This is a genomic window from Cohnella hashimotonis (assembly GCF_030014955.1).
GTDB lineage: Bacteria > Bacillota > Bacilli > Paenibacillales > Paenibacillaceae > Cohnella > Cohnella hashimotonis.
Map to the genome: position 1 here is coordinate 6,165,262 of NZ_JAGRPV010000001.1, position 115,343 is coordinate 6,280,604.

A 115,343-nucleotide genomic window follows, 5' to 3' on the forward strand; every position below is an offset into this window, starting at 1 on the left:
ACAGCCTGCTCCGCCTGAGCGGCCGGCACGACCAGCACCATGCCGATGCCCATGTTAAACGTCGTGTACATATCGCGGTCGCTGATTGCTCCGTCGCGTTGCATGAGGCCGAACACCGGCTGCACCGGCCATGCGCCGAGGTTGATATCGACGTTGACGCCCTCCGGCAGCACGCGTGGGATGTTCTCGATGAACCCGCCGCCCGTAATATGCGCCATGCCTTTTACCTGCACGTTCTCGATCAGCTTCAGCACCGACTTCACATAGATGCGCGTCGGCTCGATGAGCACTTCGCCAAGCGTCCTGCCTTCGAGTTCAGGCAGCTTGTCCGAAAACTTGTAACCCTTCGTTTCCAGCAGGAGACGGCGAACCAGCGAGAAACCATTGGAATGCACCCCGCTCGAGCCTAGACCGATTACCGCGTCTCCTGCTGCGATGCCGCTGCCGTCGATCGCTTTCGGCTTGTCCACGATGCCGACGGTGAAGCCAGCGATATCGTACTCGCCGTCCTGGTACATGCCTGGCATCTCAGCCGTCTCGCCGCCGATCAGCGCGCAGCCGGCTTGCTCGCAGCCGTCCGCCACGCCTTTGACGATCGCTTCGATTTTCTCGGGCACGAGTTTGCCGCAAGCCAGGTAATCAAGGAAAAACAGAGGCTCCGCCCCGGTCACAACGACGTCGTTCACACACATTGCCACCGCGTCGATACCGATCGTGTCGTGCTTGTCCATCTCGAACGCCAGCTTCAGCTTCGTGCCGACGCCGTCCGTGCCGGAGACAAGCACCGGCTCCTCGTACTTGTCCTTATTCAGGCCGAACAGCCCGCCGAACCCGCCGAGTCCCGTCAACACCTCCGGACGCATCGTGCGCTTCACGTGCTTTTTCATTCGTTCGACCGCTTCGTTGCCGGCAGCGATATCGACGCCAGCCTGTTTGTAAGCTTCGGACACTTGGGTTAAGCCCCCTTGGGTATAATTGTAAAACTGACTTTTTCCGCTATTCGTCCCACAGCCATCTCAGCGTAGGTTTTCTTAGCGGCATCCAATGCCGCTATTCGCTCCTCAGCCGCCTCGGCACAGGCACTTAGCGGCATGCAATGCCGCTATTCACCCCGCAGCAGCCTAGCGCCAGGCACTTAGCGGCATCCAATGCCGCTATTCGCTCCTCAGCCGCCTTGGCACAGGCACTAGCGGCATGCAATGCCGCTATTCGCCCCGCAGCCGCCTCGGCACAGGCACTTAGCGGCATCCAATGCCGCTATTCGCTCCTCAGCCGCCTTGGCACAGGCACTTAGCGGCATCCAATGCCGCTATTCGCCCCGCAGCCGCCTCGGCACAGGCACTTAGCGGCATGCAATGCCGCTATTCACCCCGCAGCAGCCTAGCGCCAGGCACTTAGCGGCATCCAATGCCGCTATTCGCTCCTCAGCCGCCTTGGCACAGGCACTAGCGGCATGCAATGCCGCTATTCGCCCCGCAGCCACCTAGCGCAGGCACTTAGCGGCATCCAATGCCGCTATTCGCCCCGCAGCCACCTAGCGCAGGCACTTAGCGGCATCCAATGCCGCTATTCGCTCCGCAGCCACCTCGGCACAGGCACTTAGCGGCATCAAACGCCACTATCCCGCGTCCGCGGTGGCCGAGGCACCACGCGCCGCGCCAGTCACTTGCGCCATGCCTCAGTCGCAGCTGCAGCTCGTTGCCTTGGCGTCCTCGAACTCCACCGGAGTCGGGTAGTCGTTGGTAAAGCAGCCGAGGCAGAGACCGCGGTCGTACTCGCTCTCCGCCCCGCCGACCGCTTCGAGCAGGCCCGGCTTGCTGAGGAAATACAGTGAGTCCGCGTTGATCGCCTGGCGGATCTCCTCGACCGTCTTGCTCGACGCGATGAGATCGCGGCGATCCGGCGTATCGATGCCGTAGTAGCAAGGATTCGCGAAAGGCGGCGACGTGATGCGCACGTGCACCTCGAGCGCGCCCGCCTCGCGAAGCAGGTTGACGATGCGCAGCGAGGTGGTGCCCCGCACGATCGAATCGTCGATCATGACGACGCGCTTGCCCTGCACGACCTTGCGGACGGCGGACAGCTTCATCTTGACGCCCTTCTCGCGCAGCTCCTGGGAGGGCTGGATGAAGGTGCGTCCGGTATATTTGTTTTTGATAAGGCCAAGCTCATAAGGAATGCCCGTCTGCTCCGCATACCCGATCGCAGCCGAGATGCTCGAGTCCGGCACGCCCGTCACGATGTCGGCGTCGACGAACGACTCCAGAGCGAGCTGCTGGCCCATGCGCTTGCGGGCGCTGTGCAGGTTGATCGTGCCGATGTCGCTGTCGGGGCGCGCAAAGTAAATGTACTCCATTGCGCATACGGAGCGCCGCTGCAGCACCGCGTAGCGTTCCTCGCGGATGCCGTTCCGGTCCAGCACGATAATCTCGCCCGGCTGGACGTCGCGGACATACTCCGCGCCGATCACCTCGAACGAGCAGGACTCGGACGCGAAGATGTACGCGTCGCCGAGCCGACCCATGACCATCGGGCGCAGGCCGTTCGGGTCGCAGGCCGCGATCAGCACGTCCTTGGTCATAATCAGGAACGCAAAGCCCCCGATCAGCCGCGAGAACGCGTCCTTGACCGCCTCGACCAAATCTTTGGAAGAGCGCGCAATCATATGCGCGATGACTTCGGTGTCGCTCGTCGTCTGGAAGATCGAGCCCGACTCCTCGAGCTCGCGCCGGATAATCGGCTCGTTGACAAGGTTGCCGTTGGTGCAAACAGCGAGATCGCCGCCTCGATACTTGAAAACGAGCGGCTGCGCGTTGGCCAGCCGGCTCGCGCCGGCCGTCGAATAGCGGACGTGGCCGATTGCGTTGGCGCCGACAAGCGAATCCAGCCGGTCGCGGTCGAATACTTCTTTCACCAGGCCCATGCCGCGGTGATAGTGGAAGTCGCCGCCAAGATTAGAAGTGCAGATGCCGCAGCTCTCCTCGCCGCGGTGCTGCAGCGCGTGCAGTCCGTAGTACGACAGCTCTGCAGCGTCCTTGTGCCCGAACACGCCGAACACGCCGCATTCTTCCTTCAGCTTGTCCATCATGCCCGACGCCTGGTCGTTGCCCTGATTATAATAATCCCCGGTCCAGAAACGCGCCTCGGCGGCCGGCAGCCCTTCCGTCTGCTTAGATGGCAGGTCGCCGGTCCGTCCGCTCATGTCGTAAGGCAGGATGCTTGCGGTCGGACCGTGCGGCAACATGCCGGCCGAGGCGCTTGCTCCCTCGACGACTGGCAGCGCACGGCCCGCTCCGGCGTTTATTTCATCCGGCATGGGATCGCTTCCTTCCATTCTGTGCGGAATTCGTTCACGGGTGCCTGAATTGCCGTATGTCCGTTGACCGCGATGACCAGTTCGTCTCCCCCGACGGCGCCGAGCTTCTGCGCCGGCACGCCTTGCTCGGCGAGCCACGCTTCGAGCGCCGCGGCGGACTCCGGCTTGGCCGACAGCAGAATGCGCGATTGCGATTCGCTGAACAGCGCCAGGTCCGGACGCAAGTTGGTCGTGAAGTCGACCTTCGCGCCGAGGCCGCGACCGAACGTCGACTCCGCTACCGCAGCAGCCAGGCCGCCTTCGGACAGGTCATGCGCCGAAGCGACGAGGCCTTGGCGAATCGCGCCGAGGACGGCGCCGTGCAGCGCCTTTTCCACGCCCAGGTCGATGACCGGCGGGCGGCCTTCGGTGAGGCCGTGCACCGCGTATTGGAACTCGCTGCCGCCGATCTCCGCCTTCGTCTCGCCGAGCAGGTAGATGACGTCGCCTTCGGCCTTGAATTCTTGCGTCGTGATGTGGTCGATGTCCGTGATCAGGCCGACCATGCCGACGACCGGCGTCGGGTAGATCGCGCCCTTGGCGTTCTCGTTGTACAGCGACACGTTGCCGCCGATGACCGGCGTCTCGAGGAAGCGGCAGGCTTCGGCCATGCCGTCCACCGACTTTTCCATCTGCCAGAACACTTCCGGCTTCTCCGGCGAGCCGAAGTTGAGGTTGTCCGTGATCGCGAGCGGCTCGCCGCCCGAGCAGACGATGTTGCGCGCCGCCTCGGCGACCGCGATGCGTCCGCCGACCTCGGGATCGAGGTACACGTAGCGGCCGTTGCAGTCCGTCGTCATCGCGAGCGCCTTGCGCGTGCCGCGGATCGCGACGACTGCGGCATCCGAGCCAGGAACGACTGCGGTCGACGTGCGGACCTGGTAGTCGTACTGGCTGTAAACCCATTCCTTGCTCGCGAGCGAAGGAGAGCCGAGCACCTTTTTGAGCGAATCCGTCAGGTCGAGCATTTGCTCGTAGCGGTTCGTATCGATGGAGCCGTTTTTCAGATAGTAGTCCGGCACCTTGGAAGGCTTGTTGTACACCGGGCAGTCGTCGACGAGCGCCTTGACCGGCATGTCCGCGACTTCTTCGCCCTTGTGGAACAAGCGGAGACGGCCGTCGTCCGTCACTTTGCCGACCTTGGCGCAGTGCAGTCCCCAACGCTCGAAGATCGCCTTGGCTTGGGCTTCGTGATGCGGCTCGGTGACGAAGAGCATGCGCTCCTGCGACTCGGACAGCATCATCTCGTACGCGGTCATGCCTTCTTCGCGCTGCGGCACCTCGTCAAGGTACAGCTCCATGCCGTTGCCCGCCTTGCTCGCCATCTCGGCGCTCGAACAGGTGAGGCCCGCGGCGCCCATGTCCTGGATGCCAAGTACGATGCCGGAGTCGATCAGCTCGAGCGTCGCTTCCATGACGAGCTTCTCCATGAACGGATCGCCGACCTGAACGGCCGAGCGCTTCGCTTCGGATTCGGCGGTCAAGTCCTCGGACGCGAACGTCGCGCCGTGGATGCCGTCGCGGCCCGTAGCCGGACCGACGTAGAATACCGGGTTGCCGACGCCCTTGGCGACGCCGCGCTGGATCTTGTCGTGATCGATGAGGCCGACGCACATCGCGTTGACGAGCGGATTGCCCTCATACGCTTCGTCGAACATGACCTCGCCGGCGACCGTCGGGATGCCGATGCAGTTGCCGTAGCCGGCGATGCCGCTGACCACGTGCTCGAACAGGTACTTGACGCGGTCGCTCTCGAGCTTGCCGAAGCGCAGCGAGTTGAGCAGCGCGATCGGGCGGGAGCCCATCGAGAAGATGTCGCGGATGATGCCGCCGACGCCCGTCGCGGCGCCTTGATACGGCTCGACCGCGGACGGGTGGTTGTGCGACTCGATCTTGAAGACGACGGCTTGCTTGTCGCCGATGTCGACGATGCCGGCGCCTTCGCCCGGTCCCATCAAGACGCGCGGGCCGGTCGTCGGGAAGCGGCGGAGCAGCGGCTTGGAGTTCTTGTACGCGCAGTGCTCGGACCACATGACGCTGAATACGCCGATCTCGGTGTAGTTCGGCTGGCGTCCGAGGAAACCGCAGATGAGTTCGAATTCGGAATCGGAGACGCCGAATTGCTTGTAGATTTTCTGCTCGGCGATCTGCTGGACCGTCGGTTCTTTAGCGGGTGCTTGCTGCGCCATTGCGTTCCCTCCAAGCGTTCAGTACTGACGTAAACATCTTCGCGCCGTCCGCCGAGCCGAGCAGCTCGCTGACCGCGCGCTCCGGGTGCGGCATCATGCCGACGACGTTGCCCGCTTCGTTCGAGATGCCGGCGATGCCCGCGACAGAGCCGTTCGGGTTGACGCCGTCGTAAGTGAAGACGATCTGGCCATTCGCCTTGAGGCTCGCCAGCGTCTCTTCGTCGCAATAGTAGTTGCCTTCGCCGTGCGCGATCGGAATCGTCACGACCTCGCCCTGCGCATAGTCGCGGGTGAACGCCGTGTTCGCGTTTTCGACGCGCAAGCCCACCGGGTGGCAGCGGAACTTGAGGCTGTTGTTGCGGATAAGCGCGCCGGGCAGAAGACCCGCCTCGGTGAGCACCTGGAAGCCGTTGCACACGCCAAGCACGAACTTGCCTTCGGCCGCGGCCTTGCGCACTTCGGTCATGACGGGAGCGAGCTGGGCGATGGCGCCGCAGCGCAGGTAGTCGCCGTAGGAGAAGCCGCCCGGCACGAGAATGCCGTCATAAGCGGACAGATCGGTGGCCGTGTGCCAGACATAATCGACGTCCTCGCCCAGAACGTCGACGACCGCGTTGTACATGTCCAGGTCGCAGTTGGAGCCCGGGAATACGATGACCGCGAATTTCATGAGGTCTCAGCCCTCCAGTTCGAATCGGTAGTCTTCGATGACAGTGTTGGCGAGCAGCTTTTCGCACATGGCCTTCACGCGCTCTTCGGCAACGGCGCGGTCGGTCGTGTCTAGCGTGAGTTCCAGATACTTGCCGATGCGGACCTTTGCGACTTCGTCGAAGCCGAGCGTTTGCAGTGAGCCTTGAACGGCGTTGCCTTGCGGGTCGAGCACGTTTTCCTTGATCGTGACGTATACCGTTGCTTTCATGGGACGGGTCTCCTCCTGGATAGGGACATGGGATAGGGGCTGTATGGTCGAAAGTAGAGCGTCGGCGGCAAAGGAACGGCGAGCTGCGGACGGGACTGCGGATGAAAGGCCGACGATGGCGCCAACCTTCCCATCAACCGGCTGCGCGGCGCATTTAGCTGCAAATGTGCAGTTATTCCCCCGCCCCGCTCGCTCCAGAGCGATATAACTGCAAATGTACAGTTATTTCAGCTTCGGCCTCGCCCAACGCCGCAAATGTTCGAAAATAAATGTTTTTTTGCAGCTATTCCGGCGGCGCCATCTCAGTTAACGGAAAATAGATGTATTTTTGCAGTTAATGGCGACGATAGCGGCGATTGCTCAAGCCGCGAATCGCGAGCCGCTAGTACTTGATCGGCTGGAACGCCGTAAAGCCATAGCTCGTCGGCTCCGTCAGCCTGCGGTAGATCTCCTGGTAGCGTGCCGTCGTCGCGTCCACGACATCGTCCGGCAGGCGCGGCGGCGTGCTGTCGCGGTCCCAGTCGGTGCCGAGCAGGTACGTGCGGACCGGCTCCTTGTCCATGCTGTCGATCTCGATATCGAGTTCGTACTTCTCTTCGGCCCAGAAGCGCGAGGAGTCCGGCGTGAACAGTTCGTCGATCAGGATGATCTCGTCGCCCAGCAGGCCGAACTCGAACTTGCAGTCCGCCAGGATGATGCTCTTATGCTCGCATACCGCGAGCGCGTAATCGTACAGCAGGAGGCTGCGCTTGCGAAGGCCGGCGGCCAGCTCCGCGCCGATGCGGCGCTCCATCTCCTCGTAGGAGATGTCTTCGTCATGGCCGACGTCGTTTTTGCCCGCGGGGGTGAAGATCGGCTCCTCCAGCTTGTCGTTCTTGTGCAGGCCGGCAGGAAGCGGGATGCCGTTGACCTCGCCGTTCTTCTGGTACTGCCGCCAGCCGCCGCCCGTGATGTAGCCGCGCACGACGCATTCGATGTCGATCCGCTGCGCTTTTTTCGTGACCATGATCCGCCCCGCCAGCTTGTCCGGCTCGGAGACGAGATCGCCGAGCTTGCGGACATCCGTATGAACGACGTGGTTCGGGACGAGATCCTTCGTCTTCTCGAACCAGAAGGCGCTTAGGCCATTCAGCACCTTGCCCTTCTCGGGAACGGCGGGATCGAGCACGTAGTCGAACGCCGAGATCCGGTCGGTGACGACGATGAGCAGATGCTCGCCGAGGTCGTACAGCTCCCTGACCTTGCCCTTGTGGATGAGCGGCGCCTTGACGAGCCCCTCCGCGGTAGATAACGCTTCTGTAGACATGTCAGCCTCCTGCATTCTTTATATGAAAGAAATTATTCCAGACCGAGCCGTTTGAAAATCGTATCGACATGCTTCAGGTGCCACGAAGGGTTGAACGCGTCTTCGATTTCTTCCGCGCTCAGCGCGTCGGTAATCTCCTTCGTCTCGGAGACGATGGATTTGAAGTCGCGCTGCTCTTCCCAGGCCTGCATTGCGCGTGGCTGCACGGTATCGTACGCCTGCTCGCGGGAGAAGCCTTTGTCGATCAGCTTCGTCATGATGCGGCCGGAGAACGGCACGTTGTAGGTGCTGCGCATGTTGCGCTTCATGTTCTCGGGGAAAACCTGCAGGTTTTTCACGATGTTGCCGAAGCGGTTCAGCATGTAATTCAGCAGCATCGTCGCGTCCGGCAGGATGATGCGTTCGACGGAGGAGTGGGAAATATCGCGTTCGTGCCACAGCGCCACGTTCTCGTAAGCGGTGATCATGTGGCCGCGGATGACGCGGGAGAGACCGCTGATGTTCTCGCAGCCGATCGGATTGCGCTTGTGCGGCATCGCCGACGAGCCCTTCTGGCCTTTGGCGAACGGTTCCTCGACTTCGCGGAACTCGCTCTTCTGCAGCGCGCGGATCTCGGTCGCGAACTTGTCGAGCGAGGAACCGATCAGCGCCAGCGTCGCCATGTACTCGGCGTGCCGGTCGCGCTGCAGCGTCTGGGTGGAGATGGGCGCCGCGCTGATCCCTAGCTTGTCGCACACGTACTGCTCGACGAACGGGTCAAGGTTGGCGTACGTGCCGACCGCGCCGGACATTTTGCCGTACTGGACTTCGTCCGCCGCTCTGCGGAAACGCTCCAGGTTGCGCTTCATCTCTTCGTGCCACAGCGCGAGCTTCAGGCCGAACGTCGTCGGCTCGGCGTGCACGCCGTGCGTGCGGCCCATCATCGGGGTCGACTTGTATTGAATCGCCTGATCGCGAAGGATGGCAATGAAGTTAACGAGGTCGCGCTCAAGAATCTCGTTGGCTTGCTTCAGCACGTAGCCGAGGGCGGTGTCGACGACGTCCGTCGACGTCATGCCGTAATGCACCCACTTGCGCTCCTCGCCAAGACTCTCGGATACCGCCCGCGTGAACGCGATGACGTCATGGCGGGTCTCCAGCTCGATCTCGTTGATCCGGTCGATGTCGAACTTGGCGTTCTGACGCAGCAGCACGGTGTCCGCCTTCGGGATATGGCCGAGCTCCGCCCAAGCCTCGCAAGCGCACAGCTCGACTTCGAGCCATGCCTTGAATTTGTTTTCTTCAGTCCAGATAGCCCGCATCTCGGGGCGGCTGTAGCGTTCGATCATGATGGATTAGACCCTCCAAATGGTTGATTCGTTGATCCAGGCGAGCGCAGCTGCGGTATCCGCGGCCAGCACGTTGACGTGGCCCATCTTGCGTCCGGTCTTGGCCTCCGCCTTGCCGTACAGGTGAATCTTCGGCGTGACCCCAAGCCTATCGGCTTCCGGATCGCGCGCCTGCATCCAGTCAAGCAGCGGCTGGACATGCTCGCCGAGGATATTGCCCATCACGACGGGCGACAATAGCGAGGTGTCCCCGAGCGGGAGGTCGCAGATTGCGCGGATATGCTGCTCGAACTGGGACGTTCGGCACGCCTCCATCGTATAGTGCCCGGAATTGTGCGGCCGCGGTGCAAGCTCGTTGACGAACAGCGTACCGTCCTTGGCGACGAACATCTCGACCGCGATCAGGCCGACGGCGCCGAGCGTCTCCGCGATCGATACCGCGAGGCGCTCCGCCTCGGCGATCACGGCGTCCGGCACCCGCGCGGGCACGATGGACAAGTGCAATATATTGCGAACGTGTATATTCTCGGCAGGGGGAAACGTTCGGATCTCTCCGGACGGCCTGCGTGCCGCAATGACCGAGATCTCCCGCTCGAAGTCGATGAACTTCTCGAGCACGAGCTCGGTGCCGGCGCGGCTCGCCTCGTCCCAGGCGGGAGCGAGCTCCTCCGTCACGCGCAACACCCATTGACCCTTGCCGTCGTAGCCGCCGGTCGCCGTCTTCAGCACGGCGGGCAGCCCCAGACGCTCGGCCGCCTCCTGCAGGTCGGCGAAGCTCGCGATCTCGGCGTAAGGCGCGACCCGCGCCCCCGCCGCCTCAATGGCGCGCTTCTCGCGCAGCCGATGCTGCGTCGTATGCAGCAGGGCGCTGCCCTGCGGCACATAAGATTCCGCCTCCAGCATCGCCGCGACGTCCGCGTCCACGTTCTCGAACTCGTACGTGATGACGTCGCTGCGCCGCGCCAACTCGCGCGCCGCGTCGCGGTCGGCGTAGCCGGCCACGATCTGTTCGGCCGTCTGGCCGCACGGCGCGTCGGGCGTCGGGTCGAGCGCCACGAAGCGGTAGCCCATCCGGCTGCCCGCGTGCGCGAGCATCCGCCCCAACTGCCCGCCGCCCAGGACGCCGATCGTGGCGCCGGGCAGGATCGGCCGGGCCGGCTTCGCGCCAGCGGCCGCAGCCTGACCGGTATTCGCCGCCCCGCCTTGGACGGCACCGCCCCATGCCGCTCCGTCCTGCACGCCGCCGACCGGCCCGCAACCGTCGGCGCCGCAAGCCTCGCCTTCGCCGCTCAGCAGCCCCTCAAGCTCGCGATTCAACCCGCTCATGGCAGCACCGCGTTGTCCAGCACGTCCTGCGTGGTCCGCTCGCGCCGCGCGGCGACGCGCGCCTGCACGTCCGTATCGAACGCGCCGACGATCTGCGCCGCCAGCAGGCCGGCGTTCGTGGCGCCGGCCGCGCCGATCGCGACCGTCGCGACCGGGATGCCGCCCGGCATCTGCACGATCGACAGCAACGAATCCAGCCCGTTCAAGGCGGCGGACTTCACGGGCACGCCGATGACGGGCAGGACGGTCTTCGCGGCGACCATGCCGGGCAGATGAGCCGCGCCGCCGGCTCCGGCCACGATGACCTTGAGCCCGCGATCCGCCGCGGATGCCGCATATTCGAACATCAGATCCGGCGTACGATGCGCCGATACGACTTTTTTCTCATAGGGGACGTTCAGTTCGTCCAGCACCTCGCACGCCTTCTTCATCGTCTCCCAATCGGACGTGCTGCCCATGATGACCCCGACGATTGCCGACATGGTTCCACCCTTTCCCCCGTTAGCTTTTCCTCATTGTCATTATTGCACAAATTCCGTCGCAACTTGTCCGGCCCGCGAATCCGACCGCGCGGTGCGGCGATTCCCAGGCACGGATCCGGTTAAAAGCGCAAAAAAGGGCGACTTCAGGCCGCTGTCGGCCCTCCGTCTAACCCCGTCTCTATCCCTATATTCCCGGCTTCGCTCCCAGGCGCCGCAAAGGCGCAACGCGTTCCTTCCCGCGAGGGATCGTCCCGCATTCCGCCTATCGTCCGTCCGAGAGCTCGTAGTCCGGAAATTTAAGGTCTCCGGGTAGAGACGATCGGGCCTTATTCCCGATAATATACGAGCGATTCCGATTCTGTTTGCCGGTTTTTAGTTTAACCCAAACCTCACATCTCTGTCAAACGAAAAGGCGAACGCTAGCGATTGCTGAAAAAACGAATGTTCGGATTTTGGTCATACAATTCCGAGGCCGGAGGTTAGATTAAGAAATTTTCAGTAAATTTAATATTATGGAGGTTAAACAAAAGCCGCCCTTCGTTCGCGTCGCCGCTCATGCAAAAGGATGCCTCCGGCCCAAAGGCCTTCGACACCCTCTTGAAACTTGCGATTAACGAACCTTCCGCCTACTCGCCCGCCGCGACGCCAGCCCGCGAACCCATCGTTCCAGCTGGTCGAGCGGCAGCTTGTACAGCGCCAACGACCCGTTAACGGTCCTCGACGCTTCCGGCAAAGAGGCGATTCGTCGCAGCAGCCGCCCTTCGCGTGTCTCCGGCGACGACGGGACCCAGAACTGGATGTACCGGACCCCTGCATAGCCTTCGCGGATATCTTCTACAAGCTCGCTTGCCGCTGCGAGCAGCAAATCCGGCGTGCGCCGCTTCTCTTCGATATAAAATACTTCAAGCTGACAATTCTCCCGATCCTCGTATTCGCCCGGCCCGGTGCCGTAAGCAAAGCCAAAGGCGCCCAGATTCTCGTATGTATCCTCGCAATGAATCAGCATCGCCCTGCCGAGCACGAGCGGACTCGCGAGAAAGCTCAGCTTGGTTGCAAACGAATAAGGGAGATGAAGACTGGCGTGACGCGATATTAAATAACGGAGGTAGGAAGCGTGGTCCATCTCCAGCTCGCAGCGCCTGAATATGCAGTTCGCATGGATGATCGCCCTGCCGGCCACCGTCTCTACCTCCCGGATCTTCTTTCCTATCGTGCGGCGGAACCGCTCCGCCGTCGCTTCGCGGAGCGGCCGAAGTTCTTACTGTTGCGGCTTTACGCGAAGATTGTCGTTCGCGATGACGATTTTGCCGAAGCCGCTGCCCTTCGTCGGCTTTTCCATCGTTGTGGGAACCGGGAACATACTCTCGACCTCCTTCGACAAAAATTGGATACATATCCATTTCAACTATACACGATTCCATTTGCACAGCATAGACAAAATGTGCTCGATATCGCCTGCGTAAAGCGTCTCTTTGCCCAATGCGCCGTCACGCACGCCGTAAGGCCGGACGAACTTCGCGTACAGCCGGTTCAAGTATTTGTTGTCGGATTGCGCGGTTAACCGGACTTCCCGCACCTCGGGATGCCGCTCCGCGATCGATCGAATCGTAAAGCCGAAGCCGTCAAGAAATACGCGGGTCCCCCGATGCGAGCGGACGGCGAGCGCCAGGTCGATCAGAGCGACGTCTTTGTCGTTGAACGCTTGCTCCCTCGTCCCGTGGTAGTAAGCGCCCAGCCCCACCGCTTCTCCGCCTTCTCTCACCAACACGATCGATCCCTCCGTGATGTATTGATAGGCCAGCGTAACCGTATCCAGCACTGAAAACGAAGGATGCACGTCTCGCATATGTTCGAGCAGAAACAGGCTGGCTTGCGCAAAATCGTCGTCCGTCGCGCATACCGCGCATTGAAGCGCCGTCATTCAAACCTCTCCTTTCGTGGCCGTCCGCTCAAGCTCTCCGCTCGAGTGCGCGGCTCAATTCGTCGCGGATCTGCGTCGAGCCGCTCAGCAGCCGCTGAAACGTCTCCCGGCGCATCGACAGCAGCACGGAAGGACCCATCGCGCGCACGGTGGCGGTCCGCGGCACTTCCTTCATAAGCGCGATCTCGCCGAAATAATCGCCGTCCTGAAGCGTCGCGACACGTCGTTCGCCCGCATCTTCCGTCTGCTTGGTCACTTCGAATTTGCCGCGTACGATAATATAGAAGGTATGTCCTTCCTCGCCTTCCCGGACGATCGCCTCGCCCTCTCGGCACGTCTGCGTCGAGAAGGCGGCAGACAGACTGTCCAGCAGTCCCGCGTCGATCCCCGCCAGAAACGGCAGCCGCGCCAGCCAATCCGTGTTCACGTCCGCATGCAGTCCGTCCTCGGACAGCCGGAAGCCCTGCTGCTTTTCCCACAGCCGCGCATAAGCGCCGCCCAGGACGAGGAGCTGCTCATGCGTGCCGCTTTCGACGACTTTGCCCTTGTCGAACACATAGATACGATCGGCTTCCACGACCGCGGACAGCCGGTGCGTCACCGATACGACCGTCTTGCGGCCGCGCAGCGACAGCACCAGCTCGTTCACCGCCGCCTCCGCCCCCGGATCGAGCGCCGAGGTCACTTCGTCGAGCAGCAGCACGTCGGGATCGCGGAGCAGCGCCCGGGTCAGCGCGATGCGCTGGCGTTCCCCGCCTGAGAAGCTGCCGCCCTCCTGCCGGACGAGCGTATCGAGTCCGTTCGGCCAACGCGCGACCGCCTCTTGCAGCCCGCTTTTGCGCACCGCTTCATTCAAATCGGCCTCGCTCAGTCCTTGCTTGTCCAGCAGCAGATTGTCCCGGACGGACGCATTGAACAAAAACGTATCCTGCCCGACGAGCAGCGCCAGCTCGCGCAGGTTGCGCTCCCCGATCTCGCGTAAGTCCAGGCCGTCTATCGCGATGCGTCCCTTCCTCGGATCGTACAAGCGGGCGAGCAGCTGCAGCGCCGTGCTCTTGCCCGAACCGCTGGCGCCGACGAACGCCGTGTAGCTGCCGCCCGCGATGCCGAGCGACACGCCGCGCAGCTGGTCCGCTCCCTTTTCATAGCCGAAATCGACGCCCTCCATCGCAATCTCCCGAATCGGACCCGCGGGCGAACGGGGTTCCGCAGGCTCCGGCACTTCCGGCTCGCGCGCCATCAGCTCTCCGATTCTGGCGAAGCTCACCCGCGCCTCGATCATGCCGGGAATCAGATAAGTCAGGTTAGTTGCGGACTGGCCGACCGTCATGAACAGCGTAAAGAACGCCATGAAGCCGCCGATCGTCAACTGGTCGCGAAAGATCAGGTAACCGCCGAAGCCGATCATCGCGCCGTTCAGGACCATCAGCGACACCAGCGGCAGACGCTCCATCCAAGAAGTGATGAGGCGGAGCCGCAACCCGTTTTTCAGCATGTCCCCGATAAGACGAGCGGACAGCTGGCGCACCCGCTCCTGCTGATGAAGGCTGCGGATCGTCTTGTGTCCCTTCACCGTCTCGTCGATCGCATTCATAAAGCGCTCCTGCGACGACTTGAGCTGCTGCTGGCCGGCTTCGGCTCTGCGCTGCAGCAGCTTGGGCCCCGCAATCATGAGCGATGCGCCCGCGAGCATGATCAGGGTCAGCCTCCAATCGAGCGCGAACAGCATGCTGATCCCCAGGCAGGCGCTGAGCGTCTGCGCGAACAGCATCGGCACCGTCGCCCCAACGGTGCGCTCGACCGAAGCGGTATCAGTCGTAAAGCGTGCGACCAAGTCGCCCGTGCCGTACTCCCTGTAGAAGGAGATCGATTGACGCTGAAGGCGCTCGAACAGATCGAGACGAAGCTTCGCGATGCCTTGGCCGACTAACTTTCCCAGCGCGTAGTCGCCGGATAAAGAGGCGGTGATCGACAGCACCCCCACCCCGATCAGCAGTCCCAGAATCAGCGCGAACATGCCGCCGTCCTTCGGGACGAACGCTTCGTCGACCAGATACTTCAGACTGAGCGGCGCGGCGACCGCGTACGCGGCTTCGATCAGGATGCAGAGCAGGAGCAGGGCGAGCAGCCCTCTGTAGGCGGTGAAATATTTCAGCATATGGTCTCCCTTGCAGGTGCGAGCGGATGATCGCTTGATAGTTGCAACTTTGAGAGGGTTACTCTGTAGCCTACGTTTTTGCTCATCAGATTTAGATTAAATTGCTTCTCGGTTTCATGTCTAAATAGTCCAGCGCCAATTCGGCAAAGCGATAGGTGCTTTCTAATCTAGACATGAATTGTACCTTGTTGCGAAAATCGAGGTAGTACGCTTCCAATTCCAAATCTCTATAATCATGAAATGCAAATGGCAAAAGTTCTTCTTCCATCATTTCTTGCAAAACGCAAATCATAAATTTCTCTTCCTTTTGATCGCTGAGGTAAACATTTAAAAAAGTTCGGTTCGCTTCCAGTCTGTATAGGATTTTATATTGATTTTTCTCATATATAAATTCGGCCCCCAAGGACATCCATTCCTTAAGATTCCCTCTTCGAATCGAAAAACCTTTGCGCCTATAATGAAGATCCGCGGATTGCTCCAATGCTTCATTCATATCGAAACTTTCATGGATTTGAGACTCCAAAAAGGGAATACCTTTTACCAGTATGTTTTCCAACACCAGCTTCAGCTGTCCCTTTAAGGCCTTTTCCGATTTGAATAAGAATTTCTCATTCAGCCCCGCATCCCGTTTCTTAAAATATTGTTCAGGAGGTTGGTCGCTTGGGTAGCTATATCCGACCGCTAGGCTCTCATTATCAAAATGGAATGATATGTAATACCGAAATCCGCCAATGGATTTTCTAAAATATAAATTATGATATTTCCCATGTAGTTCCGATTTCACCGTATCCTGAACATATCCTCGTCGTTGCAGTTCTTCGCCGCATTCGCAAATAATAATCTTGCTGACCTGTATCGGCTTTTTCCCGGATAACTGCTGTGCCTCGCACCTCTCCAGTGTCTCCTGATCGGCTTGTGCGAAAAAATCGTATTCAAATTGTTCTATGTCTCTCCACGCGAATGCCTTTTTTAAAATCAGTAGCAACTCGTGATGCGCCATCCCGGCTTGAATTAAATCGATTTGACCCGGATTAATTGCATACGGCTTTAGCTGCTCATAAGAATCGGCCTTTTGACTTGCCTCGCCCATTTCACGATAATAGTAAACCATTTTATGTCCAAGATCATAGACATTGAGTTCCAAGTAATAATCCAGAAAAAATTTAAAATCAATAACAATCGTTTTTAGTGCCAAAGACAGCGATTGTGCGCGTTTCTGAGCGTTTACAAGTCCGTCCTTAAGCGCAAGCGCAGTCCATTTGTCGCCCGCCGGAAAGGCATAGACTTGCAGCTTTGACTTCGAGGCCCACGCTTGAATGGCTGCCGTATCGAATGACTGAATCAATAGCAAAATGGAATTTTGACTCACTTCGCTCGCTTCGCTCCCTTAGAAGGAAAATGAACCAAAATGATGAATAGAGGCGTATGGCATCATTTTATCTAACAAACGTTTATTTTGCACACACAAAAACCTCCAAGCCTTTGAAAGAAAGGTTTGGAGGTTTTTCTGATAAAGTATGTTTAGCCTTCAGCGCCGATGAACACGTAACGCGCGATGACGAGCACGAACAGCACCCACATCAGCCAGTGCACCTGGTACTTCTTCTTGCCGGCCAGATTGGCGATGACGGCCAGCACCACGTACGAGATGATGCCGAAGGAAATGCCGTTGGCGATGTTGTAGGTGAACGGCATCATGGCGATCGTCAGAAATGCCGGAATGCCGACGACGAGATCCTCGAAGTCGATCTCCTTGACGGACTGCATCATGAGCACGCCGACGATGATGAGCGCCGCGCTCGTCGCCGGGGACGGCACGAGCAGCGCGATCGGCGCGAGGAACAGCGACAGCAGGAACAGTACGCCCGTCGTCGACGAGGTCAGACCCGTACGGCCGCCTTCGGCGATACCGGCGGAGCTCTCGACGAAAGCGGTCATCGTGCTCGTGCCGAGCATGGCGCCGCCGCTGACGGCTACGGCGTCGACCAGCATCGCTTTGCCGACGAGCTTGCGTCCCTTCTCCTTATCCTTGAAGAAGCCGGCACGATTGGCCGTACCGACCATGGTGCCGAACGTATCGAACAGCTCAACGAACGTGAACGTCGCGATCGCCGAGAGCAGACCGGTCGTCAGCAGGTCGCCGAAGTTGAAGTCCCAGAAGTTCAGCTTGCTGAAGTTCGGCACCCAGTCCGCGGACTTCATCGAGTCGAAGCTGACGACGTCCACGCCAGGAATGGCGCCGATGAGCGTCGTAAGCAGGATCCCGTACAGAATGGCGCCGCGAACGCGGAGCACCATCAGCGCGCTGATGATCAACAGTCCGAGCACGGTCAGCCATACGGACGGCTCGGTGATGTCGCCGAGGTGGAAAATCGTCTCGTTGCTGTTCAGGTTGCTGTAGGAGCCGGCCGCGTAGTCTGCGAACGGGCTCAGCGAGATCGTCAGCAGGCCGCTGCCTTTGAGGCCGATGATCGTGATGAACAAACCGATGCCGACCGTGATCGCAAACTTGATGCTGTCCGGGATCGCGACGATCAGCATCTGACGAATCTTGGTGACGGTCAGAATAATGAAGATAATCCCCGAGATGAATACCGCGGCCAGCGCCATCGAAGGCGATATTGCGTGGTCGGTCGCTTTGGACGCTACGACTGTCGTCGCGAAGTAGGCGTTGAGCCCCATGCCAGGCGCCAGCGCGACCGGGAAGTTGACAAACAAGCCCATCGCAAGCGTAAAAATGCCGGCGCCCAGCGCCGTTGCGAGGAAGATGCCGTACGTGTCGAGCCCCGATCCTCCGAGCACCAGCGGATTGACCGCCAGGATGTACGCCATCGTCATGAACGTCGTAATGCCCGCCATGATCTCCGTGCGTACGTTTGAACCGAACTCCTTCAGCTTAAAGAAACGTTCCATCGTCTCCAAAGCTCCCCTTTCGCCCCTTAAAAGTTGGCGCCACAACCAAAAAACCCAGAAGATACTTCTCCTAGGTTCCGCATAAAAACGCGTTCTCATGCGCGGAGCCGATCGGTAGATCGCAGCTCCGCCTCGCGCGTTTTTCGTAGCCAGGTCCTTTGCGGTGACCTTGTAGAGACATCCGGGCCAATCCCCGGAAATATACGAATCGATATGCAATTGTTTTAAGTTATGGTCACTCGCCTATTCTAGAGCCGAAATTTGTCGGATGTCAACAAAAACATGAATATTAAAATGCGAAGCGTTTGTCTATGTTAATGATTTAGCATTATTATCAAGGATTCGCCTGTAAATGTATATTGAAAGCGGAATCAAAGTGAACATTGAAGCGGTTGAGCGAAGTCATCGCCTTATCGGAGCTTAAGCGCCAGTAAGCCGAGATACTCCTTAAGGGCCGTTCCCGTCGTGCCTGCAGACGAGCTATTGGGCGCGAGCAGGCCCGGGTAAAAGGAGAAGCGCCCGCCGCTCGAAAGATAGTCCGTCGGGAAAGGCTCGGTCTCGACGCCTGCCAGACGAAATTCCCGCACTGCCCGCGGCATGTGGAAAGCGGAGGTGACAAGGACCGGATGCGTCAAACCGGACGACTTCAGCATTGCAGCCGTATAAACCGCATTCTGTTCGGTATTCAGCGAGCGGTTTTCAACGAGGATGTCGCTCTCCGGCACGCCCAGCTGAATCAGCTGCCTCTTCGCGATATCCGCTTCGTTGCCGCTGTCGGAGAATACCTGTCCGCCCGAAAATAAAATCGGCATGCCTATCGTCCGGTGCAGCCGGACCGCCGTCAACAGCCGATTGGCCGCGCCCCCGAACAGATTGCCTTCTCCGCCAAGATCGGGCGTCCCGCGGCTAGCCCCGCCTCCCAGCACGACGATGACGTCGCCCTGAACGGCGCTCGGCTGATCGTATTGCCGCTCGAGCGCTCCAATCAAGAGCCGGCTCGTCAGCGGTATGACCGAGAGGTATAACAGCAGCGTGATACCGGCGATCAACATCGCCTGCTTGCGCGACTTCCTCCATAGCCAGAGCGAGGCCCCCGCCAGCAGCACAACAAAAATGCCCGGCGGCAGCACGAAGCTGTATACGAACTTAATGATGTAAATCAGCCTGAAGCCCTCCCTTTGACCGGTCATGAAAAATCCCTTTTATCTGCCGATGGCAAATAAAAGGGATTCGTTCTTTATTCCCACTCGATCGTCGCCGGCGGTTTCGACGTGATGTCGTAGACGACGCGATTGACGTCCCGCACTTCGTTGACGATACGTACGGATATCTTCTCCAGCACTTCCCACGGGATGCGCGCCCAGTCGGCGGTCATGCCGTCGATGGAGGTAACCGCGCGGATGCCGACGGTGTAGGAGTACGTGCGGCCGTCGCCCATGACGCCGACGCTCTTCATGCCCGGCAGCGCCGTGAAGTACTGCCAGATCTCGCGATCGAGGCCCGCCTTCGCGATCTCGTCGCGGAGGATCGCGTCGGACTCGCGGACGATCTCAAGTTTGTCTTCGGTCACTTCGCCCAGCACGCGGATCGCAAGGCCCGGGCCCGGGAACGGCTGGCGCATGACGATCGCGTCAGGCAGGCCCAGCTCGGCGCCGACCTTGCGCACCTCGTCCTTGAACAGTGCCTTCAGCGGCTCGACGAGCTTGAACTTCATGTCCTCCGGCAGGCCGCCGACGTTGTGGTGCGACTTGATCGTCTGCGCCGTCGCGGTGCCGCTCTCGACGATGTCCGTATACAGCGTGCCTTGCGCCAGGAAGGCGAAGTCGTCGAACTTCGCGGACTCTTCCTCGAACACGCGAATGAAGTCGCCGCCGATGATCTTGCGCTTTTTCTCCGGATCGCTGACGCCCTTCAGGTTGCCCAGGAACCGCTCGCTCGCGTCGATCTTGACGACGTTCATCTCGAACTTGCCGACGAACGTATCCATGACGCTCTCGGCTTCGCCCTTGCGCAGCAGGCCGTGGTCGATGAACATGCAAGTCAGCTGGTCGCCGATCGCGCGGTGGATCAACGCCGCTACGACGGACGAGTCTACGCCGCCGGACAGTGCGCACAGCACTTTTTGATCGCCGACTTCGCGCTTGATCTCCTCGATCATGTCCTCGATGAACGACTCCATGCTCCAGTCGCCTCTGCAATCGCAGATGTTATAAAGGAAGTTGCGTATCATCTCGTTGCCGTACACGGAGTGACGAACCTCCGGGTGGAACTGCACGGCGTACAGCCGGCGCTCCGGATGGCTCATGGCCGCGACCGGCGCATGCGGCGTGCTGGCGTCGACGCGGAAACCCTCAGGCAGCTCGGTGACATGGTCGCCGTGGCTCATCCAGACGGTCTGGCGCGTCTCGAGATCGCGGATCAGATGCGAGTCCGCGACGAAGTCGACGTCCGACTTGCCGTATTCGCGCTTGGATGCCGGCTCGACCTTGCCGCCTTGCTGGTGGGTGATCAGCTGCATGCCGTAGCAAATGCCGAGAATCGGAACGCCGAGCTCGTAAACGCCCGGATCGACGGAAGGCGCGCCTTCCGCATAAACGCTGGCAGGACCGCCAGAGAAAACGATGCCTTTGGGATTAAGCGCGCGGAGCTTGTCCGCCGGCGTATTGTGGGGGAGCAGTTCGCTGTACACGCCGAGATCGCGGATCCGCCTGGCGATAAGCTGGTTGTACTGGCCGCCAAAGTCGAGTACGACGATCATTTCATGCATTTGATTAGTCACGAGAAGTAGACGAGCCTCCTGTCCGGGCCTGACGCCGTCGTACGGCGCCGGAGATGAACCATATTGCACGATAAACGGAATCGATTGAAGCTATTATAGACTTGCTGCGTGACAGCGTCAACCGGAGATCCCGCCGCCTATATGCTCGATCTTCGCAACGATCAATGGCAGCGGAGGGACGCTCCTCTACCCCGTACGCGATATCAAATTAGCAAGGCTGGCTGGAGTAGAAAGCGGGCAGCGGGAGCCTTGAGATCTCCCGGTCTGCCCGACTGCATGAGCGAGAACTAATGATCGATGAATTGCAAGGCCACCAGCAGCCGTTTCAATGTCGCTGCCGCTTCCGCCCGGGTCGCGAAGGCTTCCGGATGCATGCGGCCGTCGGCCGTCCCGCGCATAATGCCGGCTGCGGCGATCCGTTCCGCCGCCGAGCGGGCCCAAGGCGAGATTTGCTCCTCGTCGGAGAAGCTTGCCGGTGCACCGTTGGATCCGGCTGCATTTGCCTGTCCCCCCGCAAGCGTCAGCGCATGGGCCAACATCACAGCCATTTGCTCCCGTGTCACCTGGGCGTTCGGGTCGAACCGCTCCTCCGTCACGCCGCTCGCCAAGCCAGCCTTCACGCCGGCCGCCACCTCCGGAGCGAACCAAGCGTTCGCGGGTACATCAACAAAGGCCTGAGCCGTCGGATCCGCCGCCGTCCTCAGTCCCATCGCCCGCACGAGCAGGGCGAGGAATTCCGCGCGTGTAATCTTGCCGTTCGGGGCGAACCTCATATCCGATACGCCCTGCACGATCTGCTTCGCGGTCAGCAGCTCCACGTCATCCTTCGCCCAGTGACCGATCAGATCATCGAACGAACGCTTCGTCGTTTCCATAATGGCATAGATGCTGTTGTGCGGCGAACGCATGGACATTTGCTTCTTGTCGTCGCCTCTCGTCCCGATGACGGCCGGAATGAAGGACAGCGACGAGGCACCCGGATCGTAGACGACGGCGGCATAGCTCCCGCCCTCCTTGATGTTCTCCAGAACGATGGCCCGAGCCATGTACGTGCCGCCGAAGTCCTTCACTTCCAACGATCTGCTGCCTGTCGATACGGTAATTCGGAAGTCGACCGCTTGCCCGATCAGCTTCATCCCTTTGGCTCCGGCCAAGCGCTCCAACTCGGTTCTCGTCGACCCAGTGACCTCCGAAGCCAAGATATTTACCTTCATATTCTTCAGGTCGACCTCGAGCCGGGAGGCGAGATCCGCCAAATCAAGCACGCTCACCTGCAGCTGGAAGCTGGAGGCGTTCAGCCGGGACTCGAATAGAACGCCTGGGAACGAGGCTTGCAGCAGCCTCAGCTTTTCGGCCGAAAACTCTATCTTCGCTGTCTGCTCCGTATCGTCGATGGCCAGGACGATCTTCGGGAGTTCGACTTTGGCAAGCTTGTCACGAATCTGATCCATCAGGTAGTCGGACAGTACGATCTTATCGATAACCGTTCCGTCCGCTTGAATCTCCTTCGCGATGTCCGGCGGCGCGATGCGCACCAGAAGCCCTCCGCCCGGCGACGTTTCGATCGTTGTTCGCGGACCGGAAGGAACGTCCGGCTGCGCCCAGATGGACGAGATCGTCGTCGTCTTTACCGCTTCGTTGCCGGCGGCATCCCGGGCATATACGGTATAGGGCCCGTTCTCCCTCACTGCGAACGATCCCGAGGCGAGAATCGAAGTTCCGACAGCGCCGTTCGCGAAGTCCGAGACGCTGCGTGTTCCCGTCATCCAGTTCAGCTTAGCCAGTGCGTTGCCCGCAGTGCTTTCCCCATATACGGTCGCCGTCGCCAGAACGTTAGCCTCATAACTTGAAACCTGAGTCGCCACAAGCTCCAGCTGCGGGGCTACGCCGAGCAATCGTATGCCGCTCGTATCCGGCACGCCGAAGCTTAAAGGGGCCTGAGTACCGTCCGAGATAAAAGTGACGTCGGCGCCATCCGACAATTCAAGCTGCGAAGCCGGCTGTATGCCGTCCTCGTCCGCAATCCCTTGGGGAAGCGAATAACTGAAGGTTAACGTCTTCGTCGGCTGGCCAGTCGTACCCGTATAAACCGCATATACCGATTGCGTCACCGAGCCGGTGCCTGCTACAATGGGCAGTCGCGGCGTGCCGGCGACGCTCACCGGCTCACGGTAGGTCAAGGTAAAGACAAGCTCTGCGTTCGTTCCGTACAAGCCCGACTCCGGAACATCCAGCACGACGCCGACTACCGTCAGTTCAAAAGCCGCGATCGCGTCGTTCAGCGTCGCCGTTGCTGCGTCCAGTTGCGTCTGCGTTTGATTCGCCGCGTCGTTCGACACCACCTGCGCAGCGTCGATTGCCGTCTGCAGCGCGTTCCGGGCGTTCGCGGGCGCCTGTCCGATGCCCGTTCCCTCCGGACGGTCCGTCAGCGCCTGCTCAGCCGTCGCAATCGCCGCATCCAGCGCCGCCGCGTCGCCGGCTCCATTCACGGCTTCGTTGAATGCCGCGATCGCGTCGTTCAGCGTCGCCGTTGCTGCGTCCAATTGCGTTTGCGTTTGATTCGCCGCGTCGTTCAACACCGCCTGCGCAGCGTCGATTGCCGTCTGCAGCGCGTTCCTGGCGTTCGCGGATGCCTGTCCGACGTCCGTTCCCTCGGGACGGTCCGCTAGCGTCTGTACTGCCGTCGCGATCGCAGCGTTCAGCACCGCCGCGTCGCCCGCGCTGACCACAGCTCCGTTGAACGCCGCGATCGCGTCGTTCAGCGTCGCCGTTGCTGCGTCCAATTGCGCCTGCAATTGATGCGCCGCATCGTCAAATATCGCCTGCGCAGCGTCGATCGCCGTCTGCAGCGCGTTCCGGGCGTTCGCAGATGCCTGTCCGACGTCCGTCCCCTCGGGATGGTCCGCCAGCGTCTGTACTGCCGTCAAGATCGCCGCGTCCAGCGCTGCCGCGTCGCCTGCCGGCAGTATGTTCGACACGTCAATCGGCTTGACCGTCTCATTGCCTGCCAGATCCTTGGCATATACCGTATAAATCCCGTTGCTAGTCGCATCGAACGCTTTGGCCGCGGTGACATCCGTACCTGAGCCTGCAAAGTCGGACGCTACCCGGTTCCCGGGCAGCCACTTCAAGAGACTGAGCGAATTGCCGCTGCCGTTAACCAGCGCCGATATATTCACGGTCACCGGATCGAACGTATCGCTCGTCGTCGAAAGCGTAAGTGTCAGAGCGGGCGCGACGGGCATGTTGACCTGGTAAGAGACGGTCGCGGAGACTTGAGACGTGTAGCTGCCGTCCCCTGAGAAATGGGCGCTAAACGAATGCGCACCCACGCTCAGCGATGCCGTCGTCCAGGTAGCGATGCCGTCGATGAGCGGGACGCCGCTGGCTAACGAAGCGGAGCCGTCTTTGAACTCGACCGTGCCTGTCGGCGTCTCCACATCGCCGGTCACCGTAGCCGTCAGCGTAACCGACTGCAGCTTGGTTGAAGAAGATGCCGGCGACACGCTTAGCGTTGCAGAAGGCGTAAACTTTAATGGGACCGGCGCCAGCGTCCCGCTGCCCCAAGTCCAGATTCGTCCGTCGGCATCGATCGCGTACGACTGGCCATAGCCGGCGGCAACCGATTTGAAATGAACCTGAATTCCGTTGTTCGTCACGGTCAGCTTGCTCGGCGGCCCGTTATCAGTCTCGCCGTTGCCCAGCTGTCCCTGGTTATTAAGTCCCCAGCTCCAAATGTCGCCGTTCGTGTCCAGGCCCAGGACGAATCGCTCGCCGGCGGATACGGAATCGAAGGTTACCGGGTCTCCAGATTCTTTTATCGTTCGTTGCGTGGGCGTCCCGTCGTCGGTCGTTCCGTTGTCCCCCAATTGGCCCGATTCGTTCTCGCCCCATGTCCAGACGTGGCCGCCGGCATCAACTGCGGCGTGCAGCACGTAAGAGGAGGAACTTCCCGAGCCGTTGCCTGTCGAGATCGATCGGAAGTGGGCCGGTGCCCCGCCTCCGTCATTGAGATCATATTTGCTGTTGACTAAACCGACTGTGTAAAGATTCCAGATCCGGTTGGACGTATCAAGGGCAATCGCATCTTCGTTGCTGTCCGATATCTGCTTGAATGCGACAGGGCTCCCCCCATCCGTAACAGGCAGCTTTTTCGGCGCATCGCCGATCGTGCGACCCCAGCCCCAGATGCTCCCGTCGCGGCTGTCGATGGCGAACGTGGTGAATCTGCCTCTCGCCATCCCCGTAAACGTAACATCCGTACCGCCGTCCGATACGAGCAGCTTGGTCCAAGACGACGAGCCCGGCAGCGGCGTGGCCTTTATCTCCTGCACGTATTTTCCTGCCCACCACAAGTGCCCCGCAGTGTCGAGTGCCGTGGACCCTCCCCAGCCCGTCTTGACGTCCTGGAACGTCACGGGCGTTCCCCCGACCGTCACGTCGATTCTTCGGGGCGTCGGCGAATCCGTCGTCGTCCCATTGCCGAATTGGCCGGAGTCGTTGTATCCCCACGCCCAAATATGGCCGTCGTTGTCCAGAGCGACCGTCGTGCCGTAATCCGAGTTCACGGACTTAAACTTCAAGCCTGTCGCTGCGCTAGCCTGCGGCGGCACGAGCATCGGCCCTGCTAATAGGAGAATCGCTAGAATAACACTCAACAGTTTTTTCAATTCCGACTTCCTTTCCGACAACCGGTTTATAGATTAGTTAATACTATTTTATACCAATCCTCGGATATCGGAAGACTTTTTTCGACAAAAACGCTAGAGACGCCTTCAAACGGAAAGGCGGACGGCAAGCCGCTCGCCGCCTCCATTCTTCACCCTTTCACCGCATCCAGCACTTTCTCCGCATGCCCTTTCACCCTCACGTTACGCCATTCTGCGCGAAGAATCCCTTCCTCGTCGATGAGAAACGTCGAACGGACGATGCCCATGTATTCCTTTCCGTACAGCTTCTTGAGCTGCCAAACGCCGTACAGCTCCGCAACCCGATGGTCGGGGTCCGACAGCAGCAGAAACGGGAGGCCGAACTTGTCCGCAAACTTGCGGTGCGCCTTCAGATCGTCCGGACTAACGCCGAGCACGACGGCGCCGGAGTCGTCGAACGACGGATGCGCGTCTCGGAAATCGCACGTTTCCTGCGTGCAGGCCGGCGTGTTATCCTTCGGATAAAAATAAAGCACGACCTTGCGGCCGCGGTATTGGCTGAGACGGACCGGCCCTTCCGCGCTCTCCAGCTCAAAGTCCGGAGCGGGAGATCCGACTTGAAACGATGCTTCCACTTGTTGCTTCTCTCCTTTAATCTACAGTTCTCCCCATAGCCTAGCAGAAGTCGTTAACGGAGTAAAAGCTTGTCGTCGCGGGCGCGGCAATTGACGTTATTTCCCGGGAAAAGAACAACCGGATTCGCCACCCCTCGCGGGTCTGGCGAATCCGGTCATGAAGCGGCAGCCCGCTTGGCTCATGGGTTTCCGGCTGCGGCGAGCTCGATCTCAAGATAGCATTCTCCCTTGCCCTCCGGCAATTCGACGGTGTAAAAGCGCGCGCCGGCGCTTTTGACTTCGACATCCTCGCCGTTTGCCCGCGCGGATAGTGGCAGCCTGTCGGTGACGAAGCCGAACGGTCCGCCGCCTTCGCGGACGCGAATACGCATCCCGCCGCGGCTGTCCGCCGCGCAAGAGAGCACCGCATGCGATCCGGCAAACTTGTCGAGCCTGCCGAGCGGCGCGAAGCCGTCCGCAAGCGGCGCGACGGTCCAGATCGCGCTGTCGCCTGGCGCTAGATCCAGCGGGAGCGCCTCCCCGCGCCCCACGATGTCCGCTTTGCCCGACCCGTGCTCGTGCAGCGCGAAGCTTTCGCCGCCGAGGCCAGGCACATCGCCCGGCCCGATCGAAGCCTCCATCCGGCCCGGCTCCGCGTCGATCCGAAAGACCGCGACCACGCCCGCGCCGCCCGACGTATTCCACAGCTTCAGCGGCAGCGCCTCCCGCGTCGGATCCAGCAGCAGGCAGTCCGGCGCCGGAACCGCGACCCTGTCGCAGCGAAGCAGCGTGCCGTCGCGGTAGGCGAGCGGCTGCAGCAGCGCGGGATCGGTCTGGTCGGGCGGATCGCTCACGTAGACCGGGCCGCCGCTGATTGCGCGGAGCAGCGCCCCTGCCCGCGCATCCTGGTGCCGCGTCCAGAACATGTCCCAGTCGCCCCAATAGAAGGCGCCGTGCCAGTATGAATTGTAGGCGTTCTGCAGCGCATGCTCTGCAAATCCGCGGAGGTCCTGCGGCACGAAGTCGTCGCTGCTGCGGGATACCGCGGACTTCGGTCGGTGCCATACGCTTTCGGCGGCCATGCCCATGCAGTTGATCAGCGCCGCGTCGAAGTGGAGCGCTACCGACGCTTCCAGCGAGGCATGCGACGCCGAGACAGCTTCGCCGACCGCGTGCGTGCCTGCCCAGAAATTCGACACGGCGCTCTGGCTGTCGACCTTGACGAAGTCGACGCCCTGCCGCGACAGCCAATCGTGCCAGCCGTGCCAAAATCCGAACGCTTCGCCAGGCTCTGGCGATGGCAGCAGCTGTCCGCGGCCATTTGTGCGCAAGGAGCGGCCGTAAATACGCGCTTCCTCGCTTTGCAGATCGATGCCGCCCCAATAGCCCGCTATCGTATGCCATACGCCGACGTGACGGATGTCGAATCGCTTTTTAAGCTGACCGATCGTGTGCCCGAGCCCGCCGGGAAACTTCTCCCGATCCGCCTCGAATCGCGCCAGCTTGCCGTCACGGACATCCGACCAGCCGTCGTCGATCATGAACCAGCCGGCCGGCACGCCAAGGCGCTGCAGCTCCTCTGCTTTTTGCAGCAGGCCTTCCTCGTTAACCTTGTGATAAAAGGCGTCCCAGCTGCACCAGCCCAGACGGTCGAGCATCGGCGGATACGTTTTGTTCGAGCGAAGCAGCCCGGTTCTGCCAAGCGACTCCGCGGCGACGGCTGCATGCCTCTCGATCAGCGCATAAGGATCCTCGCCGGCCCCCATTACGAAGGCAAGCGTGTCGAGCCGCGTCATCCCCGCTCCCCCCGGCGTCAACCGCACAACGATCCCAGCTTCGCAGCCTGACACATCTGCGCGTATGGCGCCGCCGCTGACGGGCAGCACCTGCAGATAGCGCTCGCCGTCGCCGCATAGCAGCGATTGGGTTCGCATCGGGATGTCCCTCCAGTCGGCGCCGAACGCAGGACGCGTCCACCAGTCCTTGTGCTGGTAGACAGCCATCCAACGTCCTGGAACGGCGCCGGCATCGAGCCGGAGCTCGATCGCATTCGCCTGTGCGAACGTTCGCTGGCTCCCGAATACATTTTCGTTCGCAAGCTCCGCCTCGACATGTCCCGTCACGCAATCTCCCTTTTGCCGGATGATAAACGTGACGCGAGTGCCGCCCTTCTCGTCCGCGAAGGCGTATCTGGTTTCATTTAATGTATTTTTGTCGCCATTCGTCGACACGTCGGAGACCGAAGGCAAGCGCAGCTCCGCCGGCACGCCGCCGGGTTCGTTCAGTCTGACCGTACAGCTCGCCCAAATCGCCTGACCGTCATTTCCTTCTTTAGCTCCCGAAGTGAGCAGCCAATCGAACACCATTCGTCCCTCCTTCGCCTTTTCACTCGATGCCTTCTACTTCAAGCCCGCTCGCTCACGCTTCAAGCGCGTGAAGCGCGACCGACAGGCTCGCCGCGTCCCCGACATTCTCCCGCAGCTGCGACGGCAAGATCCGGCAAGCCGCAAGCGAACGCGGCAGCGCCTCCCGCCGAAGCGTTTCCAGAACGACCGGCGCAAGCAGCGGCTCCTGCCGCGCGTAAATGCTGCCGATAACGATCGCTTCCGGATTGAGCAGATCGACCAATACGGCGAGACCGCGCCCCAGCTCGATGCCGGTGACGCGCACGATCAGCGCGGCGAGCTCGTCGCCGGACCGGGCCGCTTCGAAGATCTCGCGGGCCGTCAATGCTTGCTCGGCGTCGGGGCCGCTCGGAAGCGCGGTCTTTTTGCCGGCCTGCACCCATTCCTCGATCATGCCGATGCCCAGTCTCGCCATGCCCCCGCCGCTGCAGAAGCCCTCGAAGGAGCCGGCCTTGCCATAGCCGACAGGACCTTTGTCCCGCATGCGCATATGGCCGACCTCGCCCGCCATGTCGTTCGCTCCTGTATACAGCCTGCCGTTTAATATGAGCCCCGCCCCCATGCCGGTGCCGAAGGTGAGAAATGCCATATGCCGCGTGCCTCGCCCAGCTCCCCAGCGCCATTCCGCCAGCGCGCAGGCATTGGCGTCGTTCTGCAGCGCGGCGGGCACGCCAAAACGCTCGCGCAGCGGCGCGAGCACGTCGACGCCGTCCCAGCCTGGCAGATTGGGCGGAGACAGCACGAGGCCGGCCGCGCTGTCCAGCGGGCCGCCGCAGCTGACGCCGATTGCGGCAGGGCCGCCGCGGGCCTGATCCGACGTGCCCGCCGAACCCTCCGCCGCTATCGCAGCTGCGCCCCCGGCCGTTTTCCTCGCGCCTTCGCCATGCTCCGCAAGCAGCGCTTCAAGCGTGGTCATTAACGCCTCCATCGTCTCCCCGGGCGTTGCCGGCGTCGGAAAACTCGTTTTCCCGACAATATCGATTGTATCCTCCGAAGCCTCGCCAATGACCGCCGCGCATTTCGTGCCGCCGATATCCAGCCCCGCGAGCAGCCGTTTCATGGGAAAAACGCCTCCTCCAGCATCATGCAAAGCGCATGATAGATCGGCAGATGCCGCTCCTGGATGTCCGGTGTCCGGTCGTACGGCACGCGGATCGTCACTTCGCACAACGAAGCGAGCTTGCCGCCTCCGCTGCCAGTAAAGGCGATCGTAGCGAGGCCCAACGACTTGGCGACCTGAACCGCGCGAACGACGTTAACCGAGCTGCCGGACGTGCTGAACACGACGAGCGTGTCCTCCGGCTTCCCGTATCCGTACACCTGCTGCGCGAAAACCATATCGGCTGCCACGTCGTTAATATAGGCCGTCGCCAGCGCCGATTGGCTGACGAGCGAGATTGCCGGCAGCGCCCCCTGCAGTCTGTCCGCCATATACGCGCCTTCCTCGCCCCAAACGGCAAGCCTCTCCCGCTCCGACTCGCCCAGCCGGCGCGGCGACATGAAGCCCTTCATCAGCTCGCCCACCACATGCTCGCAATCGGCGGCGCTGCCGCCGTTGCCGGCCAGCAGCATCTTGCCGCCCCGCGCGAACGAGCTGCGCGCAGCCTCGAACGCCGCCTCGATATCTGCGCTGCAGACCTCCAGCTCCGGATACTTCGCGATCAGCTCATCCAATGTCCTGTTCAAGCGCGGCACCTCCTTTTTATTGCTTCATATCGTTAAACGCCGCTCGGCCACCGCAGCTCTTAGCGGCATTCCGTGCCGCTATCGCACCCGTCGGCCACGCCAGCGCACCCTTAGCGGCATTCCGGGACGCTATCGCACCCGTCGGCCACGCCAGCGTCCCCTTAGCGGCATTCCGTGCCGCTATCGCACCCGTCGGCCACACCAGCGCACCCTTAGCGGCATTCCATGCCGCTATCGCACCCATCGGCCCGCACCAGCATGCCTTTAGCGGCATTCCATGCCGCTATCGCACCCGTCGGCCACACCAGCGTGCCCTTAGCGGCATTCCGTGCCGCTATCTCACCCCGTCGGCCACGCCAGCGCACCCTTAGCGGCATTCCGGGACGCTATCGTACCCGTCGGCCACGCCAGCGTCCCCTTAGCGGCATTCCGTGCCGCTATCGCACCCGTCGGCCACACCAGCGCACCCTTAGCGGCATTCCATGCCGCTATCGCACCCATCGGCCCGCACCAGCATGCCCTTAGCGGCATTCCATGCCGCTATCACGCCCTCCGGCCATTCCAGCGTACCCATAGCGGCATTCCGTGCCGCTATCTCACCCCGTCGGCCACGCCAGCGTGCCCCTTAACACAATCGCCGCCTAAACGTCCCGCTCCAGCAGATCCGTCTCCACGACCGGCCGCGCCGCGTCCCGCGGCACGCGGTACGTCTTGATCTCGCTCGGCCCGAACTCTGCGCGGATGATGCGTCCGAACCGCGGCAGCGCGATCTCCGCCTGCGTGCGGCGTCCCTCCGTCTCATAAGCGCGGACGATCAGGTCGTCGCCGCCGCCTTCCGCGATCTTCACCGCACTCACGACGACATTGTCCGCGGAAGATGCCACATACGAATCCGCCAGCGGCAGGTCGCCTTCATGGTACGTTTCGATGACTGCCGTCGGCCTGCAGTTCAGCTCCGCCGCGCGATGCGCGGTGCCGGCCTGCTCCCAGCCGCCTTCGTGCGGCAGCAGCGAATAATTGAACCGCTGGATGCCCTGATCGATAAACGAATACTCCCCGTCCGGCTCCGGTACGAGCGGATCGTGATGCGCATAGATCGGGCTGCGCAAAACAGTCAGCGCCAGTTCCTTGCCCGAGATGCTGTAGCTGTACTTGGCGTCGTTCAGCAGGCTGACGCCGTAGATTTTGTTCGTCTGGCGCGTCAAGCCCGTATAGTCGACCCAGCTCTGGCCCGGCTCCTCTTCGCCGTTGTGCTCGCGCTGGATCGTGCCGTAAGGCGTTTCGTACGTATGCTTGCTGAAGATGACGTTGATCGGAAAAACGAGCTTAAGCATCTTAAACTTCTCGCGCCAGTCCACCGTCACGCTGACATCGATCAGCTCGCGGTCCGGATACATGGCGAAGTCCTGCACGAGCTTCGAATCGCCGTACCGGCTTACTACGCGAATGACCGACTTGACCGGTCCGTGCTCGATACGCGACACTTTAACCGCCTTAAATTCGCCTGCTGCCTTATTAAAATGAAGCACGTCGTGGCTCCAGGTATCCGATTTGTCGTCGATGACGACCGCACGGGCCGCAGGACCGGCAAACACGTCGTGCTCCGCCTTCTTGTCGCGCAGGCTCTTGATCGCGCCCGAATCCCGGTCGAATTCCAGACGGAAGCGTCCGTTTTCCAGCACCAGATCGCTGGCGGCGATCGGCGTGCCCAAGCCTTTAAGCGACTCCGACTCCGCGACCAGCTTGTAAGTCCGGTAGCCGAGCGGCGGCAGCTCCGCCATGAAGCTCAGGCGATAGCGCCCCCCCGAGGTCGCCTGCGACTGCACCGTCTGAAACGGCACCGGCGTATCGTTTTCGTCCGTCAGCACAGTCTTCGGTCCGATGCCCCCGACTTCGAGCTCCACGTTAACCTTGCTTGCCCACGCATGCGGATTGAACACGACGATCGGCTTCATGCCCTCGTCCTGCCGGATGCCGACGCGCCACGAGATCGACTGCACCGCATCGTTGAGCGCGCGGTCCGCAATCGCCATCGCTTCGCCGAACAGGTAACGCGCGTCCTCGTAGGCCGACTCCAGGCTCGTACCCGCCAGAATGTCGTGGAATTGGTTGAACAGCACGTTTTTCCAAGCCCGTCCGAACGCCTCGAGCGGATACGGCTGCCCCGTAATCCAGGAAGCGAGCGCCGAGTACTTCTCTGCAGCGGCAAGACGGTTCTCCGCCTGACGGTTCCACTGCTTGATGCCCGAGTGCGCGCTGTAGCAGCCGCTCGCGTGGTGCTGAAGATCGTCGTGGACGACCGGAAACGACATTCCGGATGCCTCCATGTCCGCAAAGTATTGGTCGGGCGTCGCAAATACGAGCTTCGGCAGCTCCGGATCGTCGTTCAGCGCGCGGATGCTCTCGATGTTTTCCTTGGTCGGGCCGCCGCCGTGGTTGCCGACGCCGTAGAAGAACAGCAGGTCGTTCAGCGGATCCTTGAACTCGCCCAGCGCGCGGCGCACATGGCCGCCGAGCTCCTTGCCCCAGGACAGGTACTCGAACATGATGCGGAACGTCAGCACCTTCGAGCCGTCGTCCGCCTGCCACCAGAACAGCCGGCTCGGCAAGCCTTTCTCGTTCGGCATCGGCCGCATCATGACATAGTAGTCCATGCCGCTCTTCTTCAGAATCTGCGGAAGCATGGCATTGTGGCCGAAGCTATCGACGTTGTAGCCGACCTTCGCCGTCACCCCGAACTTTTCCATAAAGTAACGCTGCCCGTACAGCCCCTGCCGCACGAACGACTCGCCGCTTGGAATGTTGCAGTCCGGCTGGATCCACCAGCCGCCGACGATATTCCAACGGCCTTCGGCCACCCGCCGGCGGATCTCCTCGAACATATCCGGCGCGTTGATCTCCACCCATTCGTACATCGCTGCCGAGCTGGACGTGAACACGAAGTCGTCGTACTCCTTCATGCGATCGAGCGCCGAGCGGAACGTCGCCTTGACTTCCTGGAAGCCCTCCTGCCATTGCCACAGCCATACCGGGTCGAGGTGCGCGTTGCCGATCATGTAGAGCTTTCTATGCTTCATTTAAACGATTTCCCCTTCCGTCAGGCGGGCGCCGCCCATGCGGGTCAGCGCCTCGTCGTAATCCGTGAAAATGCCCGCACATACCGCCGCATGCACGGCCGCGCCAAAGGCCGCTTCTTCCCGCGCATCGGCGAGCTCAAGCGGCGCGCCGATCCGTTGCTCCAACAGCCGGCGCAGCGCCGGGTTGCGGCGAAGGCCGTTGCCCGCGCCGACGTGGCGCCGCACGCCGGCGAGCAGCTCTGCCGGCAGTTGCGCGGCGAACGCGGCCAGCTCGTCCGCGACGCCAGCCAGCAGGCCCGCGGTCAGCGCCTGCGGCGTCAGCGTCGCCGATGTCAGCGACGCGATCTCGCCCGCACGCGCCGGGTCGACGCGCGTCCCGAAAAACGCGGCGTCGACGCGCGGCAGCGGATGCCCCTCGTCGAGCGCCGTCAGCGCCCAGCGATTCATCGCGTCGTACAAGCGCTCGCTCGGCACGCTGCCTTCGCCGCCGCCAAGCGTTTCCGCGATCTCGCGGTAAAATCCGGCGAGCAGCGCATAGGACTTGCCGCCTCCCAGCGAGGCGCCGGCCAGCAGCCAGCCGCCGTCCGGAAACGGGCGCAGCTCCAGCCCGCCCGCCGGCTCGACCGGCTCCGGCGTGTAAAGAGACAGCTGCGCGCCCGTTCCTACATTAAAAAGCAGGCTCCCCGTCAGCGCCGGCACCGTGCCGAGATAGCTCGCCTGGTTGTCGCCGATGGCGACAGCGACCGGGATGCCCTCCGGCGTCGTGCCGACGAGAGCGCCAGCCGGCGTCGCGCCGGACCGAGTGCCGGCAGGTCTCGCCAGCGCCGGCAGCAGCGTCGCGTCGATGCCGGCACGCGCAACCGCGGCCGCGTCGAACGACCGGCTCCGCAGGTCGAACAGACCGAGGCCTGCCGCCTGCGTGGCGTCCATAAGCGGCGCCGGCCTATCCGTCAGCCGCATCGCGACGTAATCGCCGACGGTGCAAAGCTTGGCGGCCGCCTCTGGCACGCAGCCGTTCCGGCGCAGCACATCGTGCGTCAGCAAGCCGTACCCTGACGGAACGGGATAGCCGCTCAAGGTCTCGAGCTGCTCCCGATAGGTCGGCTCGCCGGAGGACGCCCGCCTGACACCCGCCGCTGCGCCTGCTTCGATTGTCCCTGCCGCCGCGCCCGCTTCGATTGTCGCTGTCCCCCCGCTTGGCGCCTGTCGCTCTCCGCGTCCGTCCTGCCACGTATAAAGCGGACTGACGGCCCTGCCGTGTCCGTCGACATAGAGGATGCCGTGCATTTGCGCGGAGATGCCGATCGCCGCCGTTTCCGGCCGGAGGTCCCGCCATTCCTCAAGCAGCGCAAGCAACTCGTCCGCGATGCGGTCCGGGTCCTGGAGCCGCTCGTCCGGCGCCTCGCCCGCGATCGCCGCATGGTTCGGCCGAACGATCGTGCGCGCCGCGCTGCCATTCCGCGTATCGACCGCCGTCGCGCATAGCGAGGTCGTGCCGATATCGAGGCCAATCACGTATCGTTTATCCGCCCCGCTCGCGCCCCGCATGGCATTCTCTGTGAATTCAGACATCAGCATCCTCCTTTCAACCGCATGCCGGAATCCAAGTCGCGCTACAAACGCCGTACAACGCCTCTTCGCCGTCCTTCACCATTCAGAAGCGTCCCCGCGACTCCAACGCGACCTGGCCTCGCCATTCCTCAATCCAGTCCTTCAAGCCCATACAGCTCGATGACGTTGTCGCGGAAGATGCGGTTCGCAAAATCGATCGCTTCGGCCTCATCCAACGCCCCGGCTTCCACCTTCTCGCTCAGCGTCTCGGCAACGATCCGTCTGGCCAGTTTCAAATGCGCATAAGTGCCTTCGATATGATTGTAGTCCCCGCCGAAGCCCTGGATCTTGTTGGCCGGCACCATCTCGATCGCCTGATGCAGCGTCTGCTTGGCGGCGGTCGGCGTGATGATGTAGACCCAGGTGAAGTCCATGTAGGCGTTCGGGAAATTTTTGACCATGCTGAGGTACACCTGATGATAAGGAAAGCCGACGTGCAGCAGCACGAAGCGCGCCTCCGGGTAATCCAGCAGCAGCGGCACGAGGTGCTCGGCGTTGGAGCGTCCGATGATGTTGCCGTCGCCCGAGACGCTTGTCTCGTGATGTCCGGTATGGATCTGCACGGGCAGGCCGATCGCGGTCGACCGTTCGATAATATGCCGGATGATATAATCCTGGAGCGGTCTCAGCTCGTTCTCCGTCATCTCGGTCCCGCCGAGCAGCCGGTCGTACAGCCGTTCCGCGTCGCCAAGCGTCGGATTGCCGCAGGCCAATGTTCTCCAGTAGGCGTGGCCCAGCTTGGTGGCGACCATGCCCTCTTGCTTGTATCGTTGCAGCAGGCCGTCCGTCGCGTCGAGATAGGCGCGGAACGAACGCACGATGGCGTCTTTGTCCGTCATCCGCCAGACCGCGAGGAGGTCCTCCGTCGTATTCAATCGGAAGGTAAAATCGAGGAACATGATCGGCCGGAACCGATCGTAGCCGAGGTCCGTCGTCTGGATAAGCGTAAAAGCCAGATCGATACCCGACCGCTCGCCGAGCACGTCGTCGTACCAGCCCGGATTTGCGCTGGCCGCGAGCACGCTCGCATTGGCTTGCAGGATGCCTTCCGCGTTCCATTCGCGAAGGCCGTGCAGCTCTTCCATCGCCTGCTTGAACATGCGGGCATAGGTCGTGTTGGACGTCCGCCGCCAATATTTCAGAAAAATAGATGCTCGTTCTTCGTCGGACAAGCCGAGGTCCCGGTCAAGCGCGCCGCGCTTCATGCCGGCCGTGATGAGGTCTGATTCCAGATAGTGAAGCAGCGAAAACAGATCGTGATTCTCTCTGCGGCGAATCTCGGGCGTCGCCAGATGCTCGTGCGCGTCGATAATGCGGAGCTGCCGGATGTGATCGTGTATGGTTTGCATCTCTTCTGTCTCTCCTTCCGCTAGCCCGTGCGGAATTGGGAGGGCCGGCCGGCAGCGGCCCCGGCGAACCGCGGTACATGCCCGTTGGTCGCCGGTCCGTGCCGAACCGCAGATCCGTGCCTGCGGCGACTGCCGTTCCTTCCATGCCGCTCCTTCGAATTAACAGTCTTAGTCGACCTTCAGCTCCGGGAAGGCGTTCTTGACTTCTTTTTTGAAGCTTGCGACCACTTTGTCGTAATCCGTCTTGTTCGTAATGCCTTGGCCCGCCGACTTGCGCCACAGGCTGAGGATCTCTTCGCCGTACTTGTCGGCGGACAGCGCCGGCAGCTTCGTGACGGTGTCGTAATAAGGCTTCAAGATGTTCTGGTCGCCGAAGAAGCTCGACTTGAACGAATCCATGTTGTCTTGATATACCGTAGCGAGGCCCGGCATGTTGCCCGTCTTGCCGAGGTTGTACGTCTGCCATTCGGAGCTTGCGATATACTTGATGAATTCGTAAGCCAGTTCCTTGTTCGGCGACTTGTCATAGATGCCGCGGTACGTACCGCCGGTGTAGAAGCCGAGCGGCGTGGAAGCGACGCCGAATTTACCCACGGCCTTGTCGTCCTTGTTGTCGATCATGAAGCCTGCCCATGCCGGCATGGAAGTGAGAACGACCGTGCCGCTGTTCAGCGCCGTGCCCCAGCCTGCGGACATGAATTCAAGCTTGGCGTCCACGTTGTTCTCGCGGATCTTTTGTTGGACCGCATACGTGTCCTTCCACTTCGGATCGATGTTCAGCGCGCCGTCCTTCACCCATGGCTCCGTATTGTACGCCATGATGTCGAACAAGTCGCCGGCATTCTCGATCAGGTGAACCTTGCCGCCGCTTTGGTCATAGACTTTTTTGCCGGTCTCGACGAGCTTATCCCAGTCGCTTACCATGGCGCCGATTTCCGTCGCGTCGTCCGTGCCGAGATATTTTTTCGCCGTTTCCTTCAAGTACCAGAAGCCGCCCGGCGAGGAGTGGTCGGAGATAGCCTTCAGCTTGCCGTCGGCGGAACGTCCGAGACCTTGCACGTAAGGCACGTAGTCTTTGACGAGGTCTTCGCCGCCCATCGCGGACAGGTCGGTCAGGAACTTGGAGTCGATGAATTTGCCGATGTAGCCGCGCTCCAGATCGAAGATGTCAGGCAGGTCCTTGCCGCTTTGCAGCGCCGTCAGCAGCTTCGTCTGATACTGGTCGCCCGGGAACATCTTGACTTCAACCTGGACGCCCGGGTTCTTTTCCATGAACTTCGCCGCCATGTCTTTCACCTGGTCGAAGAACGTCCAGATGACGAGCTTGCCCGACAACGCGCTCGGCGCAGCCGATTCGGAAGACGAGGCCGAGGCGGACGGGGATGCTGACGGCTCGGAGGCCGATGGCGAAGCCGAAGCGGAAGACGACGGGGATGCGTTATTGCCGTTGTTGTTGCCGCCGCATGCGGACAGCAGCGTGAGGATGAGGATAAGCGCCAGCGATACGGGAAGCCACGATTTTCTTTTCAAAGCAATCGCCCCTTTAGATCGTATAGTGAGAAATCCAAACTAGCGGAACTCCGGGTTCCTTGCGGTTGACTGCGCTTTCATAACTCCTTCAGTCCGTCAGGACCCGCATCACCTCTCTCACGGCGTGTCGTGCGTGTTCATACGGTGCGTTTTCCGATCAGCCCTTGACCGCGCCTGCCGCTACGCCGCTAATAATTTGTTTGGACATGACGGCGAAAAATACGAGCAGCGGTATGACGGAGATCGCGATGCCGACGTACTGGGCGCCGAAATCCGAGGAGAATGCCGACTTGACGCTGGCGATCATGACGGGAAGCGTCTGCTTGTCGTTGTCGAACAGGATGATCATCGGGGTCAGGAAGTCGTTCCACTTGCCGATGAAGGTGAAGATGGCGAGCGTCGCGATGGCCGGCCCCATGAGCGGGAGCACGATGCGGTGGAAGATGCGGAATTCTCCGCAGCCGTCGATCCGCGCCGACTCGACGATCTCGTCGGGAATCGAGGCGTCCGCGAACTGACGCATCAGGAAGATGCCGAACGCGTCGTACAGTGTCTGAAGCAGCATCGGCCAATACGTGTCGGTGAGATGCAGCATGCTCATAACCTTGAAGAAGCCGATGATGCCGAGCTGGCCGGGAATCATCATCGTGCCGAGCACGAACAGAAACAGGAAACCGCGATAGCGAAAACGGTATTTGGAGAACCCGAAGCCCGCCGCCGCCGCGAAGTAGACGCTGAGGGCCGTTCCCGTGACCGCGAGAAATACGGTATTGAAGAAGCCGCGCCAGATATGAACGGAGCCGACGAGCCGCTCGTAGTTGTTGGCCAGCTCGGTGCCGGGCCAGAGCAGCAGCCTGCTCGCGATATCGGAGTTGGCGTGGGTCGACGTAATCATCATGCTGTAAAAAGGAACGAGACAAACGAAAGCGACGGCAGCCAGCAAGAGATACAGCAGGGCTTTGGTGTGGGTATATCCGGATCTCATATGCGCGGCGCCTCCTATTCCTTCTTTGTTCTCGTAGCCAGCGTCGTGATCGCGGTGAAGAACATGACGACGATAAAGATGCCGTAGGCGATAGCCGAACCGTAGCTGTAATCGAAGTTTTTAAATGCGGTCTCATACAAGTACATAATCATCGTTCGCGTGGAGTTGCCGGGACCGTCTCCCAGCATGAGCGGCGCGTCGAACAGCTGGAGCCCGCCGATGACGGACGTAATGAAGGTGAACAGCATGACCGGACGGAGCAGCGGCAAAATGATATGGCGAATGATGACGGGCTTCGTCGCCCCGTCCACTTCGGCGGCTTCGTACACTTCTTTGGAGATCCCTTGAAGGCCGGCGATAAAAATAATGAGATTAAACCCGAAGTATTGCCAGCAGATGACGCCCGCGACGATGATCCGCGACCACCATGGATTGTTGAACCAATTGACCGGATCGTCGACAAGACCGATGTTCATGAGCACTTTGTTGATGCTGCCCGTCTGCCAGTCGAACATAAGGCTGAACAGGACGCCGAGCGTAACGGGCGTGACGATGTGGGGGAAATAGAACACGGCCCGAAAGAAATGCTTGCCCCGGATGAAGCGCTCGTTCAGGATGAGCGCGAGCCCGAGCGCCAGGAGGATCTGCGGTATGATCGCCATCACCCAGATGATCAGCGTGCTGCCGATCGTCTGGAAGAAGAAGCTGTCGTGAATGAGCCGGGTATAGTTGGCGGCGCCGACGTACACAGGATCGCTGAAGCCGTCCCATTTGGTCAGGCTGAGGTAAAAGGTGTACAGGATCGGCGCCAGACCGATCAGCAGAAACCCGATAAAAAACGGCGCAATGAAAATGTAACCGTAGTAGGACTTGTTGATTTTCGTGTTCATGCGCATCAACCCTCTTTTAATTAAATAGAAGTCGGTCTGTCGCAAGAATCCCGGACGATCAGATGCGGCTTGAGCAGGCTGTAGGAACGGCTGTCCACACGCTCATATTCCCCCTCGATTCGGCGAAATAATCCCTCGGCCGCCAACATGCCGATCTCCTTGAACGGCTGCCGCACGGTCGTCAGCGAAGGGAATACCCACTCCGAGATCGAGATGTCGTCGAAACCGACGAGCGACAGCCGCGCAGGTACGCTGAGCCCTTGCTCCTGAATGGCCCGCAGCGCGCCGATTGCCGTCTCGTCGTTCGAGGCGACGACGGCCGTGAAGCCGCCTTCCTTCAGCAGCTGGCGCATCGCCTCGTAGCCTCCCTGATTGCTCCAGTCCGACTCCGCGATCCAGGCCGGATTCGCAGTCAGGCCAAGCGATTCCATGGACTGGCGGAAGCCCTTGAGACGGTACTTGCTCGCGCCGGCATGCGGCGGCCCCGCGATATACGCGATCTCCCTGTGGCCGAGACCGTGCAGGTAACTTACGATTTCTTCAAGGCCTGCAGCGTTGTCGACGTCGACCGACAAGAGACCCTCCATCTCGCCATGGTCTCCGACGAGCGCGATCGGATACGCCGAGTCTCTGAATTCCGCCAAGTCTTCCTCGGACCGCTTTTGGAAGCTGACCAGGATCAGCCCGTCAACCTGCCCCTCGTACAGCAGCGACAAAAATTCCCGCTCGCTGCCGTAGTTCGAGGTCCAGCTATAGAAGATGCAATTGAATCCTCTGCGGCCGGCGACGCTCTCGATTCCCCCGATAATGCCGGAGTAGAACACGTTCGAGATATTGTCGACGACGACGCCGATCGTATTCGTCTTATCCATCACAAGCCGTCGGGCATTGGCATTGCGGTGAAAATTAAGCTCGTTAATCGCACGGTCCAGCGCCTCCTGGGTGGCGCGTTTGACTTTTTGTCCGTTGAGATAGCGAGATACCGTGCTTTTTGAGGTGTTAGCCAATCTGGCTACGTCGTGAATGGTCGGTCCCATGAGTCGTCCTGCTTTCCGTAAAGTAATTCCCGGGATTCGGGACACGCTTGTTTCAGCGGATCATGAATTTCGGGAACGTTCCCAAAAAGAACGATAACATGAGATTATCAGATTCGCGAAGCGATGGCTATCTTATTTACCCACCCGACTTTCAGCTACATCAATCCATCTCAAAATACGTCCGGAGGCGCTCCCCGTCAGCCCTCTCCTTCGTGAAGATAGCCGGGAACCGGGTTCTTCGGAAAATGGCCTTGAGCCGGCTTCGGAAGCGAGCCTTAAACCGCCCCCTAGCGCAGACAGTTTTGAAACGGACTCATCCGCAAACAGCCTTGAAACGGTCTCTTTCGCAAACCGCGCTAATCCCTTCATAATGAAGCGCTTACTTTCAATCGTTATTTTTGGGAACGTTCCCATTAATGCTGTAAATAAAACCGTTTGCTTGAAACCGACTGCGCCCGGGTTGCATGCTGCCGGTGAACATTGACTCGTTCCTCCGACTTCTGTTCATAAAGCGCTAAGTTCGTGCCAGTCGTCCTTGCAAATGATTCAGATTTGGGAACGTTCCCAAAAAGTGAAGCGATCATTTATGTACTCATCTTAGTAGAGAGGCGCCTCTCTTGTCAACTCCTCTTCAAAAACTTTTTAACGATATCTCTCTACTTCCAACTCGCTTCAGCGAAACGAACGGTCCGGTCCGATCCGTCCCGTCTTCCGAGCCGACCGTATCCCCATCTATATCCACAAATGGTTATTGAACTCTTGAGAGCGCTATGATATGATGTAGGAAATTTAAAGGCAATGAAACTTTCGGGTTCAACCTCGTCTTCATCTGAGGTTGAACCCTTTTTGCGTTTACTTGCCGATTGAGGAGGCCTTTATCCATGATCCAGCTCGAAGCCGTCTACCATCGCATGGGACAGAACTGGTCTTACGCCTACGACGAAGACACGCTCCACATCCGCTTGCGGACCAAGCGCGGCGACGTCGCCAGTGTCGATCTGGTATGCGGAGACAAGTACGATTGGAGCAAGGCAAACGATAAGGTCGCGATGGAGCGTTGGTGCTCCGACGCCTTGTTCGACTACTGGCAGGCCGCAGTGAAGCCCAAGTATCGCCGGCTGGTATACTACTTTGCGCTGCATGACGAGGAAGAGACCGTTTACTTTCTGGAAAAAGGCTTTTTCGAGCAGCCGCCGACCGTAATGTATGAAGGCTTATTCGACTTTCCTTACCTTAATCCGCAGGACGTGCACATGCCTCCGGCATGGGCCAAGGAAGCTGTATTTTACCAGATCTTCCCGGAGCGGTTCGCGAACGGCGATCCTTCCATCAGTCCCGATAACGTGCTTCCGTGGGGCGGCGTGCCCACGCCGACCAACTTTTTCGGAGGGGATCTTCAGGGCGTCATCGACCATCTGGACCATCTGAGCGAGCTCGGCGTCAATGCCGTCTACTTCAACCCGCTGTTCGCCGCGACGACCAATCACAAGTACGATACGTCGGACTACATGCGTGTCGATCCTCAGTTCGGCACCAACGAGAAACTGAAGGAGCTCGTGGACGCCTGCCATGCGAGAGGCATCCGCGTCCTGCTCGACGGCGTATTCAATCACTGCGGACGCACCTTTGCCCCCTTCCTGGACCTGCTGGAGCATGGCCCCGATTCGCGTTACGTCGATTGGTTCCGCGTTCGTCAGTGGCCGCTTGGCGTGGTGGACGGCGTGCCGACGTACGAAACATTCAGCTTCGAGCCGATCATGCCGAAGCTCAACACCGCGAACCCCGAGGTGAAGGATTATCTGCTCAATGTCGGGCGCTACTGGATCGAAGAGGTCGGCCTCGACGGCTGGCGCCTCGACGTGGCCAACGAAGTCGATCACGAGTTCTGGCGGGAATTCCGCCGGGTCGTCAAGCAGGCTAATCCCTCCGCTTACATCCTGGGCGAGATTATGCACGATGCGATGCCTTGGCTGCAGGGCGACCAGTTCGATGCGGTTATGAACTATCCGTTCACGAACATTTTGCTGAACTTCTTCGCGCACCGCACGACCGATGCGCCGCGATTCGCGCAGGCAATCGGTGCGCAGCTGGCAAGCTATCCGCAGCAGATCATGGAAGTCGCCTTCAATCTGCTCGGCAGCCACGATACGGACCGCCTGTTGACCCTATGCCAAGGCGACAAACGCCGTATGAAGCTGGCCACGCTTTTCCAGATGACCTTCCAGGGCACGCCTTGCGTCTACTACGGCGACGAGATCGGCATGGACGGCGCGCACGATCCGCTGAACCGCAGATGCATGGAGTGGGATTCGACCAAGCAGGACCGCGATCTTTTCGGCTTCTTCCGCAGCCTCATCGCCCTGCGCAAGGCGCATCCCGCGCTGCGCGGCAGCGGCCTGGCGTTCGTGCCGATCGAGACGCAGCCCCAGGTGCTCGCTTACGAGCGCTGGGACGCGGATGAGCGATTCCTGATCGTCCTGAACAACCAGGAACAGCCGGTCTCGATCGATGTGCCTGTTGCGCAGCAGGTTAGCGAATGGCGCGACGCAATCACCGGCGCGGCCGTCACCGCAGGCGCGACGGGCACGCTGCTTGCAGAGCTGCCCGCTTACGGCTACGCCATCATGCAGTCGCCGACAGGTGCGTCGTCTGCTCTGGCCGTCGAAGCGAGCGCCGCCGAGTAAGACTGTCTGTGCAGCGCAGCCGCCGATGGCTGAAGCGTTTTGATCAGTCGGCGGGATGCCCATGGCATGACTCTGCCCAGCAATAGCGCCGGTTTAAAAAGCGGTACAGCCTTTACCGGCTGATACCGCTTTTTAACGTCGCAAACGAAAAGTGCATTTATGCGGCTAATTTCTTGCGCACAATGCCGATTTGCGCTTTTCGGCCCATTCGTACAAAGGCGCTTCGAGCCGATGGGTTCTAAGGGAGTTGCGCGTTTTTTCGTGTAACTCCCCACCCCGGCGGCGGGTTTTGCGGAGATTCCCGGGCATGCGAGAAAGCCCGAACCGACTAGTCCGTCGACAGCACGATCGCTTGACGCGGCCCCAGCCCGAAGCGATCTACGCGGCGACCGAGCTGCGGCGAATCCACCGCGCTATCGATGCATACTGTTAGTCCGCCGCGCTCTCCGACACCCCCGCTCCCCGACAACTCGGCCGCCGATAGAGATACCGGCATTTCCGTGCCCAGATTGAACACCGCAAGCACCGTTCCCGCCTCCGAACGATAGCCGTAAGCCACCACGTCATCCGGCGTATCGGGCGTGAAAAAGCGCTCCGGCTTCAAAAGCGGCAGCAATCGCTTGCGCGTCTCGGACAGCCGCTCGAGCAGATCGATCATCGGGCTCGGGTTGTTCCAGTCCATCATCATCTCGTGGAAGAACGCGCGCGGGATGTCGGCGCCGTCCGTGTTGTCCCCGAGCCCGCAATTCATCGGCTGCCGCTCGTTTAGCTCGAAGCCGGTCGCGATGAAAGGGATGGCCCGCGGCAAAAAGTGGTTGAACACCGCGATCATCCGCGCGAGCGGCGTCCCGCCCCTACTCGTGATGCGCGGCGTGTCGGCCGTCTCGGCGCAAGCGAACACATGTATGTCCAGCTCAGGCAGCTCCCGGACGTAAGCGAGCAGATTGTCCTTGCGGATGTCGGTCATCACGTTCCAGCCGCTGCCGAGCATGATATTGTAGCCGACGGCCGCCGCCTTGCGGTGATTGCGGTTGAACAGATCCTCGCTGATCAGCAGCGCATCCGGCCGGATCGAACGGATGGCGTCGAAGATCTCCTCAAGCAGCGGAACCGGGAGCACATGGCCGATATCGATGCGAAAGCCGTCGATCCCGTAACGCTCGAGATTAAACCTCGCGGCCGCCACCAGCAGGTTCCACAGCTCCCGATTCGGTTCCTTGCCCGGGTAGTAGTTGCATTTGATCGTGTCGAACAGCACGTAGGGCGGCTGATCTGCGCGGATGTAAGACCGGGCTGCCGGCGCCGTATCGCGGTACAATCGCCAGAACGTGATGTCCGTCCAGATCGGCTGCACGTCGTTGATCCAATCCGAGTGGGCGGGCGACGTCGTGATGCCCATCTCGGCCTCGACGAGCGTCAGCAGCTCCTCGCCGGTTTCCTCGGCCCGCGCTTTAAGCTTCTGCCAGAGCGCTTCGTCCAGGACGTTCGGCGGCTCGGAAAATTGCGCGAGAAAGTCCGCGGTCTCCTCGCTGCGATAGACCGTCTCCAGCTTGTCCGGCGTGCATTCCTCGAAAAAGCCGAGCTCCGGAATATGCGGCAGCCGGAACCCGTCCAGCGCCTCCTTACGAATCCAATACACCCAATCCGGGTGCGCTGCCAGCAGGTCGCTGTTGCGCGCGGTCACCCGCGGAATGAAATCGACGACAACCCGCATGTCCAGTGCATGGCAGGCTTCCACCAGGGCGGACAGTTCGTCGTGCAAGGTCAGCTCCGGCATGCCGTCCAGCAGCGGATCGTGCAGATTCGGGTCGAGCTCGAAGAGCGACTGCACCGCATAGGGTGAACCGATATTTCCCTTCAAGTGCAGCGTGCTGTACCGCGTCACCGGCAGCATATAGACGATGTTGACGCCCATGCGCTTGAGCAGCGGGAGCAGGAGCATGAAGCGCAGAAAGGTGCCCGACGAGATGCTGCCGTCGCCGGCGTAATCCCAGGCCGTCGAGTAACGGACAAGCGTGCTGTAAATGACGCTGTCGTCCAGATCGGCCTTGGGCGCCGTCGCGGCCTTGGCTGCGGCTGCGATTGCAGTCGTCCCTCTTTTAGCCGGAGCCGCCCCGCCTCCCGCCGTCTCGCGCGCCGATGCGACCTCGGCGGAGGCGTCGTGCCGAGCGCCCTCCGTCAGCCTGCGCAAATGCGCCGACATAAACGGGTAGGCATCGACCAGAATCTCGCCCGCCCGGCGTTCCGCGATGTTACCGTATCCGCACGTGTTCCACATTTCCGGCACCCAGATTTTTTCCCTGCCCTCCCCCTGTTCCGCCACATACTCCGCGATCCGCTGCAACGGCGCCTCAATCCGCATCGTAGCCGTCCCCTCTCCACGTATTTGCGGACCGGATGGCCCGCGCGCCTGTCATGAACCTTACGTTTGAAAATACCGTCGCATGGTCGGTCGGCTCCCATGTCTTCGAGAACAACCCGATCCGGGCGATCTCGTCCGGTGCGTCCAGCTCGAGCAGCAGCTCCCACGCCTCCTCGGTCCCGTGCCTGGCCAAAAAGCGCAATTTGCCCGCTTCCTCCGCCTCGATGCGCAGTTCGTGAACGGCATCCACCTCCGGCCTCGCGTACAGCTCGTAGTTGTCCGTGCGCTCCGGGTAGAACACGCCCAGCAGCTTGCGCCGCGCGCAGCCGAACATGATCTTGCCTTTCGTCTTGAATTTCACGATGATGCCGTTGTGGAAGCAGCCGCCGAACTTCACGTCGTTAACCGTCGCCGTCTCGAAGGCGAACGCTTCTGAAACGGGCGATAGCAGCAGCTGCGGCGCCTCGTCCTTCACGATCCACGTATCGTCGATGCGACCGACGGTGTGCACGATTCGAATTTGCTCGCCCGTCCGCTCAATCAATGTACCGTTCGGGTTGATAACTTGCAGCCGTCCGGTTCCATCCAGTTCAATCGCGTTTCCGTAGTCTCGCCCTTCGGCAGCGGCGGACACGGTCTGTTTCAACAGCAGCAGCGTCTCCTCGAAAAAGGCATGCTCCTCCGCCACGTTTCGCTCGATCTCCGGCATCAGGTCCGCAAAGCGGTACGTCCGCTCGCCGATGCGGTCGAACAGCGCGAGCCGGAGCGGTTCCCAGGCCGCGGCGATTTTTGCGCTGCGCGCCCGCAGCGCCCCGACGGCGGCGGCCTCGCCTCCAGCCTCTTCAAGCAGCTTGTACAGCAGCTCGTAATAGACGGATTTGTAGTTGGAGAGCGGGATCGCCTTGGCAAACCTCCCCGCATCCTGCCGCGTCTCCACCTCGATCGCAATCTCGCGCTCCAGGAAGCGAAGCGCCGATTCCCCGCGCCGCCAACGCTCCAGCTGTTCCCGATGATAGGCGAGCGACGACGCCGGAGAGACGGGCTCGTCCGTCGGACGGCTGAGCGACCATAAATAAGGTGCCGTCCCGTCCGCGCACCAATTGACGGCGTAGAGCCTGTTCATCTCGTACAGCCCGGCGAAGGGAATGACGAAGTCCCGGTAGACGGGACGCGCGCCGTCGTCGATATGCATATTGTCCAGCACGAACAGCAGGTCGCGTTTGGCGTCGTAGCCTTTAACGATAAAATAGTGCGTGTGCGGCTCGCTGCGATAATGATGCGAATAATACAGGCCGAACAGGTCGCCCGGCACGAGCGCCGGTTGTCCCCGATCCAGCGCTTCGATCAAAACCTCGCGCATCTCCGCCTCGCTGCTGTAGGAACGTCGGCCGAGATCGACGCCGAAGATCGGCTTCAGCGCTTTTTCGTACAGTTCGAAGAAGTCGGCATGCGGCTCGCTGCCGCGCTCGAACAGGTCCTCCTTCCAGCCGTCGGGGAAGAAGGTAAGACCGAATTGCACATGGAACAAAAACAGGTCGAAGGTTCCCGGCGCGAGCGAATCGAACAGGATGGCCATCGGCTTGGTGAAGCAGTTGATCTGTTCCCAGGTAAAATCGTCCCGGTTCGGCGCGACGCTGCCGAGCACGCGGATCGGCGAAGGCGCATGCATCGGCGAAGCGCCGGACTCGGCGACGGCGCGATAAGCAAAGCGTCCCTGGCGCATCCGCAGCAGCGATGCGAGCCCCGCCGGCGTCGGCTCGGCGTACAAATCCGATGCTTTGGCGGGAATGCCGCGCGCCTTGAGGAGCGCGACGGCGCGAAGCACATGGAGCGAGTGTCCGCCGTAAGCGAAGAAATCGTCGTCCAGCCCAAGCGGCTCGCCGGGCAGCAGCGACGACAGGCAGGCTGCGATCGTATGCGCCAGCGCGCGGTCGTCTTCGGTGTCGCTGAGCAGGAGCGGACCGGCGCCGTCCGGCTCGGAGGCGTCCAGGGCCGGACGCGCAGATGCGGTGGCGGCTTCGGATGCGGCGGCGTCCGGCGCCGCGGACTGGACGAGCGAGCCGGCGCCGTAATCTGCGATAGCGCGGGCTGCGGCGATTGCGCCGGATGCGGCAGATCCGGCAGGTGCGGCAGGTGCGGGCAGGGCAGATGCGACGGGCAGGGCAGTTGCCGCAGAGCCGGCAGTTGCTGCGGGCAGCGCAGGTGCCGCAGAACCGGCAGTTCCTGCGGGAAGCACAGGTGCGACGGGCAGGGCAGGTGCCGCAGAGCCGGCAGTTGCAGCAACGTGTGCAACCGCAGTTGGTGCCGCTCGCGTCGCTGGGGCCGCTGCGCCCGGCGGCAGGTCGGCCAACGCGCGGCGGTCGACCTTGCCGCTTGGCGTGAGCGGCAGCGCGGCAAGCTCCGCGAATGCCGCCGGGATCATGTACGCCGGCAGCCAACGCGCGGCGAACGTACGCAGCTCCGCCGGCGTCACCGGCCGCGAAGCCGTATAGTACGCATACAGCTCGCGGATGCCGTGCGCGTCCTCTCGGTCGACGACCGCCGCCATCCAGACCGCGTCGTGCGACAGCAGGCAGCTCTCGATCTCACCCGGCTCGATCCGGTAGCCGCGAATTTTGACCTGGCGGTCGATTCTGCCCAGGTGCTCGATCGTGCCGTCCGGCAGCCACCGGGCGAGGTCGCCGGTCCTGTAGAGCTTGCCGCCCGCGAGCGGATGTGCCGCAAACGCCCGGTCCGTCAGCTCGTCCCGGCCATGATAGCCCAGCGCGAGCCCAGCGCCCGCGATACACAGCTCGCCAGCCGTGCCGACAGGAAGCAGCTCCCCACGCCGATCCAGGATCAGCACCTGCGTATTCGCGATGGGCCGGCCTACCGTGATGCGCCGCCCCGCGGTCACTTCTTGCATCGTGGACCAGACGGTCGTCTCAGTTGGCCCGTACATATTAAAAAGCCGGGCCTCCGTCCGCTGTCGGAGCTGCGTCAGGAGCAAGGGCGGCAGCGGCTCCCCACCCAGCATCGCGACTTTCACGCCGCCGAGAAACGGCCCCCCAGCGTCCTCGTCCTCAAGCAGCAGCTGCATGCGAGAAGGCGTCATCTGCACGACGTTGACCCCGCTGCGCGCGATCAGCGATCGCAGTCGGTCCACGTCCTGAAGCTCGGACTCCGTAGCGAGCACGACCCGCATTCCCTTGGATAGCGGCAATAGGGACTCGGTGACAAAGATGTCGAAGGACACCGTCGTCACGCCCAGCACCACCGGCGCGTCGGGCAGCGGCAATGCCTCCGCCATCGCTTCGACGAAGTTGACGGCCGCGCCGTGCTCGATCATGACGCCCTTCGGCTTGCCGGTGGAGCCTGAGGTGTAGATGAGATAGGCAAGATTTTCCGGCACCGTTCTTAAGCCTGCATACCTACCTGCGGGGACCGCGAATCTGGAGACGGCCGGTCCTGCTGTATCCGGCTCGGTCTCCCGTTTAACGTCCTGTCCGGTCATCGGCCACGCATCTAACTCGACAAACGCAAGCTCGCCTTCCATCGCAAGCTTCCACCCGGCCGCACGGTCGCGCATACCTGCGGACACCAGCAGCCACCCGGCCCCGCTATCCGCCAGACTGTATGCGATCCGGTCCTCCGGATGCGCCGGATCGAGCGGCAAATAAGCGGCGCCTGCCTTAAGAATGCCGTAGATGCCCGCGAGCAGCGCCGGCGACCGCTCCGCCAAAATCCCGACGATCGTTCCCGGCCCCGCGCCGACCGCCCGCAGACGCGCCGCGATCCGGTCGGCGACTTCGTTCAACTGCTCATAGCTCACTGTGTATCCCGCGCACTCGACGGCAATCCGCTTGGGACTCAACGCCGCCTGCGACTCGAACAATCCGTGCAGCGTACGGCCCTCCGGATACGGCCGATGCGTATCGTTAAACGCCTCCAGCAGGCGAAGCGTCCGCCCGCTCGCCATCGGCAGATCGGCCAGCCAGCGCCCGCCGTCCGCAAGCATTCCGCCAAGCAGCGCCTGCAACGATTCCGCCATCGCCTCGATGCGCTGCGCGTCGAAGCAGGACTTGCGATACTTCAGGTCCACCGTAAACCCGCCATCCAACGCCCATTCGTGAACGACGACGTCCAGCGGATTCGTCTGGCAGCCGGCGTACAGTTCCCGCGTTTCCACGGCGTAACCGTCCAGTGCGCCGCGCGGCTTTGTATTATAGACATTGACCGTCACCTGGAACAGTCCGTCCAGCCCTTGCCTGCGAAGCTCCAGGTCTTGCGCCAGCAGATCGTACGGGTATTTCTGATGCGGCAAGCAGGCCCGCAGCCGGTCTTGAACCCGCATGACAAAGTCGTTTGCCGGTTCGTCCCCTTGAACTCGAATCCGCAGCGGCATCGTGCTCGCGAACATGCCGAACAGCCGCTTCTCCTCTCGTGTCGTCCGGTTGTAAACGGGCATGCCGACAACGAGATCGCCGGCGCCCGTATCGCGGTGCAGCAGCGTCAGCGCCAGCGCCGTGAACCATGCGTGAACGGACAGCCCGTACGCTTCGACGTGACGACGGACGGCGGCGCTCAATTCCGGATCGATGCGAAACGAATGCCGCTCCCCGGCAAGGCTGCCTTCGGCGAGCGGGTACGGCGGCTCCGGCAGCTCGGCGAACTGCGTCTGCCAGAAGCGCCGGTCCCGCTCGATGCGCGGCGAAGCGGCATATTGCCGTTCGCGTTCCAGCAGGGCGAAGTAGCCGGCGTTTTCCGGCTCGTCCGCGTCATCCGTCTTGACCGAACGCTCCGTCTCCCCCCGAAGGTCTTCCTTTCCGGCGTTTTCCCCTTCGCCCGCCTTGCCAGCCGTCTCTTCGCTCACCGATGCGTCCGACTCGTACAGGTCTGCGATCCGCTCAGACAGCAGTTGCACCGACCAGCCGTCCGCAATGGCGTGATGGAACCGGTACGTATATCCCGTACGCTCGCCATCCAGCCGGAACATCGCGAAGCGGAACAGCACTCCGTCCGTGAGCTGCATCGGCTCGGCTGCGCTCCTGCGCACGAATCGCTCGAGCTCGGCTTCCGGGTCCGCTTCGCCCGACAGATCGACGAGCGGAATCTCGTACGCCGGCACAGCCTTGTGCAGCCCTTGCATCATGCCGTCCGGCGTCTCGGCGAACGCGAGCCGGAACGCATCGTACGCGTTCACGAACCTACGTATCGCGCGCGCGAGCCGGTCAAAATCGATACTGCCATGGATAACGGAGGTGCAGCCCACCACATGAAGAGAAGTATCGGGGTAACGCTGCTCGACATAGCCGATCCGCTTTTGCGGGTGGGACAGCGGGACATCCGCCGCCGCAGCATAACCAACGGCAGCGTGCCTGGTCTCGGTATCTCGCATCTTTTCCTCCTCCTCAAGCCGAGATTTGGCCGGTCAGATTTTTGATCCATTTGCGCGAACGGAACCGGAGCAGCCCCGCCCCCAAGCGAACGAGCTCCTCGAGCGACAAAAAAAAGTACACCCAGAACAACGGCTGCTTCCAGACGAACGAGAGCAGCAGCCCGAGCGGGACGCCGATCAGCCAGGTGGCGGCCGACTCCATTTTGAACACGAACTTGCTATCCCCGCCGCTCTGGAGAATGCCGCCCGCGATGATCATGTTCGCGACCTTGACCCACATGAATGCCGCGAACACCCATAGGACGTGAACGGACAAGTCGCGCGCTTCGCCCGTAATCGAAAATGCCGACGCATACAGCGGCGCAAGCGCCGCGATGCCGACGCCCAGGGCCAGCGACAAGCCGATGCCCGCACGGATCAGCCGGCGGGCATAATCGAGGGCGAGCGCGTGCTCGTCCGCGCCGAGCCGGTTGCCGACCAGCACGCCAGCCGCGCCGGCAAGGCCCGACAGCAGCCCGATGCTTAGCCCCTGCAGCGGGAACGTGACCGTCATCGCCGTCATCTCGGTCGTTCCCATCCGGCTGTAAATGACGGCGTAAGCCGCCTCCCCAAGCACCCAGATCAGCTCGGTCAGCACGATCGGAAATGTCGTGAGCAAAAACTTGCGCGCCAGATCGCCCCGAAACCGCAGCAGATGCCGGAACCCGGCGGCGCCGGGCAGCTTGAACCGGTACACCGCGCCGATGATCAGCAGGCACTCGACGATGCGCGCCGTCAGCGTCGCGTAGGCCGCGCCGGCCAATCCCAGCTCCGGAAATCCCCAGTTGCCGAAGATGAGCAGGTAATTCAGCGCGATATTCACGATGACGACGGCCAGGCTGACGTACATCGGATACTTGACGTGGCCCGTGCTCCGCATAATGGCGGAATAAACCATCGTGAGCATCGTCGGCACGTAGCTGAGCGCCACGATTTTCAGAAAAATATAGCCTTCGCCGGTGACCCGCGCGTCGGTCGTGAACAGGCCCAGACAGAACTGCGGCTCTAAAAATACGAACGCCGAGAATGCGGCGGACAAGGTCAGTCCGATAAGCAGCGTCATGCCGAGCAAATCCGTGATGCTGCGCTCGTCTCTACTGCCCCAGTACTGGGCGGCAAATACCGACAATCCTGTGGCGAGACCCGCGAGCACGACGGAGATAATGCTGTAGATCTTGCTCGCCATGCCCACCGAAGCGATCGCCACGTCGCCGAGCTGGCCGACCATCAGCTGGTCGGTCATGTACAGGGCGGCCATGATCAGGCTTTGCAGCGCGATGGGCACGGCGATTTTATAAAGGCTTTTGTAGAAGCCGGCCTTGGTGTCATCCATGAAGCAGTGCATCCTCCCCGGCATCGCGGTAACGGGCGTAACGCATCAGCGTGTAATTTTTGCGGGGCTGGACATCTACGACGCTGAACCGTTTGGTGAACGACATCCGATCGTAGCCCTGCCCGTCCACCAGCGTGATGTTGGTGCCGCCGCCGATGATGATCGGAAGCTGCATCAGAATAATCTCGTCCACCAGATTGCGGTCGAACACATGCCAGTTGAGCATGCCGCCGCCCTCGACCATCAGCCGTTTGAAGCCGTACTCGGTCTCGAGCCGGTCAAACAGCGCGGCAAAGTCGACCAGCTCCTCGCCGCATACGATGACTTCCTTGCCCTTATCCTCGATCTGCCGGCGCTTGTCGTCGTTCATGCCGCGCTCGGTCGTGACGATCAACGTACGTTCGCCGTCCGACAGAATGTTGCTGGCGGGCGGAATGTCGAGCGTACGGGTGGGCACGATCCGGACGGGGTTGCGGTTTTTCTCGTAGCGGTTGGTCAGAAAGGGATTGTCGGTGCAAATCGTATTTTTGCCGACCATAATCCCGTCGACTTGTCCGCGGAACCGGTGGATGTAGGTCATGTCGTCCTCGTCGAAAAGCTGGAACAGCTCCTTGCTCGACTGCCCTTCGCCGAACGTCAGCTTGCCGTCGATCGAGATTTGGCTGAATACGGTCACTCTCATCCGACACTCGCTCCTTTTTTGAGTTGCTCCAGATAATCGTCCACTTCAGCCATCACAGCGCTCGCCCGTTCATGCATGGCGGTACGCGCCCTGGGCGCCCCGTCCTCCGGCAGCCGCCGAAGCCCCTCCTCCATGCCGACCCAACCGGCGATCATATAGGGACTGACCGGCATTGGCCGGCTGCTCCTGAGCTGGGCGATCAGCTGCCGCTTGTTGGCTGAACCCGCCGACTCGATCCGTTCCAGCGCGGCGTTCGCGGCGGGAATCCGCTGCACGCGGTCTGCCCACAGCCGCTGGCATTCGTCGCTCAGCATGAAGGCTGCATAGGCGCGCAGCGCTGCGCTGCGCGGGGACGAGAGCGCTCTGCACGGAAAGATGAGCCCGATTGAAGAGCACATCGATACGGCCGGCCGCCCCCCGATTGCCGGGATGGCCCCTACCGCCAGCTCGTCCCCAAGACGGCGACTCAGATAGTTGTAGATCCATTCGCCCGTCACGATCGCTCCGATGCGCCCCTCGGCGAACCGCTCGAGCAGCGTCGTCGCGCCGTCCAGGCTGGCGATCTTGCCGGACGCCAATCCGCGCCTCAGGAAAGCCAGCGCCTGCTCGGCGGCATCCGTATCCAGCGTGACAAGGCCGTCCGCCATCGGCCAGCCGCCGAACGCGGTCAGGAACGGGATGAAGCTGTAAGCTTGTCCTAGATCGATCCCAAGCGGTATGATCCCGGCTTCCCGCAGCCGCGCCGCGCCGCTCTCCAGCGCCTCCCAGGTCTGCGGCGCTTCGGGATAATGCGCCTTGTTGACGTAGAGGACGAGATGATTGCCCGTCAGCACGGGGACGCCGTACAGCCGCCCCCCGATCCGCATCGTGTCGAGCGCGGACGGCGCCACGAAGCCTTGCAGCATGGCTTCGTCCACTTCGGACAGGCGCGCCGCTTCCCAGTAGTTCGCCATATCCGAAGGGACCATCGCCATATCCGGCCCTGCGCCGTCCTCCGGCAGCCGCGTCAGCCGCCGGCCGAGGTCCGCGATGCTCATCGCCTCGGCCCGCACCCGTATCCCGTACCGTTCCTCGTACATCCGCCCGATTTCGTCCAGCACTTCGACCGAAGTGTCCCCAGGTCCGTCGAATTCGTGCCAGATCACCAGCTCGTCAACCGTTCTGCCTGCGCTCATGCGCCTCGTCCCCCTTGTTGGCTCGCAATACTGCCCGCTGACAGCGCGTGCGTCCTCTTTGCTACATGCCTCGCTTTATTGACACACGTCCGCCCGAGAGCCGGTGACAAATAAGTGCATATCTGCATCTTTTTTGATTCGAAACTTCGTTTTCCGGCGAATAACTGCAAAAACGCAGTTAATTCTCGTTCTATGCACGAATTTTAGCCGGTGGTGGCCAATTAACTGCACTTTTGCATTTATTTGCTCACGCAGCGAGCTTTTCTCCGCAAATAGATGCATTTTTGCAGTTATCGCTCTTGCTCTTGCTATGCTCTTGCCCTTGCTCTTGCTCTTGCTCTTGCTCTTGCTCTTGCTCTTGCTCTTGCTCTTGCTCTTGCTCTTGCTCTTGCTCTTGCTCTTGCTCTTGCTCTTGCTCTTGCTCTTGCTCTTGCTCTTGCTCTTGCTCTTGCTCTTGCTCTTGCTCTTGCTCTTGCTCTTGCTCTTGCCCTTCCTATGCTCTTGCCCTTCCTATGCTCTTGCCCTTCCTATGCTCTTGCCCTTCCTATGCTCTTGCCCTTCCTATGCTCTTGCCCTTCCTATGCTCTTGCCCTTCCTATGCTCTTGCCCTTCCTATGCTCTTGCCCTTCCTATGCTCTTGCCCTTCCTATGCTCTTGCCCTTTTTCCCTTCCCTCGTCTCCCGCCCTTGCCTCATCCGGCCTCTTCCGCAGCCCCTCCGCTCCACGGCTCGAACACGGTCTTGATCGCATCCGACGCCACCCGCTCTCCCGTGGCCGGATCGTAGCCGAGCAGCTCGAGCACGGCCTGCTCGTGCTGCTCGAGGCCGTATCGGCCGGTCACCAGCCGATCGAGCTCCGGCATCGTCTCTGCGAGCTGCAGAGCAAGCGGAAACGTGCAGCGATATTCGCCCGCGCCGACGATGCTGATGCCGTTCTGGACGAGCCGGACCGGCGAGATCGAGTAGCGGTACGTGGCGTCGATGCCGAAGGGCACGATGCGCCCGCCCCGCCCGATCCAGCGCTCGGCGGTCTCCAGCTGGTTGCCGACCGCGTCGATGACGACGTCGAACCGACGGCCCCCGGCGATCCGCTCCACGACGACTTCAAGCTCGTCCGGACGGCAAGCCGCGTCCGCGATCCGCCGCGCAGCCGCAAGACGCGCCGGGTTCAGTTCCGTCGCCACCGTCAGGCGCGCGGTCGCCCGGCTCGCCATCTGGCAGAGCAGCCCCATCGGCCCCGAGCCGATGACCAGCACCGCGTCGTCCCGTTTGACCTGCGCCTCCTGAAGATTATGGAGCACGCAAGCCAGCGGCTCCACGAGCACGCCGCGCTCCCAGGACATGCCTTGCGGCAAGCGATGTACGAACCGCTCCTCGGACACGTAGTAGCGGGCGAACGTGCCCGGCGCGTTGAGCCCCGCGATCGCCATGCCGCCGTCATGACCGATGCAGAGATGCGGCATCTCCCGCCTGCAATATTCGCAGGTTCCGCAGCTCCAGTTCGGGTCGATGACAACGCGGTCGCCGACCCGCAGCCGGCGGACCGCCCGTCCGGTCTCGACGACCGTGCCGACCGCCTCATGCCCGCGCGTCACATGCGGCACGCCTTCCTCCCTGCCTGCGACGACGGCTAGGTCCGTACCGCATATACCGGTCAGCTCGATACGGATCTTGACCTGCGTCGGCGCGGTGACCGCAGGCTCGGCGACCGCCGTCAGCTCCAGCTTGCCTGCAGGCGTCCACTGGAGCGCATTCATGCCGGCGCCCCCTTCCGTACGCGGTGCCTCAGCACTGCGCAGCCGTAAGGTCCGAGCGGCAGCTCGAGCCCGCCGCCATCGGGCAGGCGGACTTCGCCGGTGCGCAGCTCCTCCCACGCTTCGACCCACGTTTCGCCCCCCGCTTCGTCGCCCGCGACAGACTGCTCGGACGCGAACCGAATCGTCTGCGGCTGTTCGCCGACGTTGAAGGCCACGACGATCCGCTCGTCTCCGGCATAGCGCTCGTAGGCCAGCGCGCTTCCGCCGGCCGGGGCATGCAGAAAGCGGATACCGCCGCCGCGAAGCGCGCCGTGCGCCCGGCGCAGCGCGATCATGTCCCTGTAGAACGCGAACAGCTCCCGATTTTGCGCCTCCGGCTCCCAGACCATGCAGCGCCGATTGTCCGGATCGTTTTCCCCGCTCATGCCGATCTCGTCCCCGTAGTAAATGCAGGGTGCGCCTATATAGGTGAACTGGAACAGCACCGCGAGCCTCATTCTCGCCTCGTCCCCGCCGCATAGCGTCAGCAGGCGCGCTGTGTCGTGACTGCCGAGCAGTTGAAAAGAAGCCTCGCATACTTGCTGCGGGTACATGGCGAGCTGCTGCGAGACGATGTTCGCGAACGTCTCTGCGTCGATCGTGCGGGATGCGAAAAACTTGATCGCCAGATCCCGCACCGGATAATCCATCACGGCGTCGAGCTGGTCGCCCCCGAGCCAGGCCATCGCGTCGTGGAAAATCTCGCCGAGCAAGTAGGCGTCGGGCTTGACCGCCTTCACCGTCTCGCGCAGCCTGCGCCAGAAGCGGTGGTCGACCTCGTTGGCCACGTCGAGCCGGAAGCCGTCGATATCGGCCTCGCGCAGCCAGTAAGACGCCACTTGCAGCAGATAGTCCGCCGTCTCGGGATGGGATACGTTAAGCTTGGGCAGATCGGCCTCGTAGCCGAAGGTCTCGTAGACTAGAGAGACACCCGTGTCAGGATCGGCCCAGCGCAACACGCGGAACCAGTCGGCGTACCGCGATGCCGGACCGCGCTCCAGCACGTCCTGGAAAGGCGGGAACCGGCTGCCTGTATGGTTGAACACGAAGTCGAGCAGCACGCGAATGCCGCGCGCATGGCAGGCTTCGACCAGCGCCTTGAGCGTCTCGACCGTCCCGAACTGCGGGTCGACCGCATAATAGTTCTCCGTATCGTACTTGTGGCTCGACGGCGCCTGGAACAGCGGCGTAAAGTAAATCGCGTCCACCCCCAGCGCCGTCAGATGATCGAGCTTGTCCAGGACGCCGGACAGATCGCCGCCGAACGCGTTCTGTTTGGTCGGCGCGCTTCCCCAAGGCTCGAACGTCCCGGCCGCCACCGCGCCGCTCCTGGCGAAGCGGTCCGGGAAGATCTGATAGAACACGGCGTCCTTCACCCATCCGGGCGGACGGATGGCATCATCCGGGTTCATATACGGGTATTCGAAATTGCCGAACGATTCCTCCGGCGGCTGCTCTCCCAGCCAGCGTTCGCCGAAGTAAATCCGCTCCCGGCCGGATCCGAGCAGGAAGCGGTAGCTGAGCCTCCGCGTCCCGACTGCGAGATCGGCCTCCCAATAGTCGTACAGCGAATCGGAAAGCCTTATGGTCATGGGCGTGCGGCACTCGGTGCCGTGCCAGTCGTATTTGTCTCCATAGCAGACGACAGCTTCGTCGATATCGCCGCGGGCCGTCCGCAGCCTCACCCGCACATGCGCGTCGTCGTACATAAAGGCCCAATTCTGCTTGTGGCGATGATAGAGCGCTCCTCGGTTCATCTCCGTCCTCCTCCTTGAATCTTGGGCATCGAACAGAAAGCGTGTATGGCGAAAATACCAAACGTCATCCCCTCCCGGGCCCGAAAACGAAAAAAAGGCACAACCCCGCCGAGCGCTCGAGGTTGTACCTTTCGGTAACATGGCCTTCAATTTTTCCAGATTGTAGCACTATATTTTTGCTTTTTCAATATCCTATTTTGTCATCATTCGCCATTCGGAAAAATACGACAAATGCTGCAAAGCGCACTGCGATGCGGATTTCGTGGCGCAATCGACCGGAAGTCCTAGCCGCCAACTGTCGAAAAAGTGCCGAAACCACGACCAAAATTGAATTCCATTAATTGAAAGTTATTGGAATCTAAAGTTTGATAGCCAAGGTATCGCTACCGCATTCGACGATTCACGTTGCCCGCACAAGAAAACCGGTTTCCTTATAATTTCTATAATGTTAAAAAAACGGCGGCGGCGCGGAAGCGATTCGCTCCCTCACCGCCGCCGCTATGCGACAGCTTCAATCTGCTGGCGGCCATACCGCATGCGCCGTTAGGCCTTCAAAAGAATAGGCCGCCTGTACCGAATCCGCTTCGTCGCCCCGAACGATGCCGCCGGCGTCGACGCGCGCGACACGCCCAACGGGCCCGGAAGCCGCAAAGCCCCCGCCCAGCGGGGTGAGGCGCAGCCCGCCGGCGTACGATGCCGCCGGCACGAAGCGTCCGATCGCGTCCGCGCCGTGCAGGGCCGTCGCCGACGCCGGCGTGATGCTGACGTCCGCCAGCTCGCCTGGCTGCCCGAAGAAGTGCAGCAGCGGCAGCGCGACGCGCGCCTCCCAATCCGCTTCCGTATGCGCGGCCTCGGGATCGAAATAATACGCCAGCTGCCGATTCGGCTCGTAGCCGGCCTCGAGCAGCTCGTCGACGAGACCCTGGACATGCTTTTCCAGGATCAAAGTCCCCTCCCGGCCCCCGGTATCGATCCAGATCTTATGGAGCGGCGGCCTGCCCGCAAACCTGGCGTACACGCGCGTCTCCGAGAGATTCTCCGGGTTCACGTAGTACAAGTACGGCGACATGATGCCGATCATGCCGTATACGTCTGGTCTTCGCATCCCGATATGGTAGGTGACCTGGCCGCCGCGCGACGATCCGAGCAAACCGGTATGCGCCGGACCGGTCTTCGTCCGCAGCACCGCATCGATATAAGGCTTGAGCTCTTCGATGAGGAAGCGTTCGTATAGCTCGCCCTTCGGCGTAATGTCCATTTTGTCGCGGGCGTAATCGACGCCGTCGAGCGCATGCGTGTACTCGTCGGCGCGCGCCATTTCCATATTGGCAGCCCCGACCATGACGATCTCCTCGATCCGGCCCTCTGCGATCAGCCGGTCGGCGACCCGATGAAGGTTCCATGATTGCCCGTTGTAGGCGGGATGGAACACATTCTGGCCGTCGTGCAAATAGAGCACGGGATAGCGCCGGTCTACGTTCAGTCCGTAGCTTGGCGGCAGATAAATGTAGATGTCCCGCTCGTTGTCCAGCAGCTCGGAACGGTACTTGTCGATGCGGAGCAGCGTCATGCGGTCTCCCCCTCTTCGGCGGTCTCTTCGCTGCCGCGCGGCAGCATGTCGATCCAGCCCTTCACTTTGTATTCGACGTGCAGCCCCTCCTCCGCACGTAGCAGCCGGTAAGGCGCTTTCCGTCCGCGCTCGTCGCATTCTTCGCAGCCCATGCCGCGGGAAATGCGGAATTCGACGGCGAACCCGCGGGGAAGCGCGAACGTGCCTCCGTACAGCCGCGGACCGATCTTCGGCAGCTCGATGCCCGCATAGATCCGGTCGGTATCGGGCGTATCGGCCGGCACTTCGACGCGGAAGCCGACCCGCACGTTTTGCGGGAGGCCGGCGACGACCGCCACTGCCTTGGTGAACGTCTGTTGAGCCGCATTCGTGTACGACACCTCCGCGATGCCTTCCTCGCGGGGCACGATCGTACCGTCCGGCAGCACCGAGAGTACCGACGGCGGGGATACGCCGTACGTTCCGTCCAGGTTCGTTGCGGCAAAGCCGCTGTCATATTCGTCGACCGCATTAAAGTATACGGGCGTCCCCATCAATCCGACGGCATCCGGCCCCTGCAGCTGCGAGCGGATCACGCGTCCCGGCTGCCCGAACAGGAAGATCAGCGGCTCGTGCAGCCGGGCTGCCCAGTCCTTCTGGTAATGGCCGGACTCCCGGATAAAATGGTACATCAGATCGATTCCGGGACGGAACCCGGATTCGATCATGGCGCCGACCACCGTCCGCACATGCCGCTCCATTACCGTAAAGCCTTCTGCGCCGCCGACATCCATCCAAATGCGGATCGGCGGCTTAAAGCGATGAATCTCGCTAAGCCACAGCTCCTGCCCCTGGCTTTGATCAGGCCGGACAAAAAACGGGCACAGCGCGCCGACGAGCCCGAACGTCTCCGGACGGCGGAAACCCAGATTGTACGCCAGCAGACCGCCGGCCGACGACCCGAGCACGCCGGTATGGGCGGCCTCCGGCAGCGTCCGGTATTTGCGGTCGATAAACGGCTTGACCTCCTCCGCCAGGAAGCGCTCGTAAAGGTCGCCTTGCGCGCCTTGGCCGAACACCTCCTCGAGCCAAGGCACCGGGTGCATGTACTCGGCCACCCGCGCGCCGGTCACGTGAGCCACGCCGACGATAATAATCGGGCGGATCCGTCCTTCGGCGATCAGGCGGTCCGCGATCTTGTGGGCCTCCCAGGAGCCCCCGCGGTTGTCCGCGGCAAATACATGCTGTCCATCCTGCATATACAGCACCGGGTAGCGGACGTCTTCGTTCGCCGCCTCCCCGTAGCCGTCGGGCAAGTAGACGTACAGCTCTCTCTCGTTGTTCAAAAATTCAGACCGGAATCCGGCCAGCGTGACGATCTTCGACGGCATGACGCCCTCCTTTGCGCGCCCGGGGCGCGTGTAATGGTTAGCCCTTGTCCGCTCCCGCGGCCAGGCCATGAATCAGGTATTTTTGGAAAAACATGTACAGTACCGTAATCGGCAGCGCGGTCAGCACGGAGCCGGCGGCGAACAGACTGAAGCTGGAGTTCATTTTGTCGGACACCATCCCGTACAGTCCCTGCGCCAAGGTCATCTTGTCGGAGGAACGAAGCACGATCTGCGGCAGGATGAAGTCCATGACCGGGCCGATGAACGCCGTCAGCATGACGAAGGTGAGCGCAGGCACGGACAGCGGCAGCAGGATGCGGAAGAAAACGTCCGCCCGTCCCGCGCCGTCGATAATTGCCGCTTCTTCAAGGCTGCGGGGAATCGTGTCGAAATACCCTTTCATCACCCATACGCCGAACGAGACGGAGCCGCCCGCGTAGATCAGGATCAGACCCAGATGCGTGTTGAGCAGCCCCGTTTGGAGCAGCAGCACGAAGATGGCCATGATCGACAGGAAGCCGGGAAACATTTGCAGCACCAGCAGCGTCATGAGCCCGACTTGCCGTCCCTTGAAGCGGAGGCGAGAAAATGCGTACGCCGTCACGGTCACGAGCAGCGTAGACAGCAGCATGTTGGAAACGGAGATGAACATCGTGTTGCGATACCACAGCGCGAAGTCCGTCTCTCGCAGCAGACGCCCGAAGTGGCGAAGCGTCGGGTGCTCCGGCAGCATGCTGCTGATCAGCAGCGTATCGCCCGGATTCAACGCCGTCCCTGCGACCCAGACGAGCGGATAGACCGTCGCGGCGAAGATGGCGGCCAGCAGCGCGTAGAGCCCCGCAGCGACGAGATGGTCTCGGATACGGTTCATGATCGCTCAGTCCTTTTCTCGAAACGAATGGGTGCGGCTGTAATTCAGCACGGAGACGAGCGCGATGACGACGAACATGACGATGGACACGGCGGAAGCCATATTAAACTGGTTCTGCTCGAGCGTTATCTTGTAGATCCATGAGAGCAGAATGTCGGTCGAGCCCGCAAAGTAATAATTGGGGTTCGGCGGTCCGCCGTCGGTCAGCAGATAAATCAAGTTGAAATTGTTGAAGTTCGACGCGAACTGCATGATCAGGATCGGCGATGTCGCCATCAGCACGTGCGGCATCGTGATCCGTCTGAACTTCGCCGCGCCGCCCGCGCCGTCGACCTCGGCCGCCTCGTACAGGTCCCGGGGGATCGTCGTCAGAATGCCGGACAGCAGCGCCATAAGGAACGGCATCGACATCCAGAAGTGCACGAGCAGCACCGTCAGCTTGGCGACCGTCGGATCGGATAGCCAGGGCACGCCGGGCAATCCCATGCGCTCCAGCAGGCCGTTGACCGGGCCGAGCGCACCGTTGAACAGAACGCGAAAGACGAGAATCGCGATGAACGACGGGAACGCCCAGGGCAGCACGAACGCTGTCCGCCACAGCTTTTTGAACCGGACCTTGCGATGCTCGATCAACAGCGCGACCGCCAGGCCGCCGAAGTAGGCGACAAGCGTCGACAGCAATGCCCAAACGACATTCCAGGCGAAGATGCCGCCGAAGGTGGACGTCCACGCACGGTCGGACAGCAGGCGCGAAAACGTCTGCAGGCCGGTCCAGCTCACAAGAGAGCGGTCGGGAATATGGTTCGGCGACGAATAGTTCGTGAAGGCGATCAGCACGTTGAAAAGCATGGGTACGACGGATACGAAAAGGACGAAGAGCAGCGCCGGCGCGAGCAGCAGCAGTGCCACCCGCCCTTCGCGGGAGCGGCGGCCAGCGAAGGCCGGATGCCTGGACCCATTGGTCGGAGCGGTGGCTGATGGGGCTGGGGCTGCCGCCGCTTCGTCGCCGGACCGGCGCCGCGGATGAGCGGGCCCTCCGTCGGCGATTGCGGCGGCGCGGTGCCGGTAAGCGTCGGCTATGTTCAGCGCATGGAGCATCAGAAGCGCTGCGCCTGCGAACAACGCGAGCAGACCGTTGATCAGCAGGAAAATCGAATGGTCTCCCCTTACGAGCACGCCATCCACGATCCGCGTCGGCGTGTCGCCCAGCGTGACCAGTCCTTGGAGCGCGCGGGCGATGCGGGGCACAGCGACAATCAGGGCGGCCGCATACGCGGCCATGAACAGGGCGCCCTTGGCATATTGGCGGTTCAGCAGCTGCCCGCCCCCCGCGCAGACCGCGGACAGCAGCCCCGCCGTCGCGGGACTCGCCGGACCGGCGCGATAGACGATCGCGCGATCTCCCCGGCTCATCCGCCTGTCTTCATGGCGGTGCGCATCTGGCTCACCATGTTGTCCAGCGTCTTCTTGATGTCGGCGCGGTCGTCGTTCCAGATCACGGACAAGGCCGCGTACGAAGGTACCCACAGCGTCGAGGTCTCGGGGATGACCGGCAGCGGGGTCGCATTTTGCAGCTGGGCGAGGAACGAAGAAACGTTCGGATCCGCCATGATGGACGAATCGCTCACCAGATCTCGCCGCGTTGGCAGCTGGGCGGTCATTTCATAACGGAGCTTGGCGTTGTCCCGGTTCGTCGCGAGCTCCGCGAACAACTTGGCGGCGTTGGGGTACTTGGTATAGGAGTTGACGAACAGCGAACGTACGCTGATCAGGCTCTGCGGATGCTTGCCGTTGGGCAGCAGCGGCAGCTGGACGACGCCGAAGTCGACGCCCGCCTGGCGCAGATTGGCCATCTGCCAAGTGCCGTCGATCATCATCGCGGCGCGTCCTTCCTGGAACAGGCCGGAGATGACGTTGTTGTTGATGTCGGCCGTGTTCAGCGGGAACAGCGCCTTAAGGCTCCGTGCGAACTGCATACCCTCCAGCGCGCCCTCGCCGTTCAGACCGATATCGTCCGGGTTCGTGCCGTCTTCGCCGAAAATGTAGCCGCCATAGCCCGCGATGAAGGCGTGCGCCTGATAGATCTGGGCGACGTCCCACGCGAGGCCGTACTTCTTGGCGGCGGGATCGGTGAAGTCGCGGCCGAACGCGAGCACCTCGTCGAACGTCGTGGGCTCTTTGGGCATCAGCTTCCTGTTGTAGTAGAGCGCATACGTGTCGGCGGACATCGGATAGCCGTAGAGTACATCCTTGTAGGTGATCGCCTGCGCGACAGAAGGCATGACATTGTCCGCCATGTCGCTCTGCGTCCGGTCGTTGGGCAGGATCAGGCCGGCGCTGACCGCCTTGCCGATGGCGTCGTGCGGCGACGAGAAGACATCCGCGCCCAGGCCTGCGGGGCCGTCCGTCATAAGCTTGCCGACCGTGTCGATGGACGGGACGACCTCCACCTTGACCTTCACGCCGTAGACACTCTCGAATTGCTTGCCCACCTCCTGCAAAAAGGCGCGTTCGTTGCCGTCGGACTCCCAGATGAGCAGGGAGGCTCCTTTCTCCGGCTCGATGTTAGCGCTTACAGTTTGGCTGGGCGATGCGCCTTGGCTTCCGGCTGTCCCGGCGTTTTCCTGACGGTTGGGCTCCGTCTTCGCATTCGCACATCCCGCGGCCGCAACCACGGCCAACGCGAGCACGAGCGATTTTTTTATTTTGTTTTTGGACAAACAATCCCACTCCTTCTCGTTGACTTAATCGTTTAAGTTGACTGCCTATTCAAATTATCACAAACCGTTTGTCCATGTCAACTCAAAACTTGAACTTTCTTCAAGTTTTGTCACTTTGCGTCGATTTTTGTTTTTGGGTCGTTTTAGGCGCCTCTCTCTTCCGGTCAAAAAGGTCAAACAGGCATTGGCCCGGCACATTCCCGCTCCGGCGTCCACATCTCGGCGAAAGCCATGGACAAATTTCTTCTTGCTTGCAACGACCCGTAAAAGTATACTTGCCTTGTGAGTATTTAGCGCGTGAAGAACACCGCCTCTCCTACCGGAGCTGGCGGTGTTTTTTGTTGCCGCTTTTTAAGGATGGGAGGTGCTGGATGGACGAGTTATATGCGAAATGGCTTGAGCAACAGCGCCAAGGTCGGACGGGCGAATCCTTGCGCAGACTGCTTGAAGGACACGCCTTTAACGAAGCGCTTTTTACGAAGGAAATATGGCTAAAAGGCGTAGGAAGTTTGAATTATCTACAAGCCGAGTATGAAGTGCCCGGTTTTGGGGAGGGCTCGTTCTACATTGATAACGCTTATCTCCGGCCGCCGTATAAGATTGGATGGGAGATCGACGATTTTAAGACACATGGACAGCACACGAGCCGGCGCACGTTCGAATACGAGCGCGAGCGGCAAAATCATCTCGTGCTGAACGGCTGGACCGTATTCCGCATGCCTCTGGATATGATCCGCGACCAGCCCAACAAGTGTCGGCGGTTCGTCCTGCTTACCCTCGGGAAACTGTACGGCGACTTCGGAGAGAAAAAGGAAACCTCCCTTCCGCTAAAGCAGCGGGAGCTCATCAGATTCGCGAACAAGCTGCAGCGGCCGTTCTCGCCTGCGGAGGCATGTGACTTACTCGGGATTCGCTCACGGCATGCGCGTACCCTTTTGCACGAGATGACCGAGCAAGGCTGGTTGGAGGCAGCCAGCGGAGTCCAACGCGTTCGTGCCTATCGTCTCGGCAAAAAGGGGAGTTACTTGGACGCATGATGGGAGCGGCGCAGCGGCGCAGTGGGGAGCAGTGGCGCGCGTTAGCGGCATTTGATGCCGCTAATGGCCTGGGCGCCGCGCGGTGGCGGCGGGCTTTAGCGGCATTTCGTGCCGCTAATGGCCTGGGCGCCGCGCGGTGGGGCGCGTTAGCGGCATTTCGTGCCGCTAATGGCCTGTTCGCGGCGCGGTGGCGCGCGTTAGCGGCATTTCGTGCCGCTAATGGCCTGGGCGCGGCGCGGTGGCGCGCATTAGCGGCATTTGATGCCGCTAATGGCCTGGGCGCGGCGCGGTGGCGCGCATTAGCGGCATTTGATGCCGCTAATGGCCTGGGCGCCGCGCGGTGGAGCGCGTTAGCGGCATTTCGTGCCGCTAATGGCCTGTGCGCGGCGCGGTGGCGCGCATTAGCGGCATTTGATGCCGCTAATGGCCTGGGCGCGGCGCGGTGGCGCGCATTAGCGGCATTTGATGCCGCTAATGGCCTGGGCCGCTGCGCTGTGTCGCGCGTTAACGCCCCACCCCCATCGTTAGGCAGCGCCCGCTGGCCTCCTCCTAGCTCCCCGCCCCCCGGTAGCGCTTCACGCCGCGGTTCCATACCGCGAGGCCGATGCCTGCGGCAACGAGGCCGACGACGGGCGTCATCCACGCCATGAAGACGTCGCGGTGCGCTTCGAGGAAAAACATCGCCGGGTACACGCCCACGAAGGCGAACGGCAGCACCCAGGTGAGCAAAAAGCGGATGCCACGGTTGTAGATTTGGACCGGATAGCGGCCGTAGCTCTGTATGTTGTACATAAGCGGGATAATCCCCGTCGGCGCGTCGGAGTAGAAGGAGATCGCCGACAGCGTCACGTAGATTCCCGTATAGATGAGCACCGAGCCCAGCACCATGACGACGAGCACGAACGGGTCGTACCAGTCGAATGCGAGCCCGAGCCTTCCCCAAGCCGTGCCCATGATGGCGAGACCTACGAGCGAGGAGACGAGCGACGGCGGGTCTACGTTTTCCAGCATGACCTGGGCCAGAGAGTGGGCGGGCCGCGTCAGCACGCGGTCCATCTCTCCTTTGATGATGTAGCGGTCGCCGAAGTTCCACAGATTCGTGAAGGCGCTGAACACGCCCTGCGCGATCATGAAGTAGCCGTAGACGAATACGACCTCGGACTCGCTCCAGTCCCCGAGCGTCGGGGTGTGCTGGAACACGATAAAGATAAATACCAGATTGGTCAGCGAAAACAGCAGGTCGCTCACGACCTCCACCCAGAAGTCGGCGCGGTAGGTCAGCTTCACCTTGACATAATTGGCGATGTACTCCTTGAACAGGCCGAACGTATAGCCCAATCTAGACAGTCTCACTTTACATTAGCCCCCTTGCACAAAAAGACGACGACGCGCCGACCGCCACATGAGCAGGATCGGGACGACGAGGAAAGCAAACCAGCCGATTTGAATGAGCAGCGCGTGCCACGTCTCCGCCTCGCTTGTCCTGCCCGTGAACACCGAGCTCGGCAAATACGTAATCGCCTGGAACGGCAGCCAATCCATGGCCGCCCGCCCCCATGCCGGGAAAAAGGCGATCGGCACGACGACGCCGGACAGCAGGTCGACGAGCACGCGTTTCATGCGCATGAGCCCCTCGTTGTTTTCGACGAAGAAGGCGAATAGTCCGGTCAAAATGTTGAGCTGGGTGTTGATCAGGAAGCTGAACCAGATCATGATGAAAAAAACGATCCAGCGCATCGGGTCCGACGGCAGCGTCACATGAAACAGCAGCGTCGCGAGAATCATGCCCGGCACCATGAACAGCAGCAGGCGAAAAACGCCCTCGCCGAAGCCCTGCATCATTTTCACCATTAAATAGTTGATCGGCCGCGTCATTTGCACCGCCACGCTGCCGTCGCGGATCTCGTTGGAGATCTCGCGGTCCAGATTGTTGAAGTAGAACGCGCGCGCCATCCAGGACACGGCGACATAGGTCGTCATTTGCTCGACGGTAAAGCCCGCCAGCGTCTGGGCATCGCCGTAGATCGCCTTCCAGAGGAAGTAGTAGGCGCCGATGTTAATGGCGTAAACGATGATACCGCTATAATAATTAACGCGATAAGCAAGCATCGTCAAAAAACGGATGCGGATAAATTCCAAGTAAGCGGCATTCACGGCTTGGTCGCCTCCGCCCGTGCGGTGGGCCGCGAACTGTCGGTGCCTGTGCCGCCGCGCTCTGTGCCGATCAATTTGCCGCTGTCTACGCCCTTCACTGTGCCGCTTTTTTCGCCGTTCACTGTGCCGCTGTCTACGCCGTTCACTGTGCCGCTTTTTTCGCCGCCCGCTGTGCCGTTCACTGTGTCGCTCCCTGCGCCGTTCATCGTGCCGGTGCCCGCCTCTTTTTCACTGCCGCTGCTTGCTCCGCCGCCGCCCTCGCCATCGTCCCGGCCGACGGGTCCGCCGGCCGCCAGCGCCTCCGCCGGCGTCTGCGCGCTGCCCGTCCGATAGATCTCGCGCACGATCTCCTCGGTGTTCGTCTCGATGATCTTGATATCGCTGATCTCCATCGTGCCGACGACGCGCGACAGCACCTCCGACACGTTGATCTCGAGCGGAATCCACACGGTTGCGGTATACGCGTCGCCGAGACTCCACCTGACGTCCATGCCTTCGGTCAACGCGGCCAGCCGATCGGCCCGCACGGCGTCGCCGAACGTGAAGACGACCTCGCGGCCTTTGCCCCAGCGCGTCTTGAGCTCCTCCAGCCCGCCGTCGTATATAATGCGGCCGTCGTCGAGCATGATGACGCGCGAGCAGAGCGCTTCGATATCCTGCAGGTCGTGGGTCGTGAGCAGGATCGTCGTGCCGCGTTCGCGATTGATTCGTTTCAGAAACTCGCGGATCTCCGTCTTGACCACGATGTCCAGGCCGATCGTCGGCTCGTCCAGGAACAAAATCGACGGATTGTGCAGCAGCGCCGCCGCCAGCTCGCAGCGCATCCGCTGCCCGAGGCTCAGCTTGCGCACCGGACGGTTCAGCAATTCGCCGAGCGACAGCGTCTCGACGAGCTCGTCGAGCAGACGCTTGAAGTCGTTTTCGCCGACGCCGTACACCTTGCGCAGCAGCCGAAACGACTCGATGACGCCGATGTCCCACCACAGCTGGCTCCGCTGCCCGAACACGACGCCGATGCCCTGAACGAACTTTTCCCTTTCCTTATGCGGCACAAAGCCGTTGACCTTGATATGCCCGGACGTCGGGACGAGGATGCCGGTCAGCATCTTGATCGTCGTCGACTTGCCGGCGCCGTTCTCCCCGATATAGCCGCAAATCTCGCCCTGCGGGATCTGGAAGCTGATGTCCTTGACCGCGGTCACTTCCGTATATTCGCGCTTGAAGAGATCCCGAAGCGCACCGCCGATGCCTTCGCGGTTTTTCTGAACGTTGAACTGCTTGCGCAGATCGCGCACGTCTATGGCTAACATTCCAAATTCCTCCGTGATTCGACTTAACTTGATTCGAGTCGTGCGGGAACTATATAATTCAATATGATATCTTACAGGAGATTGATCTTAACGTAAAACGAAGGGAACATGAGGATGCCCAGTCAGCCGCGAAAAAAAAGAAGATGGCCCCTCTATACGGGTCTCTCCATATTAGTGGTCATCATTGCCTTTGCTACCTGGTACTTCTACAATACTTACCACGCGCTCGAGCAGCTGGACAAACCGAAGGAAGACTCGATTTTCAGCAACGTGCCGGAGAAGCCCGAGGAGCAGCCGCCCGAATGGACCGGCTCCGAACGCGTCAACGTCCTCCTTATGGGCGGGGATAACCGGGGACTCACCAAGGGTGAAACGCCTCGATCCGACTCGATGCTCATCGCTTCGTTCGACCCGACGACAAAGAAGGTTCATCTTTTCTCGATCCTGCGCGATACGTACGTGAAAATTCCGGGACATGGCTCGGATCGGCTCAACGCGGCGCTCTCGATCGGCGGCCCTAACCTGTCGATGAAGACGATCTCCGAATTGACCGGACTTGATATCCAGTATTTTGTGTACGCGGATTTCCAGGGCTTCATCAAGCTGGTGGACGCGATCGGCGGCGTGGACTTCTACGTGGAAAAGGACATGGACTACGAGTCGGCCGCGGACAAGCATCTGTTCGACATTCACCTAAAAAAAGGACAGCAGCACCTCGATGGCGACCATGCGCTGCAGTATGTCCGGTTCCGCCACGACAAGCTCAGCGACTTTACGCGGACCGAGCGCCAGCGCGCCTTCCTCGGCGCGGTGGCCGACAAGCTGCAGTCCGGATGGAATCTGATCAAGCTGCCGACCATTTTGAACCAGGTGGTGCCTTATATCGAGACCAACATGTCGGTCAACGACATGTGGAAGCTCGCCAGCCTCGGCTACAAGTCGCACCAGGCGGGCTCCGCGCAGCTGCCGCCGATGGACAACCTGGTCGAGCAGAACAAAGGCGGCTCGACGATCGGCATCCGCGACGAGGACAAGCTGCGCGAGTACATCCAGGAAGTGCTCGCCTCGGATACTTCCGCCGCTTCGCCATCGCCTTCGGGCTCCGTGTCCGCAAGCGCCACGCCATAACCGTCCTTACCGGGGACCGCCGATTCGGCGGTCCCTTGACGTTTGCCCCCAACCGCACCTTACCCCAATACCCCATTATCCCATTATCCCATTCGCTCAGGAGGTCACCGTACATGTCCGATTATAAGCAAACATCGCACCCAAGACCCGAATCCGCGCGCCTCTACGAAGAGGCCCAGCGCCATATCGTCGGCGGCGTCAACAGCCCCTCCCGCTCCTTCAAGGCGGTCGGCGGCGGCGCGCCCGTGTTCATGCAGCGCGCCGAAGGCGCCTACTTCTGGGACGTCGACGGCAACCGCTACCTCGACTACCTGGCCGCATTCGGCCCGATCATCGCCGGTCATGCGCACCCGCACATCACCGCGGCGATCGTGCGCGCCGCGCAGAACGGCACGCTGTACGGCACGCCGACCGAAGGCGAAGTTACGCTCGCGCGCATGTTGAAGGAGGCGATCCCTTCGCTGGATAAGGTACGTTTCGTCAACTCGGGCACCGAAGCCGTCATGACGACGATCCGCGTCGCGCGCGCCGCCACCGGCCGCAACAAGATCGTCAAGTTCGCCGGCTGCTACCACGGCCACTCCGACCTCGTGCTCGTCGCTGCGGGCTCGGGTCCCTCGACGCTCGGCATCCCCGACAGCGCGGGCATCCCGGTCAGCATCGCGAGCGAAGTGATCACGGTGCCGTTCAACGACACCGAAGGGCTCCGGCTCGCGCTTGAGGCCTGGGGCGACGATGTCGCGGCCGTCATGGTCGAGCCGATCGTCGGCAACTTCGGCATGGTCATGCCGAAGCCGGGCTTCCTCGAAGCCGTGTGCAGCATGGCTCGCGCGGCCGGCGCGCTCGTCATTTACGACGAGGTCATCACGGCGTTCCGGTTCCACTACGGCACGACGCAGACGTACGCGTCGGCGTTCCCGGACCTGGCAGCGATCGAGCCGGACCTGACGGCGCTCGGCAAGATCATCGGCGGCGGACTGCCGATCGGCGCCTACGGCGGCCGCGCCGAGATTATGGCGCAGGTTGCGCCGCTCGGCCCCGCCTACCAGGCGGGCACGATGGCAGGCAACCCCGCCTCGATCGCGGCGGGCATCGCCTGCCTCGAGGTGCTGCGCGAGCCGGACGTCTACGCGCGCATGGAGGCGCTCGGCACGCGCCTTGCCGACGGTCTCCGCGAATCGGCAGCGCGCAATGGCGTGCCGCTGACGGTCAACCGCATCGCAGGCGCGATCTCGACCCACTTCTGCGACCATCCCGTCACGAACTACGACGAGGCGCAGGATACCGACGGCGACCGCTTCGCGGCCTTCTTCCGCGAGATGCTGTCGCGCGGCATCTATCTGGCGCCGTCCAAGTACGAGGCGTGGTTCCTGACGACCGCGCATACGGACGCGGACATCGACAGGACGCTCGAAGCGGCGGACGAGAGCTTCAAGGCGATCAAGTAACCGTAGCGTCTAGCGCACAAGCGCTATTACGAAGGAACCCACCTGCTTGAACGAAAAAAAACCGCACAATTAATGCGCGGTTCATGCTCATCGCAAAGAACCGCACAACCTCTGTGCGGTTCTTTTTCGCTCGCATACAAACATCCGAATCCGATTCTTATTCGGACGCCGCCGTGACGAGCGGCGCTTCCGTCCCTAGCTCCGCCAGTCCACAGGGAGCCTCCGCCCGCGCCCATTCGCTCATCGCGGCGAATATCGGCTGCAGCCGGCGACCGCTGTCCGTGAGCTCGTATTCGACGTGCAGCGGGACGCCGGGATACAGCGTACGTGTCACGATCCCCTTCTCTTCCAGCATCCGCAGCCGGTCGGTCAACGTCTTCGGGCTAATGGGATGGAGCGAACGCCTCAGTTCCCCGAACCGCTTGACGTCGTTGAACAGATCGCGCAGCAGCGGCAGCGTCCATTTGCCGTCCAGAATCTCCAGCAACGGTTCAATCGTGCCTTGGCATGCCTGATCCGGTTTCATAGGATATCGCCCTCCGTAGTTCATTTTATGAAACTATTGCACTTAAATGTAACTACTTTTCAAATGTACCATAAGCCTTTAATCTGTGTACAGGGTTGATCGAGCGCGCGATCGACAACCGGGAAAGGAGGCGCGAGCATGCAAAGACCATTCGAAGTCGATCCCGCGGAATATCCGTTCGAGGATCGGTGGCTGGCGTACCGGGACGGCGCCATCCACTACGTGGACGAGGGCCGGGGACAGACCGTTCTGCTCCTGCACGGCAATCCCACCTGGTCTTATCTTTATCGCAACGTCATCAAGACGCTGCGTGGCGAATGCCGCCTGATCGCGTTGGATTACCCCGGCATGGGGATGTCCCGCGCGCCGTCCGGCTACGGCTATACCCCTCAGGAGCATTCGGAAGCGCTCGGCGAGCTGATCGCGTCGCTCGGTCTGAAGGACATCGTCCTGGTCGTCCAGGACTGGGGAGGTCCGATCGGTCTGAACTATGCGGTACGCAACAGGGACAACGTTCGGGGCATCGTGCTCATGAATACGTGGGCTTGGCCCGCCAAACTGGCGGCGATGAAGCTCTTCTCCGTCGCAATGGGCGGCTGGCCCCTCGGCTATTGGCTGCAGACCAGACGCAACTTTTTCGCACGCAAGATTGTGCCGAGCGGCATCCATCAGGCCGACAAAATAACGAAGACACTGACGAAAGCCTACACGGATCCGTACCCGACGCCGGCGTCGAGAATGCCGACCTGGATGTTCCCTCGCAGCATCCGCAAAGCGCGGAATTGGCTCGCAGGCATCGAAGCCGGGCTTCCGGCCCTGGCCGACCTGCCCGCCCGGATCGTCTGGGGAGCGCGGGACAGCGCGGGGTTCCCGCTTGCCGAGATGCGTAGATGGCAGAGCTACTTGAAGAAAAACGAAACTGAGATATTGGAAGACGCCTCGCACTATGTTCAGGAAGATCGGCCCGACCGCGTCGCGGCGAACATACGGAACGTCCTCGAACAAATTAAAATTCAATCGGAGGTCAAAAGATGAAAACCATATTATGGGCAACGTTGACGGCAAACGGAAATTACGCGCAATCGGGTCCTGAAAATCCCCCCAAGCCGGAGGCGCTGGGCGACTTCGCCGCGCAAGCCAAAGCAGCGGGCAACTTCATCGTAGGCCGGCGGACATACGAGGCAATGGCGGGCAACGGAGGCGGAGGCGGCCCGTTCGCGGATCTCGACATCGTCGTCGTCTCCGCAAGCGCGAAGGAGCTGCCGGGCGCCACGACCGCGAGTACGCCCCAAGAGGCGCTGGATTATCTTCGAGACAGAGGGCATTCGACAGCGCTGTTGTCCGGCGGCGGAGCGCTTCATCAAGCCTTTCTCGGCCAAGGGCTCGTCGACGAGCTCATCTTCAATATCGCCCCCGTACTGGAGGGCAAGGGATTGAACATCCTGCTCGATAATGAGAAATATACGTACCAAGACGTCACTTTTGTCGAATCCAAGTTGCTCGGAGGCGGCGTCGTGCAGCTTCGGTACGCGCTGGCGCGTTAAGGGCGTTCGTTCGATCGGAAGCCCCGCCCGCTCGCACGATGCGCACGAACAAAAAGACGGCCCGGAGGCCGTCTTTTCTCGTAATTTCACTCGGACTTGGCGCGATCGTCGTACCGCCCGTCCGCTTCCTTCGCCAGCTTGCGGTATGCCGCCGTCTCTTCGGCGACGGGATCCCGCTCCGTCTGAATCCGGATCTCCCAGCGGGGGGACAGGCGCGAGAGCGCTTCCTCGTTCGGATCGCCGGCCGCAGGCTTTCCTTCGGTCAGCTGCCTTACGAGCTCGGCCTCCGCGCCGGACATAAAAGCGGCTTCGTCGTCGACGTATTCCTCGGCGGCCCGCGCGGCCAGTCCTTCCGGACGCTCCGGCAGCGGCTGCGACTGGTCGAATCTTCCGTCCATTCGGTCTTCGCGCATCGTAGTCGCTCTCCTTTCACAGGTAGCATGATCCATAAGCCATACTCTCATGTACCCCAAGCGGGATCAAATGCTTAAGTGTCGAATCGATACCGCGCGCCAAGACGCTTAAGCGTCCGCAAGCGCCTTCAACAATTCGTCGTGAATCGCGCCGTTGCTGGCGGCGATATCGCGAACCCCGAGCGAGTAAGGCTGTCCGTTCTGGTCGGAGACGACGCCGCCGGACTCCGCTATCATCAGCGCGCCCGCCGCCAGATCCCAGGCGTTCAGGCCGACTTCCCAGAAGCCGGTGAGCCGTCCCGCGGCTACGTACGCCATGTGAAGCGCGGCGGAGCCTGAGCTGCGGATGTTGCGAACTTGCGGCGCGAGCGCCAGCGTCTGCTTGAGATTGCGCGGCAGCGCGGAAATATGGTCCGCCGGGAAGCCGGTGGCCAGCAGGCTTTGCGCGAGTCCGGGCTCGGCCGATACCTGCATGCGTTTGCCGTGAACATAGGCGCCCTTGCCTTTTTCGGCGACGAACAGCTCGTCTCGCGATGGATCGTAAATGACGCCGACGATGACTTCGCCGCGATACGCCAGCGCGATCGACACCGAGTAGAACGGAAACCCGTGCACGTAATTCGTCGTGCCGTCCACCGGATCCACGATCCACAGGTACTCGCTGCCGCCCATTTTGGCGATCGACTGCGCGGAAGCCTCCGGTCCCGGCTCTACCCCTTCTTCGCCTAGAAAAGAGTGCGTCGGGTAATGCGTCGCCAGCAAATTGCGGATCAGGCGCTCGGAGCCCTTGTCCACTTCGGTGACGAGATCGTGCTTCGAAAATTTAAGATCGGGCGCCGCAAATTGCCCGATCCTGCTCTTGATCCACTCGCCCGCTTTGGACGCGCAGTTGATCGCGACGGCCGTGAAGCTCTTGCCCCCGATCGTATTCGGACTGTCGTTCATATCCTCATCCCTCATTACGCATTATGAATTCGTATGGCTCTCGACCGCTTGTCTACCGTTGATCTCTCTAGTTATACGCGACGGCGCCGCAGAGCGTTCCGGCGCTTGGCCACACCCTTTGAAGGAAGGGCCGACAGCTACATCTCGCTCGCGCCCTTGAAGATCAGATACCCGGCCATGATCAGCAAGGTTACCCGCAGCAGCCACATCAGCTGCGGACCTGACAGCCTCGAAGCGATCGCCGCGCCGACCCGGCCGCCGATGAGCGCGCCCGGCGCAAGCGCCAGAAACAGCGGCCAATCGATGTTGCCGTTCCACAAATGCACGGTGCTGCCCAATATGGAAGACAGAAATATGACGAACATCGAGCTTGCGGTCGCGACATGCGGCGGAAACCTGAACAAGATGACCATGATCGGGACGAATAACGAACCACCGCCGATCCCGAACAAGCCCGAGCAGAGCCCGACGGCGAAACCGATCGACAGCGCCAGCGGCAGATTGTAGCCGTATTCGCTAACGGTTCCCGCGCCGTCCGTGAACGATCGCTTGATCGGCCAATCGATGCGCAGCGGCTTCATCCGCTCGCGGGCCAGCATCAAGCCGAACATGGCGAGCATGAAAAGGCCGAACGCCAGCTGGAACGGCCCCTGCGGGATGTAGTCCGTCACCAGCGCCCCGATCATGGCGGCGGGCCCGCTGGTCGCGAAGAAGAGCCATCCGCTGCGAAAATCGACTTTGCCCTGCTTGCGATACGTCCAGGTAGACGTCAATGCCGTGAAAATAAGCACGGCGAGCGAGGTGCCGACAGCCGTCTGCGACGACACCTCTTCTCCGAGCAGGCTCGGCCCCAGGAGCACGAGCGAGGGCACGATGATGATGCCCCCGCCGAGTCCGACGATGCTGCCGAACAAAGCGGCGACGATGCCAATTAGTACAAGGATAGCCGTGGACAACTGAGATTCTCCCTACTAAGTCATGTCGATTGGATTCACTTTATTATACCTGCATCCCGCGCTGGAAGCGAAGCGCCTATTGTCGGATATTCGGAAATGACCAGCCGTGTGCCGGGAATCGATTGGGACACAGCGGTCGCGATCTGCGCGGGTGAAGAAGAAAGGCTGCGGGTTGCGGGACCGTGAGGGCGCTGTTCGGCGTTATCGCGGCGATTATGCGGCACTCCGCTCATCCGATCTCCACGCTGGCCCCGTCCACGATCCGGATATCGCCGGCACCGGTCTCGGCGGCTGTGCGAAGCTCGTCCATCAGCTTGAACAGCGCCTCGTCCTTGCGCTTCGCCTCGATCATCACGTCGACGGCCGGCGTCGAGCCGGCGATCGCGCGGAGGAAAGAGAGCAGCGGCTCCAAGGACACATGGTCGGCGTGTCCCCGCGGGTCGGAAGCGCTTTTGGGAGTGGAAACGTGGATTTTGGGCGGCAGCGGCGCGTAAGGCGGCGTCCCGTCAGCACCAGCGCCTCCCTCGCGTTGGAGTCCGTTCCACCCGAAGTCCCGCCAAGTGCGCTGTACCCGGTCCCAGAGCGATTCGGGCGCGATGGCGTCCGGGTTGTTGACCGCATGATGATGAATGTCGAGCACCATCGGGACGCCCGCCGCCTCGCTGATCGCGAGCGTCTCGGCCGCCGTAAACGTCTTGTCGTCGTTCTCTAGCGTCATCCGGCGGACAATCCTCGGCTCTAGCGCGCCGAATTGCGCCAGAAATCGCCGGCCCGCCGACTCCTTGTCGCCGTAGGTGCCGCCGACGTGGATGTTGCACGTCGCCCGCTCGTCCAGCCCCATCAGTTCGAACATCCGGACATGATGGTTCAAGTCCTTGATCGAATTGCGCAGCACCTCCGGCCGCGGCGTGCTGAACACGGTGAAGTGGTCCGGGTGAAACGAAACGCGGATGCCCGTCTCGCGGATATAAGCGCCGAGCGCGGCAAAGTCGTCCGCGAGGATCGCATACGGATCCCAGTCGGCCAGCGCGTCGTGCGTCACGAGCGGAATAAGCTTGGACGTGAGGCGGTAGAGGTGGATGTCCGAGTATTTGCAGTGGCTGAGCAGCCGCTGCGTATGCTGCAGGTTCTCCTGCGCGATGCGGGCAAGCCGGAGCAGCGCGCCTTCGCGGTCCGGCAGCTTGCTGAAGTTCGTGTAGGTCATCGTGCGCGACGGGGATGCGTTCTCCAGCAGCACGGACATGGCGACAAAGCCGAACCTGACGAGCACGGAACCGCCTCCTTTTACCATGAAGTGTACCCCGCGCGGACGCCGCCCACCCATGCGATAGCCATTTATGCGTAAAAAAAACGCCACCCCGCCAAGCATCGCTGCTAGAACGGAGTGACGCGAACTGTAGAGGAATGCCGCAACTTGTGACGCAGGATTTCATCCGATCGGACTGTCCGCCGCTTTCTTCGAATAGACCTCCCGCCCCCGCACATAGGTGGACTGCAGCTCCAGCGCGCCGTTCAGCACGAGAAAATCGGCGTCCATCCCCGCCTCCAGCATCCCCTTGCGCCCCGATACGCCGATCTGCCGGGCCGGGACCTCCGTCAGCGAAGGCAGCACCTCCGCAAGCGGACGGCCGGTGAACCGCAGAACGTTTCGCAGCGCCTGAAGCATCGTGAGGCTGCTTCCCGCAAGACTCGAACCATCCTTCAGCCACACCTGCCCGTCCTTCATCGTCGTGTCCCCGTATTCCCCGTCGGGCAGTCCGGCGCAGTAGACGGCGTCGGTAATGACGCATACGCCGCGCGCTCCCTTGACGTCGTACAGCAGCTTGACCGCATCCGGATGGACGTGGATACCGTCGGCGATCAGCTCCGTTGTCAGTTCCGGGCACAGCAGTCCGGCGCCGGCCACGCCCGGCTCCCGGTGGTGGAAAGGGCTCATGCCGTTGAAGTGATGCGTCGTCTGCGCAGCCCCGCGCCGGATCGCCTCCCGCATCTGCGCGAGCGTAGCGTCGGAATGGCCGACGGACAAGGTGACGCCCGCCCGGGACAAACGCTCGGCCGCCTCCATGCCGCCCTCGATCTCGGGCGCGAGCGTGACGATCCGAATGAGGCCGCCCGCCGCCTCGAGATAGCGATCCAACTCGTCCGGACTTGCGGGGCGAATATTCGCCTTGTCCTGCGCGCCGCAGCGAATCGGGTTCAGAAACGGGCCCTCCAGATGTACGCCGAGCAGCTCCGCGCCTTCGAGGCCCCGTCCCGCAGCAGCCTGCGCGACGTTATGAAGCGCGTCCAGGATCTCCGCCTCGGCGGCCGACTCCGTCGTCGCCAGAAAAGAAGTCGTGCCGTGCGACGCATGATACAGGCTCATTCCGTTCAAGCCTTCGTAGGTGGCGTCCATGGCCTGCCAGCCGCCCCCGCCGTGGACATGCTGGTCGATCAAACCCGGAATCACGACGCCTCCGCCCAAATCGAGGAGCCGCGCCCCCGCGGTCTCCAGCTCCTCGGCATCCAGTTCCGCGCCGCCGATCGCTTCGATCCGTCCGTCGGCGCCGATCAGCATGCGCCCGTCCTCGATCGTCCGCGCGCCCGCGTAGATCGTTCCGTTCATCGCCAGCAGGCGTCTGCCGCTGCTATTCGTCATGTATGCCGCCTCTCTCTCCGGTCCAGTTCTCGATTGCCAAGCGTACGGCGCCGACGAGACCCGCCTTGTCCCTCAGCTTGCCGGACACCACGGCCGGTCTCCACTCCGCTTCGGGAATGTGCACGGCCAGTTCGTCGCGGATCGGTTGCAGCAGATAGTCGCCCGCAGCGGCCACGCCTCCCCCCACGATGATCCTCTGCGGATCGACGGCAAAGGCGAGCGCGGCAAGCTTGCGGCCGAGCGCGCGGCCGGCGAACCGGAAGATATCTGCCGCCACGGCGTCCCCCGCCTGGCATGCGAGGAAGACGTCGAGCGCGGTAATCGGACGCTCGGTCCCCGCCAACACCGTAGACTTGCCGCTTCTCACAGCCTCGGCCGCCAGTCGGGCAATGCCCGGCGCCGAAGCGATCGTCTCGAGGCAGCCCCGCTTGCCGCAGTTGCAAGGCGCATCCAGGCCGTCCACGCGGTCGTGCCCGATCTCGCCGGCCAGCAGGCGGCTCCCTCGTACCAGGAAGCCGTTCGTCATTATGCCCGCCGACAGCCCCGTTCCCACTGTGATGCACACCAGGTCGGCGCAGCCTTGGCCCGCTCCCGCCGCGGCCTCCCCCAAAGTATAGAGCCTGACGTCATTGTCGATATAGACCGGCGCTCCCAGGCGGCGGCTCATGGCTTCCGCGAAGCGCACGTTTTTCCAGCCCATGTTGGAGGCGTCCAGCGCCATCCCGCTAGCGGTATCCACCCAGCCGGGCACGCCGAATCCGGCGGCGGCGATATCGCGGTACCCGTGCGCCAGCGCGAGCGCCTGGATCTCCTGGCCAAGCCGCTCGATGAATTCGGCCGGATCGGACGTCGGATGCCGCGGGTCCGCGCGCATCGTCGCAAGCCGCCGCTCGCCGAGCGGCAGCCCGCGCTCGTCGAAGAGCCCGATCACCGTGTTCGTCCCGCCGATATCCGCGCCGATAAAGGCTTTGCCGGCGATTACTTCCCCCGCCATTCCTTCCTTGACGATTCCTTCCCCCGTCATTCCTTCCCCGGCGATTCCTTTGCCCGCAGTCCATTTCTCCGACATCCTGTCCTTCGACATCCTGTCCTTCGACATCCTGTCCTCCGACATCCCGCAATCCGTCACGCCTGTCTCCGCCATGCCTGCCGCCCCCGACGCGCGAACGCCTAGTATAGCTTCCATCGTAGACCGAATCGGACTTGGGGCAAACGGGCCGATCTTAATTTATACTGCGAAACTTTTATCCTTCGCTCCCCGGCCTTCGCAGTTGTCCCGACAGCCGGCATGGCCTCGGAATGATTAAAATTCACCCAGTAAAAAACGCGATCGCCTCATCGCCGCAAAGCTGCGTCTGGAGTAGACTGGACTGGACCGTAAGGGATTCTCTACAAGGAGCTGTATCAGATGGAGAAAATCGTCATCGAAGTCGGAACCTCGTCCGCGGCAGGCGGGGCCGCCCGCGCCATTCAATCGGCGATCGATTATGCGGCTAATCTCGGAGGCGGCACGGTCAAGCTCGCCGAAGGCGTCTACGCGCTCGACGGCACGCTGCATCTGCGTTCCCGCGTGCGGCTCGAGGGCATCCCCGGCAAGACCGTACTGCTGCAGGGCGAGGAGCGGCTCTCCGCGCTCGCGTGCGATGCCGACCGGCACGAGAGCCAGGCCGCGGTCTTGCATCCCGGCCGCTTCGAGATCGGACAGACGGTGACGATCCGCAAAGCCGACTCGAGCATGCTGTTCGGGGATACGGTCGCCGTCGTCGTCGGCAAGGCGGGACAGGTTCTGCATCTCGACCGCGAACTGCACGCGACCGTGCTGCTCGACGACGGAGGCATCGTGACGACGCAATCGCCCGTCGTCGCCGCCTACGACTGCGAGCGGATCGAGCTGTACGGCCTGACCGTCCGGGGCAACGAGGAGGCGGTTACGTTAGCCGAGGGCTGCCGCAGCGCGGGCATCTACCTGTACGGGGTCGCGGATGCGCGCATCGAACGGTGCACGGTGCGTGACTATAAGGGAGACGGCATCAGCTACCAGCACTGCGCGGACATCGTCGTCGAGGATTGCGATTCCGTCGGCAACGCCGGCAAAGGCATTCATCCCGGCAGCGGCACGGTACGCACGCGGATCGTGAACAGCCGCTTCGACGGCAACGCCTTGGACGGCATCTTCCTCTGCTGGCGCGTGCAGGACAGCGTGGTGGAAGGCTGCACGGCCGTGGGCAACGGGATGAACGGCCTGTCCATCGGGCACAAGGACATCCGCAACGTCATCCGCTTCAACCGTTTGTCGGACAACCGCTATTACGGCATCTTTTTCCGCAACGAAAAAGAACCGATGTCGCCCAGCTACAACCGGATCGAGGGGAACACGCTCGAAGACAACGGCTCGGAGGACATGGGCTACATCGGCATTCGAATGCGAGGTTACACGCACGACGTGGAGCTCGTGTCGAACCGGATCTCCTTTTCCAAAGCGCCGCCGGAGCGGACGATCGGCATCTGCCTGGAGCCGCATACGTCGAGAATCACGCTCGGAGACAACAAGTTCGCGGGCTGCGCGCTGCGGACGCACGACCACTGGCTGCCCGACGGCCGGCATGATTAGTGAAGAAAACCGTCAGGGGAAGATCATCCTGACGGTCCATTTAGGTTAGCGGATATCCGTAACTTGAGTCGCACGGAACGGCTGTCGACGGCTCGTCAGACAGCCGTTCCGATGGGCCCGCGTATCGTCGCCCGCGTCGTTCATTCGCTGCAACGCCTGCAAATTTACATCTTTTTTTGACGATATCGACCCTTTTGTAAAGAATAGATGCCAAAACGCATTTATTTTCCATCGTCAGCCGGATTTCCGGGTCGCGCCTGGAATTTACCTGCATATTTGCAGGCATTTTATCAAGGGTCGCAAGCCGGCCGAAAATACATGTACAAATGCATTTTTGGGGGCCCACCCTGCATCCGCTAAGCTTCGGCACGCAGAAAGCGCGCTTACCGGTCCGCGAATCGCTGCCAATCTTTGCTTAGGCACACGTTCGCTTCAGATCGCATCCCGCTGCGCCGGCTCGCCTTCCAGGACCGGGTGCGAGATCCCGATGATCGTCCCCCCTTCTTCCCTGTTCTCGATCCGCAGTCCGTACCTTTCTCCAAAATAGAGCGCCAGCCGTTCGTGGACGTTGCGGAGGCCCACCCCTTTCCGTTGATAGGGGACGTCCGTCTCCGCGGTGAGCAGCCCCCCCAAGAGCGCCTCCGGAATGCCGGGGCCGTTGTCCACGATCTCGAACTGCAGCCGGTTCGGCTCCAGGCTGCCCCGAATCAGAATCTTGACGGCCTCCCCGTCTCCGGCATGCCGCGTGCCGTGCTTGATCGCGTTCTCCACGAGCGGCTGGAGCATCAGCCGCATGCATGGCAGCGGCAGGATGTCCTCGTCGATCATATAGACGACCCGTATCGACGTATCCTGGCGCGCGGACTGAATGGCGACGTACGCCTTGACGTGCTCGATCTCGCGCTCGACCGTCGTCAGCTCCCGTCCGTCGTTCAGGCTCAGCCGCAGCAGATTGCCCAGCGACCGCACCAACTCGCTGATATCGGACGCCTGCCTGCTTTCCGCCTTCCAGCGAATCGCCTCGAGCGTGTTGTACAGAAAGTGCGGGTTGATCTGATGCGTCAGCACCTGAAACTCCAGTTCTTTTTTGTCCTTCGCTTCTTTTTCCGCGCTGCTGACCAGCTCGTCGATCTTCCGCACCATATTGTCAAATCCCATATACAGCCAGCCGATCTCGTCCGAGCGCGTCAGCTGCGGCCAGTTGTGCACCGTCTCCCCGTGCTCCACCTTGCGCATCGCTTTGACCAGCTTCTGAATCGGGTTGGTGAACCTGTAAGTGAAGAAGGCGACCGTAAAGACGGAGATCGCGAGATAGAACAGCAGAAAGAAAAAGCTGATCCGCTCGATGCCCGATACCGGCCTTGTCAGCACCGATACAGGAATGAGGCTGAGCACCTTCCAATCGTTGTGGGTGAGCGACGCGTACGTCGCCATATATTTCACGCCTCCGATGGTCAGCGGGCTCGCCGCCTCCGCAGACTGCCTTAAGAAGTCATCCAGCTCCGGCGAATCGAGCCGGGTACCGATCCGTTCCGCTTCCTGATGGTAAACGATCGTGTTGTTCTCGTTCAGCAGCATGACCTGCTGACGATCGACCATCTTGACCGGCGCCAGATACTCGCTCAGCGTGCTCGCCTTGATGTCGGCGATGACGAAGCCCAGCGGCTCGGATTGGTTCAGCCCGTACAACTGCTTGATTTTCGACAGGATCGGCTCCTTGTATAGGATCGGGTTGTCCTGCGGCAGGAACAGCTGCCAATAAGGAGACTTCATCTCCCTGGCCAGACGGAACCAGGCCTGGCTCTCGATGTCTTCGTCCTGGTAGATCGTGTGCGTAAAGGTCGGATAACGCGACGGCTCGATCGGGAAGATCCGGATCGTATAGGCATGCGTGTTTCTGTTCAGCAAGCTGGTATACTGCGCGAGCCTGGACGTGATCTCGAGCTCTTCCAGCTCCCCGGACGGCCTTAGGCTGAGCAGCTCCTGCATCTCTCTGGAATACATGGTCTCGCTCTGGGCGTTGTCCACTAAGTCGAGATAATTGTCCAGCACCTTCGCGTTCTTGACCATCATTTCCATGGACACGAACGAACTTACGTCCTGAATGGCCTTGACGGATTTGGAGTAGGCAAAGTACCCGATGAACAAGAAGGGGAGCACGACGATCAGAAAAAACAGGAGAATCACCTGGCGGCGGATCGAGAATCGACCCAATTGCGTAAGGACCGGTCTACTCATGCCGAAGGCTCCGGCTGTTGCGGTACTCCTGCGGCGTGCAGCCGTACGCCCGCTTGAACAGCTTGGCGAAGTGGACCGGATCCTGGTAACCGACCATGTAGCTGATCTGATACACCTTGTACCTGAGATCGCCGAGCCGGTCCGCGGCGTTCTTCAGGCGCACGTCGGTCAGATACTCCAGAAAGTTCATGTCGGTTTCCTTCTTGAACAGCTTGCTGAGCCATACCGGCGTCACGTGCACGCGCTCGGCGACCATCTGGAGCGTCAGATTTTCCTGGTATCGCTCGTGAATGATGCGCTGCGCCTCGTCGACGATCTGGCTGCGCGAGCCGGATTGCGCCTTGATGCTCTCCGCCGCCTTCAGCAGCTGCTCCGTCGCCTGCTGCCTGAGCGACTCCAGCGTGTCGAAGCGTTCGAGATGCTCCCAGAGCGCGATCGGATGCTTTTCCCAGGACGTTTCCTTCCAGCCCGCCGTTTTTTGCGCGGTCCGAAATATGTCGAGCAGCCATTCGAACGTACGCTGCTGGAGGTCCTTCGGATGCCTGACCTCCCAGGACTTGGCCAGCTTCGGGAACGCGGCCATCGTCTCGCGGATATCCTTCTCCGTACCGTACTTCATGATCTCCACAAGTTCCCTGGCGTTGGCCAGCTGATATTCCGGCTGTTCGCCAAGACCCTGCCCGGACGTCTCCTCCGCCGCCTCGATCCCCTGAATTCTCCGGCTCACGAGCGAGTCCGTCGCTCTGCGGTAGAGCTCGGATAGCTGATGCAAGCCGCCTTCTCCGGCAGCCTCGCCCAAGTCCAGCCGGATCTGCAGCACGTTGCCGACTCGCTCGCGAACCGCTTCGAGCAAGTCTTCGCACGACTCGGCCCCATCCGCTCGCGCCTGCTCGAGTATCGCGATCCATTCGTCCTGCTCGGACCTGAACGACACATATCGGCCCGGATGCTGCGCGGCGATCGTCTGCGCAAGCGCTCCGCCGACCTCCGCTAGCAGCGCGTCCTTGCCAGGCGCGGACGGTTCAAGTGTAAGCGCCTTCAGGCTGTCAATTCCAAATACCGCGAACTGAAGCTGCCCGTCGAGCAGCCACGCGAGGTCCAGCTGGCCCAGCTTGTGCTCGGTGCGCGCGCCAGGCTCCTCGCGGTACGGACGACCGATCAGCTGGCGCAGGAGCTCTTCCCTGATCTTGGGGACGGCAGACTCATAGCCCTGCCGGATGAGGCTGCTGCTCAGCTCGCTTTCATTTTTCTCGCGCCGGCGCCGGAGCGCCACCGTTACCGCCTTGAACAGGTCGTTCTTGTCCAGCGGCTTGAGCAGGTAATCGGATACGCCGAGCTTGAAGGCTTCCTTGGCATAATGAAAATCGTCGAAGCCGCTGACGACGATCGTATCTCCGTCGTATCTTTCCCGGGCAAGCGACTCGATCAGCTTCAGACCGGACATGCGGGGCATGCGAATATCCGTGACGATCAGGTCCGGCCGGTGTGCGAGCGCCAGCTCCAGCGCCGTATCGCCGTCGTCGGCGTCCAGCACCTCGTCCACGCCCCAAGCCGACCAGGGGATCTGTTTAACGAGACCGTTGCGAATTTCCCTTTCGTCGTCGACTATCAAGATCCGGACCATTGCGCCGCCTCCTCGGATTTTCACTGTTAGAATGGCATCGATAACGGAATGAGGCTTTGATCTCCATTTTGCGCAGGGTCTGCGTGCGCCGCTATAAGCTATTTTAGACGAATGCAGGGCATTTTTATCTCTGATGCGGGACCAAGCTTCCGCTTTGTCTCCTGGCTCAATATTTCTCCTCCGAAGGCATCCATTCCTTCCCAAATAAGAGAAAAACACCGATTCCGTCAAATCCGCACGACACGGTGCGGACTCGTTCGGAATCGGTGCTTGCGGCGGCATCGGTTATGCCGGCATCGCCTTAGATAAATAGCGGCGGGACGTTTTCGGTCAGCTCCAGCACGCCTACGATGTCCTCGTCGGAATTGCGGACCGGGTAGTAAATCGTATGTCCGGCCCCCCGGTCCCGGCGCGTAGGCCGCCCGGAGAACGCGCGCAGGATCTCCGGCCAGAGCGGCATGATATCGCTGCCCTCGGCCGGCAGCGCGCCGCCCGCGACCATGATCTCGCCAAGCGCGGGATTTTCCGGCCGCCGGATCCACAGCGCCGCATACGGACGACGGAGCGGATCGATTCGCTCCGTCAGCAGGAGCACCCGCTTCAGGGCGTTGAAGTGATCTTCCACGAAGTCGATCTCGTCGCCCAGCGCGAATTGGCTGTCCGTGCCGGCGACCTTCAGCGGATATTCGCGCCGTTCGGGCGGCATGACGTCTTCGAGGAAGTCGCCCGGCAGAAACAACGCGCCCAGCCTTGCGATTTCCATCAAGCTGTACGTTTTCGGCATCGCGATTTTCGCCCCCTTATCCCAGAATCGCCCACAAGCTTTGCTTCAGGTCGTTAAACGTTTCCGACGGCCGGCCCTCGTGCAGCGACGCCTGGGGCGCCTCGCTGAACATGGCGTTTTCCCACTCGTAGGGCGGCCTGTCGAGAAAATTCGGCTTGCCGGGCCACCAAGCGCCCGGCGCCAGGCCGAACGAATCGACGATCGCCTCGGCCATCCGCTCCCTGCCGAGCCCGGCAGGCTGCTCGCCGATCCACTGCTCCATACAGTCCGCGACCTGCATCGCATTTCGAAGCGCTTTGAGCCGGATCGACGGGATCGGTCCCTCGAGGCCGAACAGTTCGTCTCCAGGGTAGAACATCGTCTCGCTGCCTTCCGCATCGGGGGTCTCTTGCCAACCGTCCCCCCACTTCGTGTTTTCCCAATACACGAATCCGTCCACGCCTCGCGCCACGGCGGCCAGCGGCGAGATCGCGGTGGCGAGCAGGGGCCGAGAGATGCGCTCCGCCCCGCCGTAGGTCCATATCTCGCAGCCGGCATCGCGCAGCACGTCCAGACTCTCCGGGAACCAGGAAAACATCTGGTGATTGACGACCCACAGCTTGATGAGATTCGCGTACTTCTCGAAGTGCAGCCCGTAGCTCCAGCTGGCATCGGTCCGGAAGACGAATTTCGCGCCACTCTCCTTTTCCAGCACGCCCTTCGCCAGATCGTAATAAATGTCGTTCACCTTCTCGTCCCAGACGAAGCGCGTCTCGTCGCCGTCGTAGGGGAACAGCTTATACCGCTTCTTGTGGTTCAGGAATAGCTCGAACTTCGTCCGCAGCCAACCGCGCTCGGTGAAGTGGCGGTGGAATTCCTCCATGATCCCCGCGAACTCCGTGCGATAGCCCTTCGTTCCGAACTTGACGTAGTCGGCCGGCCAGTGAAAGTTGAACGGCAAGTACATGTACGGAATCGGAATCGCGCCGCGCTTCGTGCCTTCGAAGGCGGAGCCGTCCAGATAAGGACCGAAGTGCTCGTCGAACGTAGACCAGTCCTTGACGCGCATCTCCTTGCCTCGGCCCTCGATCTCGGGAATAAATGCGGCGGGGATGCGACCCGAATGCTCGTATGGCAAATAATGCAGCAGGCAGCGGTGCTCGTGGGCCATGCGGAAAAACGCCTGCTCCGTCCTGAAATACGTGCCGTCCTCGTAGCGGTCCGGATTGCGCCTCAGGCTGCCGATCCGGCGCGAAAGGTTGTCGGCGTAGCTGTTCAGGTCGGCGATCACCAGCGATTCGTCCGGCACGGCCGTTTGAAGCACGCGCAGCCGAATCTCGTGCGTATCGATCCCGCTGCCCGTCGTCGCGCGGAGCGCGCCGCGGTAATCCCCTGGCCGGACGCCGGCAGGGACGAACAGGTCCACCCAGACGGCCGCGTAGGCCTGGCCCTCGACTTCGTTCGCGGCCGAGATCGCGGACAAGGTGCGGGGCCCCGCGTCTCCGCCGTCCAGCGGCACCAAAGCGTCGGGGTAATACCGGCCTTTCACGCGATGATACCACTGCGCGAAAAAGACGAATTCGCCGGCGCCGATCTCATCGTGCTCGCCCCGAAGGGGATCGACCTCGAAGCGGATCGCGGATGGCCCCGCGTCATCGAGCCTGACGATCAACTGAAAAGATAAGTACGCGTTGCGCGGAGAAGCCGGATTCGACGAAACCTCGGCCAGCTCGGCCAACGACCCGGCGCGGGCCTGCTCCTCGAGCACCTCCCCGGTCTGCGGACAGACGCGGACCATATCGTGAATCAGATAGCTGCTGCTCATGCCCTAACCTCCTGTCGCTGCGTTTGTTTGGCGTTGAGCGCCGAGACGGCGATGTCCGAAGCAAAGATGCGGGTCCCCTTGCGATTCGTCGCCAGCACCGTCCTGCGTTCTCCGGGCAGCAGATTGAAGTAGTTGTCCGAGAACATCGTATGATCGATCGGACACTCCAGCTTGACGAACCGGGCGAACGTATCGGTCTCGATCGTGACGCGCACGCCGTCCGGTCCTTCTTCCTTGGTCGCTTGCAGCCGGCAGGGACTGAACCGCAGATCCTTTTGCTCGGCGAAAAAGAAATGATTGTCGTAGACGTCTTCCCGCGCGCTGCGAGCGAACATGAACCGGGACCGCTTGTCGATGACGCCAAGGCGCCACTCGATCTCGGCGGGCGCATACTCGACGATCTTCATGGACGCATTGGCCGCGACGCGAACCTCGAACGACTGCTCGTAGATCGACTGGCCGAAGCAGCTGCGCACGCCGACCGCGATCGTATCGTCGAATGCCTCGTCGCTGTCGTTGGTCATCCAGACGGAGATCCGTCCTTCGTCCTCCTTGAACGACAGCAGCAGCGGATGATAGAAGCGACGGGCATAGTAGTATGAGGCCTTCGGGAACAAGTAATAGTCGATCAGGCTCCAGCTGATGCCCGGCCAGCAGTCGTTGAGCTGCCAGATCAGGGAGCCCCCGTTCTCGGGCATGCGCCTGCGGAAGTGCTCGACGCCGAACTTAAGCCCCTCCGCCTGGCACAGCATCGAGAAGTCGATGTACTCGTCCAGATCGCGCGGCAGTCCCGAGTAGCCCGCCATCGTGATGGTCGCCTTTTCCGGCTCGTAGTCCTTGTTGCGATAATCGACCTCGAAGCTGCCGTAATAGAGCTCTTCCTCCGGGATGGTGCGCCGAAGCGTCTCCTTTACCGTGCTGCCGTGAATGCCGAACTCGCTGCTGAACTTGGAGGTGTCCTCCGCGAATCGCCGGTAGGAGATGCCGTACGGCGAGACGTCCATCTTGGAGGCTTCGCCGTAATGGCGCGGATAAACGTCCCCCGCCCACACGGCCCAGTTGTGCGTATCGCCTTCGTCGAAGCTGTTCGGATCGTTGCCGCCCCAAGGCGAGCTGGGCCAATAGAGCCGCGTCGGGTCGAGCTGCGCCAGCAGCTCGGGCATCAGCTCGTGGAAAATTTTCGCGCCGTAGAATCGCGTGTCGCTGCGGTAGTACATCTTTTCGCTATGGATGGCCTGGCTCTCGTTGTTGCCCGCCCAGATCGCGATGCACGGATAGCTGCGCAGCGCCTTCACGTTGGCCACGATCTCCGCGCGTACGCTAGCCATGAACGCCTCGTCGTAATCGGGCACCTCGCTGCAGGAGAACATGAAGTCCTGCCATACCAGCAGGCCTTGACGGGAGCAGGCCCGGTAGAACGCCGCCTTTTCATAGACGCCGCCCCCCCAAACGCGCAGCATGTTCATGTTCGCTTCGCGGGAGAGCGTCACGAGGTCCTCGTAGCGCTCGTCGGGAATCGCGCCGATGAAGTTGTGGGCGGGAATCCAGTTCGCGCCTTTGGCATAGATCGGTCTCCCGTTCAGTACGAACTGGAAGCGGGGGCTGCCGCTCTCCGATTGAAGACGGACCTCGATCGTGCGGATGCCGACCTCCTCGGACAACGTATCGACGAGCTCGCCGTCCGCAAGCAGATTTACGGTCAGGTCGTACAGGAAGGGCTCGCCGTGATCGAACGTCCACCAGAGCGAAGGCTGCTCCACCGCGAACCGTACGCTGATCTTGCCGTCCTTCGCATCCGTCTCGTACCGGACTTCGCCGTCGCGTCCGCGCAGGATCGTCTCGGCCGTCAGTCGCGCGTCTGCGCGGCGGTGCCTGACTTCGGCTTCGACCTCGACCTCCGCGCGGTCCGGGCCGATCGACAGCGTCTTGAAGTTCAGGTGCGCGAGCCGCGCCGCATGGACCACCTTCAGGCGGACTTCCTTCCAGATGCCGGCGGTCACGATGCGGGGGCTCCAGTCCCACGAAAAATTGCATGCGCACTTGCGCAGCCATATTCGTTCGTAATTGACCTTGGACCAGAAGCGGGAGACGTCCTGCTTGGCCGCGTATTCGACGACCGGATCGAAGCGGACGACGAGCACGTTGCCCTTCTCCTTCAGCTTGCCGGCGAGCTCCGCCTCGACGGGCAAGAACATATTGCCTGCGACGGCGACCGATTCGCCGTTCACGAACACCTCCGCGAGCGTGTCCAGGCCGTCGAGCTCCAGCATCAGGCTGGCCGTCTCCACGTCGTTCGGACGGTCGAATACCGTGCGGTACACCCATGTTTTCCGCTCGATCCACAGGCAAGTTTGGTCGTTGGTCGAAAAGAACGGGTCCTCGATGCGCCCGTGCGCCAAGAGCGTCGAATGCACGTCCCCCGGAACCGCCGCAGCCAGCCATTCCGTATCGTCGAAGCTCGTACCGTGCACGGCTTCCGGAATGTTCTCCCTTCCGTCGAAGCCTTGTATTTTCCAATCTCGGTCCAGTTCTACAGCGTTCGTCTTGATCGGTGTCATCGTCCATTCCTTCCCGGCCTTCGCCTCGAAACGCCATGTGTTGTATGCGTTATCTATCATGTTAGAGAGGACGCCGTTCTTTATAAACGAGACATTGCTGGCTTTTACTGAGAAGCTTTTGTCCGCTCGGACCGTATCCATTCGCCGACGGCCAGCAAACCTAAGCCTTGCGTGAACGCGGTGACCTGGAGCGGAATCGTCCGGTAGCCTTCCAGATCTGCCTGAACCGCGGTCCCCGACGATCCGCCCAGGACATTCCCTTCCGCGTCGACGTTCGCGAGGACGGCTGCCATCGCCCGTTCTGCCGCCGGCTTGAACTTCTCGTCCACGAGACCGAGACGGATGCCTTTCAAGATGCCGTAGGCGACGCCTGCCGTGACCGACGTCTCCAGATAGCTGTCCGGCCGATCCAGCACGGTGCGCCACATGCCCGATGCGTCCTGCAATGTCACGAGCGCTTCCAATTGATCGTTCAACATGCCGACGGCCAATCTCTTATCGTGCGTGTCCTCCGGCTCGTACTGCAGGATGTCGACCGCGGCGGACGTGACCCAGGCGTTCCCTCTGCCCCAGAGAAAGCCGAGAGGCTTGGACGCGACGTCGTCCCAGCCGTGAAAATACAGCTTGCTCGATTCGTCCCGCAACTTGGCCATGTGGAGGACGAGCTGCTTCATCGCTTCTTGCACGTAGCTTTTCTCGCCAAGCGCCGCGCCGCGTCTGGCCAGATAGATGACGCTGACGAACAAGGTGTCCGCCCAGATCTCCGCGGCGGCGCCCCCGGCGCTCATGAAGTGCGGAATCGCGCCGCTCGGCGTTCTTTTTTGTTCTTGCATCAGGTAGCGGTCGTAGCGGTCGCAAATGCGCTCGTATTTAGGGTCGTCCAGGAGACGTTCGCGAAGCGACAGCACCGCATGAAGCGGCATCGTCGAATTGACGCAGACATTTTCCATCCCGCCGTCGATCTTGGCGTCGATCCATCGCTGCATATCCTCGTGCCAGCCGGCATGAGGAGCGACCTCGTACGCTTGGGCGATGCCGTAGAACGCGACGCCGATGCTCCAATCCCACCGCGCCCAGCGCCATTCGATATCGTCGTGCTCGTCCTGGCCGTACTTTTGACTCAGCGACAACGTTTGCCGCACCATTCGGTTCAGTTGTTCGACTGCGGTTGAAGTTACCACGTAAGGACTCCCTTCCCATGACTTGCGACAGCTGTTATGCGCGGACGACCGGCACGCCTTCCGGCGCCTCGATCGCAAGCTCCCCATCCGCGTATACGATGCGGATCGTCCCCGTGCGCACGCGGCACGCGAAGTCGAAGCGCTCCAGCGACTCCGGGATGCGCGGCGCCAGCCTGACGGCCGTCCACCCCGGCGCGCCGGGCTTCAGTCCGATGATCTCTTCTATAAAAAGCGGGATCGGCGCGCTGGCCCACGGATGGCACAGGCTGGTGTTCCACTTCTGATCCTTGCCCCACGCCTCGAAGCAAGTGGTCGCGCCTTCCTTCACCATGTTCCCCCAGGAGCGCGCGTCCTCGGCCGTCAGCCTGGCGTAGACGTAATCCGTCTCCCCCGCCGCAGCCAGCGCCTTGAGCAGGAAATAGGAAAAATAAACGCCGCAGTTCATATTCCTGCTCTTGAGCCAGGAAACGACGGACGACGCCCCGTCGTCCGGCACGAGCCCGAACAGCAGCGGAAGCGCATTCGCATGCAAGGAGGCGTGCTTCGAGCCGATCGCGTCGACGAATCGCCGGTTGCCTGCGTCGTAAAACGCCCCGACGAACGCGTCCCGAAACAGCGCCATGGCGGCCTTCAGCCCGTCCGCGTCCACCCCCAGCGCTTCGCGGATATCGGCAAGCGCCCTGCAAGCACCGTAGTAAAAAGCGTTGACCACGTTGTGACAGCCGGGACCGACCGGGCGCGACAGCGGGAAGTCGTAGCCATCGCGAAGTCCGTCCGGCCAATCGACGACGTTCCACTTGTCGACGACATGCTCAAGCAACCCGCCAGCCGAACGATAGCGGTCGAAATACCCGACCATCGCGCTTGCGACAGGCTCCATCTCGCGCAGAAAATCCGCGTCTCCGCTATGACGGTAATATTCGAGCAGCTGCATCGGCCACTGAAAAGAAAAATCGGCGATCTCCTGCATGAAGCTGCCCGGCGCCACCGCCATGCCGCCCGGACAAATGTGCTGCGCGGCGAGCGCAAAATCGGAGAGCGCCTTCTTGACCATCCGCAAATCGCCCGTCGCGTACATATGGGCGTGCATAATGACCGTGTTGTCGCCCAGGTATTGGCCTTTCTCGCGGCTCGGGCAATCGACGTACTGCTCCTGCGTGCCGTAGACGAGGCCGTTGCGGCAGATCGTCCACACCTGACGCAGCATCTCGTCCGACACTTCAAACCGGCAAGCGTTGCCGTCGAACGGATAGTGGCGCACGATTGCCGCGAACGAGTCGACCCGAATCGCTTCCGGCGAGCCGATCACTTCGACATAGCGGAACGCCTTGTATTCGAACGGCTCCAGTACGTCAAGCCCGCCCGACAGTGTCCACCATTCGCGGTACTTGCAGCTGCAGCGCATGTCGTATCGGACATGCTCGCCGGTATCGTCCATTTCCTCCCCGCAGCGGATCTCCAGTCGCTCGCCGGGCGCGCCGCGCGCTTCCATGACGAACTGACCGGTCAGCTCCGTGCCGAAATCGATCACGTAGCGCCCGGGCTCCGGGTTGGTCACCGACGCGGGCGTACGCCGATACACGGCGAGCGGGGGCGTCGATTGCAACGCGAGGAGATGGTCATCGTCCTCCGCTGGATGGCACGCCTTCCAGGCGCCGTCGTCGTATGCGAGCTCCCGCCAGCCTCGCTCTTCCAGCCGGCTGTCGATATGCTCCAGATACTGCGTCAGGTAACCGACCGTCTCCGCGGACCCGTCGCCGAATTGCCGTGCTACGGTATATTTCCAGGTATCGTCGCTCGCGAGCAGCAGCCGGTCGTCCGCGAACAGCTCGGCGATCATGCCCTGCCGCAAGTCTCCGCTGTTGTACGCGCGATTGATTAAGCCCTGATAATACACGTGCACGGCGATCAAATTGTCGCCTGGACGCAGCCACTGCGTGACGTCCAGGCGCAAGTACGGGTAATGGAACGCGTACCCTTGCGCGGGGCCCTGCGCGACGAACGCGCCGTTCAGGTACAGCTTGAAATAATCGTCCGCCGAAATATCGAGCCACATCCGTTTGCCCGCGCGCTCATCCGCCCCGAGCGTAAAGACCCGGCGAACCAGCATATGCCGATTAAGCAGTTCTGCCGGATGCTCCGGCAGATCGACCGGCTCGAGCTCCTTATGCAGCAAGTTCAGCGGCGCCAAACCGCCGAAGTCGGCATCCTGAATCCATCTCGCCCGCCACGTCTTGGTCGTCTCCAAACGAATCCGCCTCCGCATCTCCAGACGAAAGGGCCGTGCCGTCAGCGCGATGCGCTGTCCGGAACGACCCTGTCTCCTATAAGCTTACTTGTTCATTGCCTTCGCGGCGTCTTGGAAAATTTTCGTTGCGGCTTGGTTGTACGCATCGAGTCCTTTTTCCTTCAGCGTCTTCTCGAGCCCTTGCCAGATGCCGTCGAGCTTCGACGGGTCCTTCTCGAGGATGAACTTCGGAAGCGTTTTGCCCCACTCGGCGATGGCTTCCGTCGTGAACTTCTTCATTTCGTCCGTCCCCTTGCCGGCCGTGCGTCCATAATTCTTTTCTTCGCCCTTGACGAGCAGATCGGATTGCGTTTTGGCCCCGTATTTCGAGAGCGTATCGACCACGACCGGGCTCGTCGTTTTGGAGATCCAGCTTTCCGAGTATTGCCACATCGCGAAGTCGCCGTCCGACAGCGTAAATCCGGAACCGTAGTTGGCCGACATTTGACGGGCATAGCCTAAGCCCACGTCCTCCCAGAACGTATCCGGGTGGGTTTTATATTGATCGACGAGCCAATCCGTCACGACCCGCTTCCCGTTCTCGACCGTATAGTACTTGCCCTCGAAGCCCCATCCGACAAGAATCTGGTTTTCAAGCTTGAACATATCGTCGTAGAACTGGATGATGCGAACCGGATCCTTGGCGTTTTTCGTAATCGACAGCCACATCTCGCCGCCGCGGTTCGCTTCCGTGGTAGGCTTCACGACCTTTTTAATCGCGCCGGGCGCGACGACGTCGAACCAGACGTAGGCGTGGTCGGACATGTTGTTGTTCTCCAGCGAGGCGTTGCAATCGCTGCCGCCGCCGAATATGACGAGTACGCGGCCCTGATTACATTTTGTCGTAAACTGTTCTTGGGTCTGAACGAGCGATTCGGGGTCGAACAGCCCTTCCTTATTGATCTGGTTCAAGAATTTGAAGAAGTCGGTATAGCCAGGCTCGAAGAAACGCACTCTGGCGTTCAGCTGATCGTCGACGACAACGGTCGACGTATTCGCGAAGCCGGCATACAAGCGTGCGGCGCTATCGAAATTATTGAACAACTGATTCGCTTCGCCGAAGTTGGAGAAGCCGATGGTCTTGCCCCCTCCGGTCTCCGGATGTTTCTTCATATAGTCGGCCACGATCTTGTGGACATCCTCGAGCGTCTTGATCTGCGGATATCCCGCCTCTTTCAGAACGGCGGTCTGGATGGCGAGCCATCCCTTTTCCAAAAGATTAGTCGCCTTCTGGGTCGGGGGCTGCAGCAGTCCGTAAATTTTCCCGTCGTTTTGATCCTGAAGCAGCGACAGATCGTTGTTAAATGCTTTCATAATGTTCGGCGCATGTTCTTTAATGAGATCGGTCAGATCAAGCACGGCCTTCGCTTGGATGTAAGACTGCAGCGTATTGTCGTGAATGTTGATGACTTCGGGGTAATCGCCCGCCGCGAGCCAGACGTTCATCTTCGTCCGGAAGTCGCCGGTGATGATGTCCCATTTAATGGTTGCGCCCGTGCGCTTCGTAATTTCCTTCGCCACGTCGCTCGTCCAGTTCATGTTCGGATTGTCCGTGTTCATCGTGAACGTGAACGGCTTCCTTTCGGCCGAGGTGGCCGACGCAGACGGCTCCGCCGACGCGGACGCGGTTCCAGAGGCGGTTGAGCTTGGACTCGGACTTGGGCTCGCGCTCTGCGAGGACTCCGCGCCGTTATTGCTCTTGGAGCATGCCGTTACCAGCATGATCGCGGCCAACAATAAGACGCTTAACAAATTAAGCTTGCTCTTTTTCCGCATTGTTGCGACCTCCGATTTTTTTTATTCGATTTATTATTTCATACCGTCCTCTTCGCTTGCTTACCGGAGTTGGCAATGAAATCAGTCCTTCATAGCCCCAAGCGTCATGCCTTGAACGAAATATTTTTGCAGGAACGGATAGACGAGCAGGATCGGCACGGTAACGAGAATCGTTAACGTCGCTTTGATGGTAAGCGGCGATATAATTCGTCGCCCCACGCCGTCTCCGCCTTCCGAATTACTGGTTTCGACGGTCTGAATCATCTTCTGCAGCTCGTATTGGAGGACGGCGAGCTTCTCGTTGCGGCTGTTGTACAGGTAGTTGTCGAACCACGAATTCCATGCGCCGACGGCGGCATAGAGCGCGACCGTCGCTACGACAGGAAGACTGATCCACAAGATGATCTGCGTATAAACCCGAAAATCGTTCGCGCCGTCGATATGCGCCGACTCGACGAGTCCGTCGGGCAGCTGCTCGAAAAACGTTCTCATGACGAAGACGTAAAAAGCGCTCACGATGCCTGGAACGATATAAACGAGAAAGGTGTTCATCAATCCCAAGCTCTTCATCAGCAGATAGGTAGGAATCAACCCCCCGCTGACGTACATGGTGATGATGAGGATGAAGCTGAACAGTTTGCGGAATACAAACTCTCGCCGGCTGAGCACGTATGCGAGCATGCCGCAGCAAAAGACGGTTATTACCGTATGAATCACCGTACGCAGCACGGAATTGAGCGCCGCCCGGGCAAGCTTGCCGTTCTCGAAGACATAAGCGTAATTCTCGAGCGTAAACTTCCGGGGCAGCAGATACAGGCCGCCTTTCAAGGCATCCGTCGTCTCGTTAAGCGAAATGATAAGCAAGTAAAGGAAGGGATACACGGTCGATATGGCGGCTATCGCGAGCAGCACGTAGAGAAAGGCATCGACGATTCGTTCGCCCGTAGTCCGGTGCAGAAGCATGGTGGGATTCTCTCCAATCGTCAAGGATAAGTTCTAACCATTTAAAAGAGGTTGGATTTGTACCTTCTGGCAATCGCGTTCACGATCAGCACGAGTGTCATGCTGACGACGGAATTGAAGATGCCGACAGCCGTACCGAACGAGAAGTCCCCTTCGTTCAAACCGATCCTAAGCGCCAGTATCGAGATAACCTCGGAATATTCCGAATTGATTACGTTGCCTAGCAGGAACTGCGATTCAAAGCCGCCGGTCATCAGATAGCCGATATCGAGGATGGTCAGCAGCACCAACGTAGGAATGATCGACGGGAGTACGATATACTTCACGCGTTGCCAGCGGCTTGCGCCGTCGACGTGCGCCGCATCGTACAGACCCGGGTCGATGCCGGAGATCGAGGCCAGGTAGATGATCGCGCCCCAGCCGAATCCTTTCCACGTCATGATGATCGTGTGCAGGGTCCAGAACCACGTGGCCTTGCCGAAGAAGAAGATCCCTTCGTCGATCCAGCCCAGCTTGATCATCAGCTCATTGACCAACCCGCCGTCCGGGGACAGCAGCATGACGAAGATGTTCGCGACGACGACCATGGACACGAAGTGAGGCAAGTAGGTCATCGTCTGAACGACCCGGACGAAGCCCTTGCTCCTCAGCTCGCTGAGGACGATGGCCAACGCGACGGCGCATGCGGTCCCCAATGCCAGCTGCATCGAATTCATGACGATATTGTTGCGCAAGTCCTGGAGGAAGCCGTCGTGCCCGAGCAGCGTTCGAAAATGCCTCAACCCGACCCACTTCGCGTCCAGCAAACTCTGTCCGATATGATAATCCTTGAATGCCATAAGCCAACCCCACAGCGGAACGAACTGGAACAGCGCCAGATGCAGCATGATCGGAACGGACATCCATATTAGGACATGCTGTTTTTTGATTTTCTTCCAAAACAGAGAGAGACGCGATGTCCTCTTGCTGCTTATTGGAATCGTTTTCAATTCTGAAACAGCTTTCATGCTCATTCCCATTCCTCCATCCTGTTGGACTTATTTTATCACCCGTCCCGAACCGCTTAGTATCTCTTAAAATTGTTGTTTACTAGGTGATTTTTAAACTTCGGAAACAATCCTTTCGAGGGGGGAAAAGGAGGGTCTAATCTGACCCCCTAAATATTAGGCCTGCCCTATAGGATGCCTTCCGGCGCGGATGCTCCCGGACGAATATCGCGCGCAGGCCGTATCGATCTATTACGGGGTGACTTATCTGGGCGTCAGCCTCCCGATCCTCGGGCTCGGCATCGCCGCGCAGCGGCTCGGTCTCTTGCCCGCTATCTGCCTATTCGCCGGCGTGACAGTCGGCCTGATGGCTTGGAGCTTGCACCGTTGGAGGCGTCACCTCGCCTGATCGCGTCCGTCCGATCGCTCCTGCCGGGAAAAAGAAAGAACCGCGGAATCAGCTGTAGAGGCTGATTCCCGCGGTTCTTTTTCCTATCGTCTTAGAAGGCGAGCTCTAATCGCTCAGTACACTTCCAGCTCTGCAAGCTGCATTCTGTAATAATTGGAATCGCTCGGATTTTTGCGCAAGCTGGTCCCCGTCACCTTGACATAACGGGCCTGGGCCGAAGCGAAGCTGAAGGACTGCACGGCGTTGCCAGGCAACGCATAGGCAGTACGGCTCACGACCGTACTCCAAGTCGTCCCGTCGGTGGAAACTTGAATCGTAAAATCGACAGGGAAGCCATACCCTACGGTCCCCGTATCATTGCGGGGATATAAGCCGACTTGGCTAATCGTCGCTGCCGCCCCCAAGTCCACCATGATCCATTCGGTATGATCGGCAGTAAGCGAGTCGTTGCTGGTCCACCCGAATTTACCGGCTATGGAATTGCGTTCGCCGTCAACCGCTTTCCCTACGCCCCAATTGGTCGTGTTGTAAGTGCTGCTTGCCGTCACGGTCTTCCCTAGCGCCAGATTGGCAAGAGGCGCTGCGGACGCTTGAGAGGAGTTCGCGCTCTCGCCTCCGTTATAAAGGGAGCTTACCACGTAATAGTACGTCGTCCCGTTCGTTACGGTCTGATCCGTGTACGTGACCGCCGTGACGCTCGTCGCGATCGTCGTGTACGGACCGCCGCTGACCGTGCCTCGCTTCACGTTGTAGCCGGTTGCGCCGCTCACTGCCGTCCAGTTGACGGTCACGGAGCCGCCGCCCCCTGTCGCCGTGACGCCCGTCGGTACGGGATTGGGCACGATGACGGACGCTGCCGCCGAATCCGGGCTCGTGCCGCCTGCGCTAACCGCCGCGACGACATAATAATAAGTCGTGCCCGCCGCAACGGTGCTATCCGTGTAGGCGTTCGTGGTGACTCCCGTCGCCAGGGACGTGTACGGGCCGCCGCTGACCGTCGCGCGCTTCACGTTGTAGCTCGTCGCGCCGGACGAGACGCTCCAGCTCAGCTGGACGGCGCCGCCGTAGACGCTGCCCGTGACGCTAGTCGGCGCTAGCGGCGCCGCGCTCACTTCGTCCGCCCCGATGTCGTAAGCGGCACCGGTCGGACGTTGTTGTCCGTCCATGTCGGTCGGGACGTCCGTCGAAAGCGTTGCGCCTGCATCGATCGCGCGCTGCGCGGTGGCCGGATTGAGATGATAGTCGCCTGCCGCCGCGTTGACCAGCATGCTTGCGGTACCGTCAATAATGTTGTTGCCGGATGTCGCCGCGCCGCCGTCGCGAAGCTTGACGTTCTTATCCATCAGGTTGTTGCGGATGTCGCCGCTGCTTGCGGCGTAGCGCGACTCGACGCCGCCTACGCTGGCGGTCGGCGCGATGTTAAGCATCGTGTTGTTGTACACCTTGAAGCCGTTCGCCTTGTTCATGTAGACAGCCGCGTCCAACGTGCCGTACACGACGTTGTTGCGCATGATGCCGCCGCGGTGTTCGTAAGTCGTGTCGCCGTTACGGAACAAGTTCGCCCCGGTGCCGCCGCCGCCGAACGACATGGCGATAAAGCTGTTCAGGAACACGTTGTTCTCCACGATCGTGTCCATCGAGTTGCCCTTGGCGAAGAATGCATACGCTACTCCGTCGCCCACGCCTTTCGCGTTCTGGAACGTATTGCCGCGGATGATCCACCCCTTCGATGCGACCAGGTCGATCCCTTCCACGACGCTTCGTTTGCCGGAGGTCGTGTAGCCGATCACCGAATTCTCGATGACCCCGTAATCCGCGTAAGGCAGGTCCGGACTGCCGCCCGAAGTCGACTTGAAGCCGCCTTCGCCGTTGTCCCACGTCTTCAGATGGTCGGCGCGGAAGTAGTCCGAGCCGCTGTTCACCTGAACCGAGTGAAAGTACGAATCGCGAATCGTCATGTTTTTGATGGTGACGTAGTCCGCATCGTTCACCTTGAAGTTGATGTCGAGCGACGAGTTGTCGATGCCCATGCCGACGACGACCGTATCGTTGTAATTCGTCGTCGCCCCTTGAATCGTAATGTTGTTTTTGCCGTTGATCGAGATCGTAGCCGTCTGATTGTACGTGCCTGCAGCGAGCGTAATGACCCGTCCGCCGGCCGGCGCGCCGTCGATCGCCTGCTGAAGCTGAGCGAGCGAGGCGACGGTCACCGCATCGGATACAGGCGTATTGGTCGTGGCCGTCACGACGTTCGACAGCGCCGAATAGTTGCCTGCGTCATCGAACGTCTTGACGGCGATGTAGTACGTGACCCCGGTCGACAGCTGGTTGACCTGGAACTTCATTGCCGAGCCCGCATCCTTCTGCGCGAGCTCATCCTCGGCTTGCGTCGCCGATGCCCAGTTCGCTTCGGTGATCGGGGACGTTGAATAGCGAACGTCGTAACCCGCAGCCTTGCCCACCGTACCGTCATTGCCCGGCGCGGTCCAGGTCAACTGGACGCTGCGAATGTTCGGCGCGACGGCCTGCAGATCGGCAATCGCGGCAGGCGGCGTCGGATCGGATGCCGGCGTCGTAACCGACCATACGTTCGAAAGGGCCGATACGTTGGTCGCTTCGTCGATGGCGCGCATGGCGAAATAGTAAGTCGTCGCAGGCGTCAGTCCGGTCACCGCGACCGACTGAGCGGTGCCTGCGACTTGCGGAGCCGGCGCGTTCGTCAGCTTCACCGCATCGTTCCAGTTGTTTTCGGTAATCGGCGCCGTATGATAGCGGATATCGTAGGCATCCGCCGTTCCCGTGGACCCGTCGTCGCCCGGCGCGGTCCAGCTCAGCTTCGTCGTCTTCCAGGTCGTCTGGCTGCCGGACAGATTCGTGACCGCGGCAGGCGCGACGCTATCGCCCGGATCGGCGTAGACTTCGATTTCGACCGGCGTATTGACCGCATTGTAAGTCTGATTGACCCGCACGTGCCCGTTGGCCGAGAAGCGGACGTAGCGGGCATTGATGGTGGACGAAAGGGTGATCGTCTTGCCCGACCCGTCCGCCGGCTCTTGATATTCCGCATCGGTGCCGACCCCGAGCCCGGAGCTGTTGTCCTGGTCGTTGTTGAACACCGTCGTCACGCCTGTCGCGAAGTTCGGATCGTTCGACACTTGGACGACATGGTCGCGCCCGGTCCGGTACGTATCGGCGCTTGCGCCCCAGTCGTTGCGGATGTTGATCTTTTTGATGCCGTAGGCCTGACCCAGGTCGACTTGAACCCACTTCGGACCGGTCGACACGCCGATCAGCGCGTACTGGTCGCGAGCCGTAACGCCGTCGGTCAGGATGGACAGCGGCACGTTGTTCGATGCCGTTCCGTTCGAGGTGACCGACTTGTTCTTGGCCACGTTGATCGTCGATTCCATGACGACCTGGATCACGTTGGAGAGGCCCGAATAGTTGTTCGCGTTGTCGCGCGTCTTCATGGCGAAGTAGTAGGTCGCTCCCGGGGTCAGCCCCAGGACGCTGAACTGCTGCTTCGTGCCGGCAACCTGCGGGGTAGGCTCCCCGATGACAGGCGTAGCCGAGCTCCAGTTTGCCGCCGTTATCGGCGATGTCGAATAACGCACGTCGTACTCGCTAGCCGTACGCACGTTGCCGTCGTCGCCCGGCGCCGTCCATTTCAGCGCCACGCTGCTCAGCGTGCGTTCGCCGGCTGCCAGATCGGCGATCGCGTCGGGCGCCAACGTATCCGTATTTTCAATGACGATAATCGGCCTGTTGTAAGGGTTCTCAGAACTGTTAAACGACACAGGGTTCGATTGTACGAGAGGATCGCTCAATTTGAACGAAACCTTCTTGTCGCCCATGTGACTGTTCACGAAGTCCGTGATGTCGAAATCTTTCCAGCCCGGCCCGCTGACGGGGAGCAAACCCAGATTGACCGCTCCGGTCTCGCTCGGCAAGTTCGAGCTTGTAACGGAACCTTCTGTCCATGAATTGTCCTGAAGGCCGGTAATCGTAAGCTTCATCGTAATGGGCTTATTATAGGCTGTATATAGTCTCAGCGTTGCGCGCTCGGCCGAGCTTCCCGCGTAGCCGCTGAAATTGCCCTGCAAATAGGCCCAGTAGATGCTGAATCCGTTGTTCTGAATGCCAAGCGTCTGCTGATTGGGGTAAATAGCGCCTGCCGCATCCTGCACGTCATCGGCAGGGCTGAACTCGGTGGCGGAAGAAGACGCCATCGCGATGGACGCAACGTTCGACAACGCGGAAACGTTGCCTTGATCGTCGACCGTTTTGATCGCCGCATAGACGGTCGTCCCGGCGGTCGGCCCGGTCACGGTGATCGACTGCGAAGTGCCGGATGCCGCTGGAAGCAAAGAAGTTTCGACTTTCTGCGCGCTGCTCCAGTTCGCCTCGGTAATCGGCGCATTGGCATATCGGATGTCGTACAGATAAGCCGTGCCCGTATTGCCGTCGTCCCCCGGCGCGCTCCACGTCAGCTTGAACGTGCGCGCGGTCGCTGCGCTTGCCGCTACGTTTGCGATCGCCGACGGCGGCGTCGTTTCGTTCGGAACGAATTCGTCTGCGCCCACATCCGGCGCGCTGCCGTAAGGACGGGTCTGGCCATCCATATCGGTAGGCACCTCGGGCAGCGCAACGCCGATATCGCGAGCGCCCGCGCCGAAGAACGGATGGAGGTGATAATCCCCTTGCGCCGGATTGGCAAGCCAGGTTCCGTTCGCGCCGATCAGGTTGTCGCTCTGGACCGCTGTCGCGCTGTTGCGCAGCTTGACTGCGACGCTGAGCAGATTGTTGCGAATCTCGCCGCTCGTCTCGGCAAAGCGCGGCTCGATCGAACCTACGCTGCCGGGCGTATTCAAAATCGTGTTGTTGTACACCTTGAACCCGGTCGCTTTGTTCAGATAGACGCCCGTGTCCAGCGTGCCGTAGACCACGTTGTTGCGAATGATGCCGCCGCGATGCTCGTACGTGGTGTCCTGGTTGCGGAAAAACGCCGGACCCGAGCCCCCGCCGCCGAACGAAATGGCGATAAAGCTGTTCGTGAGCACGTTGTTCTCGATAATCGTGTCGAGGGAGTTCGCTTTGGCGAAGACGGCATAGGCGACGCCGCCGCTCCACCCTTGGGCGTTCTCGAACTTGTTGCCGCGAACGACCCAGCTTTTGCCGGCGATAATATCGATGCCTTCGACGACGCTCTGGATGCCGTTGGTGGTATAACCGATCAAAGAGTTCTCGATCAAGCCGTAATCGGTGTAGCCGTTGATCCCGTTCACGTCAAAGGTCGTCTTGAAGCCGCCTTCTCCGTTGTCCCACGTCTTCAGATTGTCGGCATGGAAATAGTTCGAGCCGTCGTTAATCTGAATGGCGTGGTAGTAGCTATCCTGAATGGTCATGTTCTTGATGGTGGCGTAATCCGAATTGTTGACCTTGATGTTGATGTCCATGGAAGAGTTGGACATGCCCGGCCCTTTAATGATCGTATCGCCTCTGTTCGACGTAGCGCCCTGGATCGTGATGTTGTTTTTGCCGGTGATCTGGATGGTCGTCGTCTGATTATACGTGCCGGCCGCCAGCGTAATGACGCGGCCTCCCGCAGGCGCGTTGTTGATTGCCGTCTGCAGCGCGCTCAGCGAGTTGACCGTCACCGCGTCCGCCGTCGGCGTGGCGATCGTAGCGCTCACCACGTTGGACAATCCCGACAAGTTGCCGACCGAGTCCTTGGTCCTCACGGCAAAATAATAGGTCGTCCCCGCGGTCAGCTCCTTCACCTTCATGGCCATAGCCGAACCGGAAGCCTTTTGCGGCATTTTGTCTTCCACCAGCGATGCCGAAGACCAATTCGCGGCCGTGATCGGGGAGGTGGAGTAGCGCACTTCGAAGCCCGCTGCGGTCCCGATCGTGCCGTCATCGCCCGGCGCCGTCCAGCTCAGCTTCGCGGAATGAATGATCGCCTGCGACACCTGAAGGTCGGCAATGGCCGCAGGCGCCTCCGTATCGGCAGCGAGCGTCGTGCTGCTGACGACGTTCGACAGCGGCGAGTCGTTGATGACGTCCTTCGACTTCATCGCGAAATAATAAGTCGTGGAGGGGTTCAGCCCGCCGACCGTAAACGATTGGGCCGTTCCGGCCGTCAGCGGAGCAGGCGCTCCGGTCACGACGGTCGCGCTTGCCCAGTTCGCCGCCGTAATGGGCGAAGTCGACCGGCGGAACTCATAGGCGCTCGCCTTGCCGACGTTGCCGTTGTCGCCCGGCGCCGTCCAGCCGAGATCTACGGTTTTCCAGGTCGTCCTCGTGACCGCGAGGTTCGCGACGGCCGCCGGCGGCACATTGTCCTGCGGGTCCGCGTACACCTCGATCTCGACCGGCGTGTCGACCAAGTTGACCGTGCCGTTGACCCGGACGTGGCCGTTCGCCCAGTAGCGGACATAACGCGCGCTGACCGTGTCCGCCAGCAAGATGTCCTTGCCGCTGCCGTCGCCCGGCTCGACGTACTCCGCATCGGTGCCGGCGCCAAGCCCGGCGCTGTTGTCGCCGTCGTTATTGAAGACGGTGGTCACGCCGCTGGCGAAGGTCGGATCGTTCGAGAGCTGCACGATCAGATCCTTGCCGGTCCGGTACGTCCCGGCGGCGCCCCAGTCGTTGCGGATGTTGACCCGGGCGACGTCGTACGCCTGACCCAGATCGACTTGCGCATACTTGGGGCCGTCCGATACGCCATAGAGCACGTATTTGTCCGTCGTCTTAACGCCGTCCGTCAGCGCGGAGAGCGGCTGACCGCTTGTCGAGGCGGCGTTCGTCGATACGGTCTTGCCGATTGCCACATTCACGACCGGCTTAATCGCGATGTTGGCAACGGACGACAGATTGGATACTTGCCCGCCGGATCCGATCGTTTTCATCGCGAAATACACGGTCGCCCCGGACGGCAGGCCCTTCACCGTCAGCGTCTGCGCGGACGACGCCGCGGCCGGAGCCGGCTCGCCTAGAACGCGTTTCACGGCCAGCCCGTCGTCCCAGTTGGCGCTCGTAATCGGGGAAGTCGAATAGCGAATGTCATAGCCGGTCACCGCCGACGGTCCCGGGCTGGTCCAGCCGAGCGTCGCGCTGTTCACGGTAGCGTTGCTTGCGGTTAAATTGACATTGATCGGGAGAGATGCGTTTGTTGCGGGGATTGCGGCGTAGACTTCAAGTTCGACCGGCGTATTGACCTTCTGAATCGAAGCGTCGGCCGAACGTATATGGCCGTTCGCCCATGAGCGGACGTAGCGGGCGGAGACCGGCGTACCGAGCGCGATCGTTTTGCCGCTGCCGTCCGTCGGTTCCAGATAAGCGGCGTCGGTCCCGGCTCCTTGACCTGCCGTATTGTCCGAATCGTTGTTGAAAATGGTGGATACGCCGCTGGCGAACGTAGGGTCGTTCGACAGTTGAACGATGATATCCCGCCCGGTTCTGGTTGCCGTCGGGTTGTAATCGTTCAGCACGTTCACCTTCGTGACGGGGAACGACTCGCCCAGATCCAGCTGCACCCACTTGGGTCCGGCCGAGGCGTCGATCATCGCGTAATTGCTCGTCGTGCGGTCGCCGTCGACAAGCAGCTTCAAAGACGCGGCATTGGACACGACGCCGTTGGTCGACACGGTCGCCTGGCCGAGCGCGACGTTCGTTTCCGTCGGATCCGCGTACACCTTGGAGTCTGACGGGTAAAGGAACGAAGCGGACAATAAGCTGGCGACGAGTAGCGACGCGCCTGATTTTTTAACTATCGTAAGCATTCTTACACTCCCTCCGTTGAATGGTCATTCCACTGCTACAGAGCGTGTTCGACTTATATCGTGCTTACATCGTGCTTGCCTCTCGTTATCTCTACCGCCTTTCTACTGGTTAATGGGCTGCCGGAAGCGCCCTCTGAACGCCTTCCCTCCTCTCCGTTATGTAAGCGCTTCTCTTTAAGCCTGCCATAGTCCCGAGCGAATCGCCATTAGGGTAAATTGTCTTATACTTGGTCAATTTCATCTTGCTCCCCTTCTGCCGCCATTCGGGCGTAAACGGCCTTTTTCGCGGTCGTTTCCATGCGCCGAAACGACAAATAAGCCTGCCTCATCGCCGAGACAGGCCAAGCCGTTTTACGCTTATCTGAACGTCCGGACGAGCAGCCTTATCAAATCGTCGTCCTCGAGCGTCAGACGCCTGCCCCCTTGACGGCGGACGCCGTCCGCTTCGAAGGCGTGCGCGTCGGCCAGACTCGTGCTCGTATAATCGATCCGCATCTCGTAAGGTCCAGGTAATGCGTAGGGCTTGCACGCGCTTCTGCGGCTTACGGCCTCCTTGACGGACTCGCCGATCTCGGCCAGGACGCGCCGAGGCGCCTTGAGCAGGCCCGAATGCCGGCCCGTCGCCTGTTTGGTCTCGTACGTGACTACCGCATCCAGCTGCCGATGCGCCTCCGCGCAGGCTTTGTCGTCGCCGGAGACGAACACGACCGGGACGCCGCAGCGGCCGAACAGCAGCGCGTCGATCCCGATCTCGCCGATCGGCGCGCCGTTAAGCGCCAGCTCGCTAATATCCGCGGAGCTGAACGTATGCTCGAGAAGCGCGCTCTCGGTGCCGGCCATCGCATGATAACCGATGAGCAGCGCGCCGTCGAACGTACCGTCCAGACCGGGAAACCGGTTCGAGAGCGGCAGCGGGCCGACGGCCAGCGTGGCTGCGGGGTGCAGGCTGCCGCACAGCAGGTTGAAGCCGGATGCATGGGCATCCTTTACGAAAACCTCGGTGGCGCCCGCCTGCGCGAGCGCCTCGACGACGGCGTTCACCTCGTCCGTCAGCAGACGGCGGGACTCCTCGTAGAACATCTCCCCCCGGTAGATCTGCTCCTTGAGCGCGATGCCGGCGATGCCTTCCATATCGACGCTGACATAAAATTTCATAGCTTGCCCTCCTCTTCGGACCGGCCGGTACTAGGCGCCGTCATGCGGAAACGCTGGGGAAAACGGCGATACGCGCGCAAATCGAACGATTCCGGCTGCGCCGCCCACGGCAGGCCCGTCTCGGAAAGCAGCTTGCCCGCCGCGAATGCATCCTTGATCGCGGTCTCGATCCCTTCGATATAAGCGCCCGGCTGGTCCTGGGCATCCGACAGGCGCACGAAGGCAGGCGGAATCCCGCGGATCACCCTGGCCGATTCGAACGCCCCATTGGCCACGAGCGTGAAGCGCCGCGCCGAATCCAGCGAGACGTCGAGGCCGTCCAGCCCGTCGATCGAACGAATCAAGTTTCTGTACCGTCTCTCGACGAAGCCGCCTTCCGCGCAGTCGTACGTCTTTCCCAGACCGTATCGCCAGATCTTGACCTGGTCGTCATAATTCCATTCGATCGTGCCTTCGGTGCCTTCGATCCGGATCCGCTGGGTTTCCGTCTCCTTCGCGCACAGCGTCACGTAATAGCAGAGCGGCGTGCCGTCGCTCATCTCGACGCGCATCGCGGTCGTATCGTCGCTCTCGATCGGATTGGCATGGTACATCTCGGCCGCCACGCTGACCGGCTGCGACTCGCGGCCGACCGCGTCCGCCGCCGTCTCCGCCAGCTTCAGCATGCTGTAGAGCAGATGCGCGGCGGGGTTGTGAAAGGCGCCGTCGAGGACGACGTTGCCTGCAGCCGTCAGCTTGCCGGCCCACGGCGTGCGGCCGAAGTAGGCGGCCGCGCGCTGAAGCAGGGCGATCGCCTTGAAGCGCTCGACGCGGCCGATCTCTCCGGAGGCGATCGCGTTCGCGATCAGCGATTGCGCCTTGCGCGACGGCGCGAAGAAGTTGACGGCGCACAGCTTGCCCGTGCGGGCGGCCGTCTCCGCGATCCGATCGACATCCTGGAGCAGGGCGGCGGGCGGCTTTTCAAGGAGGACGTGGTAGCCGGCCTCCATCGCGCCGATGCTCATCGGCGCATGAAGCGGGATCGGCGTGGAAATGACGACGAAGTCGGCGCCCGTCTCCGCCGAGAGCATGTCGCGGTAGTCGGCATAGTGCCGGATGCCCCGCTCCGCGACGAGGGCCGCCGCGCTCTCCGTCAGCCGCACGTCGCTAATCGCAGCCAGCTCGAGCAAGCCTGCGTCCGTGAGACGGGCCAGCTCGTTCAGATGGTTGCGGCCGAAGCCGCCTACGCCGATCAATAGGGCTTTGCGTACCGACATGTCGCTTCCCCTTTCCCTCTCGAAATATCGCATGGCTTGGATCTTGCGCCTAATGGACGAGGCCGCGGAACGCTTCGACGCCGTAATCGCATGGCGCGTCCTAGCGCCGGCTAGGCGCAGTCGATTCGCGCAGCCCGTTCGTCCGCGTCCACGGCCGCCGCTGAGGCGAGCAGCACGTCCTCTCCCGACAGTACGGGCGCACCGCCGCGGAGCCGATTCATAAAGTCCCCGTAGAGACTGATCGGCGGTCGCCGCAGCGGCACGGGATGGAGCGCTTCCACGTCGCTCGACAGCAGCAGCATCGGCTCGCGGGCGCTCCGGGAATCTCCCTGCAGCCGCAGCTCGGCGCTGCCCGCCGTGCCGACGGCGAAGATGCGCCCGTCGCCCCAGGTCCAGCTGCGGGCGGGCGTATGCCAGTCGGCGTACAGCTGGGCGAGCGTGCCGTCCGCCAGCCTCGCGTTCAGCGCAGCGGCATCGTAAAAGCCCGGATGCTCCGGCAGGATTCGCTTGGCCATATAGCCCTGCATATCGGCGATCTCGCTGCCGGTCAGCCAACGCAGCAGGTCCAGGTCGTGGACGAGCAAATCTTGAATGATGCCCCCGGAACGGGCATGATCGAAAAACCAGTCCGGCCGGTCGCCCGCGTTCAGCCGATGCGGCTTGCGCATGTCGAGCGACACGAGCCGCCCGAGCGCGCCTTCGCCGATCAGCGCCTTCAGCGTAAATACGCCGGCATGGAAGCGCTGGGTGAGCATCATGCCGACCTCGGTCCGTCCGCGTCCGACGATGCCCCGCAGCTGCTCGAGACCCGCCCTGTTCGTCACGGCCGGCTTGTCGAGCATGATATGCTTGCCCCGCGCCTCGCACAGCTCGGCGACGTCGATCTTGCGGTTGTTGACCGCCGCGCAGCCGACGACGCTCACGTCCTCTGCCAAGGCGTCGTCGATCGCGCCTAGCAGCGGTACGCCGAATCGGTCGGACAGCGAGATCGCGAGGCCCCGGTCCTCGCCGTCCTCCTCGAAAATACCCGCGCAGCGATAACCCATGCCTAGCATCTTTTCGATAAAAGAGGCGATGTGCCCGTGCTGGCATCCGATGATCGAGAAAACCCGAGGTTCCATAGATCCGCTCCTTTGTCCGACAGGCTTTACGGCTGTTCCGATACGTGCACGGCCATTCCATGTTCCTTGCAGGCGCGCGCCAGCCAGCCGTCCGGCTGACGGTTCGTGATGATGCCGGTCGCTTCGGCCAGCGGCATGATCGTGAAGAGCGCCGTTTTTTCGAGCTTGCTGTCATCGAATACCGGGAACACCTCGCCCGAACGCCGGATCAGAATTTGCGCGATCCGGACTTCCATTTCCGCATGCATCGTCCAGCCGTGCGTCTCCGAGACGCCGTCGACGCCGAGGAACATCTTCGTTATATTGATGCGGTCCGCAACGATCTCGGCAAGCGGCCCGATCAGCTCGTAGCTCTTGGCCCGCATGACGCCGCCGACGACGACAACCTGAACGTCCTCCGCGTCCGCCAGCTCGCAGGCGATATTCACCGCGTTGGTCACGACCGTGATGTTGCGCCGGGCTTTGAGCGCGCGCGCGATAAGGAACGTCGTCGTCCCGCCCGTCAGGCAGATGACGTCTCCCTCGGATACGAGCCCCGCCGCAGTCTCCGCGATGCGTTCCTTCTCCTGGAGCTGAGACTGCCGCTTATCCGCAAAGGGCAGCTCAGTTGCCGGCTGCGCCGGCGTCCCTTCATAAACGGCGCCGCCGATCGTCCGGATGATCGGGCCCGACCGCTCCAGCAGGTCGAGATCGCGCCTCGCGGTCGCCTCCGAGCACTGCAGGGCGCTTGTGATCTCCTGAATGGACATTCGCCCGTTCGCCTTGATGAGCGCCAGCATCTTTGCCCTGCGCGCTTCGCCTTTCGACGTCGCTTCCATGTTCCGTCTCCTCCGCCCGTCAACCGCTCTTTTTTCTACATTGTGCAGGAGAAGCCGTCCGGATTGCAAGAAGGGAACCGGCCTGGCGGACGCCTCTTGGCGCTACAGCGTCAGCACCGCCACCCGGCCCAGCAGCCGTTCGTAGACCTCAGGATCGAGCTCGCCCGCCCTGTCCGTCATGGCCGCCGCCCCGGCAGCCGCCGCAGCCATGCGAAGCCGATCGGCCGGCGGCAGGCCCATCTCGTCGGCATAAGCCATGCCCGCCACGAACGCATCGCCGCAGCCGACGGCGTTGACCGCGCTGACGCTCGGCGCGATGACGCGATACAGCTGGCCGTCCATGCAGGCGACAGCGCCCTGTCTCCCCCGCGTCGCGCACACCTGACGCACGCCCTGACTGTGCAGCTTCGCCGCCGTCCGGGCCAATTGCGACGCATCGAGACGTCTGAGACCGGCCAGCCGGCCGAGCTCCTCTTCGTTCGGCTTGATCAGGTCCGGCCCCGCGCCGATGCCGAGCGCCAACGCCTCGCCGCTCGCGTCCAGATAGACGCGTGCGCCCGCGGATCTCGCGATGCCGACGAGCTCCGCGTAAAGGTCCGCCGGCGCGCCGGCGGGCAAGCTGCCGGACAGGACAACGACGCTCGCCTGAGCGCCGAGCCGGCCGACGGCGTCCTTAATCTCCGCAAGCTCCGCTTCCCCGACCGCCGGCCCTTCCTCCAGCAGCTCCGTCGACGCGCCGTTCGCTTCGTCGACGATGTTCAGACAGGTGCGGGACTCGCCGGATATGTGCACGAAGGAGGTCCGGATTCCCTTGGCCGCAAGTCGCTCCTCGATGAAGGCGCCTGCGCTTCCCGCCAAAAAACCGGTCGCCGTCGCATCGCCGCCGAGCAGCCGCACGACTTTGGCGACGTTGTTTCCCTTCCCTCCCGGCTCGGCGATCTGTCGCCTGACCCGCTGCACGGCGCCCGCCGCGAACCCGGACACGTAGTAGGTTTTGTCGACGGCGGCGTTCAAAGTGACCGTTGCGATCACACCGCCTCACCGCCCCGCCCGGCGCAGCCGCACAATGCGATTTTTTCCAGTGCCAGACGCCTGACGGCTTCCTTCGCCGGTACCATGTACTTGCGGGGATCGTTCTCGCCCGGCCGCTCCTCGAACACTTGCTTGATGGCGTTCGAGAACGCGATGCGCAGCTCGGTGGCGATATTCATCTTAGCCATGCCGAGCGCGACCGCCCGCCTGACCTGCTCGGCCGGAATGCCGGAACCGCCGTGCAGCACCAGCGGGACGTCGACGCGGCCGGCGATGCGGGCGATCCGGTCGAAGTCGATATCCGGGTCTCCCTTGTAGATGCCGTGCGCGGTGCCGATGGCCGGCGCCAGCGTGTCGACGCCCGTGCGCGCGACGAACGACACGCATTCATCCGGGTCCGCCAGCAGCGCATCGCGCGCGTCGACGACGATGTCGTCCTCCACGCCGCCCACCTTGCCGAGCTCCGCTTCTACATTGACGCCGACCGCCGCCGCTACCGCGATGACGCGGGCCGTGCGCTCCACGTTTTCCTCGTACGGGTGCATGGACGCATCGATCATAACCGAGGTATAGCCCGCCCGGATGCATCTGACGATGACGTTGTAATCGGTACAATGATCGAGGTGAAGACCGATCGGCAGGCGCGTGCGGCTCGCGGCCACCTGCGCGGCGGCGGCAATGTAATCGGCGCCCAGGTGCTGAACGGTACCTACGGTCGTCTGAAGAATGAGCGGGGCGTCGCTCTCGATGGCCGCATCCACGACCGCCTGCATCATCTCAAGCGTGTGGACATTAAATGCTGCGACCGCGTATCCGTTTTTTCTCGCGTGCCGCAGCACCGCCGTCGTCGAAGTTAGAGGCATGACTGGTTCCTCCCGGCCTGCTGAAGTGGTTTTCGTGTGCAAGATTCTCCCTGACGTTATGTCTATAATATAGAGAACTATTTTGATTTTTTCAATCATTTAATGATTGTATTTATCATTTTATTAAATTATTATGATCGTATAGATCATTTTATGGAGGTTTCCGTCTCATGAGTCTGACTTACCGGGAGACCAAGCAACAATACGCGGCATTGCGCCAAACCTATGAATACATGCTGAGCGAGAGAGAAAGAATCGTAGCGTTCGTAAGAAGCGTCGCGCCTGCTTCGTTAACCTTTCTCGGCTGCGGCTCCAGCTATTGCCTCTGCGAGTCCGCCGCGTTCTCGGTCAGGCTGAGAGCGGGGATCGCGGCGCAGGCATTCGCGGGAGGCGATATGCTGCTTGGCGGGGAGCGCTACCGCCCCGCGTTGTCGGACACGCTGCTGGTCGCGCCGTCCCGGTCGGGCAGCACGACGGAGATCGTCGAGGCCGTGCGGCTGCTGCGAAGCGCGGTACGCGTTCCGCTGCTGGCCGTCTCCTGCGTCGCAAACGCTCCGCTATCGGCCGAAGCCGACCTTTCGCTGGCGCTTCCGTGGGCATTCGACGCCAGCGTCTGCCAGACTCGTACGGTAATCAACCTGTACGCGGCCAATCTGCTGATCGCCGCCTTCCTCGGCGGCGACGATGCGCTGATCGCCTCGATCGACGCGGCGATCCGGGACGGCGAGGCGTTCATGGCAAGGGCCGAGTCGGGCATCCGCAAGGCGTCGGGCTTCGACTGGACCCAGGCGGTCGTGTTGGCCGACGGCGAGCTGAAGGGCCTGGCGGCGGAGGGCGCGATCGCCCTGACCGAGATCGCGGCCGTGCAGGCCCAGTCGTATCACCTGCTCGACGTCCGCCACGGGCCCATGGTCGTCGTCGGGCCGGATACGCTCGTCATCGCCGCGGTATCCGGCGACGACGGCGGCAAAAGGCACCGGCTCAACCTGCTCCGCGACCTGAAGCGACGGGGCGCGACCGTGATCGTTTACGCCGACGCCGCGGACGCGGAGGCGGAAGCGATCGCGGACTACGCCGCGTTCTCCGGCTTCGCGCTGGATCCTGCGGCGCAGGGCATCCCTTTTCTTTTTTTGCCGCAGATCGCCGCGCTCTCCCGCGCGGAGCACAAGCGCATCGATCCCGACCGGCCGGACGGCCTGGTGGCGTGGGTCGAGCTTTGAGATATGCCGGCTCTTGACCTGGCCGTTGAATTGGCAGGAGCCGGCCCCTTCCGACCGCCCGCCGCACCAATGTAGCTCTATCCGGAGCTTCTTCTCCTCTCCTGCCTGCCCGCCGCACCAATGTAGCTCTATCCGGAGCTTCTTCGCCCCTGCCGGCCGCCCACCTCGCCGAAGTAGCTCGTATCCGAGGCTTCTTGCGGCAACGCGACGGGCGGACGGAGCCGTGCAGCTCCAACGGGCGTCTATTGCGAATATTGCCCCGCTTCCGTAAATGCGCAAAAAACCGCCCTCCGATTGAATGGTCGCGTACTGCTTCCATTTTCCAGAGGACGGTTTTTAGCCTGCCGCCAGTTCTCAAACTACGCGCTGTAAATCAGCGGATTCTGCCGCCTGCACTCCTCCATGACCCACATCTGCTGCCGGACCTGCTCCGGCGTGATCTCTAGCGGCGCGCCCTCCGTGAGCGAGCGGTGCAGCATCAGGTACAGCTTCTCGGTCATGTAGCCGAACAGGCTCTGCCCTTCCGGAAGCGACATCGACCAGTCGTCGCTATACCATGTCAGCTCCTCGTTGCAGTAGGCGGGCAGCCCCGCCGCATTGAACAGCGGCTCCTTGACGAGCTGCTGCGGCGGCGCTTCCTCGGGCTTGAAGTACTGCCACTCGAGATGTTCCGGGCTGCCGTGCAGGCCCCCGTTCGTACCTTGTATATTGAAGGAATCCTGCGGATACGCGCAGCAGGACGAGATCTCGATATCGATCGTCGGACGGCCGGGACCTCTCATGAGAAGCTTCACATAGTCTTCCGCATCCCCGAACGTGTTCGCCCTGTCCATAATGCACGTAATTTGCGGCAGCGCGTCGGTGCCGAACAGCTGGAGCGCCTGGTCGACCGGATGCGGACCGGTGTTCATCAGGTTGCCGCCGTTGTTGCTCTGCAGCGTCTGCCAGTCCCAGCGGCGGGCAAAGCCGTTCATCTCGATGCTCACCTGCACGATGCGGCCGAGCACGCCGGAGTCGATGACGTTGCGAATTTGCTGGAAGGCCGGGTGGTACCTGGACTGCTGGAAAACGGCGAGCAGCTTGCCCGAACGCTTGGACGCCTCGATGAGCCGGTCGACCTCCTCGGGCGATTTGGCCAGCGGCTTTTCGCACAGGACGTTAAAGCCTTTGTTCAGCAGCTCGAGCGTGATCGGAAAATGCTGATGGCTCGGCGACGCGTTGACGACGAGATCGAGCGGCTCGCCTGCGACCATGGCCTCCCACGTCTCGTACGCGCGGCAGCCGAATTCCTCCTCGGCCCGCGCCCTGCGCTCCGGAATGGAATCGGCGATCGCCGCGATGCGGTATTGCGCGGGCAGCTGTTCAAGCAGCTTGCCATGGATGTCGCGGCCGCTGCGGCCCTGTCCGATGATGCCGACTTTCAAAGGGGTTGCCGTCATTTGTTCATCCCTCTTTCCCCGTTAGGCTCGGCGGTACCGCCGAACGTTTTTTTGTATTCCGTAGGCGTGATGCCGGTGCGTTTCTTAAAAGTGCGAATAAAGTGGCTCAGATGGTGGTAGCCGACCTGGAACCCGATCTGCGTAACGGTGAGCGACTGGCGCCGGATCAGCTCCTTGGCCCGCTCGATCCGAATCTCGTTCACGTAGTCGATGAACGACTGCCCGGTCACCTGCTTGAACATATGGCTGAAATAAGCCGGCGCCATATTCGCCATATAAGCGCCGTGCTCAAGCGGAATATCCTGGCTGTAGTTGTCGTGGACGTACCGCCGGGCCTCTTCGATCGGTTCCCGTTCGGCAGCGGCGGTCTGCCGACCCGGTTTGCGCCGTACGGCGCGGTATTCGCGATCCGCTACCATCAGCAGCTTCAAGAGGCTCAGCCGGATGGCGAACTCGTAGCCGACCTCCTTGTGATCGTACTCGTCCTGCATGTCCTGGAGCAGCTGCAGGACGAGCGGCTGCCTTTGCTTGCCGACATGCAGCCAGGAATATGGCGCGGAGGCAAGGCCAGGCGTCAGATATCGCTTAAGCGTATCCTCCATCGGCCCCAGATGACCCTCCAGCAGCTCGGGCAAAAAATCGGCCATGATCAGCTCGAACGTCCGATCCTCAACCGCGCTGATGCTGTGTCCGGTACCGGGCGTAATGATGAACAGGTCTCCCTGGCTGACGGTCAGCGACTTGCCGAGCATCTGGTGGTTGCACATGCCATGGCGGACGTAGGCAATCTGGACGTAATCGTGCATGTGGAGGCTCTGCTTGAGATGCGGACTGTCGTAACTGAATATTTTGAAAGGAAAATCCCTGTTCAGCTCATCCCGGCCTTGAAAAAGCGGCATATCCAAGTCTTCGTTCATACGACACCGCCTGTCTTTACGCTGTTGCGATCAGCCTGCGAACCGCCTCTAGGTCATGCTCCAAACGTTCGTAAGCCGGAAACGGCGCATGGCACTCCAGCGTCACCCAATCCGAGTAGCCCGTCTCGCGCAGCGCGTCGAACAAAGGCTTGTGGTCGGCCCCGCCCTCGCCCA

Annotated in this window: 78 protein-coding genes, 1 pseudogene and 2 riboswitches (2 of these 81 only partly in view); of the genes and pseudogenes, 9 read left to right on the top strand and 70 right to left on the bottom strand. The window is 61.4% G+C overall.

What is annotated here, in order from left to right:
- From purM to KB449_RS24925, 28 genes are all read right to left on the bottom strand, one after another.
- Positions 1-950, bottom strand: the 5' portion of a protein-coding gene (purM, locus tag KB449_RS24790; protein WP_282910926.1) for a phosphoribosylformylglycinamidine cyclo-ligase. Its footprint begins 97 nt before the window's first position; the window shows 950 of its 1,047 coding nt (coding positions 1-950); its start codon is at positions 948-950; its stop codon lies off the left edge, out of view.
- Between the two features lie 728 nt (positions 951-1,678).
- Positions 1,679-3,316: an amidophosphoribosyltransferase gene (gene purF, locus KB449_RS24795; protein ID WP_434082520.1), complete on the bottom strand. Its 1,638-nt coding sequence runs from the start codon at positions 3,314-3,316 to the stop codon at positions 1,679-1,681.
- On the bottom strand, positions 3,301-5,544 hold the full coding sequence (purL, locus tag KB449_RS24800; RefSeq protein ID WP_282910927.1) for a phosphoribosylformylglycinamidine synthase subunit PurL: 2,244 nt from the start codon (positions 5,542-5,544) through the stop codon (positions 3,301-3,303). The genes purF and purL overlap by 16 nt, the downstream gene beginning before the upstream one ends.
- The gene (gene purQ / locus KB449_RS24805) at positions 5,522-6,214 is read right to left on the bottom strand and encodes a phosphoribosylformylglycinamidine synthase subunit PurQ (RefSeq protein WP_282910928.1); all 693 of its coding nucleotides are present in this window, start codon (positions 6,212-6,214) and stop codon (positions 5,522-5,524) included. The genes purL and purQ overlap by 23 nt, the downstream gene beginning before the upstream one ends.
- A gap of 6 nt (positions 6,215-6,220) precedes the next feature.
- Positions 6,221-6,463, bottom strand: a complete 243-nt coding sequence (gene purS / locus KB449_RS24810; RefSeq protein ID WP_277531880.1) for a phosphoribosylformylglycinamidine synthase subunit PurS — start codon at positions 6,461-6,463, stop codon at positions 6,221-6,223.
- A gap of 382 nt (positions 6,464-6,845) precedes the next feature.
- Entirely contained in the window at positions 6,846-7,769 is a 924-nt protein-coding gene (locus tag KB449_RS24815; protein WP_282910929.1) for a phosphoribosylaminoimidazolesuccinocarboxamide synthase, read from the bottom strand.
- A gap of 32 nt (positions 7,770-7,801) precedes the next feature.
- Positions 7,802-9,097 carry an adenylosuccinate lyase gene (gene purB / locus KB449_RS24820; RefSeq protein WP_277566294.1) on the bottom strand — a complete coding sequence of 432 codons (1,296 nt, stop codon included), beginning with the start codon at positions 9,095-9,097 and terminating at the stop codon, positions 7,802-7,804.
- 6 nt (positions 9,098-9,103) lie between these two features.
- Complete coding sequence (gene purK / locus KB449_RS24825) at positions 9,104-10,414, bottom strand: 5-(carboxyamino)imidazole ribonucleotide synthase (RefSeq protein WP_434082564.1); 1,311 nt, start codon at positions 10,412-10,414, stop codon at positions 9,104-9,106.
- 5 nt (positions 10,415-10,419) lie between these two features.
- Complete coding sequence (purE, locus tag KB449_RS24830) at positions 10,420-10,905, bottom strand: 5-(carboxyamino)imidazole ribonucleotide mutase (RefSeq protein WP_282910931.1); 486 nt, start codon at positions 10,903-10,905, stop codon at positions 10,420-10,422.
- A 264-nt stretch (positions 10,906-11,169) separates the two neighbouring features.
- A riboswitch (purine riboswitch) is annotated at positions 11,170-11,271 on the bottom strand.
- Positions 11,272-11,515: 244 nt separating this feature from the next.
- Entirely contained in the window at positions 11,516-12,085 is a 570-nt protein-coding gene (locus KB449_RS24835) for a hypothetical protein (protein ID WP_282910932.1), read from the bottom strand.
- Positions 12,086-12,310: 225 nt separating this feature from the next.
- Complete coding sequence (locus KB449_RS24840; protein WP_282910933.1) at positions 12,311-12,826, bottom strand: hypothetical protein; 516 nt, start codon at positions 12,824-12,826, stop codon at positions 12,311-12,313.
- Positions 12,827-12,854: 28 nt separating this feature from the next.
- A complete protein-coding gene (locus KB449_RS24845) occupies positions 12,855-14,984 on the bottom strand; it encodes an ABC transporter transmembrane domain-containing protein (protein ID WP_282910934.1) in 2,130 nt (709 codons plus the stop codon).
- 91 nt (positions 14,985-15,075) lie between these two features.
- Positions 15,076-16,353 carry a hypothetical protein gene (locus KB449_RS24850; RefSeq protein ID WP_282910935.1) on the bottom strand — a complete coding sequence of 426 codons (1,278 nt, stop codon included), beginning with the start codon at positions 16,351-16,353 and terminating at the stop codon, positions 15,076-15,078.
- Positions 16,354-16,505: 152 nt separating this feature from the next.
- Positions 16,506-17,897, bottom strand: coding sequence for an NCS2 family permease (locus tag KB449_RS24855; RefSeq protein ID WP_282910936.1), 1,392 nt, complete (start codon positions 17,895-17,897; stop codon positions 16,506-16,508).
- 126 nt (positions 17,898-18,023) lie between these two features.
- Positions 18,024-18,124: riboswitch (purine riboswitch) on the bottom strand.
- A gap of 183 nt (positions 18,125-18,307) precedes the next feature.
- A complete protein-coding gene (locus tag KB449_RS24860) occupies positions 18,308-19,060 on the bottom strand; it encodes a YdcF family protein (protein WP_282912899.1) in 753 nt (250 codons plus the stop codon).
- A gap of 74 nt (positions 19,061-19,134) precedes the next feature.
- Positions 19,135-20,664, bottom strand: a complete 1,530-nt coding sequence (gene guaA, locus KB449_RS24865) for a glutamine-hydrolyzing GMP synthase (RefSeq protein WP_282912900.1) — start codon at positions 20,662-20,664, stop codon at positions 19,135-19,137.
- A gap of 299 nt (positions 20,665-20,963) precedes the next feature.
- Complete coding sequence (locus tag KB449_RS24870) at positions 20,964-25,346, bottom strand: S-layer homology domain-containing protein (protein ID WP_282910937.1); 4,383 nt, start codon at positions 25,344-25,346, stop codon at positions 20,964-20,966.
- 149 nt (positions 25,347-25,495) lie between these two features.
- The gene (gene bcp / locus KB449_RS24875; RefSeq protein ID WP_282910938.1) at positions 25,496-25,960 is read right to left on the bottom strand and encodes a thioredoxin-dependent thiol peroxidase; all 465 of its coding nucleotides are present in this window, start codon (positions 25,958-25,960) and stop codon (positions 25,496-25,498) included.
- Positions 25,961-26,139: 179 nt separating this feature from the next.
- Positions 26,140-28,302 carry a Sip1-related alpha-galactosidase gene (locus KB449_RS24880; RefSeq protein WP_282910939.1) on the bottom strand — a complete coding sequence of 721 codons (2,163 nt, stop codon included), beginning with the start codon at positions 28,300-28,302 and terminating at the stop codon, positions 26,140-26,142.
- Between the two features lie 55 nt (positions 28,303-28,357).
- A complete protein-coding gene (locus KB449_RS24885; RefSeq protein WP_282910940.1) occupies positions 28,358-29,404 on the bottom strand; it encodes an ROK family protein in 1,047 nt (348 codons plus the stop codon).
- Positions 29,401-30,030 carry a D-sedoheptulose-7-phosphate isomerase gene (locus KB449_RS24890; RefSeq protein ID WP_282910941.1) on the bottom strand — a complete coding sequence of 210 codons (630 nt, stop codon included), beginning with the start codon at positions 30,028-30,030 and terminating at the stop codon, positions 29,401-29,403. The genes KB449_RS24885 and KB449_RS24890 overlap by 4 nt, the downstream gene beginning before the upstream one ends.
- Positions 30,031-30,671: 641 nt before the next feature.
- The gene (locus KB449_RS24895) at positions 30,672-33,107 is read right to left on the bottom strand and encodes an alpha-mannosidase (protein ID WP_282910942.1); all 2,436 of its coding nucleotides are present in this window, start codon (positions 33,105-33,107) and stop codon (positions 30,672-30,674) included.
- Positions 33,108-34,679, bottom strand: coding sequence for a sedoheptulokinase (locus tag KB449_RS24900; RefSeq protein ID WP_282910943.1), 1,572 nt, complete (start codon positions 34,677-34,679; stop codon positions 33,108-33,110).
- A 128-nt stretch (positions 34,680-34,807) separates the two neighbouring features.
- A complete protein-coding gene (locus tag KB449_RS24905; RefSeq protein WP_282910944.1) occupies positions 34,808-36,067 on the bottom strand; it encodes an amidohydrolase family protein in 1,260 nt (419 codons plus the stop codon).
- Between the two features lie 168 nt (positions 36,068-36,235).
- On the bottom strand, positions 36,236-37,597 hold the full coding sequence (locus KB449_RS24910; protein ID WP_282910945.1) for an ABC transporter substrate-binding protein: 1,362 nt from the start codon (positions 37,595-37,597) through the stop codon (positions 36,236-36,238).
- Between the two features lie 157 nt (positions 37,598-37,754).
- A complete protein-coding gene (locus KB449_RS24915) occupies positions 37,755-38,582 on the bottom strand; it encodes a carbohydrate ABC transporter permease (protein WP_282910946.1) in 828 nt (275 codons plus the stop codon).
- 14 nt (positions 38,583-38,596) lie between these two features.
- Entirely contained in the window at positions 38,597-39,472 is an 876-nt protein-coding gene (locus KB449_RS24920) for a carbohydrate ABC transporter permease (protein WP_282910947.1), read from the bottom strand.
- A 20-nt stretch (positions 39,473-39,492) separates the two neighbouring features.
- Complete coding sequence (locus KB449_RS24925) at positions 39,493-40,509, bottom strand: LacI family DNA-binding transcriptional regulator (protein ID WP_282910948.1); 1,017 nt, start codon at positions 40,507-40,509, stop codon at positions 39,493-39,495.
- 881 nt (positions 40,510-41,390) lie between these two features.
- On the opposite strand from KB449_RS24925, the gene KB449_RS24930 reads away from it, so the two are divergent.
- Entirely contained in the window at positions 41,391-43,193 is a 1,803-nt protein-coding gene (locus tag KB449_RS24930; protein ID WP_282910949.1) for an alpha-glycosidase, read from the top strand.
- A 328-nt stretch (positions 43,194-43,521) separates the two neighbouring features.
- Here the strand turns inward: KB449_RS24930 and KB449_RS24935 are convergent, their stop codons facing one another.
- From KB449_RS24935 to KB449_RS24990, 12 genes are all read right to left on the bottom strand, one after another.
- A complete protein-coding gene (locus KB449_RS24935; protein ID WP_282910950.1) occupies positions 43,522-45,555 on the bottom strand; it encodes an alpha-amylase family protein in 2,034 nt (677 codons plus the stop codon).
- Positions 45,545-50,932 (bottom strand): non-ribosomal peptide synthetase, encoded by a 5,388-nt coding sequence (locus KB449_RS24940; protein ID WP_282910951.1) that lies wholly within the window; start codon positions 50,930-50,932, stop codon positions 45,545-45,547. Before KB449_RS24940 ends, KB449_RS24935 begins: the two co-directional genes overlap by 11 nt.
- Before the next feature lie 13 nt (positions 50,933-50,945).
- Positions 50,946-52,304, bottom strand: a complete 1,359-nt coding sequence (locus KB449_RS24945; protein ID WP_282910952.1) for an MATE family efflux transporter — start codon at positions 52,302-52,304, stop codon at positions 50,946-50,948.
- Positions 52,297-52,986, bottom strand: a complete 690-nt coding sequence (locus KB449_RS24950) for a RibD family protein (protein WP_282910953.1) — start codon at positions 52,984-52,986, stop codon at positions 52,297-52,299. Before KB449_RS24950 ends, KB449_RS24945 begins: the two co-directional genes overlap by 8 nt.
- Complete coding sequence (locus tag KB449_RS24955; protein ID WP_282910954.1) at positions 52,983-54,161, bottom strand: sugar ABC transporter substrate-binding protein; 1,179 nt, start codon at positions 54,159-54,161, stop codon at positions 52,983-52,985. Before KB449_RS24955 ends, KB449_RS24950 begins: the two co-directional genes overlap by 4 nt.
- Before the next feature lie 691 nt (positions 54,162-54,852).
- The gene (locus KB449_RS24960; protein WP_282910955.1) at positions 54,853-55,917 is read right to left on the bottom strand and encodes a zinc-dependent alcohol dehydrogenase; all 1,065 of its coding nucleotides are present in this window, start codon (positions 55,915-55,917) and stop codon (positions 54,853-54,855) included.
- Positions 55,914-57,713, bottom strand: coding sequence for an alpha-glycosidase (locus KB449_RS24965; RefSeq protein ID WP_282910956.1), 1,800 nt, complete (start codon positions 57,711-57,713; stop codon positions 55,914-55,916). The genes KB449_RS24960 and KB449_RS24965 overlap by 4 nt, the downstream gene beginning before the upstream one ends.
- A 511-nt stretch (positions 57,714-58,224) precedes the next feature.
- Entirely contained in the window at positions 58,225-59,283 is a 1,059-nt protein-coding gene (locus tag KB449_RS24970) for an alpha/beta hydrolase (RefSeq protein WP_282910957.1), read from the bottom strand.
- Positions 59,280-60,653: an alpha/beta hydrolase gene (locus tag KB449_RS24975; RefSeq protein ID WP_282910958.1), complete on the bottom strand. Its 1,374-nt coding sequence runs from the start codon at positions 60,651-60,653 to the stop codon at positions 59,280-59,282. The genes KB449_RS24970 and KB449_RS24975 overlap by 4 nt, the downstream gene beginning before the upstream one ends.
- 37 nt (positions 60,654-60,690) lie before the next feature.
- Entirely contained in the window at positions 60,691-61,524 is an 834-nt protein-coding gene (locus KB449_RS24980; protein WP_282910959.1) for a sugar ABC transporter permease, read from the bottom strand.
- Between the two features lie 6 nt (positions 61,525-61,530).
- Positions 61,531-62,937 carry a carbohydrate ABC transporter permease gene (locus tag KB449_RS24985; RefSeq protein ID WP_282910960.1) on the bottom strand — a complete coding sequence of 469 codons (1,407 nt, stop codon included), beginning with the start codon at positions 62,935-62,937 and terminating at the stop codon, positions 61,531-61,533.
- Positions 62,934-64,244, bottom strand: coding sequence for a sugar ABC transporter substrate-binding protein (locus KB449_RS24990; RefSeq protein WP_282910961.1), 1,311 nt, complete (start codon positions 64,242-64,244; stop codon positions 62,934-62,936). Before KB449_RS24990 ends, KB449_RS24985 begins: the two co-directional genes overlap by 4 nt.
- Before the next feature lie 371 nt (positions 64,245-64,615).
- Between KB449_RS24990 and KB449_RS24995 the strand changes: the two genes are divergently transcribed.
- Positions 64,616-65,281 carry a DNA-binding response regulator gene (locus KB449_RS24995; protein WP_282910962.1) on the top strand — a complete coding sequence of 222 codons (666 nt, stop codon included), beginning with the start codon at positions 64,616-64,618 and terminating at the stop codon, positions 65,279-65,281.
- 549 nt (positions 65,282-65,830) lie between these two features.
- Here the strand turns inward: KB449_RS24995 and KB449_RS25000 are convergent.
- The 3 genes and pseudogenes from KB449_RS25000 to KB449_RS25010 all read right to left on the bottom strand — a co-directional run.
- Positions 65,831-66,634 (bottom strand): ABC transporter permease, encoded by an 804-nt coding sequence (locus tag KB449_RS25000; RefSeq protein WP_282910963.1) that lies wholly within the window; start codon positions 66,632-66,634, stop codon positions 65,831-65,833.
- A gap of 6 nt (positions 66,635-66,640) precedes the next feature.
- Positions 66,641-67,435, bottom strand: coding sequence for an ABC transporter permease (locus tag KB449_RS25005; RefSeq protein ID WP_282910964.1), 795 nt, complete (start codon positions 67,433-67,435; stop codon positions 66,641-66,643).
- A 296-nt stretch (positions 67,436-67,731) separates the two neighbouring features.
- A pseudogene (locus KB449_RS25010) lies at positions 67,732-68,745 on the bottom strand (ABC transporter ATP-binding protein); the annotation flags it as partial.
- Positions 68,746-68,859: 114 nt separating this feature from the next.
- Between KB449_RS25010 and KB449_RS25015 the strand changes: the two are divergent.
- A complete protein-coding gene (locus tag KB449_RS25015) occupies positions 68,860-69,873 on the top strand; it encodes an LCP family protein (RefSeq protein ID WP_282910965.1) in 1,014 nt (337 codons plus the stop codon).
- Between the two features lie 113 nt (positions 69,874-69,986).
- Complete coding sequence (locus tag KB449_RS25020) at positions 69,987-71,321, top strand: glutamate-1-semialdehyde 2,1-aminomutase (RefSeq protein ID WP_282910966.1); 1,335 nt, start codon at positions 69,987-69,989, stop codon at positions 71,319-71,321.
- A 157-nt stretch (positions 71,322-71,478) separates the two neighbouring features.
- Here the strand turns inward: KB449_RS25020 and KB449_RS25025 are convergent, their stop codons facing one another.
- Positions 71,479-71,847, bottom strand: coding sequence for a winged helix-turn-helix transcriptional regulator (locus tag KB449_RS25025; RefSeq protein ID WP_282910967.1), 369 nt, complete (start codon positions 71,845-71,847; stop codon positions 71,479-71,481).
- Positions 71,848-71,985: 138 nt separating this feature from the next.
- On the opposite strand from KB449_RS25025, the gene KB449_RS25030 reads away from it, so the two are divergent.
- A complete protein-coding gene (locus KB449_RS25030; RefSeq protein ID WP_282910968.1) occupies positions 71,986-72,882 on the top strand; it encodes an alpha/beta fold hydrolase in 897 nt (298 codons plus the stop codon).
- The gene (locus KB449_RS25035) at positions 72,879-73,391 is read left to right on the top strand and encodes a dihydrofolate reductase family protein (RefSeq protein WP_282910969.1); all 513 of its coding nucleotides are present in this window, start codon (positions 72,879-72,881) and stop codon (positions 73,389-73,391) included. The genes KB449_RS25030 and KB449_RS25035 overlap by 4 nt, the downstream gene beginning before the upstream one ends.
- A gap of 86 nt (positions 73,392-73,477) precedes the next feature.
- On the opposite strand, the gene KB449_RS25040 is transcribed toward KB449_RS25035, so the two are convergent.
- The 6 genes from KB449_RS25040 to KB449_RS25065 form a co-directional block, all read right to left on the bottom strand.
- A complete protein-coding gene (locus KB449_RS25040; RefSeq protein WP_434082521.1) occupies positions 73,478-73,804 on the bottom strand; it encodes a hypothetical protein in 327 nt (108 codons plus the stop codon).
- Between the two features lie 108 nt (positions 73,805-73,912).
- On the bottom strand, positions 73,913-74,749 hold the full coding sequence (locus KB449_RS25045; protein WP_282910970.1) for an inositol monophosphatase family protein: 837 nt from the start codon (positions 74,747-74,749) through the stop codon (positions 73,913-73,915).
- Positions 74,750-74,886: 137 nt separating this feature from the next.
- Entirely contained in the window at positions 74,887-75,705 is an 819-nt protein-coding gene (locus tag KB449_RS25050; protein WP_282910971.1) for a sulfite exporter TauE/SafE family protein, read from the bottom strand.
- Positions 75,706-75,934: 229 nt separating this feature from the next.
- The gene (gene uvsE / locus KB449_RS25055) at positions 75,935-76,975 is read right to left on the bottom strand and encodes a UV DNA damage repair endonuclease UvsE (protein WP_282910972.1); all 1,041 of its coding nucleotides are present in this window, start codon (positions 76,973-76,975) and stop codon (positions 75,935-75,937) included.
- Between the two features lie 159 nt (positions 76,976-77,134).
- Complete coding sequence (gene nagA / locus KB449_RS25060) at positions 77,135-78,343, bottom strand: N-acetylglucosamine-6-phosphate deacetylase (protein WP_282910973.1); 1,209 nt, start codon at positions 78,341-78,343, stop codon at positions 77,135-77,137.
- A complete protein-coding gene (locus KB449_RS25065) occupies positions 78,333-79,487 on the bottom strand; it encodes an ROK family protein (RefSeq protein WP_282910974.1) in 1,155 nt (384 codons plus the stop codon). Before KB449_RS25065 ends, nagA begins: the two co-directional genes overlap by 11 nt.
- Before the next feature lie 264 nt (positions 79,488-79,751).
- On the opposite strand from KB449_RS25065, the gene KB449_RS25070 reads away from it, so the two are divergent.
- Positions 79,752-80,954: a right-handed parallel beta-helix repeat-containing protein gene (locus KB449_RS25070; protein ID WP_282910975.1), complete on the top strand. Its 1,203-nt coding sequence runs from the start codon at positions 79,752-79,754 to the stop codon at positions 80,952-80,954.
- A 432-nt stretch (positions 80,955-81,386) separates the two neighbouring features.
- On the opposite strand, the gene KB449_RS25075 is transcribed toward KB449_RS25070, so the two are convergent.
- The 10 genes from KB449_RS25075 to KB449_RS25120 form a co-directional block, all read right to left on the bottom strand.
- Positions 81,387-83,192: a sensor histidine kinase gene (locus KB449_RS25075; protein ID WP_282910976.1), complete on the bottom strand. Its 1,806-nt coding sequence runs from the start codon at positions 83,190-83,192 to the stop codon at positions 81,387-81,389.
- Positions 83,185-84,816: a response regulator gene (locus KB449_RS25080; RefSeq protein ID WP_282910977.1), complete on the bottom strand. Its 1,632-nt coding sequence runs from the start codon at positions 84,814-84,816 to the stop codon at positions 83,185-83,187. Before KB449_RS25080 ends, KB449_RS25075 begins: the two co-directional genes overlap by 8 nt.
- A 301-nt stretch (positions 84,817-85,117) precedes the next feature.
- Positions 85,118-85,600: a hypothetical protein gene (locus KB449_RS25085; protein WP_282910978.1), complete on the bottom strand. Its 483-nt coding sequence runs from the start codon at positions 85,598-85,600 to the stop codon at positions 85,118-85,120.
- 16 nt (positions 85,601-85,616) lie between these two features.
- On the bottom strand, positions 85,617-87,404 hold the full coding sequence (locus KB449_RS25090; protein WP_282910979.1) for a glycoside hydrolase domain-containing protein: 1,788 nt from the start codon (positions 87,402-87,404) through the stop codon (positions 85,617-85,619).
- The gene (locus KB449_RS25095; RefSeq protein WP_282910980.1) at positions 87,401-90,022 is read right to left on the bottom strand and encodes a beta-mannosidase; all 2,622 of its coding nucleotides are present in this window, start codon (positions 90,020-90,022) and stop codon (positions 87,401-87,403) included. The genes KB449_RS25090 and KB449_RS25095 overlap by 4 nt, the downstream gene beginning before the upstream one ends.
- A 44-nt stretch (positions 90,023-90,066) precedes the next feature.
- The gene (locus tag KB449_RS25100) at positions 90,067-91,143 is read right to left on the bottom strand and encodes a glycoside hydrolase family 88/105 protein (protein ID WP_282910981.1); all 1,077 of its coding nucleotides are present in this window, start codon (positions 91,141-91,143) and stop codon (positions 90,067-90,069) included.
- A gap of 34 nt (positions 91,144-91,177) precedes the next feature.
- Positions 91,178-93,391 carry a family 78 glycoside hydrolase catalytic domain gene (locus KB449_RS25105; protein WP_282910982.1) on the bottom strand — a complete coding sequence of 738 codons (2,214 nt, stop codon included), beginning with the start codon at positions 93,389-93,391 and terminating at the stop codon, positions 91,178-91,180.
- An 84-nt stretch (positions 93,392-93,475) separates the two neighbouring features.
- Positions 93,476-95,206, bottom strand: a complete 1,731-nt coding sequence (locus tag KB449_RS25110; RefSeq protein ID WP_282910983.1) for a type 2 periplasmic-binding domain-containing protein — start codon at positions 95,204-95,206, stop codon at positions 93,476-93,478.
- 81 nt (positions 95,207-95,287) lie between these two features.
- Positions 95,288-96,169 carry a carbohydrate ABC transporter permease gene (locus KB449_RS25115; protein ID WP_282910984.1) on the bottom strand — a complete coding sequence of 294 codons (882 nt, stop codon included), beginning with the start codon at positions 96,167-96,169 and terminating at the stop codon, positions 95,288-95,290.
- Between the two features lie 41 nt (positions 96,170-96,210).
- Positions 96,211-97,071, bottom strand: a complete 861-nt coding sequence (locus tag KB449_RS25120; protein WP_282910985.1) for an ABC transporter permease — start codon at positions 97,069-97,071, stop codon at positions 96,211-96,213.
- A 295-nt stretch (positions 97,072-97,366) separates the two neighbouring features.
- Between KB449_RS25120 and KB449_RS25125 the strand changes: the two genes are divergently transcribed.
- Entirely contained in the window at positions 97,367-97,564 is a 198-nt protein-coding gene (locus KB449_RS25125) for a hypothetical protein (protein ID WP_282910986.1), read from the top strand.
- A gap of 113 nt (positions 97,565-97,677) precedes the next feature.
- Here the strand turns inward: KB449_RS25125 and KB449_RS25130 are convergent, their stop codons facing one another.
- The 7 genes from KB449_RS25130 to KB449_RS25160 form a co-directional block, all read right to left on the bottom strand.
- Positions 97,678-105,348, bottom strand: a complete 7,671-nt coding sequence (locus tag KB449_RS25130) for a fibronectin type III domain-containing protein (RefSeq protein ID WP_282910987.1) — start codon at positions 105,346-105,348, stop codon at positions 97,678-97,680.
- A 357-nt stretch (positions 105,349-105,705) separates the two neighbouring features.
- Positions 105,706-106,503: a M55 family metallopeptidase gene (locus KB449_RS25135; protein ID WP_282910988.1), complete on the bottom strand. Its 798-nt coding sequence runs from the start codon at positions 106,501-106,503 to the stop codon at positions 105,706-105,708.
- The gene (locus tag KB449_RS25140; protein WP_282910989.1) at positions 106,500-107,759 is read right to left on the bottom strand and encodes a Gfo/Idh/MocA family protein; all 1,260 of its coding nucleotides are present in this window, start codon (positions 107,757-107,759) and stop codon (positions 106,500-106,502) included. Before KB449_RS25140 ends, KB449_RS25135 begins: the two co-directional genes overlap by 4 nt.
- Positions 107,760-107,869: 110 nt before the next feature.
- Positions 107,870-108,880: a Gfo/Idh/MocA family protein gene (locus KB449_RS25145; protein WP_282910990.1), complete on the bottom strand. Its 1,011-nt coding sequence runs from the start codon at positions 108,878-108,880 to the stop codon at positions 107,870-107,872.
- Between the two features lie 26 nt (positions 108,881-108,906).
- The gene (locus KB449_RS25150; RefSeq protein ID WP_282910991.1) at positions 108,907-109,698 is read right to left on the bottom strand and encodes a DeoR/GlpR family DNA-binding transcription regulator; all 792 of its coding nucleotides are present in this window, start codon (positions 109,696-109,698) and stop codon (positions 108,907-108,909) included.
- Between the two features lie 102 nt (positions 109,699-109,800).
- Positions 109,801-110,730, bottom strand: coding sequence for a 1-phosphofructokinase family hexose kinase (locus tag KB449_RS25155; RefSeq protein ID WP_282910992.1), 930 nt, complete (start codon positions 110,728-110,730; stop codon positions 109,801-109,803).
- Positions 110,727-111,593: a class II fructose-bisphosphate aldolase gene (locus tag KB449_RS25160; RefSeq protein ID WP_282910993.1), complete on the bottom strand. Its 867-nt coding sequence runs from the start codon at positions 111,591-111,593 to the stop codon at positions 110,727-110,729. Before KB449_RS25160 ends, KB449_RS25155 begins: the two co-directional genes overlap by 4 nt.
- Positions 111,594-111,763: 170 nt before the next feature.
- Between KB449_RS25160 and KB449_RS25165 the strand changes: the two genes are divergently transcribed.
- On the top strand, positions 111,764-112,813 hold the full coding sequence (locus KB449_RS25165) for an SIS domain-containing protein (RefSeq protein WP_282910994.1): 1,050 nt from the start codon (positions 111,764-111,766) through the stop codon (positions 112,811-112,813).
- 359 nt (positions 112,814-113,172) lie between these two features.
- Here the strand turns inward: KB449_RS25165 and KB449_RS25170 are convergent, their stop codons facing one another.
- The 3 genes in view from KB449_RS25170 to KB449_RS25180 are tightly spaced (at most 16 nt apart) and all read right to left on the bottom strand, a layout consistent with a single transcriptional unit that may run on beyond the window.
- Positions 113,173-114,252: a Gfo/Idh/MocA family protein gene (locus KB449_RS25170; RefSeq protein ID WP_282910995.1), complete on the bottom strand. Its 1,080-nt coding sequence runs from the start codon at positions 114,250-114,252 to the stop codon at positions 113,173-113,175.
- Positions 114,249-115,169, bottom strand: coding sequence for an AraC family transcriptional regulator (locus KB449_RS25175; RefSeq protein ID WP_282910996.1), 921 nt, complete (start codon positions 115,167-115,169; stop codon positions 114,249-114,251). Before KB449_RS25175 ends, KB449_RS25170 begins: the two co-directional genes overlap by 4 nt.
- A gap of 16 nt (positions 115,170-115,185) precedes the next feature.
- Positions 115,186-115,343, bottom strand: partial view of a sugar phosphate isomerase/epimerase family protein gene (locus KB449_RS25180; protein ID WP_282910997.1) — the end only. Its footprint extends 694 nt past the window's final position; 158 of the gene's 852 nt are visible here — the last part of the coding sequence; its start codon lies beyond the right edge, outside the window — the gene reads right to left on this strand; its stop codon occupies positions 115,186-115,188.

What these genes read in the sequence shown, in the direction of transcription:
- KB449_RS24940 (WP_282910951.1), bottom strand. Translation starts at nt 50,932, where the DNA reads ATGCGAGATACCGAGACCAGGCACGCTGCCGTTGGTTATGCTGCGGCG.
- KB449_RS24855 (WP_282910936.1), bottom strand. Translation starts at nt 17,897, where the DNA reads ATGGAACGTTTCTTTAAGCTGAAGGAGTTCGGTTCAAACGTACGCACG.
- KB449_RS25170 (WP_282910995.1), bottom strand. Translation starts at nt 114,252, where the DNA reads ATGACGGCAACCCCTTTGAAAGTCGGCATCATCGGACAGGGCCGCAGC.
- KB449_RS24930 (WP_282910949.1), top strand. Translation starts at nt 41,391, where the DNA reads ATGATCCAGCTCGAAGCCGTCTACCATCGCATGGGACAGAACTGGTCT.
- purE (WP_282910931.1), bottom strand. Translation starts at nt 10,905, where the DNA reads ATGTCGGCAATCGTCGGGGTCATCATGGGCAGCACGTCCGATTGGGAG.
- purS (WP_277531880.1), bottom strand. Translation starts at nt 6,463, where the DNA reads ATGAAAGCAACGGTATACGTCACGATCAAGGAAAACGTGCTCGACCCG.
- nagA (WP_282910973.1), bottom strand. Translation starts at nt 78,343, where the DNA reads ATGACGAATAGCAGCGGCAGACGCCTGCTGGCGATGAACGGAACGATC.
- guaA (WP_282912900.1), bottom strand. Translation starts at nt 20,664, where the DNA reads ATGCATGAAATGATCGTCGTACTCGACTTTGGCGGCCAGTACAACCAG.
- KB449_RS24885 (WP_282910940.1), bottom strand. Translation starts at nt 29,404, where the DNA reads ATGAAACGGCTGCTCGCGGGGCTGGATATCGGCGGCACGAAATGCGCG.
- KB449_RS24915 (WP_282910946.1), bottom strand. Translation starts at nt 38,582, where the DNA reads ATGAGATCCGGATATACCCACACCAAAGCCCTGCTGTATCTCTTGCTG.
- KB449_RS25130 (WP_282910987.1), bottom strand. Translation starts at nt 105,348, where the DNA reads ATGCTTACGATAGTTAAAAAATCAGGCGCGTCGCTACTCGTCGCCAGC.
- purQ (WP_282910928.1), bottom strand. Translation starts at nt 6,214, where the DNA reads ATGAAATTCGCGGTCATCGTATTCCCGGGCTCCAACTGCGACCTGGAC.
- KB449_RS25040 (WP_434082521.1), bottom strand. Translation starts at nt 73,804, where the DNA reads ATGCGCGAAGACCGAATGGACGGAAGATTCGACCAGTCGCAGCCGCTG.
- KB449_RS25045 (WP_282910970.1), bottom strand. Translation starts at nt 74,749, where the DNA reads ATGAACGACAGTCCGAATACGATCGGGGGCAAGAGCTTCACGGCCGTC.
- KB449_RS25150 (WP_282910991.1), bottom strand. Translation starts at nt 109,698, where the DNA reads ATGGAAGCGACGTCGAAAGGCGAAGCGCGCAGGGCAAAGATGCTGGCG.
- KB449_RS24960 (WP_282910955.1), bottom strand. Translation starts at nt 55,917, where the DNA reads ATGAATGCGCTCCAGTGGACGCCTGCAGGCAAGCTGGAGCTGACGGCG.
- KB449_RS25110 (WP_282910983.1), bottom strand. Translation starts at nt 95,206, where the DNA reads ATGCGGAAAAAGAGCAAGCTTAATTTGTTAAGCGTCTTATTGTTGGCC.
- KB449_RS24840 (WP_282910933.1), bottom strand. Translation starts at nt 12,826, where the DNA reads ATGACGGCGCTTCAATGCGCGGTATGCGCGACGGACGACGATTTTGCG.
- KB449_RS25095 (WP_282910980.1), bottom strand. Translation starts at nt 90,022, where the DNA reads ATGATAGATAACGCATACAACACATGGCGTTTCGAGGCGAAGGCCGGG.
- KB449_RS25085 (WP_282910978.1), bottom strand. Translation starts at nt 85,600, where the DNA reads ATGCCGAAAACGTACAGCTTGATGGAAATCGCAAGGCTGGGCGCGTTG.
- KB449_RS25125 (WP_282910986.1), top strand. Translation starts at nt 97,367, where the DNA reads ATGCTCCCGGACGAATATCGCGCGCAGGCCGTATCGATCTATTACGGG.
- KB449_RS25030 (WP_282910968.1), top strand. Translation starts at nt 71,986, where the DNA reads ATGCAAAGACCATTCGAAGTCGATCCCGCGGAATATCCGTTCGAGGAT.
- KB449_RS25020 (WP_282910966.1), top strand. Translation starts at nt 69,987, where the DNA reads ATGTCCGATTATAAGCAAACATCGCACCCAAGACCCGAATCCGCGCGC.
- KB449_RS24905 (WP_282910944.1), bottom strand. Translation starts at nt 36,067, where the DNA reads ATGCAAACCATACACGATCACATCCGGCAGCTCCGCATTATCGACGCG.
- KB449_RS24975 (WP_282910958.1), bottom strand. Translation starts at nt 60,653, where the DNA reads ATGCCGTCGAAGATCGTCACGCTGGCCGGATTCCGGTCTGAATTTTTG.
- KB449_RS25140 (WP_282910989.1), bottom strand. Translation starts at nt 107,759, where the DNA reads ATGTCGGTACGCAAAGCCCTATTGATCGGCGTAGGCGGCTTCGGCCGC.
- KB449_RS24995 (WP_282910962.1), top strand. Translation starts at nt 64,616, where the DNA reads ATGGACGAGTTATATGCGAAATGGCTTGAGCAACAGCGCCAAGGTCGG.
- KB449_RS25025 (WP_282910967.1), bottom strand. Translation starts at nt 71,847, where the DNA reads ATGAAACCGGATCAGGCATGCCAAGGCACGATTGAACCGTTGCTGGAG.
- KB449_RS25175 (WP_282910996.1), bottom strand. Translation starts at nt 115,169, where the DNA reads ATGAACGAAGACTTGGATATGCCGCTTTTTCAAGGCCGGGATGAGCTG.
- KB449_RS24815 (WP_282910929.1), bottom strand. Translation starts at nt 7,769, where the DNA reads ATGTCTACAGAAGCGTTATCTACCGCGGAGGGGCTCGTCAAGGCGCCG.
- KB449_RS25160 (WP_282910993.1), bottom strand. Translation starts at nt 111,593, where the DNA reads ATGCCTCTAACTTCGACGACGGCGGTGCTGCGGCACGCGAGAAAAAAC.
- KB449_RS24955 (WP_282910954.1), bottom strand. Translation starts at nt 54,161, where the DNA reads ATGAGCGCAGGCAGAACGGTTGACGAGCTGGTGATCTGGCACGAATTC.
- KB449_RS24985 (WP_282910960.1), bottom strand. Translation starts at nt 62,937, where the DNA reads ATGAGCCGGGGAGATCGCGCGATCGTCTATCGCGCCGGTCCGGCGAGT.
- KB449_RS24980 (WP_282910959.1), bottom strand. Translation starts at nt 61,524, where the DNA reads ATGAACCGTATCCGAGACCATCTCGTCGCTGCGGGGCTCTACGCGCTG.
- KB449_RS24950 (WP_282910953.1), bottom strand. Translation starts at nt 52,986, where the DNA reads ATGAGAGTGACCGTATTCAGCCAAATCTCGATCGACGGCAAGCTGACG.
- KB449_RS25135 (WP_282910988.1), bottom strand. Translation starts at nt 106,503, where the DNA reads ATGAAATTTTATGTCAGCGTCGATATGGAAGGCATCGCCGGCATCGCG.
- KB449_RS24965 (WP_282910956.1), bottom strand. Translation starts at nt 57,713, where the DNA reads ATGAACCGAGGAGCGCTCTATCATCGCCACAAGCAGAATTGGGCCTTT.
- KB449_RS24895 (WP_282910942.1), bottom strand. Translation starts at nt 33,107, where the DNA reads ATGAAGCATAGAAAGCTCTACATGATCGGCAACGCGCACCTCGACCCG.
- KB449_RS24935 (WP_282910950.1), bottom strand. Translation starts at nt 45,555, where the DNA reads ATGCGGATTGAGGCGCCGTTGCAGCGGATCGCGGAGTATGTGGCGGAA.
- KB449_RS25080 (WP_282910977.1), bottom strand. Translation starts at nt 84,816, where the DNA reads ATGGTCCGGATCTTGATAGTCGACGACGAAAGGGAAATTCGCAACGGT.
- KB449_RS24845 (WP_282910934.1), bottom strand. Translation starts at nt 14,984, where the DNA reads ATGCTGAAATATTTCACCGCCTACAGAGGGCTGCTCGCCCTGCTCCTG.
- KB449_RS25065 (WP_282910974.1), bottom strand. Translation starts at nt 79,487, where the DNA reads ATGGCGGAGACAGGCGTGACGGATTGCGGGATGTCGGAGGACAGGATG.
- KB449_RS24920 (WP_282910947.1), bottom strand. Translation starts at nt 39,472, where the DNA reads ATGAACACGAAAATCAACAAGTCCTACTACGGTTACATTTTCATTGCG.
- KB449_RS24925 (WP_282910948.1), bottom strand. Translation starts at nt 40,509, where the DNA reads ATGGGACCGACCATTCACGACGTAGCCAGATTGGCTAACACCTCAAAA.
- purB (WP_277566294.1), bottom strand. Translation starts at nt 9,097, where the DNA reads ATGATCGAACGCTACAGCCGCCCCGAGATGCGGGCTATCTGGACTGAA.
- KB449_RS24945 (WP_282910952.1), bottom strand. Translation starts at nt 52,304, where the DNA reads ATGGATGACACCAAGGCCGGCTTCTACAAAAGCCTTTATAAAATCGCC.
- purL (WP_282910927.1), bottom strand. Translation starts at nt 5,544, where the DNA reads ATGGCGCAGCAAGCACCCGCTAAAGAACCGACGGTCCAGCAGATCGCC.
- KB449_RS25115 (WP_282910984.1), bottom strand. Translation starts at nt 96,169, where the DNA reads ATGCTTCTGCACCGGACTACGGGCGAACGAATCGTCGATGCCTTTCTC.
- KB449_RS25035 (WP_282910969.1), top strand. Translation starts at nt 72,879, where the DNA reads ATGAAAACCATATTATGGGCAACGTTGACGGCAAACGGAAATTACGCG.
- KB449_RS25165 (WP_282910994.1), top strand. Translation starts at nt 111,764, where the DNA reads ATGAGTCTGACTTACCGGGAGACCAAGCAACAATACGCGGCATTGCGC.
- KB449_RS24900 (WP_282910943.1), bottom strand. Translation starts at nt 34,679, where the DNA reads ATGTCTGAATTCACAGAGAATGCCATGCGGGGCGCGAGCGGGGCGGAT.
- KB449_RS24970 (WP_282910957.1), bottom strand. Translation starts at nt 59,283, where the DNA reads ATGACGCTGCTCCGCATCGACAAGTACCGTTCCGAGCTGCTGGACAAC.
- KB449_RS25015 (WP_282910965.1), top strand. Translation starts at nt 68,860, where the DNA reads ATGCCCAGTCAGCCGCGAAAAAAAAGAAGATGGCCCCTCTATACGGGT.
- KB449_RS25075 (WP_282910976.1), bottom strand. Translation starts at nt 83,192, where the DNA reads ATGAGTAGACCGGTCCTTACGCAATTGGGTCGATTCTCGATCCGCCGC.
- KB449_RS25120 (WP_282910985.1), bottom strand. Translation starts at nt 97,071, where the DNA reads ATGTCCGTTCCGATCATGCTGCATCTGGCGCTGTTCCAGTTCGTTCCG.
- KB449_RS25090 (WP_282910979.1), bottom strand. Translation starts at nt 87,404, where the DNA reads ATGAGCAGCAGCTATCTGATTCACGATATGGTCCGCGTCTGTCCGCAG.
- KB449_RS25145 (WP_282910990.1), bottom strand. Translation starts at nt 108,880, where the DNA reads ATGGAACCTCGGGTTTTCTCGATCATCGGATGCCAGCACGGGCACATC.
- purF (WP_434082520.1), bottom strand. Translation starts at nt 3,316, where the DNA reads ATGCCGGATGAAATAAACGCCGGAGCGGGCCGTGCGCTGCCAGTCGTC.
- KB449_RS25070 (WP_282910975.1), top strand. Translation starts at nt 79,752, where the DNA reads ATGGAGAAAATCGTCATCGAAGTCGGAACCTCGTCCGCGGCAGGCGGG.